General features: G+C 74.9%; 63 protein-coding genes. 27 read left to right on the top strand and 36 right to left on the bottom strand.

Annotation, left to right across the window (positions count from 1 at the left end; translation table 11 throughout):
- Nucleotides 1–227 precede the first annotated feature (227 nt).
- The 5 genes from AB0C84_RS30810 (at nt 228) to AB0C84_RS30830 (ending at nt 14,641) form a co-directional block, all read left to right on the top strand.
- Entirely contained in the window at nt 228–1,511 is a 1,284-nt protein-coding gene (locus AB0C84_RS30810; protein ID WP_339154093.1) for a glycosyltransferase, read from the top strand.
- Nucleotides 1,512–1,601: 90 nt separating this feature from the next.
- A complete protein-coding gene (locus tag AB0C84_RS30815; protein WP_361073396.1) occupies nt 1,602–2,906 on the top strand; it encodes an arylsulfotransferase family protein in 1,305 nt (434 codons plus the stop codon).
- A gap of 44 nt (nt 2,907–2,950) precedes the next feature.
- On the top strand, nt 2,951–11,218 hold the full coding sequence (locus AB0C84_RS30820) for an HAD-IIIC family phosphatase (RefSeq protein WP_361073399.1): 8,268 nt from the start codon (nt 2,951–2,953) through the stop codon (nt 11,216–11,218).
- Nucleotides 11,211–13,556 (top strand): thioester reductase domain-containing protein, encoded by a 2,346-nt coding sequence (locus tag AB0C84_RS30825; protein ID WP_361073402.1) that lies wholly within the window; start codon nt 11,211–11,213, stop codon nt 13,554–13,556. Before AB0C84_RS30820 ends, AB0C84_RS30825 begins: the two co-directional genes overlap by 8 nt.
- Nucleotides 13,553–14,641 carry an alpha/beta fold hydrolase gene (locus AB0C84_RS30830; protein ID WP_361073405.1) on the top strand — a complete coding sequence of 363 codons (1,089 nt, stop codon included), beginning with the start codon at nt 13,553–13,555 and terminating at the stop codon, nt 14,639–14,641. Before AB0C84_RS30825 ends, AB0C84_RS30830 begins: the two co-directional genes overlap by 4 nt.
- Nucleotides 14,642–14,716: 75 nt before the next feature.
- Here AB0C84_RS30830 and AB0C84_RS30835 read toward each other — a convergent pair whose 3' ends face one another.
- From AB0C84_RS30835 to AB0C84_RS30895, 13 genes are all read right to left on the bottom strand, one after another.
- A complete protein-coding gene (locus AB0C84_RS30835) occupies nt 14,717–15,802 on the bottom strand; it encodes a glycosyltransferase family 2 protein (protein WP_361073408.1) in 1,086 nt (361 codons plus the stop codon).
- Nucleotides 15,803–15,824: 22 nt separating this feature from the next.
- Entirely contained in the window at nt 15,825–17,204 is a 1,380-nt protein-coding gene (locus AB0C84_RS30840) for an arylsulfotransferase family protein (RefSeq protein ID WP_361073411.1), read from the bottom strand.
- 158 nt (nt 17,205–17,362) lie between these two features.
- Nucleotides 17,363–18,748 carry an MATE family efflux transporter gene (locus tag AB0C84_RS30845; protein WP_361073414.1) on the bottom strand — a complete coding sequence of 462 codons (1,386 nt, stop codon included), beginning with the start codon at nt 18,746–18,748 and terminating at the stop codon, nt 17,363–17,365.
- Complete coding sequence (locus tag AB0C84_RS30850; protein ID WP_361073417.1) at nt 18,745–20,547, bottom strand: glycoside hydrolase family 3 protein; 1,803 nt, start codon at nt 20,545–20,547, stop codon at nt 18,745–18,747. Before AB0C84_RS30850 ends, AB0C84_RS30845 begins: the two co-directional genes overlap by 4 nt.
- Nucleotides 20,548–20,856: 309 nt before the next feature.
- Entirely contained in the window at nt 20,857–21,606 is a 750-nt protein-coding gene (locus tag AB0C84_RS30855; protein WP_361073420.1) for an alpha/beta fold hydrolase, read from the bottom strand.
- A gap of 3 nt (nt 21,607–21,609) precedes the next feature.
- A complete protein-coding gene (locus AB0C84_RS30860; RefSeq protein WP_258942257.1) occupies nt 21,610–22,266 on the bottom strand; it encodes a sulfotransferase family protein in 657 nt (218 codons plus the stop codon).
- 68 nt (nt 22,267–22,334) lie between these two features.
- A complete protein-coding gene (locus AB0C84_RS30865) occupies nt 22,335–23,375 on the bottom strand; it encodes a 3-oxoacyl-[acyl-carrier-protein] synthase III C-terminal domain-containing protein (protein WP_361073423.1) in 1,041 nt (346 codons plus the stop codon).
- 48 nt (nt 23,376–23,423) lie between these two features.
- A complete protein-coding gene (locus tag AB0C84_RS30870; protein ID WP_361073426.1) occupies nt 23,424–24,779 on the bottom strand; it encodes a condensation domain-containing protein in 1,356 nt (451 codons plus the stop codon).
- The gene (locus tag AB0C84_RS30875) at nt 24,780–25,391 is read right to left on the bottom strand and encodes a hypothetical protein (RefSeq protein ID WP_361073429.1); all 612 of its coding nucleotides are present in this window, start codon (nt 25,389–25,391) and stop codon (nt 24,780–24,782) included.
- On the bottom strand, nt 25,381–26,451 hold the full coding sequence (locus AB0C84_RS30880; RefSeq protein ID WP_361073432.1) for a hypothetical protein: 1,071 nt from the start codon (nt 26,449–26,451) through the stop codon (nt 25,381–25,383). Before AB0C84_RS30880 ends, AB0C84_RS30875 begins: the two co-directional genes overlap by 11 nt.
- Entirely contained in the window at nt 26,448–28,013 is a 1,566-nt protein-coding gene (locus AB0C84_RS30885; protein ID WP_361073435.1) for an arylsulfotransferase family protein, read from the bottom strand. Before AB0C84_RS30885 ends, AB0C84_RS30880 begins: the two co-directional genes overlap by 4 nt.
- A 139-nt stretch (nt 28,014–28,152) precedes the next feature.
- Entirely contained in the window at nt 28,153–28,809 is a 657-nt protein-coding gene (locus tag AB0C84_RS30890; protein ID WP_361073438.1) for a response regulator transcription factor, read from the bottom strand.
- Nucleotides 28,810–28,887: 78 nt separating this feature from the next.
- Entirely contained in the window at nt 28,888–29,751 is an 864-nt protein-coding gene (locus AB0C84_RS30895; RefSeq protein WP_361073441.1) for an inositol monophosphatase, read from the bottom strand.
- Between the two features lie 240 nt (nt 29,752–29,991).
- On the opposite strand from AB0C84_RS30895, the gene AB0C84_RS30900 reads away from it, so the two are divergent.
- The 4 genes from AB0C84_RS30900 to AB0C84_RS30915 all read left to right on the top strand — a co-directional run bounded on the left by AB0C84_RS30900 (nt 29,992) and on the right by AB0C84_RS30915 (nt 33,708).
- A complete protein-coding gene (locus tag AB0C84_RS30900; RefSeq protein ID WP_179847597.1) occupies nt 29,992–30,270 on the top strand; it encodes an acyl carrier protein in 279 nt (92 codons plus the stop codon).
- Nucleotides 30,271–30,301: 31 nt separating this feature from the next.
- Nucleotides 30,302–31,399 carry a DegT/DnrJ/EryC1/StrS family aminotransferase gene (locus tag AB0C84_RS30905; RefSeq protein ID WP_361073444.1) on the top strand — a complete coding sequence of 366 codons (1,098 nt, stop codon included), beginning with the start codon at nt 30,302–30,304 and terminating at the stop codon, nt 31,397–31,399.
- Between the two features lies 1 nt (nt 31,400).
- A complete protein-coding gene (locus tag AB0C84_RS30910) occupies nt 31,401–32,507 on the top strand; it encodes an inositol-3-phosphate synthase (protein ID WP_361073447.1) in 1,107 nt (368 codons plus the stop codon).
- Nucleotides 32,508–32,613: 106 nt separating this feature from the next.
- The gene (locus AB0C84_RS30915) at nt 32,614–33,708 is read left to right on the top strand and encodes an acyltransferase domain-containing protein (RefSeq protein WP_361073450.1); all 1,095 of its coding nucleotides are present in this window, start codon (nt 32,614–32,616) and stop codon (nt 33,706–33,708) included.
- A gap of 93 nt (nt 33,709–33,801) precedes the next feature.
- Here AB0C84_RS30915 and AB0C84_RS30920 read toward each other — a convergent pair whose 3' ends face one another.
- Nucleotides 33,802–35,397 (bottom strand): aromatic amino acid ammonia-lyase, encoded by a 1,596-nt coding sequence (locus tag AB0C84_RS30920; RefSeq protein ID WP_361073453.1) that lies wholly within the window; start codon nt 35,395–35,397, stop codon nt 33,802–33,804.
- A gap of 181 nt (nt 35,398–35,578) precedes the next feature.
- Nucleotides 35,579–37,354 (bottom strand): AMP-binding protein, encoded by a 1,776-nt coding sequence (locus AB0C84_RS30925; protein WP_179847592.1) that lies wholly within the window; start codon nt 37,352–37,354, stop codon nt 35,579–35,581.
- 244 nt (nt 37,355–37,598) lie between these two features.
- On the opposite strand from AB0C84_RS30925, the gene AB0C84_RS30930 reads away from it, so the two are divergent.
- From AB0C84_RS30930 to AB0C84_RS30960, 7 genes are all read left to right on the top strand, one after another.
- The gene (locus AB0C84_RS30930; RefSeq protein ID WP_361073456.1) at nt 37,599–38,939 is read left to right on the top strand and encodes a beta-ketoacyl-[acyl-carrier-protein] synthase family protein; all 1,341 of its coding nucleotides are present in this window, start codon (nt 37,599–37,601) and stop codon (nt 38,937–38,939) included.
- On the top strand, nt 38,936–39,970 hold the full coding sequence (locus AB0C84_RS30935) for a beta-ketoacyl synthase N-terminal-like domain-containing protein (RefSeq protein ID WP_361073457.1): 1,035 nt from the start codon (nt 38,936–38,938) through the stop codon (nt 39,968–39,970). The genes AB0C84_RS30930 and AB0C84_RS30935 overlap by 4 nt, the downstream gene beginning before the upstream one ends.
- Nucleotides 39,967–42,345: a type I polyketide synthase gene (locus tag AB0C84_RS30940; protein ID WP_361073459.1), complete on the top strand. Its 2,379-nt coding sequence runs from the start codon at nt 39,967–39,969 to the stop codon at nt 42,343–42,345. Before AB0C84_RS30935 ends, AB0C84_RS30940 begins: the two co-directional genes overlap by 4 nt.
- Nucleotides 42,342–43,046: a 3-oxoacyl-ACP reductase FabG gene (gene fabG / locus AB0C84_RS30945; RefSeq protein WP_258942270.1), complete on the top strand. Its 705-nt coding sequence runs from the start codon at nt 42,342–42,344 to the stop codon at nt 43,044–43,046. Before AB0C84_RS30940 ends, fabG begins: the two co-directional genes overlap by 4 nt.
- A gap of 265 nt (nt 43,047–43,311) precedes the next feature.
- Nucleotides 43,312–44,595 (top strand): MFS transporter, encoded by a 1,284-nt coding sequence (locus AB0C84_RS30950; protein ID WP_361073461.1) that lies wholly within the window; start codon nt 43,312–43,314, stop codon nt 44,593–44,595.
- A gap of 130 nt (nt 44,596–44,725) precedes the next feature.
- Nucleotides 44,726–47,683: a BTAD domain-containing putative transcriptional regulator gene (locus AB0C84_RS30955; protein WP_361073463.1), complete on the top strand. Its 2,958-nt coding sequence runs from the start codon at nt 44,726–44,728 to the stop codon at nt 47,681–47,683.
- Nucleotides 47,684–47,828: 145 nt separating this feature from the next.
- Nucleotides 47,829–48,404, top strand: a complete 576-nt coding sequence (locus AB0C84_RS30960) for a helix-turn-helix transcriptional regulator (RefSeq protein WP_179847585.1) — start codon at nt 47,829–47,831, stop codon at nt 48,402–48,404.
- A 36-nt stretch (nt 48,405–48,440) separates the two neighbouring features.
- Here AB0C84_RS30960 and AB0C84_RS30965 read toward each other — a convergent pair whose 3' ends face one another.
- Together AB0C84_RS30965 and AB0C84_RS30970 are read right to left on the bottom strand one after the other, a co-directional pair.
- A complete protein-coding gene (locus AB0C84_RS30965) occupies nt 48,441–48,764 on the bottom strand; it encodes an Lsr2 family protein (RefSeq protein WP_179847584.1) in 324 nt (107 codons plus the stop codon).
- Between the two features lie 396 nt (nt 48,765–49,160).
- Nucleotides 49,161–50,456: an FAD-binding oxidoreductase gene (locus tag AB0C84_RS30970; RefSeq protein ID WP_361073465.1), complete on the bottom strand. Its 1,296-nt coding sequence runs from the start codon at nt 50,454–50,456 to the stop codon at nt 49,161–49,163.
- Between the two features lie 80 nt (nt 50,457–50,536).
- On the opposite strand from AB0C84_RS30970, the gene AB0C84_RS30975 reads away from it, so the two are divergent.
- A complete protein-coding gene (locus AB0C84_RS30975; protein ID WP_361073467.1) occupies nt 50,537–51,985 on the top strand; it encodes a PLP-dependent aminotransferase family protein in 1,449 nt (482 codons plus the stop codon).
- On the opposite strand, the gene AB0C84_RS30980 is transcribed toward AB0C84_RS30975, so the two are convergent.
- Both AB0C84_RS30980 and AB0C84_RS30985 read right to left on the bottom strand, forming a co-directional pair.
- Nucleotides 51,954–52,100 carry a hypothetical protein gene (locus AB0C84_RS30980; protein ID WP_179847581.1) on the bottom strand — a complete coding sequence of 49 codons (147 nt, stop codon included), beginning with the start codon at nt 52,098–52,100 and terminating at the stop codon, nt 51,954–51,956. The genes AB0C84_RS30975 and AB0C84_RS30980 overlap by 32 nt on opposite strands.
- Before the next feature lie 22 nt (nt 52,101–52,122).
- Nucleotides 52,123–53,496 carry an OFA family MFS transporter gene (locus AB0C84_RS30985; protein WP_361073469.1) on the bottom strand — a complete coding sequence of 458 codons (1,374 nt, stop codon included), beginning with the start codon at nt 53,494–53,496 and terminating at the stop codon, nt 52,123–52,125.
- A gap of 590 nt (nt 53,497–54,086) precedes the next feature.
- Here AB0C84_RS30985 and AB0C84_RS30990 point away from each other — a divergent pair.
- On the top strand, nt 54,087–54,716 hold the full coding sequence (locus AB0C84_RS30990) for a TetR/AcrR family transcriptional regulator (RefSeq protein WP_361073471.1): 630 nt from the start codon (nt 54,087–54,089) through the stop codon (nt 54,714–54,716).
- A 5-nt stretch (nt 54,717–54,721) separates the two neighbouring features.
- On the opposite strand, the gene paaE is transcribed toward AB0C84_RS30990, so the two are convergent.
- From paaE to AB0C84_RS31020, 6 genes are all read right to left on the bottom strand, one after another.
- Nucleotides 54,722–55,780 carry a 1,2-phenylacetyl-CoA epoxidase subunit PaaE gene (paaE, locus tag AB0C84_RS30995; RefSeq protein ID WP_361073473.1) on the bottom strand — a complete coding sequence of 353 codons (1,059 nt, stop codon included), beginning with the start codon at nt 55,778–55,780 and terminating at the stop codon, nt 54,722–54,724.
- 2 nt (nt 55,781–55,782) lie between these two features.
- Entirely contained in the window at nt 55,783–56,283 is a 501-nt protein-coding gene (paaD, locus tag AB0C84_RS31000; protein ID WP_361073475.1) for a 1,2-phenylacetyl-CoA epoxidase subunit PaaD, read from the bottom strand.
- Nucleotides 56,280–57,197 carry a 1,2-phenylacetyl-CoA epoxidase subunit PaaC gene (gene paaC, locus AB0C84_RS31005; protein WP_361073477.1) on the bottom strand — a complete coding sequence of 306 codons (918 nt, stop codon included), beginning with the start codon at nt 57,195–57,197 and terminating at the stop codon, nt 56,280–56,282. Before paaC ends, paaD begins: the two co-directional genes overlap by 4 nt.
- 8 nt (nt 57,198–57,205) lie before the next feature.
- Nucleotides 57,206–57,487 carry a 1,2-phenylacetyl-CoA epoxidase subunit PaaB gene (gene paaB, locus AB0C84_RS31010; RefSeq protein WP_179847576.1) on the bottom strand — a complete coding sequence of 94 codons (282 nt, stop codon included), beginning with the start codon at nt 57,485–57,487 and terminating at the stop codon, nt 57,206–57,208.
- The gene (gene paaA / locus AB0C84_RS31015) at nt 57,484–58,452 is read right to left on the bottom strand and encodes a 1,2-phenylacetyl-CoA epoxidase subunit PaaA (protein ID WP_361073479.1); all 969 of its coding nucleotides are present in this window, start codon (nt 58,450–58,452) and stop codon (nt 57,484–57,486) included. The genes paaB and paaA overlap by 4 nt, the downstream gene beginning before the upstream one ends.
- Before the next feature lie 130 nt (nt 58,453–58,582).
- A complete protein-coding gene (locus AB0C84_RS31020; RefSeq protein ID WP_258942281.1) occupies nt 58,583–59,092 on the bottom strand; it encodes an Lrp/AsnC family transcriptional regulator in 510 nt (169 codons plus the stop codon).
- A gap of 120 nt (nt 59,093–59,212) precedes the next feature.
- Here AB0C84_RS31020 and pdhA point away from each other — a divergent pair, with 120 nt between their 5' ends.
- The 3 genes from pdhA to AB0C84_RS31035 are packed head-to-tail and all read left to right on the top strand — an operon-like array spanning nt 59,213 to nt 62,707.
- Complete coding sequence (pdhA, locus tag AB0C84_RS31025; protein WP_361073481.1) at nt 59,213–60,319, top strand: pyruvate dehydrogenase (acetyl-transferring) E1 component subunit alpha; 1,107 nt, start codon at nt 59,213–59,215, stop codon at nt 60,317–60,319.
- Between the two features lies 1 nt (nt 60,320).
- On the top strand, nt 60,321–61,337 hold the full coding sequence (locus tag AB0C84_RS31030; protein WP_361073483.1) for an alpha-ketoacid dehydrogenase subunit beta: 1,017 nt from the start codon (nt 60,321–60,323) through the stop codon (nt 61,335–61,337).
- Complete coding sequence (locus AB0C84_RS31035; protein WP_361073485.1) at nt 61,334–62,707, top strand: dihydrolipoamide acetyltransferase family protein; 1,374 nt, start codon at nt 61,334–61,336, stop codon at nt 62,705–62,707. The genes AB0C84_RS31030 and AB0C84_RS31035 overlap by 4 nt, the downstream gene beginning before the upstream one ends.
- Here the strand turns inward: AB0C84_RS31035 and pqqE are convergent.
- From pqqE to AB0C84_RS31065, 6 genes are all read right to left on the bottom strand, one after another.
- Nucleotides 62,694–63,788 (bottom strand): pyrroloquinoline quinone biosynthesis protein PqqE, encoded by a 1,095-nt coding sequence (gene pqqE, locus AB0C84_RS31040; protein WP_361073487.1) that lies wholly within the window; start codon nt 63,786–63,788, stop codon nt 62,694–62,696. The two genes, AB0C84_RS31035 and pqqE, sit on opposite strands and share 14 nt — an antisense overlap.
- A complete protein-coding gene (gene pqqD, locus AB0C84_RS31045) occupies nt 63,785–64,060 on the bottom strand; it encodes a pyrroloquinoline quinone biosynthesis peptide chaperone PqqD (protein WP_361073489.1) in 276 nt (91 codons plus the stop codon). Before pqqD ends, pqqE begins: the two co-directional genes overlap by 4 nt.
- Nucleotides 64,050–64,742: a pyrroloquinoline-quinone synthase PqqC gene (pqqC, locus tag AB0C84_RS31050; RefSeq protein ID WP_361073491.1), complete on the bottom strand. Its 693-nt coding sequence runs from the start codon at nt 64,740–64,742 to the stop codon at nt 64,050–64,052. The genes pqqD and pqqC overlap by 11 nt, the downstream gene beginning before the upstream one ends.
- Nucleotides 64,739–65,623 carry an MBL fold metallo-hydrolase gene (locus AB0C84_RS31055; protein ID WP_361073493.1) on the bottom strand — a complete coding sequence of 295 codons (885 nt, stop codon included), beginning with the start codon at nt 65,621–65,623 and terminating at the stop codon, nt 64,739–64,741. Before AB0C84_RS31055 ends, pqqC begins: the two co-directional genes overlap by 4 nt.
- Nucleotides 65,624–65,634: 11 nt before the next feature.
- The gene (gene pqqA, locus AB0C84_RS31060) at nt 65,635–65,736 is read right to left on the bottom strand and encodes a pyrroloquinoline quinone precursor peptide PqqA (RefSeq protein ID WP_361073495.1); all 102 of its coding nucleotides are present in this window, start codon (nt 65,734–65,736) and stop codon (nt 65,635–65,637) included.
- 188 nt (nt 65,737–65,924) lie between these two features.
- Nucleotides 65,925–66,941 (bottom strand): SMP-30/gluconolactonase/LRE family protein, encoded by a 1,017-nt coding sequence (locus AB0C84_RS31065; protein WP_361073497.1) that lies wholly within the window; start codon nt 66,939–66,941, stop codon nt 65,925–65,927.
- Nucleotides 66,942–67,044: 103 nt separating this feature from the next.
- Between AB0C84_RS31065 and AB0C84_RS31070 the strand changes: the two genes are divergently transcribed.
- Nucleotides 67,045–67,497, top strand: coding sequence for a MarR family transcriptional regulator (locus AB0C84_RS31070; RefSeq protein WP_179847564.1), 453 nt, complete (start codon nt 67,045–67,047; stop codon nt 67,495–67,497).
- Nucleotides 67,498–67,544: 47 nt separating this feature from the next.
- On the top strand, nt 67,545–67,913 hold the full coding sequence (locus AB0C84_RS31075) for a PH domain-containing protein (RefSeq protein ID WP_179836129.1): 369 nt from the start codon (nt 67,545–67,547) through the stop codon (nt 67,911–67,913).
- A gap of 23 nt (nt 67,914–67,936) precedes the next feature.
- Here AB0C84_RS31075 and AB0C84_RS31080 read toward each other — a convergent pair whose 3' ends face one another.
- On the bottom strand, nt 67,937–70,960 hold the full coding sequence (locus AB0C84_RS31080; protein ID WP_361073499.1) for an SMC family ATPase: 3,024 nt from the start codon (nt 70,958–70,960) through the stop codon (nt 67,937–67,939).
- Nucleotides 70,957–72,084 carry an exonuclease SbcCD subunit D gene (locus AB0C84_RS31085; protein ID WP_361073501.1) on the bottom strand — a complete coding sequence of 376 codons (1,128 nt, stop codon included), beginning with the start codon at nt 72,082–72,084 and terminating at the stop codon, nt 70,957–70,959. The genes AB0C84_RS31080 and AB0C84_RS31085 overlap by 4 nt, the downstream gene beginning before the upstream one ends.
- Nucleotides 72,085–72,200: 116 nt before the next feature.
- On the opposite strand from AB0C84_RS31085, the gene AB0C84_RS31090 reads away from it, so the two are divergent.
- The 3 genes from AB0C84_RS31090 (at nt 72,201) to AB0C84_RS31100 (ending at nt 74,934) form a co-directional block, all read left to right on the top strand.
- Nucleotides 72,201–72,887 carry a dihydrofolate reductase family protein gene (locus AB0C84_RS31090; RefSeq protein ID WP_361073503.1) on the top strand — a complete coding sequence of 229 codons (687 nt, stop codon included), beginning with the start codon at nt 72,201–72,203 and terminating at the stop codon, nt 72,885–72,887.
- Nucleotides 72,880–73,308, top strand: coding sequence for a dCMP deaminase (locus AB0C84_RS31095; RefSeq protein ID WP_361073505.1), 429 nt, complete (start codon nt 72,880–72,882; stop codon nt 73,306–73,308). The genes AB0C84_RS31090 and AB0C84_RS31095 overlap by 8 nt, the downstream gene beginning before the upstream one ends.
- Nucleotides 73,309–73,491: 183 nt before the next feature.
- Nucleotides 73,492–74,934: an aldehyde dehydrogenase gene (locus AB0C84_RS31100; protein WP_361073507.1), complete on the top strand. Its 1,443-nt coding sequence runs from the start codon at nt 73,492–73,494 to the stop codon at nt 74,932–74,934.
- Nucleotides 74,935–74,979: 45 nt separating this feature from the next.
- Here AB0C84_RS31100 and AB0C84_RS31105 read toward each other — a convergent pair whose 3' ends face one another.
- The 3 genes from AB0C84_RS31105 to AB0C84_RS31115 all read right to left on the bottom strand — a co-directional run bounded on the left by AB0C84_RS31105 (nt 74,980) and on the right by AB0C84_RS31115 (nt 80,015).
- Nucleotides 74,980–75,906, bottom strand: a complete 927-nt coding sequence (locus AB0C84_RS31105; protein WP_361073509.1) for an AMP-binding protein — start codon at nt 75,904–75,906, stop codon at nt 74,980–74,982.
- A 65-nt stretch (nt 75,907–75,971) separates the two neighbouring features.
- A complete protein-coding gene (locus tag AB0C84_RS31110; protein WP_361073511.1) occupies nt 75,972–77,441 on the bottom strand; it encodes an AMP-binding protein in 1,470 nt (489 codons plus the stop codon).
- A gap of 111 nt (nt 77,442–77,552) precedes the next feature.
- A complete protein-coding gene (locus tag AB0C84_RS31115) occupies nt 77,553–80,015 on the bottom strand; it encodes a LuxR C-terminal-related transcriptional regulator (protein WP_361073513.1) in 2,463 nt (820 codons plus the stop codon).
- A 119-nt stretch (nt 80,016–80,134) separates the two neighbouring features.
- On the opposite strand from AB0C84_RS31115, the gene AB0C84_RS31120 reads away from it, so the two are divergent.
- Complete coding sequence (locus AB0C84_RS31120; protein WP_361073515.1) at nt 80,135–81,226, top strand: hypothetical protein; 1,092 nt, start codon at nt 80,135–80,137, stop codon at nt 81,224–81,226.
- The last annotated feature ends 8 nt before the right edge of the window (nt 81,227–81,234 follow it).

The following is an 81,234-nucleotide window of genomic DNA, read 5'->3' on the forward strand; positions in this document are numbered from 1 at the left end:
GAAGCAAGAAACTGATCGCGCAGCGAGCCGCAAGGCGAGCCGGAGCGATGCCAGCGATCGCACGCAGTGTCTTTGTTTCGGGCCCCCAGGGCCCGAAACAAAGACACTGCAATAAACACTGTCCGGCGGGGTGGGGAGGGCTGTTGTGCGGTCTAACGCCGATCGTGCGGGGTGGCGGGGGTCCGTAGCGTTCGTGGGGTTCCCCCTAGAGAGCGCAGGTGAGAGCGGTGCGGATCGCTTTTCTTTCGGCCGGTACTCGTGGTGATGTGCAGCCGATGATCGCCATTGGCGATGAGCTGGTGCGGCGCGGGCACGAGGTGGTGGTGGCCGTGAACTCCGATCTGGCGCCGTGGGTGCGCAGGGCGGGGCTGGAGGCTTTTTCGACGGGTACGGACATCGGCCGGTTCCTCAGTTCGGAGGAGGGCCGCGCGATGCTGGCGCGGGGGCGGGCGATGACGGCGATCCGGCGGATCGCGGCGGACGAGCGCAGGGTGAACGGCGAGATCACTGAGGCCTGCCGGGCCGCGGCGGAGGGCGCCGACCTCATTCTGACCACGTTGACGATGGGGCTGCGCGGGTTCTATCTGGAGGAGGCGCTCGGGATTCCCAGCCGGATCCTGTACTCCTTCCCGATTCAGCCCACCGGGGACTTCACGAGCAGCATCATGCCGCGGGTGCGGGACTTCGGTGTGCCGTGGGCGAATCGGGCGAGTTCGCGGGTGCTGAATCAGCTGTACTGGCTCCAGAACAAGGCGAATCTGGACGAGTTGTGCGACGCGATGGGGGTTCCGCGGGTGCGGCGCCTACCGCGTCAGGAGGACTGGCCCGCGCTGCATCTGTACAGCCGGCATGTGGTGCCGGTCCCGTCCGATCTGCCTTCCCAGCATGAGCTGGTGGGCTGGCCGGTGCTGGGTTCGGCGCTCCGGGAGCGTCTCGGTGAGGGGGTCGTGGACGCCGGGCTGGACGCGTGGCTCGATGCGGGGACGCCGCCGGTCTATTTCGGGTTCGGCAGCATCCCGGTTCTCTCGCCTGAGGAGACGCTGCGCAGTCTGGCGGAGGTGACGGCGCGGCTGGGGGTTCGCGGGCTCGTCGGGGTCGGGTGGAGCGAGCTCGGGCGGTTCGCCGGCGACCTGCCGGAGCATCTGTACGTCGCGCGGTCGGACTTCGACCATGACCGGGTGCTGCCGCGGTGCCGTGCCGCGGTCCACCACGGGGGCGCCGGGACGACCGCGTCGGCGCTGCGGGCGGGCCTTCCGGCGGTGGTCGCCAGCGTCTACGCCGACCAGCCGTTCTGGGGGTGGCGCGTCGAGCGGCTCGGCGCCGGGGTCACGCTGCCGTTCCGCAGGCTCACGCCGGACCGGCTTCACCGCGCTCTCGGCCGGGTGCTCGACCCCGCGTACCGCGACCGCGCTCGGGCGCTGGGCGACGCCTTGCGCAAGGAGGACGCCGTCGCGCTGACCGCCGACCTGGTGGAGCGGTGGGGTCCGGTCCGTACTTCTACCCATTCCTAAGTGTTCTTGCAGGTGGATTCCATGACGGAAACAGTGATTTCAGCCGTGTCCGGGGCTCTTCCGGACTACTCGCAGATTCCGCGGATTCGGGTGACTCGGGCGCTGGACGGGCTCGCGCCGGGGTACCTGTTCATGTCGCCGCAGTCCCTTCTGGAGCCGAAGAAGTGCCACGGCCCGCAGATCGCGGACGACCGGGGGCGCACGCTGTGGTTCCATCCCGTTCCCGAGGGCGAGTACGCGACGAACGTCCGGGTGCAGCGGTACCGGGGTGAGCCGGTGCTCACCTGGTGGCAGGGCGCGGCGACCGAGACGGGTGTTGGCGACGGGACGGGGTACGTCCTCGACCGCCGGTACCGCACCGTCGCGACCGTGAGGGCCGGCGGCGACCAGCCCTTCGACCTGCACGAGTTCCTGCTGACCGAGCGCGGCACCGCGCTGCTGGTCAGCTACCAGCCCAAGCCCTGCGACCTCAGCCCCATCGGCGGGCCCGCGGACGGCGTCGCGCTGGACAGCGTGGTCGAGGAAGTGGACGTGGAGACGGGCGAGGTGCTGCTGCACTGGAGCGGGCTGGAGCACGTTCCGCTCGCCGAGAGCGACCTGCCGGCGGCGCTCGCCGACCCCTACGACCATCTGCACGTCAACTCGGTCGCCGTCGACGACGACGGGGACCTGCTGATCACCGCGCGGATGTCGTCGGCCCTCTACAAGGTGGACCGGCGGACGGGCGAGATCGTCTGGAAGCTCGGCAGCGCGCACAGCTCGTTCGTCCTGGGCGTGGGGGCGCGGTGCCACTGGCAGCACGACGGGCAGCCCTGCGGGGACGGCGTCTACCGGTTCTTCGACAACGCGACGAACGAGCTGCTCGCGGGGTACGAGTCGCGGGTGGTGTGGGTCCGCGCCGACACGGCCACGGCCATGGCGACGTTCGTCCGGCAGGTCACCCATCCCGAGCACCTGTCCGCCATCGCCGAGGGCAACGCTCAGGACCTGCCCAACGGCAACACCCTCGTCGGGTGGGGGCGGGCCGCGCGGATCTCCGAGTTCTCGCCCGCGGGCGATCTGCTGTTCGACGCGCACTCCCCCACGGGCAACGGCTGGACCACCTACCGGGTCTACCGGTACCCGTGGGACGGCATGCCGGAGACGCCGCCGCAGGTCAGGGTCGAGGACGGGCGCGTCCACGCCGTGTGGAACGGGGCCACCGGCGTCGCGCGCTGGCGGCTGTACGCGGGCCGTGACGAGGGCGCTCTCGAAGCCGTCGGAACCGTGGACTGGGACGGGCTCGACACGTCCGCGCCGCTGCCGGACGGCGGCCACCGGTTCGTGCGGGTCGAGGCGCTCGACGCCGGCGGCCGGTCCATGGGCGCCTCCCCCGTCACGCCGGTCGGGGTCTGACTCCGCATCCACCAACCGCCCCGCGCAGACCGAGAGGACAAGCGATGGACGCACCAGCGCACAGGTTCACCCGGGCGCTCGCCGACTTCGAGCGGCGGGACGCGCGGGCCGACTCCCCCACCGGGCCGCCGGCCGGCGAGCCGGTGGCGGTGGTGTCGATGGCGTGCCGCCTTCCGGGCGGCGCGGACGATCCGGATGGGTTGTGGCGGCTGCTGTCCGGCGGCGAGGACGCGATCGAGGAGTTCCCGGCGGACCGCCTGGACGCCGGGGCGCTCTACGACCCCGACCCCGACGCCGCGGGCCGGACCTACTCCCGCCACGGCGGCTTCGTGCACGACATCGACGCGTTCGACCCGCGCTTCTTCGGCATCACCACACGGGAGGCCGCGGCGATGGACCCCCAGCAGCGGCTGCTGCTGGAGACGGCCTGGGAGGCGCTGGAGCGGGCCGGGACCGTTCCGGCCCGGCTCGCCGGGAGCCCGACCGGCGTCTACCTCGGCATGCTCGGCAGCGACTACCTCTCCGGGCTGAGCCTGGACCAGTTCAACGGCTACGTCGGCACCGGTTCGGCGCTGAGCGTGGCCTCGGGGCGGCTCGCCTTCACGCTCGGGCTGGTCGGCCCGGCGATGACCGTCGACACCGCCTGCTCGTCGTCGCTGCTGGCGGTGCACCTGGCCGCGTCCGCGCTGCGCGCGGGCGAGTGCGACCAGGCCCTCGCCGGAGGGGCCACGCTGATGACGACCCCGTACACGTTCGTCGAGTTCAGCCGGATGCGGGCCCTGTCGCCGACGGGCCGGTGCCGGTCGTTCTCCGGCGACGCCGACGGCACGGCGTTCTCCGACGGCGTCGCGATGCTCGTGCTGAAGCGGCTCGCCGACGCCCGCCGCGACGGCGACGAGGTGCTGGCGGTGCTGCGCGGCAGCGCCGTGGGACAGGACGGCCGCAGCACGGCGCTGACGGTGCCGAGCGGGCCCGCGCAGGAGCGGGTGACGCGGCGGGCGCTGGAGCTGTCCGGCCTGGCCCCGGCGGACATCGACTACGTCGAGGCGCACGGCACCGGGACCACGCTGGGCGACCCGATCGAGGCCAGGGCGCTGGCGCGGGTGTTCCGGGACACCCGGCCGCCGGACCGGCCGCTGCGGATCGGCTCGATCAAGTCGAACATCGGGCACACGCAGGCCGCCAGCGGCCTGGCCGGGCTGATGAAGGTCGTGCTGGCGCTGAGGCACGAGACGCTGCCGCGCACTCTGCACGCCGAGCGGCCCACCCGCCGCGTCGACTGGGAGAGCAGCGGCCTGCGGCTCGTCGGGGAGCCGGTGGCCTGGCCGCGCGGGGAGCGTCCCCGCCGGGCCGGGGTGAACTCCTACGGGATCAGCGGCACGAACGTGCACGTCATCGTGGAGGAGGCGCCGGAGGAGCCGCGCCCGCGGGCCGCGGCGCACCCGACGCGGGAACCCGGGCTGTTCGTGGTCTCCGCGCGCGGCGGGTCCGCGCTGCGCCGCCAGGCGGGCAGGCTGGCGGCGCACCTGGAGGACGGCGGCCGCGACGCGCCGCTGCCGGACGTCGCGCACACCCTCGCCAACCGGCGGACCCACTTCGACCGCCGCGCCGTCGTGCTGGCCGCGGACCGGGAGACGCTCGTGTCCGGCCTGAACGCCGCCGCGGCCGGGCGGTCCGCCCCGGGCCTGGTGCTGTCGCCGTCCCGCGAGCCGGTCACGGGCGGGCTCGCGTTCGTCTTCCCCGGCCACAGCGCGCGGTGGACCGGCATGGGCGCGGAGCTGGCGGCCCGCTCCGAGGCGTTCGCCGACGCGCTCGCCGAGTGCGACGAGGCGATCCGCCGCCAGGTGGGCTGGTCGGTGGTGGCGGCCATGCGGGGCGGGGACGGGGCCCCCGATCTCGAACGGCCCGACGTCACGCAGCCGGTCCTGTTCGCGTTCGGCTGCGCGCTGACGCGGATGTGGCGGTCGCTCGGCGTGGAGGCCGGAGCGGTCGTCGGGCACTCGCTCGGGGAGATCACCGCCGCGCACGCCGCGGGCGCCCTCACGCTGGACGAGGCCGCCGCCGTCGTGACCCGCCGGGGCCTCGCCGTGCGTCCGGCCGCGGGCCTCGGCGGGTCGCTCGCCGTGGGGCTGCCCGAGGAGAGCGTGCGGGAGATGCTCGCCGAGTACGGGTCGCGCCTCGACGTGGCGGCGGTCAACAGCGGCCGGGCCACCACCGTCTCGGGCGACCTGAACGCGCTGATCGCGCTGCGGGCGCAGTTGCAGCAGGACCAGGTCCCCGTCCAGGACGTGCCGGTGGGATTCGCCACGCACAGCTTCCACATGGACCCGGTCGGCGCCGAGCTGCGGGAACGGCTCGGCGACGTCTCCGGCGCGCCCTGCCCGACGCCGCTCTACTCGACGGTGCTCGGCGAGCCGGTGCCCGGGGACGCCCTCGACGCCGGCTACTGGGCCCGCAACCTGCGCGAGCCCGTCCGCTTCGCCGCGACCGTGCGCCGCATGCTCGCGGACGGCTTCCGCTACTTCGTGGAGGTGGGCGCGCGTCCCGCCCTGCTGTCGTCGATCAAGGCCGTGGCCGCCGAGGAGGGCGTCGAGGTCGCGGTCGCGGGCTCGCTGAACCGCGACGGCGGCGAGCACGACGGGGTCCTGCGCAACCTCGCGCTGCTGGTCGCCGACGGGTACGCGCCCAACTGGTCGAAGGCGGCCCCGGCGGGACGCCACGTGGACCTGCCCACCTACGCCTTCGAGCGCGGACGCTACTGGACGTCCGCCAAGGCCGCCCCCGCGGCCGAGCGGGGCGGCATGCCGCTCCTGCACCGGCACGTCGAGGACAGCGAGGTCCCCGGCCGCCTCATCGCCCAGGCCGACGTCGACCTGCGCGACGACCGGTTCGGGTATCTCGCCGGCCACCGCGTCGGCGGGACGGTCTGGCTGCCCGCCTCGGCGTTCCTGGAGATGGCGCTGGAGGCGTCCACCGAGCTCCAGGACGCCGTCCAGCTCGCCGGTGTGCGGTTCGAGCGCCCGCTGCGGCTGCGCGAGGACGAGGCCGTCCGCCTCCAGCTGGTCGTCCAGCCCGCCGACGCCGAGGGGCGGCGGGCCTTCACCATCGCCTCCCGGTCCTGCGGCGACCCGCAGGCCGCGTGGACCGACCACGTCGTGGGACGGTTCGAGCCCGCCGGCGCGCAGGAGCCCGAGGAGACGGAGTCCCTCGCCGAGTTGCGGCGGCGGTGCGGCGAGGAGGTGGGGCTCCCGGACCTCTACGCCGCGATGTCGGCCGCGGGGATCGACTACGGCGACGCGTTCCGGGCCCTGAAGGCGGCGTGGAGGGGGCAGGGCGAAGCGCTGGGGCACCTGGCGGAGATGCCGGGATCGTCCTACCTGCTCCACCCCGCCGTGCTGGATTCGGCGCTGCGCACCGGCGCGCTGCCGGGCGATGTCCCGGCCGGCGGGATGTTCGTGCCCGCGGGGGCAGGCCGGGTCCGCTTCACCGGCGTGCGGTCGCGGCCGGTCTGGGCGGCCTGCCGGCTCCGGTCGCTGACCTCGGGGGCGGCGGTGCTGGACCTGCGGCTCCTGGACGAGGACGAACGGCTCGTGCTGGACGTCCGGGGCTTCGAGCTGGCCGCCCCGTCCCCGGCGGACAGGTCGCTGTTCGAGGTCGAATGGAGGCCCCGGCCGCCCGCCTCGCGGGCCCCCGGCCGGGGCCCGTGGCTGATCCTGGCCGACGGCTCCGGAGTCGGAGCCGACCTCGCCCGGCGGCTCGGTCCGGTGCCGCACGTGCTCGTCCGGCGCGGCGCCGCGTTCGGCCCCGACGGCTCCGGCGGCTACACCGTCGATCCCCGGGACCCGGCGCACTTCGCGCGGCTGCTCGGCGAGGCGTTCGGCGACGGACCGCCCGAACGGGTCGTCCAGCTGTTCGGCCTGGACGCACCGGCGATCACCTCGTCCGAGTCGCTGGCGGAGGCGGCCCTGCTGTGCTGCACGACGACGCTGCACCTGGTCAGGGCGCTGGCGGACCGCTCCTTCGACCCCGCTCCGCGCCTGTTCCTCGTCACCCGGGGAAGCCAGGCGGCGGAAGCGGGCGCGCGGGTGACCGATCCGCAGCAGGCGCTCGGGTGGGGCTTCGGAGGAACGGTCGCCCGCGAGTATCCGGAGCTGCGCGCCACGCTCGTCGACATGCCCGCCGAGGGCGGGACGGACGCGCTCTGGACCCAGCTCCGGCACGCCGACGAGGAGCCCTGGGTCGCGCTGCGCGACTCGGGGCGGCTGGTGCCGCGGCTGTCGCGCACCCGTCCCGACGGCGGCGCCGTGACCCTGCGCCCGGACCGGACGTACCTGGTCACCGGCGGTCTCGGCGGCCTCGGCCGGGTCGCCGCCGAGCGGCTCGTCGCGCTGGGCGCGCGGCACGTGGCCGTCCTCGGCCGCGGCGGGCCGGACGCGGGGGCGGCCGAGTGGATCGCCGGGCTCGCGGCGCGGGGCGCGGACGTCCACACCGTCCGCGCCGACGTCGCGGACCGCGCCCCCCTGGAGGCGGCGCTCGGCGCCCTGAGCCGCGAGGCGCCCCCGGTCGCGGGGATCGTGCACGCCGCCGGCGTCCTGGACGACGCGACCCTGCGGACGCTGACCCCGGAGCGGATCGCCCGGGTGCTGGCGCCCAAGGTGCTGGGCGCAGCGCTGCTCACCGAACTGGTGCCGGACACCGACTTCCTGGTCCTGTTCTCCTCGGCCGCGGGCCTGCTCGGACCGGCGGGGCAGGGTTCCTACGCCGCTGCGAACGCCTTCCTGGACGCCTGGGCCCACGCGCTCGCGGCGACCGGGCGACCGGCGCTGAGCCTGGACTGGGGCGCCTGGTCGCAGGTCGGCATGGCCGCGGACGCCGGCCGGTTCCCCGCGCTCGCGCGGTCCGGCATGGCGAGCCTCTCCCCGGCCGAGGGCGGGGACCTGTTCGAGCGCCTGCTCGGCTCGTCCCGGCGCCGCCTCGCGCCGATCGCGCTCGACCGGGCGGCGCTGGAGCGTCCCTCCGGGCTCGCCGCGGCGCATCCGATCCTGTCCGAGCTGGCCGGACGCCCCACCGCCAGCCCGGCCTCCGAGGGGGTCGCGGCCCTGATCCGCGCCGCGGCGACGGATGACGAGCGCACCCGCCTGGTCGAGGAGTTCCTGCGGGGCGCGGTGGCCGAGGTCACCGGCGACGCCGCCGCCGAGGTGCCGATGGGCAGGTCGATGCAGGAGCTCGGTTTCGACTCGCACTCGCTCGTGGTGCTGCACGACGCCATCACGCGCACGCTCGGCGTCGGGACGTCGCTGTCGGCGCTGGCTGCCATGGACGTGCGGAGCCTCGCGGCCAAACTCCTCCAAGCGCCGGTCACCGCAGGCGGGACACCACCGATCGAACCGGCCGGGGAGCGGGCGGACGACGGGGCGGAGGTCGTGTTCCGGCCGGTCCCGGCGGACGTGACGCGCCTCCTGCGGACGGAGCAGCAGGGCACGCCGAGCGTGGCCCACCACATCGGCATGGCCGTCCGGCTGGGGTCGCCCGTCACGAGGGAGGCGCTGGCGGAGGCCCTCAGCGGGCTCGCGGACCGCCACTCCGCCCTGCGCACGGCCATCGTGCGGGACCCCGAGCACGGCACGCGGTTCGCGGTCCACCGGCGGCCCGCCGGGGAGCTGCTGCGCTGGTCGACGACCGAGGACGCGGACGCCGAGGCGGCGCTCCAGCGGCTGATGGAGCCGCCGTTCGACCTCGCGACGGCGCCGCTGTGGCGCTTCGAGATGGTGGAGTCCGCGTCCGGGGACCAGGTCCTGGTCTTCGGCGCCCACCACGCCGTGAGCGACGTGCAGTCGCTGATCCTCGCCGTCGCGGAGATCGGGGCGGCGCTGTCCGGCGCTCCCCCGGCCGCGCCCCCGCGGGACGACATCGACCTGCTGATCGAGGCCCGCTCGGCCGCGGCGCCGCAGGAGGAGGACGAGGAGGCGGCGGCGCGGTGGCGGGAGGAGTTCACCGGCTGCCGCAGACTGGACCTGGTGGAGAGCCGCCCGGCGAAGCGGACGTTCCGCGCGGGCACCCTGGCCCTGGACATCCCCGGCGGCCTCCTCGACCGGGTGGCGGAGCAGGCGAGGGAACTGGCCGTGACCCCGGCCGCCCTCTGCCTCGGGACGCTCCAGGTGTTCCTCGCGCGGCTGCGGGACCGGAGCCGGTTCGCGCTGGCGGTCCCGGTGGACTCCCGGATGCACGCCGGAGCGTCCGGCGCGCTCGGCTACTTCGGGGTCCCGGTGCCGCTCGCGGCCGAGGTCAACGGGGGCGAGGCCATCGCCGACGTCGTGGCCAGGACCGACGCCCGTCTCAAGCGGGTGCTGGAGAAGGGGGCCTCGTTCTCCGGCGCGATGGCCGCCCTCGCCGGCGCCGGCCTGCACCGGGCGGACGCGCCGCTGGTCGAGGTGTACTTCAACCACATCCGGGCGCGGGGGCCGGCGGCGGCCGGGCCGGAGATCGTGCCGGCCGGGACCGGCTACCTCGACCTCGACCTGATGGTCAGCATGGGGCCCGGCCTCGGGCACCTGCGGCTCGACCACAACCTCGACATCCTCGACGAGGCGGCCGCCGCCCGCCTCGGCCGCGGCTACCTCGACCTCCTCGCGCGGGTCGCGGACGGGGGCGCGGCGGAGCCCGCGACGGGAGCGCCCGCCCCGCCGGCCCCGGGCTCCGCCGCCTCGGTGGCGGTGGCGGCCACGTTCGCCCTCGGCCACCTGCCCGCCCTCCTCGGCGCCGCCCTCGCCGAGACCGGCGGTGACGCGCCGGACGTCGTCGCGGCGCCGGACCAGCAGCCCCTGGCGAGCGTCCTGGCCCCGGACGGCGCGTTCGCCCAGGCGTCCACCACGGCCGGGATCGTGCTGCTGCGCGGAAGCGACCTGGCCCGGTCCGGTCCCGTGCGCGACGAGCTGCTGGCGCAGCTGGCCGAGGAGTACCCGGCGGCCCTCGGCGCCCTGCACGACCGGACCCGGCGACCGGTGATCCTCGGCGTCCTGCCCTCCCGCACCGGCGACGCCCGGCTCCGGGAGTGGGAGGAGGAGCTGATGTCGCGGCTGGAGGGCCGGCCGGGCATCGCGGTCGTGCGGCCGGACGACTGGACGCGGGACCATCCCGTCGCCGAGCCCTTCGACGAGGGCACCGAGGCCCTCGCCCACCTGCCCTTCACCGCCGGGTTCCAGGCGGCCGTGGCGCTCACCGCCGCCGGGACGGTCCGGGCGGTCCGCCGCCCGGCGCCCAAGGTGATCGCCGTGGACGGGGACGAGACCCTGTGGGGCGGCGTCGCGGGCGAGGTCGGCCCGGACGCGGTCGACCTGGCCGGGCCGCGCGCGGTGCTGGCCCGGCGGCTGCTCGCCTGGCGCGCCGCGGGCGTCCTGCTGGTCCTCGTCTCCAACAACGACGAGGCCACGGTGCGCGCGGTGCTGGAGCGGCCCGACGGCGTCCTGCGGCCCGGGCACTTCAGCGTGATCGCCGCGGGCTGGGGGCCGAAGGCCAAGCGGATCAGGGCGGCGGCGGACGAGCTGGGCCTCGGGACGGACAGCGTGCTGTTCCTGGACGACAACCCGGCCGAGATCGCCGCGGTGCGCTCCGACCTTCCGGAGGTCCTGTCGGTGACGTGCCCGCCCGCTCGCGAGCTCGCGGCGTTCGTGCGGCGACTCTGGCCGGCCACCCCGTGGGCGGCCACCCGCGAGGACGCCGCCCGGGCCGGCTACTACCGGCAGGAGCGCGACCGCGAGGCGGCACGCGCCGGGACGAGCTTCGCCGAGTTCCTCGACCGGCTCGAACTGGAGGTCGACGTCGAGCCGCTGTCGGAGGCGGCGACGGAGCGGTCCGTCCAGCTGAGCCGCCGGACCGGCCAGTTCAACCTGCGCCCCGCCGTCCTGGACGCGGCGGCGCTCGACCGGGCGCGGCGGGACGGCGAGGTGTGGACGGTCTCGGCGCGCGACCGGTTCGGCGACTACGGCCAGATCGGCGTCCTGGTGATCCGCCCGGACGGCGGCGCGCTGGAGGTCGCGGCCTGGATGCTGAGCTGCCGCGTGCTCGGCCGGGGGGTGGAGGAGCGGCTGCTGGGGTGGCTCGCCGACCGCGCCGGCGCCCTCGGATGCGCGGCGGTGCGGCTGGTCGCAGAGCACACGCCCCGCAACGCGCCGGCGCGGCGCCTGGTCGCCGCCCTCGCGGGGGTGGAGGACGACGGCCGGCGGCTGGACGTGCTGGTCGAGCCGCGGCGCCTGCGGGCGTTCCGCTCCTGGTCCGGCGCGGCGGAAGACGGCCCGGAGGCCGACGGTGAGTGAATCGTGGAAGGAGATGCAGACGGTGAACGGAGCGGACGCGGACGGGACCGGGCTCGCCCCGGTCCCCGACCGCCGGCACGAGGGCGAACTGCTGGAGCGCAGCGGCCCGGGGCGGACCGAGGTGGCGGACCTGCTGGCCCGGTTCGGGACCGGCGGCGGCGCCGGGCCCGGCGGGGAGCCGCCGCCGGGCGGAGCGGACGGCGCTCCGCCCGAGGGCGGCGCGGGATGGGACCTCGAAGGGCTGGCCGCGGCGATCGCGGCCCGGACGGCGCCCTTCCTCGGCGGCAGGCGGATCGGCGTCGACGTGGACTTCTTCGACGCGGGCGCGACGTCGGTCGACGCCGCCGGGTTCGCGGCGGCGCTCAACCGCGACCTCGGCCTGCGGCTCAGCCTGGACGACGTCTTCGCCGACGCCCGGCCGCGCCGCCTCGCGCGGCTGGGCCTCGCGTCCGCGACGGGCGCGCCCCACCGGGAGCCCGCCGCCGACGCCGCGGACGAGGACGAGAGCGGAGACGAGGGCCTCGACCTGGTGGCGGCCGACCTGGCCCGCGCGGACCGCCTGCCCTGGACCGGCCCGGCCGCCAAGGCCCCGCCCCGCCGGATCCTGCTCACCGGCGCGACCGGCTTCCTCGGCGGGCACCTGCTGCTCGACCTGCTGCGCCGGGGCGACGCGCACGTCGTCTGCCTGGTGCGGGCCGCCGACGCGCGGGCGGGCGAGCGGCGCCTCGGCGAGGCCCTCGCCGGCTTCCGGCTGCCGTGGTCCGCGGAGGTCCGGCGGCGGGTGACGGTGCTGCCGGGCGACATCGCCGAGCCGCGGCTCGGGGTCGACGGCGACCGGTGGGAGGAGCTGGCGCGGGAGGTGGACTCGATCGTCAGCGTCGCGGCGGCCGTCGACTTCCTGCGCGGCTACCCCTCGCTGCGCCGCGCCAACGTGCTCGGCCCGCTGACGCTGGCCGAGCTCGCGGCGACCGGGCCGTCCAAGCCGCTGCACCACATCTCCTCGGTCGCGGTGTTCAACGAGGCCGGCATCGCCTCCATGGGCGAGGACGACCCGCTCGCGCGGGTCGACCGCCTCGCCACCGGCTACGACCGGTCGAAATGGGCGTCGGAGGTGGCGCTGCGGCGGGCCCGCGAGCACGGCCTGACCGTGACGCTCATGCGTCCGGGCGCCATCGGCGGGCACACCCTCACCGGCGCGCACAACCCGACCGACATCGGCAGCGGCCTGCTCTCGGCGTTCTCCCGGTTCCGGAAGGTGCCCGCCTTCCGGGCCGTCAACGCCGCCCCGGTGGACTGGGTCAGCCGCGTCGCCGCCGCCGTCGTGTACGAGCCGGACGGCTGGGGGACGACCTACAACCTCACCGGGCGGCCCAACACGCTGCCGGACGTCCTGCACGACATGCGGCTCGGCGGAATGCACGTCCCGGTGCTCGGCTGGGAGGAGTGGCGCGCCGCCTTCCTGGCGGCCATGGAGGCCGACCCGGTTCCCGAGCTGGAGTTCCTGGCGCGGGTCCTGCGCAACGCGACGGCCGTCAAGCTGGTCGAGGCGACCCTGCTCGGCCCGGCGGCGACCGGCGAGCGCACCGAGGCCTTCGTCGCGCGGCACGGCCTGCCCGAACCGGTCCGCTACGGCGCGCGGGCGCAGCTGAGGACCTACGAGCGGCTCGCGGAGGCCGGCCTGGCGCGGCTCCCCGGCCGCGACGACCCGCCGTACCTGTCGTTCCACGAGACCCTCGAAGGGACGCTGGGCCCCGCGGGCCGGGTCACCGACACGGTCTGCTCGCTGTCGCTGACGCTGTCGATCGCCGGGATGCACCAGCTCGTCACGGAGCGGCGCGTCGACGTGCGCGGCGAGATGACGTGCGCGCGGCTGCACCCGGAACCGCTCACGGTGGAGTCGGGCGACATCGTCGTCCGCCCCGAGGACGGGATCCCGCTGCGCCACGGGCTGCGCCATCCGCTGCTGCGGTACCGGCTCGCGCTCCGCGACGCCGACGGGCGGGGCTGGTGGCTGGAAGGCGTCAAGACCGCCCGCGCGCGCCGCGACCTCTGGCGGCAGGCCCGCACGCTGGCCGTCGAGGTCGGCCGCGAGGGCGAGCCGGCGAGCCTGACCGGCGAGGTCGTCGTGCCGGCCGGCGGCTACGTCCGCGAGCAGATCGACGGCATCGAGGTCGATCCGGCGCTGCCGCCGCCGGAGCAGCGCCTCGCCAAGCTGATGTGGCTCGGCTGGTTCTTCGCCCAGGTCGGCTGGGGCCTGCTCGAACCGGGCCTGCGCGCCGGAGCGGAGCTGCTGGACCTGCGCCGGGACGTGAAGGACCGCAGGAGGGAGATCCGATGACCGCACGAGCGCTCTACGCGCGGCCCGGCGCCGCGGCGATCGAGCACGTCCCGTTCCGGGCGTCCGACGGGACCGAGCTGGCACTGGCCCGCGTGACCCGCGAGGACGACGCGAACGGCGACCGGCCCGCGGTGCTGCTGCTGCACGGCCTCACCGCGTCCTCCGACATGTTCGTCCTGCCGGAGACCCGCAACCTGGTGGACGTGCTGCTCGACGCGGGCTACGAGCCGTGGCTGCTGGACTGGCGCGGCAGCTGCCGGCTCCCCTACAACGACGACGACGGCGCGGGCTACAGCTTCGACGACGTCGCGCTCTACGACATCCCCGAGGCGGTGGCGCGGATCCGGGAGCGGATCGGCGGGCGGCGGCTGTTCGTCGTGGCGCACTGCCTGGGGGCGCTGTCGCTGTCGCTCAGCATGACGGCGGGCCTCGTTCCGGGACTGGCCGGCGTGGTGGCGCAGGGGGTGTTCCTGACACCGAAGCTGGCCGCCTCGACGCGCTTCCGCATGCACTTCGGTTTCGAGGTGCTGCGTCGGCGCATCCGGCACGTCCCCGTCGACTTCCGCAAGGCCGGGTTCCGGTCGAAGTACACCCCGCTGTTCGCCCTGGCGTCCCTCGGGGCGGACTGCCCTGACCCCACCTGCCAGATGCTGCACAACTCCGCCTGGAGCGTGGGCGCGTCGCTGTTCGTCCACGACCAGCTGGACCGGCGCACCCACGAGCGCCTGGCCGACCTGTTCGGAAGCGCCCCCATGTGCGTCATCCCGCACCTGCGGCGCATCGAGCTGGCGCACACCGTGGTGCGGTGGAACCTCTCCGACGGCCGCTACAGCGCGCTGCCGGAGAACGCCCTGGACAGCGCGGACCGCATCGACTGCCCCGTCCTGCTGATGTCCGGAAGCGAGAACGGGCTCTGGCTGGACGCCAACAAGCTGTGCCACGACGTCCTGGCGGCACGGCACCCGCGGCTCGACGCGCGCTACGTCGAGATCCCCGGCTACGGGCACGTGGATCCGTTCATCGGCCGCGGCGCCGCCCTGGACGTGTTCGGGCACATCGTCGAATTCCTCGACGAGCACCGGTGACGGGCAGGGCCGGGCGGCCCGCGAAGCCGCCCGGCCCGCTCGCGGGCGCATGTGAGGGGCCCGCTCGCGGCTCCCTCACATGGGGGCGCCGGGCTCGTGCGCGCAGGCGCGTTCCGCCGGCGGGACCAGTTCCCGCCAGTCCCGCACCGACGTGCCCGTCCGCGGCTCCCCCGGGAACATGTTGGGCAGCAGGTGGTACTCCTCCGCGTACGCGTGGCCGAGCATCCGCAGCCGCTTCTCCAGCCGCCGCTTGACGAACGCGTCCGAGCTCGCGCCGTAGCGGCCGGACGCCGACCCCGCCAGCCGGAACTTCTCCTCCGTCCACTCCCGGCCCCGCAGCGGGAAGTGGTGCATCAGCAGGGACGCCTCGCTCTCCACGACGGGCCTCCTGCCGGGCGGCGCCGCGATGGTGTGCCGGCCGAACATGAAGCGGAGCGAGCCGGGCTCGCGGACGCGGAGCAGCTGGTGCTTCCAGTGGCCCGCCGGGCATGACGGGTTGTCGTGCCGGCGGGCGTTCGGCAGCTCGTCCAGCGGGTGGTGGCGGGGCTTCGGCGCCGACGCCCGGCCCGGGTAGTGCTCCAGGACGCGGCTGCCGACGGTGTCCACCGACGCCGGCAGCGTCCGGACGAGGTCGCGGATCGTGGCGCCCCCCGGGCCGCGCGGGAACTCGTCGGCGTCCACGACGATCCACCACACCGGCCGTCCCGCGGCCCCGGTCCGCTCGTCGACGACCTCCAGCATCCGCCTGGTGCGCCGGAGCTCGTCGAACTTCCCGTCGCTCTCGTCCCGCAGGACGGTCGCGCCCGCGGCCTCCGCCTCCGCCGCGGAGTCGTCGTCGGAGGCGTCGTCCAGGACGAAGACCTCGTCGGCCCCCTCAAGGAAGAGGTTCCTGACGGTGGCGTAGATGACGTCGTCCTCGTTCCAGACCTGGGAGAGGCCGTAGATGAGCGGCTCGTTCTCCTTCGCGCCCTCGTCCGGGAGCGCCCGGCCCGGCTCGAAGGTCTGCCATGTCCTGACGTACCGTCTCCACCACGGCGCGGCAGGCGGGTTGCGCCGGCGGAGGCGCGCCAGAGCCAGTTCCAGCCCGTAGTGCGGGTAGTCGAGGACCCTGGCGTCCGGTCCGTCGCCGAAGAGGAACTCCTGGGTTTCCCATACCTTCATGTCCGGTCCCCGGGCCGGCCGGTCAGCGCTCGACCGGCGTGACGGGCGAGGAGCCGATCGTGCGGCCGTCCGCGTCGAGCGCGTCGACCCTCACGAAGGCGGCACCCTGCGCGTCGGGCAGCTTGACGGCGGTGTCGAAGCCGTCCCATTCCACGGTGTCGACCTCGCGCAGGCCGTCCTCGGACGGGCCGGCCGCCAGCCGCCAGCGGGCGACGCCGGTGGCGCCGTTCCAGACCGCGTGGACCTGACCGCCGTCGAAGCGCGCCTGCGGCGGCGCGTCCGGCCGCCCGTGCCACTCGTGCCGGTAGACCCGGTAGGTGCTCCACAGGGGCCCCTCGGGCATCTCGGCGTCGAACAGCAGCTCGCCCTCCGGGGAGAACTCCGAGATCCGTCCCGCGGCTCCCCAGCCGACCAGCGTGTTGCCGTTCGGCAGCCCGTACGCGCCGCCCTCCACCGGGCACGACAGGTGCTCGGGGTGGGTGATCTGCCTGACGTGCGTCGCGACGCCGTTCCCGGGGTCGACGCGGATCCACACCACCCGCGACTCGTACCCGAGCATGCCGATGTTGGCCCCGTTGTCGAAGATCCGGTGGACGTTCCCGCCGACGGGCTGCGCGTCGTGCGGCCAGTTGAACCGCACCCCCACGCCGAGCGCGAACGTGCTGGCGCCGCTGCCGAGCTTCCAGCGCACCTCACCCGTCCGCCGGTCGACCTTGTACACCGCCTGGGAGCTGCGGGCGGTGATCACCAGGTCGCCGTCGTCGTCCACGCCGACGGCGTTGACGTGCAGGTGGTCCCAGGGCCCGTCCCCGGCCAGCGCCACGGGCAGGTCGCTCTCGCCGAGCGGGATGTGCTCCAGGCCGCTCCAGTGCAGCAGCACCTCGCCGGTCGCCACGTCGATCTCCTCGACGACGCTGTCGATCGCCGTGCCGTCCGCGGAACCGCCGACCGGCGTCAGGTCCCACGGCCTGTTCTGGTAGCCGACGACCAGCGCGGTGCCGCGGTCGGTCAGCAGGAACTCGTGCAGGTCGGCCGGGCGGTCGCCGCCGAGCCGGACCGAGGCGATCACCCGGTAGGAGGTGTCGGCGACGTAGCAGGTGCCCATGCCGACGCCGGTGCTGGTCGCCTCTCCCTGCCACCAGGTCAGCACCGGCCGCCCCTGGTAGCGCTGCACGCGCAGGTTGGTGGCGTACTCCCCCTCCGGCAGCGGGAGGTACCAGACCACCCGCCCCCGGTCGTCGGTGATCTGGAGGCCGTGCGGGGCGCCGGGCTCCATGATGGACTGCGGCGACATGAACAGGTGGCCGGGGGCCACCCCGTCGCGCAGGGTCGTCACGTTGATCCGCCGGATGTCCGCGTAGTCCGGCATGGCCGTGGTCGCGGGTTCACTGGTCTCGCCCATGGTGTCCTCTCGCTGCGGCGGCGTCCGGGCAGGGCCGCCCGGACGGGCAGGCGCGGCTCACGCTATGCACGCCCGCCCGGCCCGCCCAGCGCCGATCGGGCGCACCTTCGAGGGGACGGGACGGCGCGGCGCGTCCGGGCGGACGGTCGGTCCGGCGGTCAGTCCGGGCGGACGGGGGACGGCGGCGCGGCGCCCCAGGCTGGCTCCTCGCGCGACGTCCGCCTGCGCCGGTCCTGGGCGCGCGTGAACGCCACCGCGGCGAGCACCGCGAGCACCCCGGCGGTGTTCATGGCGGCGATCGTCGCGTACAGCGGGACCGGGCCGCCGGCGTCCCGGCCCGCCAGCGCGCCGATGCCGACCGACCCGGCGACGTACACCGCCGACGCGGCGAGCGCCAGGCGGGCGCCGCCGGTCTGCTCCAGCGCCATGAGCGCGGTGAGCACCAGCCCGAGGACCACGAAGCTCGGGCCCACGATCGCGACGTAGCGCGCGGTCTCGCCCGCGATCCGCGCGTTCTCGGCGGTCAGGTGGCCGACGGCGCCGCGCAGCAGCCACAGCACGGGGACGATCACGGCGTACACGGCCAGCGTCATGCGCAGCGCGGCGCCGAGCACGGCGGCGACCTGCTCCCGGCCGGACGCCCCCAGGCTCTGGTTCATCACGATGGCCGCCGCGGAGCCGAGCACGACGGCCGGCATGATGACGAGGTTCTGGACCGTCGTCGCGGTCGCGAAGCCGGCGATGACGTCCGGGCCGAACGGCTTGAGCATCATCACGAACGCGAAGTTCATGCCGAACATCACGATGTTGGTGAGGCTGACCGGCACGCCGGTCCGCAGCAGGTAGCCGAGGACCTCCGGCCGCCAGCCCCACTCCCTCAGCAGCCCCGTCCGGGCGAGCACCACCATGCCGAACGCCCCGGCGGTGAGGCCGTTGAGGGCCGTCGCCAGCGGCAGCGCCGCGATGTCCAGCCCGCAGCCGAAGCCCAGCACCGCGAGCCCCGCGACCTCCACCGCGCTGCCCACCAGCATGATCAGCGCCGCGGGCCCGGCGCGCCCCGCGCCGCGCAGCGCGGACGCGCACAGCACCGGCCACGCCAGCGTCAGGTTGGCGAGCGACATCCACCGCAGGAACCGCACGAACAGGTCCGCGCCCCGCGCGTCCGCGCCGAGGACGTCCGCCAGGGCGGGCGCCGCCAGGCTCAGCCCGATCCCGAGCGCGAGCCCCGTGCCGAGCCAGACCAGGGCCACGCTCATCGTCGTCGCCCCCACGTCCCGCTCGCCGCGCCCCGTCCGCAGCGCCGTGATCGTCTGGTTGGTGACGTCGAACGCGACCTGCACCCCGAAGAACAGGAACGCCAGCGGGAAGTACAGCGAGCGGACGCGGATGGCCTCGTCGCCCATCCAGCCCAGGATGGCGACGATCACGATCGGCACCATGATGGCGAGCAGCTGCGCGGCCGCCATGGGCACCGCGAGGCGGGCGATCCGCCGCCGGTGCGCACCCCGTACCGCCTGCGGCGGCCGCGCCGTCTGCGCGGTCACGGGCGGGCCGGGTAGGTCAGGCCGAACCCGTAGGGGAAGAGCGGGTCCTGGCCGTCGCCGTGGGTGATGGGCAGCTGGTCGGCGCTGCGCATCCAGGTGACGGGCAGCCGCCCGGTCGCGGCGGCGGCGCCGAACAGCACGTCGGCGACGCCCCGGCCCTCGGTGCCGGGGAGCCAGCAGGCGACCAGCGCGTCCCAGCCGGGCAGCTCGGCCGCGATGTCCAGGGGGCGCCCGCTCACCAGCAGCACCACGACGGGGACCCCGGCGGCGCGCAGCCTCGCGATGGTGTCCAGGTCCACGGGGTCCAGCCCCATCCCGGCCGGGCGGTCGCCCTCGTCCTCGGCGTACGGCTCCTCCCCCACGACCGCGACGGCGACCTTGCAGGAGGGGCCGGCGCCGTGGCCGTCCGGGTGGTACCGGACGGTGGTCCCGGGGCCCGCGGCGGCGCGGATGCCGTCCAGGATCGTGGTCCCCGCGGTGACGGGCCCGGGCTCGCCCTGCCAGCTGACGGTCCACCCGCCGCACTGCATCCCGATGTCGTGGGCGCTGCGCCCGGCGACGAAGATCTCGTCGATGCCGGGGGCGAGCGGGAGCAGGCCCCCCTCGTTCTTGAGGACCACCAGGGAGGCGGCCACGGCCCGGCGGGCGAGGGCGCGGTGCTCGGGGCCGCCGATCCGCCCGGTGTAGGCGCGGTCGGTCAGCGGGTGCTCGAACAGGCCCTGCTCGAACTTCTTGGTCAGGATGCGCCGGTTGGCGTCGTCGATCCGCGCCGCCGGCACCCGTCCGGCCAGCACCTCGGCGCGCAGCGTCTCGATGAACCGCCGCCACTCCTCGGGGACCATCACCATGTCGATGCCCGCGTTGACCGCCGCCCGGACCTCGGCCGGGCCGAACGCGTCCGCCTCGTAGATCATGTCGAGGCCGTTCCAGTCGGACACGACGATGCCGGAGAAGCCGAGCTCCTCCTTGAGCACCTCGGTGACGAGGTACCGGTGGCCGTGCAGGCGCAGCCCGTTCCACGAGCTGTGGGAGATCATGACCGACCCGACGCCGCGCTCCAGGGCGGCGAGGAACGGCGGCAGGTGCAGCGCCCGCAGCTCCTCCTCGGCGAGCCGCGTGTCGCCCTGGTCGTCGCCGTCCTTGGTGCCGCCGTCCCCGACGAAGTGCTTCGCGGTGGCCATGACCGAGGGCCGGGGGCCGACGCGCGGGCCCTGGAGCCCGCCGATGAACGACGTCATGGCGGTGGGCAGCTCGGGCAGCTCGCCGAACGACTCGTAGGTGCGTCCCCAGCGCGGGTTGCGGACGACCCCGAGGCACGGCGCGAAGTTCCAGGTGATGCCGGTGCCCGACACCTCCTCGGCCACCGCGGCGCCGATGTCGCGGACCAGCGCGGGGTCGCGGGTCGCGCCGAGCCCGATGTTGTGCGGGAAGAGCGTCGCGCCGACCACGTTGCCGTGCCCGTGCACCGCGTCGACGCCGTACAGGATCGGGATGCCGAGCGGGGTGGCCAGGGCGGCGCGCTGGAAGTCGTCGTACATGTCGGCCCAGGTGACGGGGTCGTTCGGCGAGGGCACCGACCCGCCGCCCGACAGCACCGACCCGAGCCGGTGGGCGGTGACGTCCTCCGGGGCGGCCTCCAGGCGCTCCGCCTGGGTCATCTGGCCGATCTTGTCGTCCAGGCTCATGCGGGCGAGCAGGTCCTCGACGCGGGCCGCGACCGGCGCCCGGGGGTCGCGGTACAACGGGGCGTCCGTCTCGTCATGGGGTACGGATCCGGCGGTGTTCTCTATGGCGTCCACAAGACACCGAGGCTGTACGGGGCGGCGGCGGTTGAGGAGCCTCCAACGGTTCCTCCTCTTGTCCTGCCCCATCGGGCAGCCCGGGGCGGCGCGGCGCGAACGAGGGACGCGACGGCGCGCGGGACGAGCGACCGGCTGTGTTGCACAGTCCCGGCCCACTTCGCTCGCCTGGCGGCTCGCTACGTGACCGAGCCTGGGCGAACGCGGCATCGCTTCGCGATCTGCCCGGTGCAGCTCGCCTCCGGCTTCGCCGCACCGGGCAGTTCACGCGTTCGCGCGCCTGGCCGAGGCCACTTCGAGACAGGCCAGCTAGATCGCTGTGCGGTCCACCGCCAGCCGGTCGAGGACGATCTCCGCGATCCGCTCCCGGTGGTCGTCGAGGAAGAAGTGCCCGCCGGGGAGGACGAACTCGGCGCCGCCGCCGCAGCCGTGCTCCCGCCAGGCCAGCGCGTCCTCGACCGGGGTCATCGGGTCGGCGTCGCCCGCCAGCACCACGATCGGGCAGGCGAGCGGCGGGCCGGGCTCATAGCGGTAGGTGTCGATCGCCTGGTAGTCGCCGCGCACCACGGGCATGATCATCCGGACGAACGCGGGGCTGTCCAGCAGCCGCGCGTCCGTCCCGCCGAGGCGGGCCATGTCGTCCAGCAGCTCGCGGTCGCCCATGGGGTGCGTGCGCTCCTGGCGGCTGCGCGCCGGGGAGCGGCGCCCCGACACGAACAGGACCGGGGGCGGCGCGGCGAGCCGCCGCGCCACCTCGAAGGCCACGATCGCCCCCATGCTGTGGCCGAAGAACGCCGCCGGCGGCAGCCCGGCCACCTCGGCCGCGAGCCGGCCGGCCAGCTCCGCGAGGTCCACCGCCACCGGCTCCCGGCGGCGGTCCTGCCGTCCGGGGTACTGGACGACGGTGACGTCGGCCGCCGGGCTGAGCGTCTCGGAGAGACCGTGGTAGGCGCTCGCGGACGCGCCCGCGTAGGGGAAGCACAGCAGCCGCGGCGCCCCCTCGTCCGCCGGGTGGAACCGGCGGAACCACCCGGCCTCTCCCCCAAGCGCTCCGGGCATCGCTCAGGACGCCGGGACGGCGTCGGGGCCGCCGGCGGCGTGCTCGCGCAGCAGCGACTCGAAGCCGTCGCGGTCGTTGGAGCGGGGGAACGGCTCGTCCGGCACCGCGACGCCGAGGAAGTCGCACAGCGGCTCCCAGCCCTGGGCGACCTCGAAGACCAGCAGCCGGTCCGGGTCCACCTCGCGGCGCACCGCCTCGTTGTGCTCGGCGAAGACGCGCCGCGCGTGGTCGGGGTCGGTGAACCGCCCGCCGAACTGGCCGTCCCACACGACCTCCCGCGACATCGCCCGCATCTGGGCGAGGACGGGCGTCGCGGGAGGCGTGGGGTCCATGGCGGCGCGGTGGATGGTCGACGCGGCGCTGTCGTACCAGCGCTGGGAGTCCCGGACGGTAAGGATGACCTTCGCCTTCGGGTAGAACTCCGTCAGCTCCCGCCAGAACCGGGTGCCCGGCCAGTCGACGCTGGACCGGTACCCGCGGTAGACCTCGTCCCAGTCGGTGGGGCCGCCCTGGGCGGCGCGCCGCCACAGCGGGATCTCCTCCGGGCGCTCCAGCATTCCGAGCATGTGGTGGCACGGGCCGAAGCCGAGCGTCTCCAGCGCGGCCCTGAGGGAGAAGGTGCCGGTGCGGCCGAACCCGGCGCCGATGACTTCGAGCATGAGGGGCTCCTTCGGTGGTCGTTGCTGTACTGGTCTGGTTCTCGGGTCCGCCGCGTCCGGGCGGACGGTCAGGCGCCGCGCAGCAGGACGCTCCAGACGGTGGCGCCGGGGCCGAACGCCATCACGACGCCGTACTCCCCGGGCCCGAGCGGCCGGGCGTCCATGAGGCGCCCGAGGACGGCCAGGACGGCCGGCGCCGCGGTGTTGCCGTACTCGCGCATCACCGCGCGCGACTCCGCGACCGACTCCTCCGGGAGCTCCAGCTCCTCGGAGACGCGGTCGATGATGCGCCGGCCGCCCGGGTGCACGGCCCACCAGGTGACGTCGCCGCGCGTGAGGCCGTTGCGGGCCAGGAGCGCGTCGGTGGGGGCGGCCACGGCGGCGGCGGTGACGTCCGGCATCGTCGGGGCGAGCCGGATGTCCATGCCGGAGTCGCCGACGTGGACCTGGAGGTCCCCGGCGTACCGCGGCACCGACACCAGCCCGGAGTCGAGGACGTCCAGGCCCGCGGTCCCCTCCCGGCCGGGACGCATCACCACGGCGGCGGCGCCGTCGCCGAACAGGGTGAGCACGACCGCCTGCTCCTTGTCGTAGGGCGGCGGCTGGAGGTGCGGGGAGAACAGGTCCACGCACAGCGCCACCGCGGGCCTGCCGTGCACCTCGACCCAGGTCCGGCAGGCGGCCAGCGTGGGGGCCGCCGCGTAGCAGCCCATGGGGCCGAGTGAGAGGAACTCGGTGTCCGGCCCCATGCCGAGCTCGTGGACCAGGGTCTCCAGGCCGGGGGCGGAGTGCGCGGTGGTGGTCGTCGTGATCAGCAGGCCCACGTCGTCGGGGCGCAGCCCGGCGCGTTCCAGGGCGCGGCCGATCGCCTCCCGCCCGAGGGCGCGCGCCTCGGTGAGGCCGCGCCGCATCCGGCGGGCGGTGCTCCAGGCGCGCGGGTCCTCGACGAGCGGGTTGACCGCCATGCCCTTGGTCTCGATGGCGGAGTTGCGGACGATGTCGCCGACCGCGCCGCCGCCCTCGTCGTCCCGCAGGAACGTGGCCAGCTCGTCCATCTTGAGCTGGGGCGGCGCGGCGAAGGCGACGTGGGTGATCCTGGCTGGCGGCATCGCGGACGGCCTTCCTGGTGCGGTGCGTTCGGTGGGGTGGCGGGCGGGTCAGGAGACCGGGTCGATCTCGTCGAGGCGGAGGTCGCGCTCGGCGAAGACGACGAGCAGGCGCTCGATGGCGTCCAGGAAGGAGCGGATCCGCGCGGGCGAGACGTGCGCGGTGTCGGCGAAGAGGCTGAGGCGGATCGCCTCCGGGTCCTCCAGCACCTCGAACGCCTCCAGGAAGAACGCCACGGTCGCGCGGTCGACCTTCTCGTTCCACTCGAAGGTGGACTCGGCGGGCGGCCTGTCCGGGTCCGCGGCCGGACGCCCGGCGCAGACGGGGGTCCACATGTCGTTGAAGCACACGTCGAGGACGGTGGCCGACGCGTCCCTGATCGCGGCGACCGGCGCGGGGTCGTAGCGGGCGTTGCGCTGCGCGTGCAGGGAGGCGGTGCGGGCCGCCGCCACGACCTCCTGGAGGGTGCCCGCGCGCAGGTCGACGACGAGCGGCGTCTCCTGGCTGAGGGTGGTCACCATGCGGCGCAGCTCGGGTCGGCCCCGGTTGCCCGACGGCATCCGCATCGCGCATCGGTCCAGGCCGGTGTGCCTGCCGATGAGCGCCGCGGTCAGGGCGAGCAGCACGTTCGAGGTGCCGGCCCCGCAGCGGTCCGCGGCGCGGCGCAGGGCCCGCGCGGCGGTCTGCGAGCAGAGGTCGCCGCGCCAGTAGCGCGCCTCCTCCGCCGTCCTGGACGGGACGGGGAACATGGCGGGCGGTGCGGAGTCCAGGACGGTGCGCCAATGGTCGAGCGCGCGTTCCAGGACGCGCCGCCCCGCCGCCGACCGCTCCTCCTCCGCCAGGTCGAGAGGCTGCGCCGCCCCGCCCTCGGGCTCGCGGCCCTCCAGCAGGTCGACGAGCTCCCCGTACACGACCCGCGTGCCGAGGAAGTCCGAGGCCATGTGCGACATCCCGAACATCACCATCACCGGCTCGTCGCCGACCGTGCCGATCCTGACGCGCAGCGGCAGCCCGTCCACCAGGTCGTAGGGGGTGTCCTGCATCTGCGGCCACCAGCCGCCGACGATCGCGAACAGGTTCTGCTCCGGGTCGACGGCGGCGACCTCCGCCTCCAGCACGCCCGCGCGCAGCACCTCCTGCTCCGGCTCGGCGGCGCCGTCCGGCCCCGGCCGGAAGCGGGTCCGCAGCGACTCGTGCCGCTCGACCAGCCGGCCGAACGCCTCCAGCACCTGGTCGGTCTTGAGGCCGGGCGGCAGCGGGCCGCCGCCGAGCACGTTGGCGAACGAGGGGAGGCCGGCCATGCTGAGCCGCGCCTCGGCCCACATGTCGAGCTGGCCCCAGGTGAACGGGCCCGTCCCGCCGCGCGCGCCGCGGAACGGGACCCGGTGAACGGTGATCTCGGTCATCTACGATCCTTCGTGTCCGGTGCGGAGCGCCGCCCGGAGCTCGGCGGCGTAGTGCTCGCCGATCCGGGTCGGCAGGTTCCGGTGCGGGCTGAGGAAGTGCGGGACCAGGTCGGCCCGGTGCCAGCGCCAGCCGCGCGGCCCCCGGTGGGGACGGGTCGAGGCGGGCAGCGTCCGCGCCGCGTCCCCGTCCGGGGGCTCGCCGGGGGCGTCGATCCACCGCTCCGAGTCGTCCACCACGGCCAATGCCTCCGCCGGGGGCGTCGCGGGCGAGAGCGCGTCCCAGAGGACGGCGCGGGTCTGGAACAGCGCCTCGCGCAGTTCGGGGAACCGCTCCGCCGTCCGGACGATGGGCAGGACGGCACGCGCGGTCACCGCCTCGCAGGCGAGCATCGCCAGCCGCGGTCCGCGCGGCGTCGCCTCCGTCCCGTCCGGCGCGAACGGCGGCGTCCAGTGCCGCTCCCCCGGGCGGGTGCCGCACGACCGGCAGGCCACCAGCCGGACCGCGACGAGCGTGCCCGTCCCGTCGGTGGGGACGAACGGCGCGGGCCGCAGCTGGGCGGCGGCCTCGCGGCGGGCCATCGCGGCCGCCCGCTCCCTCAGCTCATCGGCCATCGCGGCCTCCCGGGTGTGCGAGGCCGTGCCGCACGGCGGCGACCCCGAGCGCGACGAGGACGTCCCGGCCGGTGCCGCCGAGCAGCGCCCGGTCCGGACCGGCCAGGCCCGAGTCGACCCACGACCCGATGGCGTGGCGGGTGAACGGCCCGCCGCCGGGCGGGACCGGAGGGTGGCCGGCGGCGTCGGCGCCGAGGAGATGCCCCGCGGCCCACACCTCGGTGGCCACCGGCACGAGCGCGTCGGGCAGCCCACCGAGGTGCGGCGCGGCGGCGTCCAGCACCGCGCGGGGGTCCACGCCGACCAGCGAGCACGCGTCGTACCAGTGCCAGGCGAACTTGTGCTCGACCGGGTCGCGGTCGACCATGCGGATGCCGCACCGCGACTCCAGCAGCTCGACCGTGTACGGCCCCGGGTCGGCGGCGGTCCGTCCCGTCCAGTGGGCGGCGGGCGTCCGCTCGCCGGGGGCGAAGACGGTCGCGCGCAGCTCGCCCTGGTGACCGACGATCGTCTCGTCCACGCCGTGGTCCACCAGGTGGGGCACGGTCGCGACGACGGGGATCCCCTGCTTGCGGCAGAAGATGACGACCATCTCGTCGTCGTCCTGCACGTCGTCGGGGATCTCCGCCAGGTAGGCGGCCAGGTCCCGGGCGCGGTCCACGGGCAGGACGAAACCCTGGCACGGGGTCCACTCGGTCAGGGAGAGCGGGGCGTAGGAGGCGCCCGCGACAGCCGCGCGCCGCACCAGGTAGGAGTTCTGCGGGCTGTTCCAGTGGGAGTAGAAGGAGACGCCGTCCTCCGGGTGCCGGGCGACCGCCTCGCTCACCTGCTCGGCGAACCCGGGGGCGAGGGCGATGTCGTCCTGGAGCACCATGTGGTGCGTGACGCCGTCCTGGATCTGCGCCCAGGCGCGCTTGGCGGTGCGCAGCGGGCTCGGCGCGCCGTCCGGGTCCGGGTCGCGGACCGGCACGGCGTCCAGCGGGGCGCACGCCCGGACCAGCGGCGGGATGCGGTCGGCCCGGCGCGGGTGGTACATGATCGAGACGCCGACCTTGATCATGACGCCTCCGCGTTCGCCGTGACGGCCGAGGCCCCGAGGACCCGGCCCGAGGCGTCGAGCGCCTCGGCCTTCAGGTAGCGCGGCGCCGTGCCCGCCCGCGAGGGCGGGCGTACCGCGGTGTCGAGCCCGTTCCATCCGGCCTGGGCGTAGGGCCTCAGGTCGTCCCGCGCGTCTCCGGCGAGGATCCGCCAGCGGGCGACGCCGGTCGCGCCGTTCCAGACCGCGTGGACGGAGCCGTCCCGCATGCCCACGGTGGGCGGGTCGGCGGGGCGGCCCTTCCACTGCTGGCGGTAGAGCCGGTAGGAGGTCCAGCCGTGGGGCAGCGTCGCGTCGAAGAGCAGGGCCCCGCGGCGCGAGAACTCCGAGACGCGTCCCGCCGCGCCCCAGCTCACGGAGGTGTTGCCGTTCGGGAGGTCCTGTGCGCTGCCCTCGTGCGTCGACGAGACGTGCGCGGGATGGGTGAGCTGCCGGACGAGCCGGGTCGTCCCGCGGGCCGGGTCGACGCGGATCCAGGCGACCCGCGACTCGTACCCCTCCAGGAGCTGGTTGGCCCCGTTGTCGAACACCTTGACGGTGCCGCGGCCCGCGGGGGTCGCGTCGTGCTGCCAGCTGAACCGCACGCCGGCCCCGAGCGGGAAGCTGGTGCGGCGGCCGCCGAGCCGCCAGATGATCCGGCCGGTGCGGCGGTCCACCTTGAACACCGTCGACAGATGCCGGCCCGAGATCAGCAGGTCGCCGTCGGTGTCCTCGCTCACGGAGTTGACGTGGAAGTAGTCGAAGGGCTGCTCGCCGTACATGAAGACGGGGGCGTCGCTGTCGGCGGGGGACACGTGCGCGAGGGCGCTCCAGCTCAGCAGCGTCCGGCCGGTGGCGATGTCGATCTCCTCGACGACGCTGTCCTCCACCTTGCCGTCCTTGGACCCGCCGAGGGACGACAGGTCCGCCGGAACGGTCCGGTAGCCGGTGACCAGCGCGGTGCCGCGCGAGGTGATGCGGAACTCGTGCAGGTCGGCCGGGGCCGTCGTGCCCCGCACCGTGGCGATGACGCGGTAGTTCTCGTCGGCGATGTAGCCGGTGCCGATCCCGCCCCCGCGGGTGGTCACCGTGCCCTGCCACCAGGTCAGCACGTCGCGGCCCCGGTAGCGCTGCACCCGCAGGTCGGTGGCGAACTGCCCGTCCGGCACCGGGTGGAACCACACCGGCCGCCCGTGCTCGTCGAGGATCTCCGGGCCGTGCGGCCCCTTGGCGGCGGGCGCCCGGGGGTGGGCCTGCGCCTGCGCCAGGGCCTGCGCCTGCGCCGGGCTCCGCGCCGGGGCCTGCCCGCCGCTCCCGTCCGTGGGCGGGCCGGAGGGCTGGGGGGTGGTGAACAGCAGGCCGGGCGCGGTGCCCGGCCTGAGCGTTCGGACGTCGAAGCGGGGTGCCGCCGAACCGTCGCCCACCGGGGCGCTCACCGGCGCGGAGGGGCCGCCCGGCCGCGTCCCGGCCGGCTGCGCCCCACCGAGGACGATCAGCAGGCTCAGCCCGCCGGCGGCGGCGGACGAGCCCAGGTCGATACGGATCACGCGTCTTCTCCTCCATCGGGCCGGGCGGTCTCCCGGCCCGGCTCCGCCATGCTCGGCCGGGGGGAGCGGGACGCGTAAGGCACCGATGGACGCGCGACCAGCCGGATGGATGTGCATGTCCGGATGGTCAGGCCCGCCGCTACGCCGCGGAGATCATCCCCTGCCGGATGGCGATCACCACGGCGGCGGTGCGGTTCGGCGCGCCGAGCTTGAGCATGACGCTGGTGACCAGCCGCTTGGCGCCGTGGTCGGAGATCGAGAGGCGGCGGGCGATCTGCTTGTTGCTCAGCCCCTCGGCCAGCAGCGCGAGCGTCTCGTTCTCGCGCGGCGTCAGCACCGCGGGCCGCACCGACCCGGACGGCACCGGCGAGCCCGCGCGGGCCAGCAGCTCCCGGCCCACCCGGGCCGGCATGGGCATCTCGCCGAGCATCATCCTGGACAGCGCCTCGCCGAGGTCCGGCGCGGTCAGGTCCTGCTGGATCAGGAACCCGTCGGCGGCGGACGCGCCGCCGAACGACGAACCGGACGCCTCCAGCTCGTCCAGCAGCATCAGCACCTTCGTCCGCGGCAGCGCGGCGGTGAGCTCGGACGCCGCCGCGCCCTCCGCGCTGGTCACCACGAGCACGTCCACGCCTCCCCCGGCGACGGCGGCCTCCACCGAACGCCGGTTCGTGCAGTGCCGGACGGTTCCGACGCTCGGCAACAGGTCCAGCACGGCCTCCAGGCCGCGCCCGACCACCACGTTGTCCACGTAGATCACGACGTTCAGGCAGTCGGTCGCGATGTTCTCGGTCATGTCTCCACGCTCTTTTCTCATGGCGGATCGTGCGCCCGTTCGTGCGGGGCCTCAGCCATCAAAAGCGACGCCGAACGTTCAGGCCAGGGAGTTGTCGTCTTCCAGCCACCCTTGGAGGAACGGGAACCCTTCCAGCGCGGCGACCACCGAGGCGCCGAGTCCGTCCAGGCCCGGCCGCCACGCGGCGAACGCGCCGGGGCGGCGGACGGACGGCTCGGCGGGCACCGCGGCGAACGTGCCGCCGGAGGCGGTGACCAGCACCCGGCCCGCCGCGCAGTCCCAGGCGTACGCGTCGGGCGTGACGGCCATGTCCGCCCGGCCGGTGGCGACGTAGGCGAGGGCGAGCGCCGCGGAGCCGATGCGGCGCACGTCGGCGGCGGCGAGCAGCTCGGTGAACAGGGCCAGCTCGCCCGGGTCGGGGACGGTCCCGGCCCTGGGCAGGTCCGTCAGCACCATCGGCACCGCCCGCGCCGGCGCCGGCGGGACGGCACGGCCGCCGCGCAGCAGCCGGCCCCCGGCGGCGGTGTACGTCTCGTCCCGCGCGGGCTCGTAGACGCACCCGCCGACCGGCTCCCCGCGCACGGTGACGCCGATGGACACGCAGAACAGCGGCAGGCCCCGCGAGAAGTTGTGCGTGCCGTCGATCGGGTCGACGTACCAGCGCACGTCCCTTCCGGGGCCGTCGCCGGACTCGCCGGCACCGCCCTCCTCCCCCACGACGACCGAGCCGGGGCAGGCCCCGGTCAGCTCCGCCCTGATCAGGGCCTCCGCCGCGGCGTCCGCCTCGGTGACCACGTCGTGCGCGTGCGTGCCCGCCTTGGCGCGGGCGGCCGCCATCGTCCCCGGACCGTCCAGCAGCGTCCGGCCGGCCCGCCGCGCCGCCCGCGCGGCCGCCCCGACCAGGGCCCATGCGTCGTCCTCGCGAATTCCCTGAAAGTCCATTCTCGACACATTATTGGGGCGCGGGACAATCCGGCCGCCCATTCGGGCATACCGCTTCGAGCGGGAAACTCGATTCCTCGCATCGTGGGCGGGAATCGACGAAATCTCGTTTCCCAGGTATGCCCGTCCAGGCAGTACACAAGCGCGGAAAGTCAGGGGTGACGCCGCCCCGGGAATGGTGGCGACAATCGCCGTTAATCGGCTCTCAGACGAGACGAGCAAGCGAGGCAAGGAGACCCCATGACGGGCTCGACCCTGACAACGTCCACCGACGAGCTGCGCACGTGGCTCATCCAGCGGATCGCCGAGTACCTGGAGAAGGACGCGGCCGAGATCGACACCGAGGCCACCTTCGAGGCGCAGGGACTGGACTCGATGGCCGCGCTGACGCTCTGCGACGACATCGAGGACCAGATGGGCCTCGTCGTGGAGCCCACCCTGGCCTGGGACCACCCCACGATCGACAAGCTGGCGGACTTCCTCATCAGGACCGCCGCCGAGACCGAGGCGTCCCGGTGACCGTCCCGCACTCCGGTGGAGGCGCCGGCCGATGAACCTCGGACAACGGCGCTGGCCTCCGGAACCCGCCGAGGAGGAGCTGAAGCTCCTCGCCGAGGTGGCGCGCTCCCGGATCTGGACGGACGGGCCGTGGACCGCCGAGGTCGAGCGCCGCATGGAGCGGCTGACCGGCGCCCCGCACGCGGTGGCGTTCAACAGCTGCACCTCGGCGCTGCACGCCGCGCTGCAGGCGATGGGCTGCGTGCGCGGCACCCGCGTGGCGCTCCCGGCGCTGACGTTCGCCGGGACCGCGACCGGGGCCGCGCACATCGGCGCGGAGATGACGTTCACCGACGTCGATCACGGAACCCTCGCCGTCACCGGCCGCCTGCCCGAGGCCGACATCGTCATCGCGGTCGACCTGCACGGGGTCCCGCACGGGCTGGACCGCGTCCGCGCGGACGGGCGGGCCGTGCTGACCGACGCGTGCCAGTCGATCGGGAGCGTCCTGGACGGCCGGCACGTCGGCGCGGCCGGGACGCACGCCTGGTCGTTCTCCTCGGCCAAGCTGATCGCCGCGCCGGACGGCGGCGCCGTCACCACCGGCGACGCCGGGATCGCGGAGCGGCTCAGGGAGCTGCGCGACTACGGCGTCCCGGCCGGGGAGTCGCGCTCGAACGCGGCCGTGGTCCGGGCCGGCGGGCACAACTGGCGCCCGTCCGAGCTGAGCATGGCCATGGTCGCGCACCGGCTGGACGGCCTGGACCGGTGGACGGCGCGGGCCCGCGCCGTCACCGCCCGCCTGCACGAGGCCATGGACGGTGCCGGCCTGTGGCGCCAGTCGGCCGGGGAGACGGCGCGGCCCGCCTGGCACAAGATCCGCTTCGGGGCGCCCGGTTGGGCCCCGGAGGAGGCGGCCCGGATGGAGCGGGCCCTCGCGCGGGCGGGGGTCGCGACGCACCGCTGGGGCCTGGTCCCCCTGAACCGCCATCCCGCCTTCGGCGGGGCCGGGCGGGCGGGGCCCCCGGTGGCGGAGGCCGCGGCGGCGGGCACCCTGTGCCTCGGCACCGAGGCCGCGCCGCCGATGACGTGGAACGACGATGAGGTAGAGCAGGTCTGCCGCATCCTGGAAACGATCATAGGAAGCTGAAATGGATACTCCTCTCGTTCGGGTCGGCATCATCGGTGTCGGGAACTGCGCCCGCGCCCTGCTGGAGGGCACGGCCTACTACCGCTCCTCGCCCGGCGCCACCGCCGGCCTGATGTTCCCCGAGGTCGGCCCGTACGGCGCCGGCGCCCTGGAACCCGTCGCCGCGTGGGACGTCGACGTCGAGAAGGTCGGCAAGGACCTGTGGACCGCCCGCGCGGCGGGGCAGAACCTGCCCGTCGGCATCGGCGGCGACCTGCTGCCGGTCGGCGCGGACGTGCGCGTGCTGCGCGCCCCGACGCTGGACGGCGCGGGCGTCAAGTACCGGGAGCGGATCACCGTCGCCGAGGACTCGGCCGGCGACCGCGCCGCGATCGTCGAGCAGGTCCGGGCCGCCAAGGTCGACGTCCTGCTCAACTACCTGCCCGTCGGCTCGCAGGAGGCGACCGAGTGGTGGGCCGGCGTCGCGCTGGAGGCGGGCGTCGGGTTCGTCAACAACGTGCCGGTGTTCATCGCGCGCCGGGACCACTGGCGCGACCGGTTCCGCGAGGCGGGCCTGCCGCTCATCGGCGACGACATCAAGTCGCAGCTCGGCGCCACCTACCTGCACCGGGTGCTGGTGCGGGCGTTCTCGGACCGGGGCATCACCCTGGACCGGACGTACCAGCTGAACGTCGGCGGCAACATGGACTTCTTCAACATGCTGGAGCGCGACCGCCTCGCCTCCAAGCGCGAGTCCAAGACCTCGGCGGTCACCGACGCCTACGACGGCGAGCTCGGCGAGGACGACGTCCACATCGGGCCGTCGGACTACGTGAGGTTCCTCGGCGACACCAAGAAGGCGTTCATCCGCTGCGAGGGCCGCGGCTTCGGCGGCGCGCCGATCGACATGGAGATCCAGCTCACCGTCCCGGACTCGCCGAACTCGGCGGGGGTCGTCATCGACGCCGCCCGGATCGCGCGGCTGGCCATGGACCGCGGTGACACCGCCGTCGACGAGTGGGTGTCGGCGTGGCTGTTCAAGGCGCCGCCGCGCGCGGTCGCCCAGGAGTCCGACCAGGTCGCCCGCGAGCGCCTCGTCCGCTGGATGGCCGGCGAGACCGGCCGGTGACGGCACGGTGACCACCGGGCCGGGCCGGGCCGCGCGAGCGGCCCGGCCCTTCCCGTCCCCGGCCGAGGACGGGTCCGAGACGGGCGACGCGAGAAGGGTGACGCCGATGGACAGGACCACCACGATCACCGCCGGCCTGGACGGGGCGCCGCGGCTGGTGTTCGTCTTCCCGGGGCAGGGCGCCCAGTGGGTCGGCATGGGCCGGGGGCTGCTGGAGTCGGTCCCGGTGTTCGCCGCCGCGCTGGAGGAGTGCGCCGCCGCGGTGGAGGCGGAGCTGGGCTGGTCGCCGCGCCGGCGGCTGGAGAGCGACGAGCCGCTGACGGCGGTGTCGGAGATCCAGCCGACGCTCTGGGCGTTCCAGGTGGCGCTCGCCGCGGTCTGGCTGGACTGGGGCGTCGAGCCGGACCTCATCATCGGGCACAGCATGGGCGAGATCGCCGCCGCCACCGCCGCGGGCGCCCTGCCGGTCCGGGACGCGGCCGCGGTCGTGTGCCGCCGCGGCGTCCTGCTCCAGGAGCTCGGCGCGGCGGGCGCGATGTGGGCGGTGGGCCTCGGCGAGAAGGAGGCCGAGGAGGCGATCGGGGAGCACGCGGACCTCGTGTGCGCCGGGGTGCTCAACAGCGACCGCTTCACCGTCCTGTCGGGCGACCCGGAGGCCATCGCGCGGATCGTCGAGCCGCTGCGGGAGCGCGGCGTGTTCTGCCGCCGCGTGGCGGTCGGGTACGCCTCGCACGGGCCGCAGGTCGAGCCGATCCGCGACGGGCTGCGCGAGGCGCTCGCCGGGGTGCGGGCGCAGGCGCCCGCGATCCCGCTGCACTCCACGGTCTGGGACCGCCCGGTCGCCGGGCCGGAGCTGGACGGCGGGTACTGGATGGAGAACGTGCGGCGCCCCGTGCGGTTCGCGGCCGCGGTCCGGTCCGTGCTGTCGGGCGGCGGGCCGGCGCTGTTCGTCGAGATCAGCCCGCACCCGCTGCTGGTCTCGGCGGTGGGGGACGCCATCGAGGCCGCGGGCGCGGCGGCCGGGACGGTCGCGTCCCTGGTGCGCCGGCAGCCGGAGGCGGAGACCCTGCTGGCGGCGCTCGGCGCCGTCTACGCCGCGGGCCGCACGCCCGACTGGGCGCGGGTGCGGGCGGCCGGGCGGCGCGTCCCGCTGCCCGCCCAGCCCTGGCAGCGCCGCCGGTTCTGGGTGGACCTGGGATGAGCCGGCCCGGCCGGTGAACCCCGCGCGAACGGACGGCCCCCGCCCCTTCCCGGTGAGACCGGAAGGGGCGGGGGCCGTCGCGGTGCGGCCGGGTCAGCCGAGCGCGGGCACGCCGCCCGTGTTCTCGGTGACGGCCCGGCGCAGCTCGCCGGAGCGGACGGCGTCCCGGACGCGCCGGATGTCGTCCTGGAGGGGACGGTCGCCGTCCAGGAACGGCGAGATCTTGCGGACGAGGGTGTGGGCGGCGGCGGTCGCGGAGCTCAGGTGCTCCAGCCCCCGCAGGTCGGCGGCCTGGCACAGCGCGATCAGGTGGATCGCGGCGACCTCCTGCGCCAGCTCCACGACCGACCGCGCGTCCCGCGCGGCGATCGTGCCCATGCTCACCTTGTCCTGGTTGTGGGCCTCGGTGGAGCGGGAGAAGGACGTCGCGGGCATCGTCCACCGCTGGGCCTCCGCCACCAGCGACGAGGCGCTGATCTGCATCCCCTTGAAGCCGTGGTGCAGGCCCGCGTCCCAGCTCCCGGCCTCGTAGCGGGGGATGAGGTTGGGCGTCAGGCCGTTGTTGAACTTCTCGTCGACGACCAGCTCCAGCTGGCGGTCGAGCAGGTCGGCGACGCTGGCCACCGCGATCTTCAGCGAGTCCATCGTCTGGCCGACGTGCCCGCCGTAGAAGTTGCCGCCGTTCAGGACCGTCCCGTCGGGGTGGAACAGCGGGTTGTCGTTGGAGGAGTTGACCTCGATCTCCAGCATCTGCTCGGCCCAGATGAGGGTGTCGCGCAGCGCGCCCACCACGTGCGGCGCGCAGCGGATCGAGTAGCGGTCCTGGATGGGCCGTTCGAGCTGGCGGTAGCCGTCGCCGGTCCACGTCTCGTCGGCGCCCGGCCCGCCGCCGGCGTCGCCGCCGGCCAGCAGCCCCCGGATCGTGCGGGCGCTCGCGAGGACGCCCTCGTGCGGCTTCTGCTGGAACAGGAAGTCGTCGAAGTGCGCCGGGTTGCCGAGCAGCACCTGGCTCGCCATCGCCGTGCACAGCTCGGCCGTGTAGGCGAGCTCGCCGGCGTCATGGGCGGCGAGGACGGCGAACCCCGACATGAACGACGTGCCGTTGACCAGCGCCAGTCCCTCCTTGGCCTCCAGCTCGACCGGGACGAGCCCGGCGCCCGCGAGGGCGGCGGCGGCCGTGCGCCGCTCGCCGCCGTGCAGGACGTCCCCCTCGCCGGTCAGCATCCGGGCCACGTAGCTGAGCGGGACGAGGTCGCCGCTGGCGCCGACCGACCCGCGCTCCGGGATGAGCGGCAGGATGTCGCGGTTGAGGCAGTCCAGCAGCAGCTCCACGACGCGCGGCCGGATCGCGGAGTAGCCCCGGGCGAGGCAGTTGGCGCGGACCAGCAGCGTCGCGCGCAGCACGTCCGGCTCGGCCGCCGCCCCGGTGCCGCAGTTCAGGAAGCGCAGCAGGTTCTCCTGCAGCGCGGCGCTCTTGTCCCCGTGGATCTGGCGGGTGTTGCTGTCGCCGAAGCCCGCGGTCACCCCGTAGATCGGCAGTCCCGCCGCGATGAGGCCGGCCTTGGCCCGCGTGGTGGCGTCCATCCGCGCCACGGCCTCGGCGGCCAGGCCGACGCGCGGGCGGTGCGGCGCCCTGGCGACCGTCACGGTCTCCGCCAGGGTCAGCCGATGTCCGTCGATCGGCAGCACCGGGGGTTCATGCGATGAGGAAAACGCCGCGGAGAGCTTGTCCGCCATTGCAAACTCCATTCTCGTTCAGGCGTCCGGTACCGGAATTCTGTGCAGTGGCCCCGGTACCGGATAATCCCTATGCCGCCGCGCTCACGCGCTGCCTTTATGGGCATGCCTGGCCTTTACCGGCATGTCCGGCTCAGTCGGCGTGGTCGGCGGGCAGGATCACCTCGGGCGGCGGCGGGTCCCGGTAGAGGAGATCGACCTGGGCGGACCGGTTCCGCAGCACCTCCAGCTGGCTCACCGAGCCCTTGTCGGTCAGCTCCCCGGCGTCGCGGTCCGGCGGCTCGGCGAGCAGCAGCATCCGCTCGATCCGCCGCGAGGACCGCTGCCCGGCGTTGAACCTGGCCAGCGCCTCGGCCAGGGCCCGGCGCAGCGCCGCGGGGTCGCCGCCGCGCCGCGTCCAGGCGAGCGCGCCCGCGTGCGCCCGCCCCGACCCGGTGATCACGACCTCGGCGAGCTGGTCGGCGGACGCCAGCAGCGCCGCCCGCAGCGCCCCGACCCGCACCCACGTCCCGGTGGTCAGCTTGAAGTCCTCGGTGATGCGGCCCTGGAACACCAGGCCGCGGCCCGGGTCGCCGTCGTCGGCGGGCAGGCCGGCGTCACCCGTCCGGTAGAAGCCCTCCTCGTCGAACGCCTCGGCGGTGCGGTCCGGGTCGTCCAGGTAGCCGGTCATCACCGTGGGCCCGGCGGCCCGCATCTCCAGCCGCCCGTCGACCGGTGCCAGCTTGAGCCGGATCCCCGGCAGGGGCACGCCGATCGCGCCCGGCACGTCGGTGTCCAGATGGGCGGAGGTCACCGCCGACGCCGTCTCCGTCAGGCCCCACGAGGAGGTGAAGCGGACCTTCCCCGGCGAGAACCGCTCAGCCAGCCTCAGCATCCGCTCCCGCAGCTCGGCGGGCAGCGGGGCGCCCGCGCTGAACAGCAGGCCCAGCCGGGCGAAGAAGGTCTTGGCGAGCACCGAGTCGCACTCCAGCGCCTCGGCCAGCAGCGCGAAGCCGGCGGGCACGTTGAAGTAGACGTTCGGCGAGAACTCGGCGAGGTTGCGCAGGCTGCGCGGCAGCAGCTCGGGGGTCGGCCCGCCGTCGTCGATGGCGAGGGTGCCACCGTGCGTCAGGACCATGTGCAGGTTGTGGTTGCCGCCGAAGGTGTGGCTCCACGGCAGCCAGTCGACGAGGGTCAGCCGGGTCTCGGCGAGGAACGGCCACACCTGCCGCATCATCTGCTGGACGGCGCACAGCATCCGGTGGGTGTTCGGGACGGCCTTCGGGCGTCCGGTCGAGCCGCTCGTGAAGAAGATCTTGGCGACGGAGTCCGGGGCGACCGCGGCCCGGGCCGCGGCGAGCCGCTCCCCCGGCGCGGTGCGCAGCAGCCCGTCGAGGGGCTCCCCGCCGCCCTCCCGGCCGACGAGGGTGCGCGGCGCCAGCCCGGCCAGCGCCGCCAGCGCCGCGCCGTACTCCCGGCCGTCCTCGGCGTAGACGGCGCCGGGCCGGGCGATGCCGGTGACCGTGCGCAGCCGCTCGTGCCCGCCGCTCAGCGAGTACGCGGTGCTGAGCGAGACCACCGGGATCCCGGCGAGGTACCCGGCGAGCGTGAGCCGCAGGTGCCGCAGCGAGTTGCCCGACAGCACCATGAGCGGGCGGTCCGGGCCGAGGCCGCGCTCCAGCAGGGCCTCCCCGAGCGCCTCGGCGTCCGCCAGGGCCGCGCCATAGGTCAGCTCGTCCCATCCGCCGCTGCGCCGCTCGGCGGCCAGGACGGCGCCCGGCCGCTCCGCCGCCCACCGCAGCAAGGGCCGCGCGAGGTCGGCGTCATAGGGCTCCAGCGGCACCCGCGAGGACAGCAGCACCGTCCCGTCGGGGCGCCGGGCGGCGCTGATCCTCGGCTCCGCGAACACCCGCCCACTCGAATTCACCATGCGACTCGAATCCCATTCATCAAAGGCACTACCTGCCGGGACGACTTCGCCCCCGCACACTAGACGCGGCGGCCCGCCCGCGGACTGCCGATTCGGCCGCTCTTTCGCCGGTGCACCTCCATGTCCGGGCGGGGCCTCGGCCATACCTGGGCGGGCATGGCCATGCGCGCAGCGCGTTAAGGCGCGCGAACGGTCATTGAGCCGTTCGCCGGGGCACGAAATCCTCCCTTCGAGGTGAGCCAAATTGGAAAAATCCGCCGTTTCCCACGACCGTCCCCATGCACGGGGGCCGGCCGGTGATCCCCGGCCGCGGGTCGCCGTCACCGGGCTGGGCGTCATCTCCAGCATCGGGATCGGCCGCGACGACTTCCTGACGGCCCTGCGCGCGGGCGCCTGCGGCGCGTCGCCGATCAGCGGCTTCGACACGACGGGCTTCCGGTACGCCCGCGCCTACGAGGTCCCCGGGTTCGACCCCGAGACCCGCCTGCGGCGGATCGAGCCGGGCCGCTTCGGGAAGGTCGGCGCCCAGGCGGCGGCCGCCGCGCGGATGGCGATGCGCGACGCGGGCCTCGACCCCGCGGAGGTCCGGGACGAGCCCGGCGTCATCGCCGTCGGCACGACCTGCGGCGAGTCGCTCGACGTGGACGCGCTGGCCGCCGCCGAGGTCGCCGGCGGCCCCCGCGGGCTGCCGGCGCCGCGGGCCCGGCGGGTGCACCCCGGCCGCCTGCCCGTCGCGGTGGCCGTCGAGCTCGGCCTCACCGACGTGGAGGCCGTCACGATCCCGACGGTGTGCGCCGCGGGCAACTACGCGGTCGGCCACGCGCTGGACGCCCTGCGCGGCGGCGAGGCCGAGTTCGCGATCTGCGGCGGGGCCGACTCGGTGAGCCGGATGGCCTTCGCCGGGTTCTACCGGCTGCGGGCGTGGGCCTCGGAGCGGTGCAGCCCCTTCGACCTCGACCGGAACGGGTTCATGTTCGGCGAGGGAGCCGGGATGCTCGTCCTGGAGACCCTCGACCACGCGCGCCGGCGCGGCGCGACCGTCCTGGCCGAGGTCGCCGGGTTCGGGCTCAACTGCGACGCCGAGCACCCCACGAGACCGCTGCGCGAGCGCGTCGCCGCGTGCCTGTCGGGCGCGCTGCGCGACGCCGGCGCCGCGCCGTCGGAGGTGGACGTCGTCTTCGCGCACGGCACCGGCACGAAGATCAACGACGCGATGGAGTCGGCCGTGTTCGCGGACGTGTTCGGCGACGCGCCGCCGCCCGTCACGGCGCTCAAATCCATGATCGGCCACACGCAGGGCGCGGCCGGCGCGCACGCGTGCATCGCCGCGGTGCTCGGCATGGAGCACGGGTTCATCCCGCCCACCGTCAACTTCTCCACGCCCGACCCCGAGTGCCCCGTGGACTGCGTGACGGGCGCGCCACGCCCCGCCCGGGTCCGCACGGCCGTGGTCAACTCGCTCGGCGTCGGCGGCAACAACGCCGCGGTCGTGCTGCGCCACGCCGGCGCCCTCGCGGACGGGCCGGCCACCGGACGCGAACCGTCCACCGGACGACACACCGCCACGGCAGAGGGGGCCGCGTGAACACCGTCATCTCGGCGATGGCGCTGATGTCGCCCGCGGGCGTCGGCGCAGGCCCGTTCGGCGAGGCGATCCGCGCGGGCGTGCCGCTTCCCGGCGGCGCGGTCGAGGACTTCCGCACCGAGGCCCCCGACCCGTCCGCGCGTCCCGTCCGGCTGGTCGACCGCCCCTCCGCGATGGCGATCGCCGCGATCGGGGAGCTGCTCGGCCCGGACGTCCTCGCCGGATGGCCGCCGCACCGCCGGGCGCTCGTGCTCGGCAGCGGCGCGGCCGGGATCGACCAGTCGATGACGCTCACCCGGGACTCGCTGACCCGCCCCCGGCCCGACAACGTCAACCCGGCGCTCGTCCCGGCGTGCGTGATGAACTACGCCAGCGCTCAGGCCGCGATGGCGTTCGACCTGCGGGGACCGAACGCGACCGTCACGGCGGGCGCCGCGACCGGCCTCGCCGCGCTGCGGTACGCGCGGCGGCTGCTCGCCTCCGGCCGGGCCGACGCCGTGGTGTGCGGCGCCTACGAGGACCTGAACGACCGGCGCGCGGCGATCGCCGAGGCCGCCGGGCGCGAGGCCCGCCCCGCCGAGGGGTGCGGCGTGTTCCTCGTCGAGCCCGCGGACCGGGCGCGGTCCCACGGCCGGCCGGTGCTCGCCGAGGTCCTCGCGCTGGAGAGCCGCGTCTTCGACGAGCCCTGCCACGCCCCCGCCGTGCTGGCCGCCGCCGTGCGCAGAGCGCTGCGCACCGGCGGCGCCGCCCCCGAGAACGTCGGCCTCCTCGTGCCCTCCGGGCAGGAGGACGCCGGCCTGCGCCTTCCGGCGCACACCCGCGTCCTGCGGCCCTCGGAGATCGTCGGCGACGCCTTCGGCGCCGCCGCCGCGCTCCAGGTCGCCGCCGCGATCGCGGTCCGCGACGCAAGCCGAGAGCGAGCCTCCCTTGACCCCGCCGGTGGTCTCGCACTGATCACCACCATCGACACCGACGGGCACGCCGCGTGCTGCTTGCTGCGGACCGGCGGCCGAGGAGGACCAGGAACATGACGGACATCGCCATCGTCGGCATCGACTGCCGCTTCCCCAAGGCGCCCGACCCGGGCGCCCTGTGGGAGCTGCTGATGCGCGGCGACGAGGGGATCGCCGAGGTGCCCAAGTCCCGCTGGAACGCCGACGTCTACTACGACCCGGACGGCGGCCTCGGCAAGACCAACACCCGCTACGCCGGTTTCGTCGACGACGCCGACGCCTTCGACCACGAGTTCTTCGGCTTCTCCAAGGAGGAGGCCGAGGTCGCCGACCCGCAGGTGCGGCTGCTGCTCCAGACCGCGTGGCGGGCCCTGGAGGACGCGACGATCGACCCGCGCTCGCTGGCGGGCAGCGGGACCGGCGTCTACGTCGGGATCATGGGCTCGGAGTGGATGAGCCTGCTGATGACCAACTTCACCAGCATCACCGGCCACGTCGGCTCCGGGAACGGCTACGCGATGGCCGCCAACCGCATCTCCTACCAGCTCGACCTGCGGGGCCCGAGCATGGCCGTCGACACGGCGTGCTCGTCCTCCCTGGTCGCGACCGAGGAGGCCTGCCAGGCGCTGCGGGCCGGGGTCTGCGACCAGGCGCTGGTCGGGTCGGTGAACATGTTCATCACCCCGTCGTCCAGCATCTACTTCGCGCAGGCCAAGGTGGCCTCCCCCGACGGCCGCTGCAAGCCGTTCAGTTCCAAGGCCGACGGCTTCGGCCGCGCCGAGGGCGTCGCCGTCCTCGTGCTGCGCCGCCTGGACGACGCCCTCGCCGACGGCCTGCCCGTCTACGCGGTCATCAAGGGCGGCGCGGTCAACCACGGCGGCCGCAGCACGACGGTCACCGCACCGAACCCGCACGCCCAGCAGGCCGTCATGGTCGAGGCCTACAAGCGCGCGGGGGTCCGCCCGCAGGACATCGCCTACGTGGAGACGCACGGCACGGGCACGCTGCTGGGCGACCGGCTGGAGGCCCGCGCCCTCGGCAAGGTGCACGGCGTCCCCCGGGAGCGGCCGTGCGCGATCGGGTCCGTCAAGGGCAACATCGGGCACGCCGAGGGGGCGGCGGGCATGGCCGGGCTGATCAAGACCGCGCTGGCCCTGCACCACCGCGTCGTCCCGCTGAGCCGCTTCTCCGACAGCGAGAACCCGCGGCTGAAGCTCGCGGCGAACGGGCTCCGGCTCGTCAAGGAGCCGATGCCGCTGCCGGACGGCGAGGTCCTCGCCGGGGTCAGCGGCTTCGGCCTCGGCGGCACCAACGCGCACATCGTGCTCGCCACCGCCCCGGAGGCCGCCGGGAGGCCGGACACCGCGCCCTCCGGCGCCGCGCGCGGCGGGGTCCTGACGGTGTCGGCGCGCGACGTCGAGGGCCTGCGCGGCGCGGCCCGCCGGCTGGCCGAGGACGTCGCGGCCGCGCCCGCCGGACGGCTCGCGCAGCTGAGCTGGACGTCCAACAAGGTCAAGGCGTCGGGGCCGGTCCGGCTGGCGGTCCCGGCGTCCGACCGGACGGACGCCGTGGAGGCGCTGCTGGAGGCCGCCGGGGACGACAGCCGGCTCGCCGCCCTGTCCGGGCGTGCCGGAACGCGGCCGAAGACGGGATGGGTGATCTCGGGCGTCTCCGCATGGCGCACCGGCGCGGCGCGGTGGCACGAAGGGGTCCCGGCCTACCGGCGCGCGCTCGGCGCCGCGGACGCGGCGCTGCGGCCCCTCCTCGGCTGGTCCGTGCGGGACGTCATGCTGTCCGGCGCGGAGCCGCCCGCCGCCGAGCCGGTCGCCTTCGCCGTCGCCTACGCCGCCGGGCGGACGCTGGCCGACGTGGGGGTCAAGCCCGCGTGGACGGTCGGCGAGGGGGCCGGCGAGTACGCCGCGGCGGTGCTGGCCGGCGTGTTCGGCCTGGAGGACGCGTGCCGGCTGGTCGCCGCGTACGGCGCGTCCGAGCCGGCGGCCGCCGCGGACCTCGCCTGCCGGCCGCCCTCGGTCCCGCTCTACTCGGCCCGCCGCGGCGGGCGGCTCGACGACGAGGCGCTGGACGCCGCGTACTGGACGGAACGTCCCGGCGACGGCCCGCGGTTCGACGAGGCGCTGCGGGCGGCCGTGGAGTCGGAACCGGTCCGGCTGATCGAGGTCATGGGCGAGCGCACGGACGGCCTGCGCCTGCTGCCCGGCGAGAACGGCGGCGACGCGCTGGCCGGGATCGTCGCGGCGCTCTACCGGGACGGCCTGAACCCCGACTGGGACGAGCTCTACGAGCCGGGCGAGCGGGTCAGGCACCGCCTCACCCCCTACGCGTTCGCCGCCACCGGGCGCTTCTGGTGGAACCGGCCGCTCGACGGGGGCGGGGACCTCGCCGCCTCCGTGGCCGAGCCGACCGGACCGATTCCCGCCGGAGGACACTCATGACCCGTTCCGTACTCGTCACCGGCGGGAACCGCGGCCTCGGCCTGGCGATCGCCCGCGCGTTCGCCGCCGCCGGCGACGCGGTCGCGGTGACCCACCGCGGCTCCGGCGCCCCGGACGGGCTGCTCGGCGTCAAGTGCGACGTCACCGACTCCGGCCAGGTCGCCCGGGCGTTCGAGGAGATCAAGGAGGCGCACGGGCCGGTCGAGGTCCTGGTCTCCAACGCGGGGATCACCGACGACGCGCTGCTGCTGCGGATGCGGGAGGAATCGTTCACCCGCGTGATCGACACCAATCTCACCGGGGCGTACCGGGTGGCCAGGGCCGCGGTCTCGGACATGATCCGCGCACGGCACGGACGGATGATCTTCATTTCCTCGGTGGCCGGCACCAAGGGCGTCCCCGGCCAGGCCAACTACGCCGCCAGCAAGGCGGGCCTGATCGGGCTCGCCCGGGCCCTGGCCCGCGAGCTGGCGGCCCGCGGCGTCACCTCGAACGTGATCGCGCCCGGGCTGCTGGACACCGACATGACCAGCGAGCTCACCGACCGCTACAAGCAGCAGATCCTCGACGAGGTCCCGCTCGGGCGCACCGCCACGCTCGACGAGATCGCGGCCGCCGCGGTCTGGCTCGCCTCCGCGGGCGCCGCGTCGGTGACCGGCCAGGTGATCACCATCGACGGGGGAGGCAGCCTGGGGCACTGACACCCGCGGGACAGATCGGGCGGGGCCGTAGAAACCGGATACGGCCCCGCCGAGGGCGGGGCACCGCCCGCCGGGACACGTCGGCCTCCACGACACTGACAGTTGGTTGACAGTCCAACGATCCAATGGTCATGATGTTCACCGGACTCCTTTAATTGCCCCGCATATGATCAAAGAGACGTCCGAGCAAGGATTGCAAACGCTTCGAATCGGTGCGTTTGAGCTCCCGTTCACAGACGACGCGATGCGAGGGCCGTCAGCTCAAATGGAGATCTCCTATAAACAAGGATCCGCCCCTGCCCGCCCGGCGCCCGCCGACACCGTCCCCCGCCATTGGATCATCGCCTATTTCCTGGCGACGCTCGCCATGTGGGCCGGGCTGCTGGCCGCGGCGCAGATCCTGCTGCCCGCCCAACTCGCGGCGCTCGACCCGTCCCGCCAGGTCTGGCACCTCGGCCTGATCACCGCCCTCGGCGCCGGCGCCGCCATCGTCTCCTCCCCCGTCGCCGGCGCCCTGTCGGACCGCACCGCCTCGCGCCTGGGGAGGCGGCGGCCCTGGGTGCTCGGCTCCGCCCTGGTCTGCTCCGCGGCCCTGTTCGCGCTGCCGTTCCAGACGTCGGTGGCCGGCGTCGGCGTGTGCTGGGTCCTCGTGCACGGCGCCGCGAACGCGATGTGCGCGGCGCTGTGCGCCGCGATCCCCGACCGCGTCCCGGTGGCCCGGCGCGGCCTGGTCTCCGGCATCGCGGGGCTCGCGATGCCGGTCGGGCTCGTCGTCGGGACGATGCTCGTCTCGGCGATCCCCACCTGGGCCGGTTACGCGCTCATGGGCGGGCTGACGATCACGCTGGCCCTCCCGTACGTCCTGCTCCAGGAGCACTCGCCCGGCCTTGACGGGCGGCTTGACGGGCCCGCCCTCCCGGCCTCCGGACCGCGCCCCCCGCGCCGGTCGCCCAAGGCCTTCGCGGCCGGCCTGTACGTCAGCCCGCGGCGCCACCCCGACTTCGCCTGGACGCTGTCAGGGCGGTTCCTCACCCAGCTGTCGATCTCCCTCGCCACGCTGTACCTGCTCTACTTCCTGCGCGACGAGGTGCGCGTGGACGATCCCGCCGGGGGCGTCGCGCTGCTCAGCCTGCTCTACACCGCGGGGGTCGTCGCCGCGAGCCTCCTCGCAGGGCGCCGATCCGACCGCACGGGACGGCGCAAACCGTTCGTCATCGTCGCCTCCCTCCTCATGGCCGGGTCGCTGACCTGCATGGCGCTGGTCCCCCTCTGGCCGGCGGCGCTGGCGTCGGCGGCCGTCCTCGGCGCCGGGCACGGCGTCTACCTCGCCATCGACCAGGCCCTGGTCACCGAGGTGCTGCCCCGCGACCGGGACCGTGCCAAGGACCTCGGCCTGATCACCGCGGCGGGCAGCGGCGCGGTCGCCGCGGCGCCGCTCGTGGCCGCCGGGACGCTGCTCGCGGGCGGCTTCTCCGCGCTCTTCACGGCCGGCGCCGGCCTCGCCGTCGCCGGCGGCCTGGCCATCCGGCCGGTCAGATCCGTCCGCTGACCTCGTCCGCCGAGACCGCTCACCGATCGAGGGCAGGTGTCCCATCGACGAAACGAGACAGGACGCGAGCCGCCCGGCACCGGCGTTCAGGGTGCTGGGCCGGCTTTCGGTGAGCGCCGGGGGGACCGACGTGCCGCCGCCGAGGTCCCATGTCCTGCAGGGGCTGCTCGGAGCGCTGCTGCTGGCCCAGGGCGAGCCCCTGCGGACCGAGCGGCTCACGCGGCTGGTGTGGGCCGACCGCGCCGAGATGACGAGCCGGGAGTCGGTGCACGTCGGGATCTCCCGGCTGCGCAAGTGGCTCCGGCAGCTCTGCGGGGGCGGGCCGTCGATCGACTACGAGGACGGCTACCGCCTGGCGGTCCCCGGCGACGACCTCGACCTGCACCGCTTCCGGGCGCTGATCGAACGGGCCCGCGCGGTGGAGGACCCGGAGCGTCGCACCGCCGTGCTCGTGTCCGCCCTGCGGCTGCGGCGCGGACCCGTCCTCACGGGGATGGAGTACCTCGACCGCGCCGACGTCCTGCTGCGCTCGGTCGAGCAGCACGTGCGCGAGGCGGTGATGGACCTGGCGTCCGCGGCGCAGCACGTCGGCGACCCCGAGCCCGCGATCGCCGCCGTGCGCGCCCTCGCCGGCGACCTGCCCTTCGACGAGCCGCTGCACGCGGCCCTCATCGACCTGCTCGCCGCCGGCGGGCAGCCCGCCGAGGCGCTGAACGTGTACCGGCGGCTCGGCGAGCGGCTCGCCGACGAGCTCGGCGTCGAGCCGAGCAGCCAGGTCCAGGACGCCTACCTGCGCGTCCTCGACCGCGACCGGCCGTTCGCCGCCCTGCCGGAGCCGGACGCCGTCTCCCGCGCCGCCGTCCCGGTCCCGGCGCAGCTGCCGCCCGGCATCCCCGACTTCACCGGCCGCTCCGACGAGGCGGCGCTCATCGCCGAGAGCCTGACGCGCCCGGCGAACGGGCGGGCCCGGACGGTGGCTGTCACCACGATCGCGGGCATGGGCGGCATCGGCAAGACGGCCCTCGCCGTGCACGTGGCGCACCTGCTCACCGACGCGTTCCCCGACGGCCAGCTCTACGCGAACCTGAACGGCGACGCCGACACCCGGCCCGAGCCTTCGGAGGTCCTCGACCGGTTCCTGCGCGCACTCGGGGTGAGCGGCTCGGGCGTCCCGCCGGCCCCGGCGGAGCGCGCCGCGCTGTTCCGCAGCCGGGTCGCCGGGCGCAGGGTGCTCCTCGTCCTCGACGGGGCCCTCAACGAGGAGCAGGTGCGGCCCCTGTTACCGGGCTCCCCCGGCACGGCCGTGCTCGTCACCAGCCGCAACCGCCTCACCGGGCTGGAGGGCGCGACGCTGCTGGACCTGGAGGTCCTGTCGCCGCCGCAGGCCGTCGACCTGCTCACCCGCGTCATCGGCCCGCGCCGCGTCGCGGCCGAGCCCGAGGGCGCGGTGGAGATCGTGCGGCTGTGCGGGCACATCCCGCTGGCCGTCCGGATCGCCGCGGGGCGGCTGGCCGGGCGCCCGAACTGGACCCTGGCCCACCTCGCCGAGGTGCTGCGCGACGAGCGCGGCCGGCTCGACGAACTGTCGGTCGGCGACCTGGCGGTCCGGGCGAGCTTCCGGATGAGCTACCGGCCGCTGCCGCCCGCGACCCGGCGGGCGTTCCGGATGATCGGGCTGCTGGACGCACCGGACTTCACCCTGTGGACGGTCGCCGCGCTCCTCGGCGTCCCGCTGAACGAGGCCCGCCCGCACCTGGAGCGGCTCATCGACGCCCAGCTCGTCAACGTGGCCGGCACCGACGCCACCGGCGGACTGCGGCACCGCATGCACGAGCTCATCCGGCTGTACGCGCGCGAGTGCGCGGAGGCGGAGGACGCCCCCCGCCAGCGCACCGCCGCCCTCGCCCGGGCCCTCGGGGCCTGGCTGTGGCTCGCCGAGAACGCGGCCGAGCGCATCCCCGGCCCGGCCTACGCCTCCATGCACGGGACCGCGCCGCGCTGGCCCCTCTCCCCCGCCACCGCCGCGCGCCTGCTCGCCGACCCGCTCCAGTGGTTCGCCGCCGAACTGCCGGCGCTGACGGCCGCGGCCCGGCAGGCGTGCGACCTCAAGCTCGACGAGCTGGCCTGGGACCTCGCCGCCTCCCTGGAGAAGTTCTGCGACATCCGGGGGGCCTACGACGACTGGAGGCACACCCACGAGCGGGCGCTGCGGCTCTGCCGGGCGGCGCGCAACAAGCGGGGCGAGGCCGTCCTGCTGCGGGGGCTCCTGGAGGTCATCACCTGGACGTCGGAGGGCCGGACCAAGCCCGCGATGGTGGTGATGCGGGAGACGGCGGAACGGCTACTGCGGCTGTTCACCGAGCTGGGCGACGACCGCGGCATGGCCGACGCCCTCATCCAGATCAGCTGGGGCCTGGTCGCCCAGGGCGCCAAGGAGGAGGCCCTCGCCACGGCGACGCGGGCCCTGCGGCTCGCCGAGCCGTCCGGCTACCTGGGCGGGCAGGCGCGGGCGCTCCAGGTCCAGGCGGTGGCGCACGGCGAGGAGGACCCGCTGCGCGCCCTGCCCTGCCTGGAGCGCGCCCTGGAGATCGCCGAGCGGCTCGGCAACGCCCGGCTCAAGGCCACGGTCGTCCAGTTCCTCGGGGTGGGCCACGCCTTCGCGGGCGACCTCGGCACCGGGCAGGACATGCTCAACCGGTCGATCACGATGGCCCGCGAGCTGGACGACCGCTACCTGGAGACGTTCTCCCTCGTCTACCTCGCGAGGCTGTTCACCGCGATCGGGGACGTGCGGGCCAGGCCCACCGCCGACCTCGCCCTCGCCTATAGCCGGGCGGGCAACTTCGGGCACCACCTCGCCGACGCCCTCGCCGTCCTCGGCGAGCTGAACCTGGCCGCGGGCGACACCGCCGCCGCCGTCGACTGCCTGGAGGAGTCCGTGGACGTCTGGCGCACCCGGGGCTGGCTCCCGTTCCTCGCGCGGACGCTGCGCCGCCTCGGCGACGCCTACGCCGCCGCGGGCGACCACGACGCCGCCGCGGCCGTGCGGGCGGAGGCCGACGACCTGACGGGAAAAGTTTCCCATTAAACCAGTAGGCAATAACGACAAAGGGGGCGCGGCGCCGGTTAGCGTCCGGTAAGGGCCGCGGTTATAGCGTCGAAGACGCATTGCACCCCCGCCCGCAGGCAATGCCGAAGTTGGTGATACGCACACCGATCGAACGAGGGTACGCATGCACCTTTCGGTACATGATCAAAAGCAGGTCGTACATCTGCTCGCGACGGCCCGGCACGAGATCCTCTCGCTCGTCCCGGCATGGCCGGCCCCACTGCGGAACGCCTACCTGCGCCGCCGCACCACCACCCGCCCCCGCTCCCGCATCGTCGTCTCCCGCTCCTGCCGCCTCCAGGCGGCCACCGGGCAGGGACCGTCCGAGATCCGGCTCGGCGGCACCCTGCCGGCCTTCCTCCTCGTGGTCGACCGCCGCACCGCCCTGGTCAGGCGCAACGGCCCCTACCTCGCTCCCGCGATCGTCCAGCCCGCCGAGATCGACCGGCTGGTCGCCCTCTTCGAGAGCCACTGGGAGCAGGCGTTCCCCATCGCCCCCGTCCAGGCGCGGCCGATGAGCGAACTCCAGCTCAACGTCCTGCGCAAACTGGCCGCGGGCATGACCGACCAGGCGGCCGCCAACGCCCTGAAGATCTCGCCGCGCACCGTCCAGCGCCAGGTGCACGACGCGATGCAGCAGCTCGGCGCGCGCAGCCGCCTGGAACTCGGCATCTGCCTGGCCGCGACCGACCTGGTCTGACCCGGCACCCGCCCCGGCGCCTCCCTGAGCGCCGGGTCAGTGCGCGGACTCGAACTTCTGGATCACGTCGGCGGGAATGCGCCCGCGGTCGTTGACCGGAATCCCCGCCGACCTCGCCCACCGGCGGATCTCGGCGCTGCGCTCGCGGCTGCCCGCCGTGCGCGCGGCGCCCCTCGCCGCGACCCGGCGCGCCTTGCGCGCGTGCTCCCGGTAAGGCTCGATGACCTTGCGCAGTTTGGCGGCGTTCTTCTTGTTCAGGTCGATCTCATAGGACTTACCGTCCAGCGAGAACGACACGGTTTCCACCGCATCCCCGCCGCTGATGTCGTCGACCAGGTGAACCTTGACCTGCTGCGCCATGAATTGCCTTCCCCCTCGTACGGTGACGAATGACGGTCCCGCGTTCATACTAGGCCGCCGGGCAACAGGCCAGGTCACCGAAACTGCAATTCGAACCCTCCCTTGGGGTATTTATTGCAGGTGTGTTTATTGCAGTGCTCTCCTCCTTCGGGCCTGGCGGCCCTGCTGTGTTGATTGCAGTGCCCTCCTCCTTCGGGCCTGGCGGCCCTCCATCGTCGGGCACTGCTTGCGATCGCTGGCATCGCTCCGTCTCGCCTTGGCGGCTCGCTGCGCGATCAGATTTTTGCTTCGCTCGAATCTGCCTTCGGACGCGATCGCGGGTCCCCCAGGTCGTCGCGTGGTCGCGGTGCGGGCTGAGGTCGGCGCGTGAGGGGGTGCGGGCTTCGGCTACGGGTTTCAGAGATTGGCGGGGAAGTTACTGCGGAAGGTGTTGTGCGGGTCGTGGCGGGTCTTGATACGGCGGAGGCGGGCCAGCGCCTCCGGAGTGAATGCGTTCGCGGCGGTCTCGTCGGGGTTGAGGAACGTGAAGGGCTTGCGGCCGCTGATAGGGAGCGCGCCGGCGAAGGCGCTCTGCTTTCCCGCGACTGCATCGGCGGTCGCCGGGGTCGTCGGGATGCCGAACATGTACAGCGCGTACGGCTCGGTTAGCGGGCCGTGCGGACTGTCGGACCGGCGAGCGAAAGCGCCCTCCAGATGCCGAATCTGCACGCTCAGCAATGGGGCTATGGGATCGGCCAGCAGTGCCTTGGCCGCGCCGTCGTCCAGATCCGTGAGCAGTTCGGCCCGCGAGAGGCCGGCGCCGGGGTCGGTGGGCTCGGCCGTGATGGCGCCCAGCTCGGAGACAGGCATGGTCGCCCTGCCGTCGGACAGCGGCCGGGCGAGCCGGTCCAGGGGACGCAGCAGGTCGCGCGCCTCGTCCGCCGTGCCCAGATGGGTGACGTCCACCGCGACCATCGGATCGGCGCCGGGGAAGTGCAGCAGGTCCAGCCAGACGGTCAGCTCGTCCGGGGCGGCGGCGGTGATCTGCCGGTAGGCGTCCATCACCTCGGGCGCGTGCTCGGCCGTCCACAGCATCCGCCCGCCGTACAGGTGCGGCGCCGGGTGCAGCGCCAGGTCGAGCGACGTCACGACGGCGACGTCGCCGCCCCCGCCGCGCAGCGCCCAGAACAGCTCGGGGTCGGTGTCCGCGTCAACGCGCCTGCGGCGTCCCTCGCCGTCGACGATCTCGAAGGCGGTGACGCTGTCGGCGACCCACCCGTGGGCGCGGCCGAACCAGCTCAGCCCGCCGCCGAGCGCGACCCCGGCGATGCTGACCACGGGCGAGCTCCCGGGCAGCCCCGTCAGGCCGTGCGGCGCGGCCGCCGCCTGGAGCCGCCCCGACGCGACGCCGGCGCCGACCCGGGCCCGGCGCGCCACCGGGTCGACCTCCAGGCCGTCCAGCCGCCGGGTCCGCAGGAGGATCGCGCCCCCGGTGCGGCCCGTCGCGCCGTGCCCGTTGGGCTGCGTGGCGACCCCCACCCCGGCGGAACGGGCGTAGCGGACGAGCGCGGCGACGTCATCGGCGTCGGCGGCCTCGACGACCGCCTCCACCGGCTGCTCCACGGCCAGGTTCCAGGGCCGCCGCGCGGCGTCGAAACCGGCGTCGCCGGGCAGCAGCACCCGACCACGGACAGCGGCACGCAAGTCGTTCATCATTCCTCCGAAGCAGCAGGTAGATCAGGCTCTGCACCTGAATCTAGAGGTGGAAGAGACCGGCGGTAGGGTGCAATCCGATGACGGAAAACTGGGTCAATCTGGCAGCGCGGATCGGCGCCGACCTCCACCTGGACCTGCCGGACGTCGGCGGGCGCCGGGCGGCGCTGACACGCGCGCTGCGCGAGGCGGTCCGCTCCGGGCGGCTGGCCCCGGGAACCCGGCTGCCGCCCTACCGCTCGCTGGCCGCCGACCTGGGCCTGGCCCGCAACACCGTCGCCGACGCCTACGCGGAACTCGTCGCCGAGGGCTGGCTGACCGCCCGGCAGGGCTCCGGGACGCGCGTCGCGCTGGGCGCGCAGCAGCCGCCCCCGGCACGCTCCACGCCGCGTCCCAGCGCGGACCCTTCACCCCGAGCGGTGCACGACCTGCGGCAGGGCCAGCCGGACGCCGCGTCCTTTCCGCGCGCCGCCTGGCTGGCGTCGGCGCGCCGGGCGGTCACCGCGGCACCGAGCGAGGCCTTCGGGCCCGGCGACCCGCGCGGGCGTCCCGAGTTGCGCCGCGCGCTCGCCGCGTACCTGGCCCGCACGCGCGGCGTGCGGACCGACGCCGACCACATCGTGGTCTGCTCCGGCTTCGCGCATGCCCTGCGCCTCCTGTTCGGCGGCGGGGTGCTGCACGGTCCCCTGGCGGTCGAGGGATACGGCCTGCCCTTTCACCGGGCCCTTCTGAAGCAGACCAGTACGCGCACCCGTCCACTCACCGTCGACGGCGACGGAGCCCGGATCGACGAGCTTTCCAAAACCGACCGCACCGTACTGCTGACGCCCGCGCACCAGTTCCCCACGGGCGGTCCGCTGCATTCGCGCAGGCGCACGTCAGTCGTGGAATGGGCCACCGCATCGGACGGGCTCATCATCGAAGACGACTACGACGGCGAATTCCGCTACGACCGCCAGCCGGTGGGCGCGGTGCAGGGCCTGGCCCCCGACCGGGTCCTGTACATCGGGTCCGCCAGCAAGAGCCTGTCCCCCGCCATCCGGCTCGGCTGGATGGTCCTGCCCGGCCACCTGGTGGACGACGTCCTCACGGCCAAGGGCGAACGCGAGGCCTGGGCGGGCGTGACCGACCAGCTGACCCTTGCCGACTTCCTCGACTCCGGCTCCTACGACCGCCACGTCCGCCGCATGCGCCAGCGCTACCGCGCCCGCCGCGACCGCTTCGTCACCGCACTGGCCGAGCACGCGCCCCACGTCCACACGACGGGGGTCGCCGCCGGCCTGCACGCCGTCCTGCGCCTACCGCCCGGCACCGAGCCCGCCACCCTGCAAGCCGCCACCCGTGCGGGAGTGGCGGTCGACGCCCTGTCGACGTTCCGCCACCCCGCCGCACGCCTCCCGCCCCAGGACGGCCTGGTGGTCGGCTACGCGACACCCCCGAACCACGCCTTCGAGGCGGCGGTGCAAGCACTCGTGGGGGTCCTCCAGCAGCCCGAGGTCAGCCGCCGAAGAGGGGCAGGATCGCTCTGACCGTCTCCACCACGCCGTAGATCAGCGGGACGCCGACGATGGACCAGGAGACGACGAGACGCGGCACGGCCCTGTCGGGGGCCGCGGACGGGCTCTCGTCCGGCGTTGACGCCATGGCGCTCCTCCTTCGCTGTGGATCAGGTGGCGGGGCTGGGGTCGGTCACGCGGGGTCCGGCGTCCGCCACGTGGTGCCGTTCCGCCACCGGGCGGATGAGCAGGTTCGCGGCGAAGCCGACGGCGAGGACGCCGACCATGGTGAACAGGGCGGGCCGGTAGTCGGCGGCCACCAGCGCGCCCGGCTCGCCGCGGGCGTCCAGGAACCGGTTCACGATCAGCGGCCCGGCGATGCCCGCCGCCGACCAGGCGGTCAGCAGGCGGCCGTGGATGGCGCCGACCTGGTGGGTGCCGAACAGGTCGCGCAGGTAGGCGGGGACGGTGGCGAACCCGCCGCCGTAGAAGGAGATGATCAGCGCGGCGAGGGCGACGAAGAACGCGGTCGAGGCGTCCCCGAAGAGCGCGAGCAGGACGTAGGCGGCCATGCCGACGCCGAGGTAGCCCACGTAGGTGGGTTTGCGGCCGACGAAGTCCGAGGTCGAGGACCAGACGAACCGCCCGGCCATGTTGAACATCGACAGCAGCCCGACGAACCCGGCGGCCTCGGTCGCCGACACCGAGGTCGAGCCGCCGGAGCGGAAGAAGTCGCCGATCATGGGGCCGGCCTGCTCCAGGATCCCGATCCCGGCGGTGACGTTGCAGAACAGCACCGTCCACAGCAGCCAGAACTGCGGCGTCCTGATCGCCGACGCCGCCGAGACGCCGCGCGGCGCGGCGGTCCGTTCCGCCGCGGGGGCGGATCCTGCGGGCCGCCATCCCGGCGGCGGGACCCGCACGGTGAACACGCCGAGCATCATCACCAGGAAGTAGGCGACGCCCAGCGTGACGAACAGCAGGGCGACGGCGGACCCGGACGCGGGGTCGCCGTCCGGGTCGTACAGCGCGAGCAACCGTCGCGACAGCGGCGAGGCGACCAGCGCGCCCCCGCCGAAGCCCATGATGGCCATGCCGGTCGCCAGGCCCGGCCGGTCGGGAAACCATTTGATCAAGGTCGAGACCGGCGAGATGTACCCGATGCCGAGGCCGATGCCTCCGATGAACCCGTAGCCGAGGTAGACCAGCCAGAGCTGCCCGGCGGCGATGCCGAGCGCGCCGACCAGGAACCCCGACGCCCAGAAGCAGGCGGCGGTGAACATCGCCCGGCGCGGCCCGGCGCGGTCGACCCACGTCCCCATCACGGCCGCCGACGCGCCCAGCATCACGATCGCGATGGAGAAGACGACACCGACCGCGGTGAGGCTGGCGTCGAAATGCGCGACGAGCGCGGTCTTGTAGACGCTGGTGGCGTACGCCTGCCCGATGCAGAGGTGCACGGCGAGCGCGGCGGGTGGAATCAGCCAGCGGTTGTAGCCCGGTTTAGCGACGGTGTGCCGCAGGTCGAGGAAGGAGAGCGCCACAGCGGGCCTCCGGTTCGGGAGCGTATCCGGACAGGTACTGCACCCCCGACACCGACGACCATAAACACAAACGTGCTACATGAACACCCCTCCACACCACCAACCTGTCAACCAACCCCCACCCCAAGCCCCAAACCCCCGACCACCCCCCACCCACCTGCAAGAATCCAAACCCCCGGAGGCCCGCTCAAGCGAAGCAAGACCCCGACCGAGCACCAAGCCGAAGCGATGCCAGCGATCGTGTTCCGACTCACCGACACCTGCCCACCCGCCGCAACCCACTACTCCAACAACCCCCGCCACCACAGCAACCCCGCAGCAACCTGAGGGCCGCGATCGCGTCCGAAGGCAGGTTCGAGCGAAGCAAGAACCTGATCGCGCAGCGAGCCGCCAGGCGAGCCGAAGCGATGCCAGCGATCGCAAGCAGTACCCGACGATGGAGGGCCCCCAGGGCCCGAAGGAGGAGGGCACTGCCATGAACACAGCCAGCGATCGCGTCCGAAGGCAGATTCGAGCTTGCGAGAATCTGATCGCGCAGCGAGCCGCAAGGCGAGTCGGAGCGATGCCAGCGATCGCCCGCTTTATCGACGATGGAGGGCCTTCAAGGCCCGAAGGAGGAGAAAAAGCAATTGAAAAGAGGCAGGCCGGGGTATGACCAGGCGACGGTTTTGCGGCGGGCCATTGAGCTCTTCAATCGGCGGGGTTACGAGGGGACCAGTATGGGGGACCTCGCGGAGGAGCTCGGGTTCAGTAAGTCGGCGATTTACCATCATGTGCCGAGCAAGTCGTATCTGTTGGCGCTGGCTCTCGATGAGGCGCTCGATGAGTTGACGGCGGTGATCCGTGAGGCGCAGGAGGGGGTGGGGGGTAGTGCGTACGAGCGGCTGCGGTCGGTGGTGCGGGAGAGTGTGCGGGTGCTGGTGGCTCATCAGCCGGCGGTGACGCTGTTGCTGCGGGTGCGGGGCAACAGTGAGGTGGAGCTTGAGGCGTTGCGGCGGCGGCGGTGGATCGATGCGCGGTTGGCGGAGTTGGTGCGGGCGGCGGCCGCGGAGGGGGCGGTGCGCGGTGATGTGCCGCCGGAGCTGGTGAGCCGGCTGCTGTTCGGCATGGTGAATTCGCTGGTGGAGTGGTATCGGCCGGGTGGCGAGGTGAGCGCCGACGACCTGTCCGACGCCATCACCGCGATCGCGTTCGACGGGCTGGCGGCGCCGCCGTCCTGACGGGGTCAGGCGTCGAAGTCGACGGTGACGGCGGCGGTGACGGGGTGGGATTGGCAGGTGAGCACGAATCCGGCGGCGACTTCGGAGGGTTCCAGGGCGTAGTTGCGGACCATGTCGACTTCGCCTTCGGTGACGCGGGCGCGGCAGGTGCCGCAGACGCCGCCTTTGCAGGCGAACGGCAGGTCGGCGCGGGTGGCCTGGGCCGAGTCGAGGATGCGCTGGTCGCGCGGCATCGGGGAGGTGCTGGACCGGCCGTCCAGGACGACGGTGACGTCGCTGGTCTCGCCGGTGGCGGCGGGGGCGTCGCGCCGTACTTCGGGGGGCGGTTCGTCGACGTAGAACAGCTCGACGTGCACCTTGTCGCGGGGGACGCCGAGTTCGGCGAGGACGTCGCGGGCGCCGGTGACCATGGGGAGGGGACCGCACAGCCAGACGTGGTCGATGTCGTCGACGGGGGTGACGGCGCTCAGCAGGCGGCGCAGGCGGCCGGCGTCGAGGCGGCCGGAGAACAGTTCGACGTCGCGGGGTTCGCGGCTGAGGACGTGGACGAGCTGGAACCGGGGGCCGTAGCGGTTCTTGAGGTCGCCGAGCTCTTCGGCGAACATCACGGTCCCGCTCGTGCGGTTGCCGTACAGCAGCCGCACCTCGGTGCCGGGGTTGGCGAGGACGGTGGCGGCGATCGAGATCATCGGGGTGATGCCGGAGCCCGCGGCGATCAGCAGGTGGCGTCCGGGTTCGGCGGGGTCGGCGCGCAGGCTGCCGGACGGGACCTGGACGTCGATCTCGGTGCCCGGGCGGACCTCCCGGACGAGCCAGGAGGAGAACAGGCCTTCGGGGATCTCGCGGACGCCGATGCGGGGGCGGGCGCCGGCCGGGGCGCAGATCGAGTAGGACCGGCGGTGCTCCCGCCCGTCGATGGTCCTGCGCAGCGTGAGGCTCTGGCCGGCGGCGAACGCGTAGTCGGCGGCGAGTTCGGGCGGGACGTCGAAGGTCACCGCCGCGGAGTCGTCGGTGAGCCGGTCGACGGCGGCGACCTTCAGTGGGTGGAATGTCGCTGGCGCCACCGCTAGATCTCCTTCACGTGTTCGAACGGCTCGAGGCAGCCGGTGCAGCGGTACAGCGCCTTGCAGGAGGTGGAGCCGAACTCCGAGGTCAGTTCGACCGACGCGGATCCGCATCGGGGGCAGCGCAGGCTCCGGCGGGTGGGCGCCAGGGTGAGCGCGACGGGCCCGGCGGGCGCGGGGGCGGGGCCGGGTGGTGAGATCCCGGCGGCGGCGAGGGCGGCCCGGCCGCGCTCGCTGATCCAGTCGCTGGACCAGGGCGGGGACAGTTCGATCTCGACGCGCACGTCGGCGTATCCGGCTTCGGTGAGCCGGTGGACGAGGTCGTCGCGCATGGTGGCGAGCGCGGGGCAGCCCGAGTACGTCGGGGTGATCGCGACGGTGACGGCGGAGCCGTGCTCCTCGACGCGGCGCAGCACGCCGAGGTCGTCCAGGGTCAGCATCGGCATTTCCGGGTCCCGGACGGACGCGGCGACGGCGCGGGCGGTGCCGGGCACGGCGGTCACCACCGTCCCAGCGGGTGGGCGCGGGCGACGACCTGCGTCTCGGCGAGCATGCGGCTCAGCGCTTCGGTGTGGACGCCGTCGCGTCCGCCGCGCCCGCCGAGCAGCCCGGTCTGCGGGACCTCGGGCCGTTCGACGCCGCTCGCGGTGAAGACCTGCGCGAGCACGGCGGCGGCGTCGTCGGCGGTCGATGCCGGGTCGACGGCGACGCCCGCTTCGGCGAGCGCCCGCTCCACCGGATGGGTGCGGAACAGTTCGTCGTGGTGCCGCCACACTTCGTCGAGCCCTGCGAGGACGCGGCGGCGCGACTCCTCGGTGCCCTGGGCGAGGGTGAGGAACCAGCGGCCGGCGAAGTCGCGGTGGTAGGCCAGTTCCTTGACGCCCTTGGCGGCGACGGCGGCGAGGACGGCGTCGCGGCTGCCGGTGAGCCGCTCGAACAGCGCCAGCCGGGCGGTCGCGAACACCAGGACGCGGGCCATGGTGTGCCCGAAGTCGCCGTTGGGCAGTTCGGCGAGGCGCACGTTGCGGTAGGCGCCCGCGTCCCGGAAGAAGGCGAGCGCGTCCTCGGCGGGGACCGGCGACCCCTCCGGCAGCGCCGGGACGGTGGACGGGTCGGCGGTGGCGGCGCGGGCGAGCAGGAGCCGCGCCTGGCCGAGCAGGTCCAGCGCGATGTTGGCGAGGGCGATGTCCTCTTCGAGGTCGGGCGCGTTGCTGCACCATTCGGAGAGCCGGTGCGACAGGACGAGGGCGTCGTCGGCGAGCATCAGGCAGTACGTCGCGAGGGCGTGCGGGTCGACGCCGTCCGGGACGGTCGTGTCGACGCCGGCCAGCGGGTCTTCGAAGTCGGTGCCGAACGCCCACTGGGAGCTGTCGCCGTCCAGGAGCCCGTCGTACACCGAGCCGTGCTGGTTTTCCATGGCGGCCTTCACATGTGGGGGACGTTCTCGGGGATGTCGTAGAACGTCGGGTGCCGGTAGACCTTGTCGCCGCTGGGGGCGAAGAGCGGGTCCTTCTCGTCCGGGCTGGAGGCGGTGATGGCGTCCGACCTCACCACCCAGATGCTGACGCCCTCGTTGCGGCGCGTGTACACGTCGCGCGCGTGCCGGACGGCCATCTCGTCGTCGGGGGCGTGCAGCGACCCGACGTGCACGTGGTTGAGGCCGCGCTTGCCGCGCACGAACACCTCGTAGAGGGGCCATTCGCTCATGCTCCGGCTCCTTCCTCGCTTCGGGCCGCCTGCTTGCGCGCGAAGGCGGTGGCGGCTTCGCGGACCCAGGCGCCGTCCTCGTGGGCGCGGCGGCGGTGCGCCAGCCGCTGGGCGTTGCAGGGGCCCTCGCCCTTGATGACGGCGGACAGCTCCGACCAGTCGGGCTCGCCGAAGTCGTGGGCCTGGCGTTCCTCGTTCCAGCGCAGGCCGGGGTCGGGGAGTGTGACGCCGAGGGCCTCGGCCTGCGGGACGGTCATGTCGACGAAGCGCTGGCGCAGCTCGTCGTTGCTGTTGCGTTTGATGCCCCACGCCATGGACCGCTCGGAGTTCGGCGAGTTCGCGTCGGGCGGGCCGAACATCATCAGCGAGGGCCACCAGAACCGGTCCACCGACTCCTGCACCATGCGGCGCTGGTCGTCGGTGCCCCGCATCATCGTCATCAGCAGCTCGTAGCCCTGCCGCTGGTGGAACGACTCCTCCTTGCAGATGCGGATCATCGCGCGGCCGTAGGGGCCGTAGGACGTCCGGCACAGCGGGACCTGGTTGCAGATCGCCGCGCCGTCCACCAGCCATCCGATCGTGCCGACGTCGGCGTAGGAGAGCGTGGGGTAGTTGAAGATCGAGGAGTACTTCTGCCGGCCGGTGAGGAGCATCTCCGTCAGCTCGGCGCGGGACACGCCGAGGGTCTCGCACGCCGAGTACAGGTACAGGCCGTGCCCGGCCTCGTCCTGGACCTTGGCCAGCAGGATCGCCTTGCGGCGCAGCGAGGGGGCGCGGGTGATCCAGTTGCCCTCGGGCTGCATCCCGATGATCTCGGAGTGGGCGTGCTGGGCGATCTGGCGGACCAGCGTCCTGCGGTAGGCGTCGGGCATCCAGTCGCGCGGCTCGATCCGGTCGTGGCGCGCGATCGTCGCCTCGAAATGCTCGGCGGGCGCCGGCTGGGGCGCGGCCTGCGGCGTCGTCATGGGCTCCTCCCGCCGGGGTCCCGGCTGGACTCGGTCTATTTACTGACCGATCGGTCTGTATTCAGGGTGACACAGGCCGCGCGAGCGTGCAAGAAGGGCGGAACGCCCTGCCCACGGGCCCGCCGGGGCCTCAGTCGTCCCACGTCTCCCACTGCGCTCCCCCGCCCCGCGCCTCGTCGAAGACCAGCCAGGTGCGGGTCGCCCGGACGCCGGGGATGTCCTGGATGCGCTCCAGCACCACGTGCCGGAGCTCCTCGTTGTCCGGGGCCCTGACCAGGGCCAGGACGTCGTAGTCACCACCGACCATCGCGAAGTGCTCGACGTAGGGGGTGTCCTGGAGCCGGGCGGAGACCGAGCGCCAGGAGTTCTGCTCGATCGTGACCGAGACGTAGGCGCTGGTGCCGAGGCCGGCCTTGTGCGGGGCGAGCTCGGCGGTGAAGCCGGTGATGACGCCCTCGTCCATGAGACGGGTGAGCCGCGCGTAGGCGTTGGCGCGCGAGACGTGCACGCGCTCGGCCAGCGCCCGCACCGAGAGCCGCCCGTCGCGCAGCAGCTCGGCGATGATCGCGCGGTCCACGGCGTCCAGCCGTGCGGCAGAACGTCCGGGCCGGACGCCCTCGCCGCCCACGTCCGATGACATTTGGCGCCCCCAAAGCCGCTGAACGAGCTATTTGTCGCTCATTGTGCCCGATGTCTTGAGCAGATCGTCGTCCGAGCGGACGATCGAACCGACAACCGTCCACGGGAAGGGAGCGGCGCCATGTCCGTACGGACACCTCATCAGGAGGTCGAGGGCCTTCTCCCCTCCGCCGTCCCGGTGCGCTTCGTCGCCGAGGACGGGACGGACGCCGGCGCGCAGGCCGGATACGCGGCGCCGGAGGACGCGGCGCTGGTCGAGGCCTACCGCCGGATGGTGCTCGGCCGCCGGTTCGACCGGCAGGCCACCGCGCTGACCAAGCAGGGCCGGCTGGCGGTCTACCCGTCCAGCCGCGGGCAGGAGGCCTGCCAGATCGCCGGGGTGCTCGCGCTGCGCGAGAACGACTGGCTGTTCCCCACGTACCGCGACTCGGTGGCGCTCGTCGCGCGCGGGATGGACCCCGTCGAGGTCCTCACGCTGCTGCGCGGCGGCTGGCACTGCGGCTACGACCCGGCCGCCACGCGCGTCGCGCCCCAGTGCACGCCGCTGGCCACCCAGACGGTCCACGCCGTCGGCATGGCCGACGCCCTGCGCCGCAAGGGCGAGGACGGCGTGGTGATGGCGTTCGTCGGCGACGGCGGGACCAGCGAGGGCGACTTCCACGAGGCGCTCAACTACGCCGGGGTCCTGCGCGCGCCCGTGGTCTTCTTCGTCCAGAACAACAAGTACGCGATCTCCGTGCCGCTGGCCAAGCAGACCGCCGCGCCCGCGCTGGCCTACAAGGGGGTCGGGTACGGCGTCCGGTCCGAGCAGGTCGACGGCAACGACCTCGTCGCGGTGCTGTCGGTCCTGACCGCCGCCGTCGAGCACGCCCGCTCCGGCGGCGGCCCGTACCTGGTCGAGGCGCACACCTACCGCATGGACTCCCACACCAACGCCGACGACGCCTCCCGGTACCGCGAGGACGAGGAGGTCGCGCGGTGGGAGGCGGCCGACCCCCTCGCGCGGCTGGAGACCCACCTGCGCGGCCGCGGCCTGCTCTCGGAGGAGGACGTCGCGTCCGCGCGGGAGGCCGCCGAGGAGTACGCGGCGCGCCTGCGCGACCGGATGGCCGCCGACCCGGAGGCCGACCCGTTCGAGCTGTTCGACCACGTCTTCGCCGAACCCACGCCACAGCTGCGCGAGCAGCGCGCCCTGCTGGCGTCCGAGATGCTCCCCGGGGAGGACTGACATGCCCGCGACGACGATGGCGCAGGCGCTGAACGCCGCGCTGCGGGACGCGCTGGCCGAGGACGAGCGGGTGCTGGTCTTCGGCGAGGACGTGGGGCCGCTCGGCGGGGTCTTCCGCATCACCGACGGGCTGACCCGCGACTTCGGCGAGGACCGCTGCTTCGACACCCCGCTCGCCGAGGCCGGGATCGTCGGCCTGGCCGTGGGCATGGCGATGGGCGGCTTCCGCCCCGTGGTGGAGATGCAGTTCGACGCCTTCGCCTACCCGGCCTTCGAGCAGATCGCCTCGCACGTGGCCAAGTTCCGCAACCGCACCCGCGGCCGCCTGTCGCTGCCGATGGTGATCCGCATCCCCTACGCGGGCGGCATCGGCGGCGTCGAGCACCACTGCGACTCCAGCGAGGCCTACTACGCGCACACGCCGGGCCTGAAGGTCGTCACGCCCGCCACCGCCGACGACGCGTACTGGCTGCTGCGCGACGCCGTCACCGACCCCGACCCGGTCATCTTCATGGAGCCCAAGCGGCTGTACTGGGCCAAGGGCGACATCACCCGCGAGAACCGGCGCGCCGCCGGGTTCGGGCGGGCCGTGGTGCGCCGCGAGGGGCGGGACGCGACGCTCGTCGCCTACGGGCCGAGCGTCCCGGTGGCGCTGGAGGCCGCCGAGGCCGCCGCGCGGGAGGGACGCGACCTGGAGGTGGTGGACCTGCGCACCATCGTCCCGTTCGACGACGGGACGGTGACCGCCTCGGTCCGCAAGACGGGCCGCTGCGTGGTCGTCCAGGAGGCGCAGGGCTTCGCGGGCGTCGGAGCGGAGATCGCGGCCCGCGTGCAGGAGCGCTGCTTCCACTCGCTGGCCGCGCCCGTGCTGCGCGTCTCCGGGTTCGACATCCCCTACCCGCCGCCGAAGCTGGAGCACTCGCACCTGCCGGACGCCGACCGCGTCCTGGACGCCGTCGACCGGCTCCAGTTCGACGACGTCCCCGACGTCCTGCACCTGGACAGGGAGGCCTCGTGACCGCCGCCACCCGGCAGGTGTTCCGCCTGCCCGACCTCGGCGAGGGCCTGACCGAGGCCGAGATCGTCGAATGGAAGGTCGCCGCGGGCGACACCGTCGAGGTCGACCAGGTCGTGGTGGAGGTCGAGACCGCCAAGGCGGCCGTGGAGGTGCCCGTCCCCTACGCGGGAACCGTCCTGCGGCTGCACGCGGAGGCGGGCGCGGTCCTCGCGGTCGGCGAGCCGCTCATCGAGGTCGGCCCCGCGGAGTCGGCGGCCGCCCCGGACGTGCGGCCCGTCCCGGACGCGCATCCGGACGCGGCCCGCTACCGCGAGGAGGAGCAGGCCGGGTCCGGCAACGTCCTGATCGGCTACGGCACCGGGCACGGGCCGGGACGGCGCGGACGGCGCCGCGCGGGCGGCCCGAAGGCCCCGGCGGTGGCCCCCGCTCCAGTAGCGGCCGCTCCAGTAGCGGCCGCTCCCGTCGCGCCCGCGCCGGAGCCCCGCCGCGCGGGCGCCCCGCGCGTGATCTCTCCGCTGGTCCGCAGGATCGCGCGCGAGCACGGCCTCGACCTCGCCGCCGTCGCCGCCACCGGCCCGCGCGGCGTGATCCTGCGCCGCGACGTCGAGCAGGCCATCGCCACCACCGGCACACCCGCCGGCACGCCCGCCGGGACGCCGGTGCCCGCAGCCCATCCGATGCCCGAGCGGATCCCGCTGCGGGGGATCCGCCGAGCGGTGGCCGACAAGCTCACCCACAGCCGCAGCGAGATCCCGGACGCGACGACCTGGGTGGACGCCGACGCCACCGCCCTGGTCGAGGCCAAGGACGCCCTCCGGCGCACCCGGCCCGAACTCGGCGTCGGGCTGCTGGCCCTGCTGGCCCGCGTCTGCGTGGCCGCTCTGCGGGAGTTCCCCGAGCTGAACTCCTCGGTCGACGCCGACCGGCAGGAGATCGTCCGGTACGGGCACGTCAACCTCGGCTTCGCCGCGCAGACCGACCGCGGCCTCGTCGTGCCCGTGGTGCGGGACGCGCACCTGATGACGACCGCGCAGATCGCCGCGGAGCTGGCCAGGCTCACCGGCCTCGCGCGCTCGGGCGGGCTGCCGCCCGAGGCGCTGACCGGCGGCACGTTCACCCTCAACAACTACGGCGTGTTCGGCGTGGACGGCTCCACCCCGATCATCAACCATCCCGAGGCGGCGCTGCTCGGCGTGGGCCGCGTCATCGACCGTCCCTGGGTCGTGGACGGCGCGGTCGTGCCGCGCAAGATGACGCAGCTCTCGCTGACGTTCGACCACCGGGTCTGCGACGGCGGCGCGGCGGGCGGGTTCCTGCGGTTCGTGGCCGACTGCGTGGAGAACCCCGCCGTCCTGCTCACGAACCTGTGACGGCGGGCGGCGGACGCCGGTAGGCGAAGTCGCTCCCGGGCCCGTCGCCGGCGGCGTCGGCCAGGTCCCGCACCAGGTGGTGGTCGGGCGAGAGCGAGCAGGCGGGGTCGGTGCGGGCGGCGTCCCCGGTGAGGGCGTGCGCCTGGCAGCGGCAGCCGCCGAAGTCGGTGTCGCGGCGGGGGCATTCCCGGCACGGGCCGGTCATCCAGCCGGTCCCCCGGTAGGCGTTGAAGGCGGGCGAGTCCGCCCAGATCCACCCCAGCGGGTGGTCGCGGACGTTCGGCGGCTCCAGGTCCGGCAGGGCGTACGCGGCCGGGCACGGCAGCGCGGTCCCGTCCGGGCCGACCGTGATGGAGCGCGCGCCCCATCCGCCCATGCAGGGTTTCGGGACGCCCTCGTAGTAGTCCGGCAGCACCCAGATGATCTCTGGGCCGGGCCGTTCCCGCCGCTCGGCGACGACGGCCCTGGCCCGGTCGAGCTGGTCGCGCGCGGGCAGCAGCGCCGCGCGGTTGCGCAGCGCCCACCCGTAGAACTGGGTGTTGGCCAGCTCGATCCGGTCGGCGCCCCAGGCGGCGGCGAGGTCGAGGATCTCGGGGAGGCGGTCGAGGTTGTGCCGGTGCAGGACGACGTTCAGCCCGAACGGGAGCCCGGCGGCGGCGATGACCCCGGCGGCGCGTTCCTTGGCCCGGTAGGAGGTCCGCCCGGCGATGAGGTCGGACGGCACCCGGCGCGCGTCCTGGACGGAGAGCTGCACGCCGTCCAGCCCGGCGCGGACCAGGCCGTCCAGGCGGGGCGCGGTCAGGCCGAGGCCGCTCGTGACGAGCTGGGTGTGGACGCCCGCGCGGTGCGCGGCCCGGGTGATCTCCGGGAGGTCGCGGCGCAGCAACGGCTCGCCGCCCGACAGGTGCGCCTGGACGACCCCGATGCCCGCCGCCTCGGCGAAGACGCGGGCCCAGTCGGCGGTGCCGAGTTCGGCGTCCCGCCGGACGAGTTCGAGGGGGTTGGAGCAGTAGGGGCAGTGCAGCGGGCAGGCGTGGGTGAGCTCGGCGAGGAGGGCCCAGGGGGCGGGCGCACCGGTCATCGCAGCCATCCTTCCGCCCGCACGCGGTCGAGGAACTCGGGGACGTCGTCGGCCAGCGGCGCGTCCGGAAAGCTCTTCCCCAGCGCGGCGATGATGTCCGCGACCGTCCGGCGGCCGTCGCAGAGCCGCAGGACGCGGCCGCCGGTCGCGCTGAGCCGCACCGCCCGCTCGGGCATGAGCAGCAGGTCGGCGCCGCGGACCGCGTCGTGCCTGAGGACGACGGAGCGCGCGAGGACGGGCCGCCACTCCCCCTCCGCCCGGTCAGCCGACATCGGAGGGCTCCTCGGCGGCGGACGCGTGCTCGACCGCGTCCAGCAGCGACCAGAGGACGTCGCACTTGAAGGCGAGCGCGGCCAGCACCCTCTCCTCGTCCTCGGGAGTACGCGCCCATTGCCGGACGAGGGCGAGCGCCTCGGCGGAGTCGCGACGCCCCTGCGACACCCGCGCGCGGAAGTAGCGCAGCCCCTCGGGCTCGACCCACGGGTAGTGGCGCTCCCAGGCGTCGATCCTGGTCGCCATCAGCTCGGGCGCGAACAGCTCGGTCAGCGAGGACGCGACGGCCTCCAGGCGCGAGCCGTCGCGGCAGAAGCCCACGTAGGCGTCGACCGCGAACCGCACGCCCGGCAGGACGCCCTCGCCCGACAGCAGCGCCGCCCGGTCCAGGCCGACGGCCGCTCCGAGGCGCAGCCACCGCTCGATCCCGCCGTCCTCCCCGGGACGGCCGTCGTGGTCGTGGATGCGGCGGATCCAGCTCCGCCGCAGGTCGCGGCTGCCGAGCTTGGCGAGGACATACGCGTCCTTCACGGGGATGCGGCGCTGGTAGTGGAACCGGTTGAGCACCCACCGGCGCAGTTCGGCCGGGGAGAGCAGGCCCTCGTGCATCCGGACGTTGAACGGGTGCCGGTGGTGGTAGCGCTCGGCCGCGAGCGCGCGCAGCCGGTCTTCGAGGTTCACAGGTCGATCACCGCGCCCTCCGCGGCGACCTCGATGCCGAGGGCGGCCAGCGCGCGGTGCCCGTCCGCGTCCGGGTCGACCAGCGGGTTGGTGTTGTTCAGGTGGGTGTAGAGGCGGTGCGCGGCGGGCAGCTCGGCGAACGGCCCGCGCGTGGCGGTGATGGGCAGGTGCCCCATTCCCGTGGCGGTCCGGTCGGAGCAGCCGGAGCGCCGGGGCTCCTCGTCGTCCCAGAAGGTGCCGTCGAGGAACACGCAGTCCGCCCCGGCCAGCGCGTCGTCGAGCGAGGAGGGCCAGGCGGCCAGGCAGGGCGCGTAGACGACGGTCCCGCCCTCCTGGCGGTCGGTGACGCGCAGCGCCGCCGACCACGCGTCGCCGGGGGCGTCGAGGTCCGCGGCGTAGCGGGGCCGCTTCCCCGAGACGCGGACGGCCCGCACCTCCAGCGCGCCGAAGACGGTGGGCTCATCCTCCGCGAGCTCCGACCACGTCACGCCCGCATAGGGGGCGAGGACGTCGTCCAGGCGGAGGCCGCGGGAGAGGGCGTGCCGGACCGGGGCGGTGGCGAGGACGTGCAGGCTCGGCGCCTCCCGCAGAACGGGCAGCCCGAGGACGTGGTCGAACTCGGCGTCGGTGAGGGCCACGCCCGCCACCGGGCTGCGCCGCGACCCCGGGTCCGGGCACAGCTCGGCGGCGGCCTCGATCTGGGCGGCGACGTCCGGCGTCGCGTTGACCAGGAGCCACCGCCCGCCGCCGGCCTCGACCGCGACGCAGGCGTGCCGGCGGCGCAGCGCGGGGCGGGCGCGGGCGGCGGCGCACCCGGTGCATCCGCAGTTCCACTGGGGAACGCCGCCGCCCGCCGCGGTGCCGAGAATCCGCAACCGCATAGGAGCCGTTCTCAGCTTTCGGCGGTGAGATACGCCGTGACCTCCAGCGAGGTCTCGATGATCTCGTAGTCGGGCCTGACCCAGAGGGCCGCCCGGTCCTGGGAGCCGGTCATGGCCTCTCCTTTCGCTCGATGACGAACCGTCCGAGGCGATCACCCGGAAGTGATTGAAGCATGTTTATCCGGCTTTTTCCAGAAAGCCAGTTCGTCTCGAAGAACCTCTCGCAATGCGGCAGAGTTTCACGTTTTCGAGCTAATAATGAATGGCATTCACATATGGAGGTAATGGCCGAGTTCAGCCGTCAGAGGCCCCGGACGGCGGCGACGGTGAAGGGGATCTCCGGGATGCCGTCGCCGAGGGGGCCGCCCTTGTCGAACTGCGAGCGGACCACGTAGAGCGTCCCGTGGCGGCGGACGAGCGTCGTCGGGACCTGGAGGGACGGGTCCGCCAGCGTGCGCTCGAGGCGGGCCCGCGTCCCGTCGGGCGCGACATGCCAGCGGGTGAGGGCGTTGTCGACGTTGTCGGCCGTCCAGAGGCGCCCGTCCTGGAGTTCCAGACCGTCCGCGTTGCGCATGTCGCCGCCGCTCAGAGCGACCTTGCGGACGGCACCGGTGGCGAGGTCCAGCCGGTAGAGGTCGCCGCCGAGCATGTCGTCGGTCAGCAGGAACCGCCCGGCGGGGTCGGCGACGATCCCGTTGAGCGTGAAGTCGGCCGGCTCGTGCGGTTCGAGGACGTCCCTCAGGTCGAACCGGAGCGTGAGCGTCCCCGTCCCGCCCCGGGCCTCCTCCAGGTCCCGCGGCGTGACCTGGTAGACGACGGCGCGGGAACTGTCCGTCAGGTAGACGCCGCCGTCAGGGGCGACGGCGAGGTCGTTGACGAACCGGGCGCCGTCGCCGGGGACGGCGAACCGCGCCAGCAGGGCGCGGCTGCGGGCGTCGTAGACCGCCACGCCGGACGAGGAGTCGATCACCCACAGCCGCCCGGCCCGGTCGGCCTCGAGCCCGTTGGCGGTGTGGCGGCCGTCGGCGCCGGCGGGCAGGAACACCTCGGCCGTGCGGCGGCCCGGACGCATGCGGTAGACCGTGCCGTCCTCGAAGGACCCGGCGTACATCGTGCCGGTGCGCGGGTCCGCGGCGATGCCCTCGGGATACACGCGGTCGCCCGGCAGCACGTAGGCCGTGGAGATCCGCGACGCGGCCGCCGGGGCCGCGGCGGCGCGCGGGCCGGCCGCCAGGGACGCGGGCGCCGCGGAGACGGTGAGGGCGGCGACGGCGAGGCCCGCCACGGCCGCCGCGGTGGAGCGCTGGATGCGCGACATGACATCTCCGTTCGAGTTACATCATTAGTACGCGCACATACGATAGTTAGAACCCTAATACTCGTCAACAGACTTCTCCCCGCAGGCTCGCTACCATGCGGGAATGACCTCGTTGCCCGCCTCTGAGCGCCTCGGCTCGCACCTCAAGCGCGCCGAGCAGGCGCTCAACGGCGCCAAGCAGGCGGCGCTGAAGCCGAGCGGGCTCACGGTCCCGCAGTACGCGGCCCTGCTGCACCTCGACGACAACCCGGGCATGTCGGCCGCCGCGCTGGCCCGCAAGTGCGCGGTCACCCCGCCGACGATGAACACCGTCCTGAAGAACCTCCAGGAGCGCGGGCTGATCGAGCGCACCCCGCACGAGTGGCACCGCAACATCCTGGAGACGCGGATCACCGCCGAGGGCGCGGCCGTCCTGGAGAGCGCCGACGCCCGCGCGGTCAGGGTCGAGCGCGGGCTCGCCGCCGAGTTCACCGACGCCGAGCGGCAGACGCTGATCGATCTGCTGGGCCGGTGCGTCGGCTTCCTGGAAGCCGCCCGGTCCGCGCCCGGCGGCTGAGACACTCCCTACGGAACGGGACGAACGCCGCGAGCACCGGAGGAGCCATGGGCGACGGGGTCCAGCACGACAGGTCGGGCCAGCTCAAGCAGATCGAGAGCGGGCTGCTGCCCGGCGAGCAGATCATCGCCGTCTACGACGCGGTCGGCGCCGGCACCGGGTTCATCGGGCTCACCGACCGCCGGGTGATCATCCAGGACCGCAGCTTCGCCGGCAAGAAGTACGCGATCACCAGCGTGCCCTACTCCCGGGTCACCTCCGTGAGCGTGGTCAGCAACAAGTCGTGGGCCGGGTCCTACTTCTCCACCGGCTCGATCGCGATCAACGTCGGCACGCACACCTACGAGGTCGAGTTCCGCGGCGCCGACAAGAGCCACCACGTGCACAACGTGATCCTGCAGTACATCTCCGGCTGACCGGCGCCCGCCCGCCGGGCGCGTCAGACGACGACCGCGGCGGTGGAGCCCGCGCGGTCCTTGGTGACGCGGAGCTGCGCGGGGATGCGGGCGCGCAGCTCGGCGACGTGGCTGACGATGCCGACCGCCCGGCCGCCGTCGCGCAGGCCGTCCAGGACGTCCATGACCTCGTCGAGGGTCTCCTCGTCGAGCGTGCCGAACCCCTCGTCGACGAACAGGGTGCCGATCTCGGTGCCGCCCGCCTCGGCGGTGACGACGTCGGCGAGGCCGAGGGCCAGCGCCAGCGAGGTGATGAACGACTCGCCGCCCGAGAGGGTGACAGGGTCGCGCTCCAGGCCCGTCCAGGAGTCGGCGACGCGCAGGCCGAGCCCCCCGGCCCCCCTGGCACGGTCGCCCGCCGCCTTCTCGACGGTGTGCACGAGGGCGTAGCGGCCCCCGGACATGCGGTCCAGCCGCTCGTTCGCGGCGGCGACGACCTGGCGGAGACGGGCGCCCAGCACGTACGCCGACAGCGACATGTCGTGCCGGTTCGCGGGGTGCTTGCCCGAGGCGAGCCCCGCCAGGCGCTCGGCGACCTCGTGCCGCCCGGCGGCGGGACGCCACGCGCCGACGGCGGCGGCGAGGTCCATGCGCAGCTCGGCGAGGCGCTCGCAGCGGTGCCGCGCGCGGTCGGCGGCGTTCGCGGCCCCGGTGTGCGCCGCGTCCGCGGCGGCCGCCGCCGCCTCCAGGGCGGGCAGGTCGGGTGCGGGAGCGGCGGCGGCCGCGACCAGCTCCGGGTCGCCGAGCAGAGCGCGGACCTCCGCCTCCTCGTCGTCGAGCCTGCGGATCCGGTCGCGCAGTACGCCCTGCTCCTCGTCCGGAAGCTCGGCTTCGAGGACCTCCTCCGGCGTCCGGAACCCCTGCTCCCCGGCCTCCTGCCCGGCCTTCGCGCGGGCGGCGGACAGCTCCTCGGCGGCGCGCCCGTACGCGCGGGCCGCCTCGACCGCCGCGGCGATCAGGTCGGCCTCGCCGGCGAGCCGGGCGATGCGGGCCTCCAGCGTCGGGTCGCCGCCGCGTGCCTCGTCGAGCTCGGCGGACAGCCGGGCCTGCTCGGCGGCCAGCTCCCGGTCGTGCGTGCGGTTCTCGGTGAGGGCGCGGGACGTCTCCTCCTGCGCGGAGCGGACCCGGTCGAGCTCCTGCTCGTCGCGGTGGAGCGCCTGCTCCAGGCGCTCGGCCTCCGCCGCGCGGGCCCGCGCGGCCTCCAGCGCCGCCTGCGCCTCGGCGAGCTCGGCGACGAGGGCGTCCGCGTCGGCCTCACCGGCGATCTCCAGCAGCTCGTCGCGCTCGGTGCGCAGCTCCCCGGCCCTGGTGCCGGCCTGCTCCCGGGCGTCCTGGGCGGCGTCGGCCCCGGCCTGCGCCTCCTCCACCTGCTCCTCGGTCGGGATCAGCGCGAGCGAGGTGACCGGGGCCGGGTGCTCGGTGGAGCCGCAGACCCGGCAGGGCTCGCCGTCCGCCAGCTCCTCGGCGAGGACGGCGGCCATGCCGTCCAGCCGCGCCTGCCGCAGGTCGAGGACGGCCTGCCGGGCGTCCTGGGCCGCGTCGACCGCGGTCCGGTACCGGGCCTCCGCCTCGGCGAGCCGGAGCTCGACCCGGTCGCGGCGCTGCGCGGCGTCGAGGCGGCGCCCGGCGTCGCGGACGTCCGCCGCGGCGCCCGAGCGCCCGGCGGCGGCGACCCTGGCCTCGTCGAGCTCGGCGCGGCGCGCCTCCACGAGCGCGGGAAGCTCGGCGAGCGCGGCGCGGATCCGCGCGTCCTCCGGCTCCAGCCGCAGCAGCTCCCCGGCCAGCGCCTCCCGCTCGCGGCCGGCCTGCCGGAGCCGGGCGGCGGCGGCCCTGCGTCCCTCCAGGCCCGCGACCTCGTCGCGGCGGTCGCGCTCGGCCTTGGCGAGGACGTCCTGCGGCGCCTTCGGCGGCAGCAGCGCGGCCGCCCGGGACCGGGTCTCCTCGGCCCAGCGGCGGGCGCGGCCCGCCTCCCCGTGCCGGGCCTGGACGTCCCTGACGAGCGGGACGACCCGGTCGGCGCGGGCGGCGGCGTCGAGCCGCGAGGCCAGCCGCGACTTCTCCTCCGCGCGCCCGGCCAGCGCGTCGCGCCTGGCGAGCGCCTCGGCGTGGCGGCGCCGCCGGTCGGCGAGCGCCCGCGCCTCCTCCAGCTCCTCGCGCGCCGCGCGCAGCGTCGCCGCCGCGCCCGCGCGCAGCTCCTCGACGACAGCGCGGACGTCCTCCTGGCCGCCCGCCAGCTCGGCGGCCCACGCGGGCAGCGCCTCCACCTCGGCGAACGGCTCCACGGCCGGCTCCCCGCGGCGCGGCGCCGGGACGGCCGGACGGGGCTCGCGGGGCGGCGCGGCGCCGGTCGTCTCGCAGATCCGGTCGGCGATCGAGACCGCCCGCGCCCCGAGCCCGGCGGCCTCCCGGCCCGTCGCGGCGCGCCGCTCGGCGAGCCACTTCTCGACCTGCGCGTACACCTCGGCGGCGAAGAGCCGCTCCAGGACCTTGCGGCGCTCGTCGGCGCCGGCGCGCAGGAACCCGGCGAACTCCCCCTGCGGCAGCATCGCCACCTGGCAGAACTGGACGGCGGTCATGCCGAGCATCCGCGTCACGAGGTCGCCCGCCTCGTCGAGCCGCGTGGTGAGCCCCACCCAGCCGCCGTGCTCGAACTCCTCGACGACGACCTTGGCGTGCTCGGTCGTCGTCCCGGACCCGCGCAGCTTCGGCCGCTCCCAGGCGGGCGAGCGCGAGACGCGCAGGCGGCGGCCCCGGATGGTCGTCTCCAGCACCACGCGCGGCCCCGCGCCGGGCGGCGCGTGGTCGCTGCGCAGGCCCTTGACCGCGTTGCGGACGCCGGGCACCTGCCCGTAGAGAGCGAAGCAGACCGCGTCGAGGACGCTCGTCTTGCCCGCGCCCGTCCGGCCCTGGATGAGGAACAGCCCGGCGTCGGACAGCGCGTCGAAGTCGATGACCTCGGTCCCCGAGAAGGGCCCGAACGCCGCGATCTCCAGCCGGTGCAGCCTCACGCCATGGCCTCCTTCTGGCGGCAGGCCTCGAAGGCCTCGTGGAGCAGGGCGCGTTCGTCGCCGCCGGCGGGCCCGTCGGTGACCTCGGCGACGAAGTCGCCCGCGATGTCGAGGGCGGAGCGCTCGCGGACGTGCTCGGACCAGGCGCGGGCGCCGTCGGCGCCGCCGCCCTCGGGCTCGAAGCCGAGGACGAGCGTGTGCGGGAAGCGCCGGCGCAGCCGCTCCATCGCGGCGGACGGGCGGCGCCCGTCGGTGAGCGTGACCTGGAGCCAGCGGTCCTCCAGCCCGTCGAAGGACGGGTCGGAGAGCAGGTCGTCGATGCGGCCGCGGACCCGGGCCAGGCGCCGCGGGACGGGCGCCTCCACGAACTCCGCGGCGACGCCGTCGGCGCGCAGGTCGATCAGCCAGGAGCCCTTGACGTGCCGCTCCTCGGAGAAGGAGTAGGCCAGCGGCGAACCCGAGTAGCGGACGCGGTCGCCGATGCGCCAGGCGCCGTGCAGGTGGCCGAGCGCCGCGTAGCCGACGCCGTCGAACACCGACGCCGACACCTGCGAGGAGCCGCCGACCGAGATGTCGCGCTCGCTCTCGCTGGACTCGCCGCCGGTGACGAACGCGTGCGCGAGCACGACCGAGAGCCGGTCGTGGCGCGCGGCGTCGGCGCGGACGCGGCGCATGGCCTCGGTGAGCGCGGCGGCGTGGCTGCGCTCGTCCAGCTCCCACGGGTGGCGGACGAGCTCGGGCTCCAGGTAGGGGATGCCGTAGATCGCGGCGTCGCCGACGACGACGGGCTCCCCCACGGTCGCGAAGTCGGTGCGGACGTGCACGCCCGCGGCGTCCATCAGCGCCGAGCCGAACCCGAGGCGGCGCGCGGAGTCGTGGTTGCCCGCGATGAGCACGACCCGGGTGAGGGCGGCGAGCCGCTCCAGGGCCTCGTTGCACAGCCGGACGGCGTCGACCGCGGGCAGGGCCCGGTCGTAGACGTCCCCGGAGACCAGCACGCACTCGACCCGCTCCGCCGCGACGGTCTCGACCAGGTGGTCGACGAACGCCGCCTGCGCGGCCAGCAGGTCCTCGCGGTGGAACGATCTGCCGAGATGCCAGTCGGAGGTGTGCAGGATTCGCATGTCGCAGCAACCATAGGCACCCCCTCCGACACATCCGGCGCAGAAACGCCGAGTCGCCTCAAACGATCTGCGCGGGCGATGCGATCAAGGACGCGGCGCTCCCGTAGGGTGGCGGCGTGAGCGAGCGTCCCTACGTGCTGCTGAGCTGCGCGATGTCCGCCGACGGCTACATCGACGACGCGACTCCGGAGCGGCTGCGGCTGTCCAGCACGGCCGACTGGGACCGGGTCGACGCGGTGCGCGCCGGCTGCGACGCGATCCTCGTCGGCGCGGGCACCGTCCGGGCCGACGACCCGAGGCTGCTCGTGCGGTCGGCGGCGCGGCGCGAGCAGCGGGTCGCACGCGGGCTGCCGCCCGACCTCACCAAGGTGACGCTGACCTGGAGCGGCGACCTGGACCCCGGCGCGCGGTTCTTCACCACGGGCGGGTCCCCGAAGCTCGTGTACGCCCCGACCGGCACGGCGGGCGCCCTGGCGACCCGGCTGGCCGGGCTCGCCGACGTCGTGGACGCGGGCGACCCGCTCGCGCTGGACGCGGTGCTCGGCGACCTCGCCGCCCGGGGCGTCCGGCGGCTGATGGTCGAGGGCGGCGGCGGGATCCACACGCTGTTCCTCACCGCCGACGCGGTGGACGAGCTCCAGCTCGTGGTCGCGCCGTTCTTCGTCGGCGACCCGTCCGCGCCGCGCTTCGTGCGGTCCGGGGTGTTCCCGCAGTCCCCGGAGCGGCCCATGCGGCTCCAGGAGGCCACCCGCATCGGCGACCTCGCCCTGCTGCGCTACCTGGCCGGGGGCGCGCGTGGATGACCTCGGCTGGCTGGCCCTGGCCTGCGACCTCGCGGCCCTGTGCCCGCCGTCGCGCACCGCGTTCTCGGTGGGCGCGGTCATCGTCGGGGCGGACGGGCGGGAGGTCGCGCGCGGCTTCTCCCGCGAGGACGACCCGCACGACCACGCGGAGGAGGCCGCGCTCGCCAGGACGCGCGGCGACCTGGCCGGGGCGACCGTCTACAGCTCCCTCGAACCGTGCGGGCACCGCGCGTCGCGCCCCCGCACGTGCGCGGAGCTGATCGTCGCCTCGGGCGCCCGCCGCGTCGTGTTCGCGTGGCGCGAGCCGGCCCTGTTCGCCGCGGGGACGGGCGCGGAGACCCTCGCGGCCGCGGGCGTCGAGGCGGTCGAGCTGCCCGAACTCGCCGAGCGCGCCCGCCGCCCGAACGGCCACCTGCTCTAGGACTCCAGGAGCGTCGGGTGCGGCGTACGGCGCCCCTCGGCGGTCTCTGGCACGGGGTCCGTTGGACCAAATGAGACTCCAGTCTCATTCCTCTTGCCAACGCCCCGGGACGTCATGCGATGCTGTGGCCAAGCAAGCATTCGGTTACCCGCGTCGGCCCTCGGGCAGGGGAGGCACAGCAGCATGCGCGAGCACGATCGGCTGTTCATCGGAGGCGAGTGGGCCGCACCGGCCGGGACCGGCGTGATCGACGTCGTCTCCCCGCACACCGAGGAGGTCATCGGGCGGGTCCCCGAGGGCACCGAGGGCGACATCGACGCGGCCGTCGCGGCGGCCCGGCGCGCCTTCGACGAGGGCCCCTGGCCGCGGATGACCCCCGCCGAGCGCGCGGAGATCGTCGGCCGGCTCTCGGCGATCTACGCCGAGCGGCAGCAGGAGATGGCCGACCTGGTGACCGCCGAGATGGGCTCCCCCATCATGTTCTCGGTGTTCGGGCAGGCGGCCATCCCGCAGATGGTGCTCCAGTACTACGTGGACCTCGCCGCCTCCTACACCTGGGAGGAGGAGCGGCAGGGCATGCTGGGGCCGGTCACGGTCACCCAGGAGCCGGTCGGCGTCGTCGCGGCGATCGTCCCGTGGAACGTCCCGCAGTTCACGCTGATGCTCAAGCTCGCGCCCGCGCTCATCGCCGGCTGCACGGTCGTCGCCAAGCCCTCCCCCGAGACGCCCCTCGACTCCTACCTGCTGGCCGAGTGGATCCGCGAGGCGGGCATCCCCGAGGGCGTCGTCAACATCGTCCCGGCCGGACGCGAGGTCGGCGCCTACCTCGTCGCGCACCCCGACGTCGACAAGGTGTCCTTCACCGGCTCCACCGCCGCCGGGCGCAAGATCGGTGCGGTCTGCGGCGAGCAGCTCAAGCGGGTCACCCTCGAACTCGGCGGCAAGTCCGCCGCGATCGTCCTGGACGACGCGGACCTGGCCGCCACCGTCGAGGGCTTCAAGCTGGCCTCGCTGATGAACAACGGCGAGGCGTGCGCCGCGCAGACCCGCATCCTCGCGTCCCGCCGCCGCTACGACGAGGTCGCCGACGCCCTCGCGACCATGGTGGGCGGTCTGTCGGTCGGCGACCCCGCCGACTACGGCTGCGAGATCGGCCCGCTGGTCGCCAGGCGGCAGCAGGAGCGCGTGGAGAACTACATCCGGATCGGCCAGGACGAGGGCGCCAAGCTGATCACCGGCGGGCTGAACCGCCCGCACGACCGCGGCTGGTACGTCGCGCCCACCGTCTTCGGCGACGTCGGCAACGACATGCGCATCGCCCGCGAGGAGATCTTCGGCCCCGTGCTGGTCCTCATCCCCTACGAGGACGAGGACGACGCCATCAAGATCGCCAACGACAGCGACTACGGGCTCGGCGGCTCGGTCTGGACCTCCGACGTCGAGCACGGCGTCGAGGTCGCCCGCCGCATCCGCACCGGGAGCTGCGGCGTCAACATGTACACGCTCGACCCGAACACCCCCTTCGGCGGCTACAAGAACAGCGGCCTCGGCCGCGAGCTCGGCCCCGAGGGCCTGCACGCCTACCTGGAGCACAAGTCCATCCCCCACCCCGCCCCCACGAGCTGACGCCCGCCGTTCCCGCGCGTCCCCGGGGCGCGCGGGAACGGCCCGTCAGCACAGCAGGGCGACCGGCCAGCGGTGCCGGGAGCGGCAGGCGTGGACGGCCTCGGCGGACGGCGCGCCCGTCACCAGGAGGCGGACCCCGGGGACGGGGACGCGACCGTGGTCGAAGGCGATGGCGCGGAGCTGCGCCGGGGTGACGACGGCGGCGGTGGCCCGGTGGTCGAGGATCGCTTCGAGGAGGTCCCCCACGTCGCGGCCGGGGACGCCCACGAGGGTGGCGCCCCGCATGAGGCACAGGTCCACCAGCCCCATCCGCGTGGGCGCGGGGACGTCCTGGCCGCACAGGGCGACCACGTCTCCCTCCGAGATGCCCAGCGTCCCGCACAGGCGGTAGAGGTAGGCGAGGCGGTCGGCGTGGGTGATGTCCCCCCATGGGGCCGGCACGCGCAGCGCCGGGTCCCGGAGCGGTCCGGGCGGCCCGCCCGCCGGGGCGGCCCCGGGTTCCAGGAGGCGGCGGAACGGCGTGGCGCCGTCGACGTCCCCGAAGGCGAAGACCTGCCTGACGTACGAACGCTCCACGGCGGCCATCGACGCGGCCGCGGTGTCCTCTCCGGTCAGCAGGAACCGGGCGCCGGCCTCGTTCATCATTCCGGCGAGCCCGGCGGGGGCGCCGCCGGGCGGGAGCAGGACCGGGACGGCCCCGGCGGCGGTGACCGCGTGGGCGGCGACGGCCAGTTCGCGGACGCCGCGGACGTGGACCGCGCCGACGTCGCCGTGCCGGACCCCGTGGCGGCGCAGGCCGTCGGCCGCGGCCGGGACCGCCCGCGCGAAGTCGGCGTGCCCGAGCTCGCCCGCGGGATCCACGAGGGCGGGGCGCCTGCGCGGCCGGGAGCCGGCCCTGTCCGCGTCTCCGACCGCCTCCAGCACCACGTCGGTGATCGTGGCGCCGGGGACCGGAGTGCTCGCCTCGGACATGCGGCGAAGGTACGCCGCGCCCGTCCGGCGCCGCATCCGAAGAAGTGTGTAGCCGCGTGTGTACGTCACGGGGCCAGGCCGGCGCGTTCCAGTAGCTCGCGGCGCCTGACCCGGCCGTCGGGCGTGCGGGGGATCTCGTCCACGACGTGCACCGCCGACACCTCCCGGGTCCTCGGCACGCGCCCGTTGACGTAGGCGAGGAGGTCGGCCTCGGACACCGGTTCGGCCGGCACGGCGAACGCGTGCGGCGCGAGCCCGAGGTCGTCGTCGGGGGCGGGCACCACGACGGCGTCCCGCACGGACGGATGCGCGGCCAGCACCGCCTCCGGGTCGCCGGGCGGTTCGCGGCGCGCACCGGCGAGCCGCCCGAGGATGAACACCCGCCCGTGCTCGTCGGCGAACGCCGAGTCCCCGGTGGGCAGCCAGCGCGCGGGCCCCGCGGCGGCCCGCGCCGCCGGGAGCCGGACGCACATCTCGCCCGGCTGGTAGGAGGGCTGCACCGCCCCGGTGCGCGGATCCACGACCTGCCACGCCACGCCCGGCAGGCCGCGGCCGACCGAGTCGAGCGTCCCCTCCTCGGCCGCGCGCAGGTTGAGGTGGGTGAACCCGCCGGCCTCGGCCAGCCCGTACGCCTGCCGCACCGGGCAGCCGAGCCGGGACGCGGCGGCCCGCGCCTCCTCCGCCGCGAGCGGCCCGCCGGCGGCCACCACGGCGCGCAGCGCCCGCAGGTCGTACTGGCAGACGGCGCGCTCGTAGGCGAGGGCCTCCACGAGCTCCGGCGGCAGCACCGCGACGGTCACCCGGTGATCCCGCAGCGAGCGGAGCAGGTCGTGGCGCCCCGTCTCGGAGAACGCGACGACGGTGGCGCCGAGCCGCAGCGCCGGGTTGAGCACCCCGTTCAGCCCGAGGACGGTGCCGAACGGCAGCGCGCTCAGCACCGTGTCCGCGCCGCCGAACATGGCCGACTCGGCGACCCTCACCAGGCCCGCCACGACCTCCGCGTGCGTCAGCCGCACCGTCCGGGCGGGCCTCCTGCCGGTCCCCCGCGTCGCCGCCAGCAGCGCGAGGGCGTCGCAGGCGGGGGCCGCGGGCGCGGGCGGGGCCGCGTCCGCGCGGGCCCCGCCGGCGAGCAGGTCGGTGAGCCGCAGCGGGGCCGCCTCGCCGGTGAGGCGGTCGCCATCGCCGCCCGGGCCGTCGGTGATGACGAAGCGGGCATCGGTCTCGTCCAGCAGGCGGGACGCGTCCGGGCCCGCGAGGGGGAAGGCGACGGCACCGGCCGCGATCACGGCGTGCAGCGCGACGGCGAGGTCCAGCGGCTCGCGCAGCCGCAGGCCGATCACCTCCCCCGGCGCCGACCCGGCGCGCGCCAGGGCGGAGGCCGCGGTCCCGACCATGGCGGAGAGCGCGGCGTGGGACAGGGAGCGTCCGGAGGACACGTCCAGCACCGCGGTCTTCCCGGGGTCGGGCGCGGTGCCGAACACCGCGCGGGTCACTGTGACCGCCGGGTAGGCGGGGTCCGCACCTCTGGAGAGCATGGCGCCGACGCTAGGACGGCCGGTCCCGGCCGCGCATGCGCCGAAGTGCGCAACCACCGTCGTATTCGGCGGACGCCCGGGGAGCGCACGAGGTGTGTACACACCTGGCGGTCAGGAGCCCTCCGCGGGGACGTTGTCCACGGCCCAGGCGGCGATCTGGGCGCGGGAGGAGAAGCCGAGCTTGGTCAGGATGTTGGTGACGTGGCGGGCGGCGGTGGCGGGGCTGATGACCAGCTCGTCGGCGATCCCGCGGTTGCTGAGGCCGCGGGAGACGAGGCGGGCGATCTCGCGTTCGCGGGCCGTCAGGGTGCTCGGCGGCGTGACCGGCGCGGGGACGGCCTCCGCGGCGCCGCCCGGCACCGGCCGCCCCGGCGGCGGGACGGTCCCGGGGCCGCGCAGCGCGCGGGCGACCGCGTCGTCGGCGGGCATCGCGCGGCCCTCGCCCCAGTACTGGGCGACGAGGGGCTCGCCGATCCTGCGGCGGATCGGTTCGAGCACGCGTTGGCGGCGCGCACCGGTGCCGGGCTCGCGCCCGGTCGCCTCGCGCAGCGCGGACGCCGCGCCCGCGAGCGTGACCGCGCCGCGCGCGTCGCCCTCGCACGCGACCAGCTCGGCGAACGCGTCCAGGGCGCGGGCCACGTCCAGCCGGATGCCGGACGAGCGGCTCAGCGCGAGGCTCCGCGCGAGGGACGCGCGGGCCGAGGGCAGGTCGCCCTGGGCGAGCGCGACGCGGCCGAGCCCGGCGAGGGCCCGCGCCAGCTCCGGCCGCGCGCCGATCTCGGCGAGGATCGGCAGGACCGCGGCGTAGTTTCCGCGGGCCGAGTCCGGGTCGCCGCGCAGCTCGGCGAGCCTGCCGAGGCCGATCATGGCGTGCGAGGCGCCCCACAGGTGGCCGATCTCCCGCATGACGGACGCGGCCGTGTCGAGCCGCTCGCGGGCCTCGCGCAGGCGCGACTCCCGGATCAGCAGGTAGCCGCGGGCCGCGCACGCGTAGGCGCGGGTCCACTCCCGGCCGGGGCCGCGGACGAGGGCGTCGGCCTCGTCCAGGCGGGCGGCGGCGTCGGCGAAGCGGCCGGCGCGGGCGAGGCACTCGGCGCCGGTGATCAGCGCGGTCGCGGTCATGAAGTCGTCCCCGGCCTCGCGGCAGAGGGCGAGCGCCTCGCCGGCGCGCCGGGCGGCGTGGGCGAAGTCGCGGCCCCCGACGGCGAGTTGCGCGCGGCCGGCCAGGGCCGGGCCGAGGACGCGCGGGTCGAGATCGCGGCCGGCGGACAGGAAGCAGTCGGTCCGGTCGGCCCACTCGGCGACACGGCCGCGCGCGATCCAGAAGGCCCGGAGCGCGGTGCACAGCCGCAGCCCCTCGGCGATGTCGCCGTGGTCGAGCGACCAGGTCAGCGCGGCCCGCACGTTGCCGAGCTCGGTGTCGTACCGGTGGAACAGCGCCACCCGGTCCGCCCAGGGCGCGGGCTCGACGCCGAGCGCGACCCGGCCGTCGCGCTCGGCGGCGGCGAGGACGGCGTCGCGGTGCCGCCCGCGGAACACCGCCTCCTCGCCGGCGTCCGCGAGCCGCTCGGCCGCGTACTCGCGGATGCTGTCGAGCAGCCGGAACCGGACCTCCCCGCCGGTCTCCCCGGTCACCGTCACGAGTGACTTGTCGACGAGCGCGGTGAGCGTGTCCAGGACGTCGTCGGCGGGCAGGGCGGCGCCGCCGGGCGGCGCGGGACCGGCGCAGACGTGCTCGGCCTGCTCCAGCGTCCAGCCGGAGAAGACCGACAGGCGCCGCAGGAGGACGCGCTCCGGCCCGTCCAGCAGCTCGTGGCTCCAGTCGATCGCGGCGCGCAGCGTCCGCTGCCGGGCGGGGGCGGTGCGGTCCCCGGCGCTGAGCAGCCGGAACCGGTCGGCGAGGCGACGCGCGATCTGCTCGGCCGACAGCACCCGGACCCGGGCGGCGGCGAGCTCCACCGCCAGCGGCATCCCGTCGAGGGCCCGGGTGACCTCGTACACGGCCCTGGACGGGGCGAACCCGGGCCGCGCCGCCCTCGCGCGCTCCAGGAAGAGCCGGACCGCCTCGTCCGGCTCCAGGGGCGGCACCCGCCACACGTTCTCCCCCGCCATCCGCAGCGGCTCCCTGCTGGTGGCGAGGATCCGCAGCCGCGGGCAGCGGGCCAGCAGCAGGCCGGTGAGCTTCGCGCACTCCTCGACGACGTGCTCGCAGTTGTCGAGGACGAGCAGGACCGCGGGCGCGCGCAGCGCCCCGGCGAGCGTCTCGGTGAGCGGCCGGCCGTCCTCCTCGGCCACGTCGAGGGCCGCGGCGACGCGCCGCGCGACAGGCTCGGTCGTCCCGTCCGGGCGGACGTCGGCCAGTTCCACGAACCAGACGCCCCCGTCGTCGGCGCCGTCCGCCGCCGGAGCGTCGAGAACCGCGTGCGCGACGTGCAGCGCGAGCCGCGTCTTGCCGATCCCGCCCGCCCCGCACAGGGTGACGGCGCGCATGCCCTCCAGCAGCCTGCCGAGGTCGGCGGCGTCGCGTTCGCGGCCGACGAAGGCGTTGGGCTCGGCGGGGAGATTGGTCTTCACGGCTCTGTGAGTGTGGCATCGCACTGCGTGATCCGCCACGGTTTCGCGGTCTCGGTCTGGCGATCGCGCGCCCGCGCCGATTCCACCTTGGCGGCGCGGTGGCCGTACCGTAGTGCGCCGTGTCCCCTGCCTCCGACAACGCGGCCGCCAGTCTCGACGACGTCCTGGTCGGCGAGGCCGTGCTGGGCGTCTACCGCCAGATGTTCGCGGCGCTCGCCCGCGACAGCGGCGCCGTCGTGGACGACCCGGAACTGGTGGACGTCGCCGAGACGCTGCTCGCGGCGTTCGCCGACGCGGGCGAGGACGGGCTGAGCCGCGAGCAGATGCGGTACGTGTGCCGCCGCTACCCGGCCGAGGTCTTCGAGAACCGGCTGCGGGTGCTGAAGGGGCTCGGCGCCGTCCGCGAGGTGTTCCCGAAGCCGAACCAGCTGCGCTACAGGGCGTCGTTCACGAGCGTCGTCGGGCTGATGTTCGTCCGGCGGATGATGCTGGACGGCGGCCAGAGCGAGATGCACCGGCTCCTCGCGCTGGAGCAGCTCAACGTGGCCGACCCGCGGATGACGCCCGAGCAGGCGCGCGACGGCGCGGACGGCCTCGCCCGCGCGTTCCGGCTGTGGAGCGTCGAGCTGGTCACCCTCACCAACGGCACCATCGAGGAGCTCCGCGAGCAGGCCCCGAAGCTCTGGGGCACCGAGGAGATCCTGGTGCGCGCCGAGCGGCTGCACGGCGCGATCCTGCGCCGCTGGCCGCAGCTCGACCGCACCTGCACCGACCTGCGGGCCGCCATCTACGCCTACGGTGACGCCTCGCGCCGCGCCGCCGCACGGCTGTCGGACTCGGCGGGGACCACCCGCAACCTCACCCTCCTGCCGCCCGAGACGTGGCGCACCTTCACCCGCACCGCCTCGCGCGAGGACCTCGCGGCCGTCCTGGAGGGGTTCGTCTTCGACGCGGCGGCGCCGTGGCACGAGCCGTCCGCCGTGGTGACCGCCGTGGAGGATGGCCCGCGCGCCACGCCGCCGCGCCCCGCGCCGCCCCGCCCGTCGGTCCCCGACCCGGGCCTGTCGGGCGACACCGGCTCGGACACCGCCGCGACGGAGAGGCTCCGCGACCTGGCCGAACAGATCCTGCGCGGCCGCGACGCGGTCGCGGTGGGGGGCGTGCCAGACCCCGACAGGGGGGGGGGCCGCCCCCGCCCCCCCCACCAGTAGGGCCGACA

The organism is Actinomadura sp. NPDC048955 (assembly GCF_040649435.1).
GTDB classification, from domain to species: Bacteria; Actinomycetota; Actinomycetes; order Streptosporangiales; family Streptosporangiaceae; genus Spirillospora; species Spirillospora luteofluorescens.

What these genes read in the sequence shown, in the direction of transcription:
- AB0C84_RS30820 (WP_361073399.1), top strand. Translation starts at nt 2,951, where the DNA reads ATGGACGCACCAGCGCACAGGTTCACCCGGGCGCTCGCCGACTTCGAG.
- AB0C84_RS30830 (WP_361073405.1), top strand. Translation starts at nt 13,553, where the DNA reads ATGACCGCACGAGCGCTCTACGCGCGGCCCGGCGCCGCGGCGATCGAG.
- AB0C84_RS30835 (WP_361073408.1), bottom strand. Translation starts at nt 15,802, where the DNA reads ATGAAGGTATGGGAAACCCAGGAGTTCCTCTTCGGCGACGGACCGGAC.
- AB0C84_RS30840 (WP_361073411.1), bottom strand. Translation starts at nt 17,204, where the DNA reads ATGGGCGAGACCAGTGAACCCGCGACCACGGCCATGCCGGACTACGCG.
- AB0C84_RS30855 (WP_361073420.1), bottom strand. Translation starts at nt 21,606, where the DNA reads ATGCCCGGAGCGCTTGGGGGAGAGGCCGGGTGGTTCCGCCGGTTCCAC.
- AB0C84_RS30860 (WP_258942257.1), bottom strand. Translation starts at nt 22,266, where the DNA reads ATGCTCGAAGTCATCGGCGCCGGGTTCGGCCGCACCGGCACCTTCTCC.
- AB0C84_RS30865 (WP_361073423.1), bottom strand. Translation starts at nt 23,375, where the DNA reads ATGCCGCCAGCCAGGATCACCCACGTCGCCTTCGCCGCGCCGCCCCAG.
- AB0C84_RS30870 (WP_361073426.1), bottom strand. Translation starts at nt 24,779, where the DNA reads ATGACCGAGATCACCGTTCACCGGGTCCCGTTCCGCGGCGCGCGCGGC.
- AB0C84_RS30875 (WP_361073429.1), bottom strand. Translation starts at nt 25,391, where the DNA reads ATGGCCGATGAGCTGAGGGAGCGGGCGGCCGCGATGGCCCGCCGCGAG.
- AB0C84_RS30880 (WP_361073432.1), bottom strand. Translation starts at nt 26,451, where the DNA reads ATGATCAAGGTCGGCGTCTCGATCATGTACCACCCGCGCCGGGCCGAC.
- AB0C84_RS30890 (WP_361073438.1), bottom strand. Translation starts at nt 28,809, where the DNA reads ATGACCGAGAACATCGCGACCGACTGCCTGAACGTCGTGATCTACGTG.
- AB0C84_RS30895 (WP_361073441.1), bottom strand. Translation starts at nt 29,751, where the DNA reads ATGGACTTTCAGGGAATTCGCGAGGACGACGCATGGGCCCTGGTCGGG.
- AB0C84_RS30900 (WP_179847597.1), top strand. Translation starts at nt 29,992, where the DNA reads ATGACGGGCTCGACCCTGACAACGTCCACCGACGAGCTGCGCACGTGG.
- AB0C84_RS30905 (WP_361073444.1), top strand. Translation starts at nt 30,302, where the DNA reads ATGAACCTCGGACAACGGCGCTGGCCTCCGGAACCCGCCGAGGAGGAG.
- AB0C84_RS30910 (WP_361073447.1), top strand. Translation starts at nt 31,401, where the DNA reads ATGGATACTCCTCTCGTTCGGGTCGGCATCATCGGTGTCGGGAACTGC.
- AB0C84_RS30915 (WP_361073450.1), top strand. Translation starts at nt 32,614, where the DNA reads ATGGACAGGACCACCACGATCACCGCCGGCCTGGACGGGGCGCCGCGG.
- AB0C84_RS30925 (WP_179847592.1), bottom strand. Translation starts at nt 37,354, where the DNA reads ATGGTGAATTCGAGTGGGCGGGTGTTCGCGGAGCCGAGGATCAGCGCC.
- AB0C84_RS30940 (WP_361073459.1), top strand. Translation starts at nt 39,967, where the DNA reads ATGACGGACATCGCCATCGTCGGCATCGACTGCCGCTTCCCCAAGGCG.
- fabG (WP_258942270.1), top strand. Translation starts at nt 42,342, where the DNA reads ATGACCCGTTCCGTACTCGTCACCGGCGGGAACCGCGGCCTCGGCCTG.
- AB0C84_RS30950 (WP_361073461.1), top strand. Translation starts at nt 43,312, where the DNA reads ATGGAGATCTCCTATAAACAAGGATCCGCCCCTGCCCGCCCGGCGCCC.
- AB0C84_RS30960 (WP_179847585.1), top strand. Translation starts at nt 47,829, where the DNA reads ATGCACCTTTCGGTACATGATCAAAAGCAGGTCGTACATCTGCTCGCG.
- AB0C84_RS30965 (WP_179847584.1), bottom strand. Translation starts at nt 48,764, where the DNA reads ATGGCGCAGCAGGTCAAGGTTCACCTGGTCGACGACATCAGCGGCGGG.
- AB0C84_RS30970 (WP_361073465.1), bottom strand. Translation starts at nt 50,456, where the DNA reads ATGAACGACTTGCGTGCCGCTGTCCGTGGTCGGGTGCTGCTGCCCGGC.
- AB0C84_RS30975 (WP_361073467.1), top strand. Translation starts at nt 50,537, where the DNA reads ATGACGGAAAACTGGGTCAATCTGGCAGCGCGGATCGGCGCCGACCTC.
- AB0C84_RS30980 (WP_179847581.1), bottom strand. Translation starts at nt 52,100, where the DNA reads ATGGCGTCAACGCCGGACGAGAGCCCGTCCGCGGCCCCCGACAGGGCC.
- AB0C84_RS30990 (WP_361073471.1), top strand. Translation starts at nt 54,087, where the DNA reads ATGGAGGGCCTTCAAGGCCCGAAGGAGGAGAAAAAGCAATTGAAAAGA.
- paaC (WP_361073477.1), bottom strand. Translation starts at nt 57,197, where the DNA reads ATGGAAAACCAGCACGGCTCGGTGTACGACGGGCTCCTGGACGGCGAC.
- paaB (WP_179847576.1), bottom strand. Translation starts at nt 57,487, where the DNA reads ATGAGCGAATGGCCCCTCTACGAGGTGTTCGTGCGCGGCAAGCGCGGC.
- paaA (WP_361073479.1), bottom strand. Translation starts at nt 58,452, where the DNA reads ATGACGACGCCGCAGGCCGCGCCCCAGCCGGCGCCCGCCGAGCATTTC.
- AB0C84_RS31020 (WP_258942281.1), bottom strand. Translation starts at nt 59,092, where the DNA reads ATGTCATCGGACGTGGGCGGCGAGGGCGTCCGGCCCGGACGTTCTGCC.
- pdhA (WP_361073481.1), top strand. Translation starts at nt 59,213, where the DNA reads ATGTCCGTACGGACACCTCATCAGGAGGTCGAGGGCCTTCTCCCCTCC.
- AB0C84_RS31030 (WP_361073483.1), top strand. Translation starts at nt 60,321, where the DNA reads ATGCCCGCGACGACGATGGCGCAGGCGCTGAACGCCGCGCTGCGGGAC.
- pqqE (WP_361073487.1), bottom strand. Translation starts at nt 63,788, where the DNA reads ATGACCGGTGCGCCCGCCCCCTGGGCCCTCCTCGCCGAGCTCACCCAC.
- pqqD (WP_361073489.1), bottom strand. Translation starts at nt 64,060, where the DNA reads ATGTCGGCTGACCGGGCGGAGGGGGAGTGGCGGCCCGTCCTCGCGCGC.
- AB0C84_RS31055 (WP_361073493.1), bottom strand. Translation starts at nt 65,623, where the DNA reads ATGCGGTTGCGGATTCTCGGCACCGCGGCGGGCGGCGGCGTTCCCCAG.
- pqqA (WP_361073495.1), bottom strand. Translation starts at nt 65,736, where the DNA reads ATGACCGGCTCCCAGGACCGGGCGGCCCTCTGGGTCAGGCCCGACTAC.
- AB0C84_RS31065 (WP_361073497.1), bottom strand. Translation starts at nt 66,941, where the DNA reads ATGTCGCGCATCCAGCGCTCCACCGCGGCGGCCGTGGCGGGCCTCGCC.
- AB0C84_RS31070 (WP_179847564.1), top strand. Translation starts at nt 67,045, where the DNA reads ATGACCTCGTTGCCCGCCTCTGAGCGCCTCGGCTCGCACCTCAAGCGC.
- AB0C84_RS31075 (WP_179836129.1), top strand. Translation starts at nt 67,545, where the DNA reads ATGGGCGACGGGGTCCAGCACGACAGGTCGGGCCAGCTCAAGCAGATC.
- AB0C84_RS31085 (WP_361073501.1), bottom strand. Translation starts at nt 72,084, where the DNA reads ATGCGAATCCTGCACACCTCCGACTGGCATCTCGGCAGATCGTTCCAC.
- AB0C84_RS31100 (WP_361073507.1), top strand. Translation starts at nt 73,492, where the DNA reads ATGCGCGAGCACGATCGGCTGTTCATCGGAGGCGAGTGGGCCGCACCG.
- AB0C84_RS31105 (WP_361073509.1), bottom strand. Translation starts at nt 75,906, where the DNA reads ATGTCCGAGGCGAGCACTCCGGTCCCCGGCGCCACGATCACCGACGTG.
- AB0C84_RS31110 (WP_361073511.1), bottom strand. Translation starts at nt 77,441, where the DNA reads ATGCTCTCCAGAGGTGCGGACCCCGCCTACCCGGCGGTCACAGTGACC.